The sequence below is a fragment of the Cognatishimia sp. WU-CL00825 genome (assembly GCF_040364665.1).
GTDB lineage: Bacteria > Pseudomonadota > Alphaproteobacteria > Rhodobacterales > Rhodobacteraceae > Cognatishimia.
On record NZ_BAABWX010000002.1, the window covers coordinates 55,282 to 166,250 of the forward strand.

The window sequence follows — 110,969 nt, forward strand, 5'->3', positions numbered from 1 at the left end:
GGCAATGGCACGATTGATGGATCGGCTTGCCAGCCATAGTCTTGACGACGGCACCGAACACTTTGATGCCTCAACCTTGGCTGTGGTGACGATGGATACCGGAAATCCAGCCACAAATGTGATCCCAGCTGAATGCAGGGCAACAGTTAACATTCGCTTTAATGATGCCCATAGCGGACAAAGCATTACCGACTGGCTAAACGCACAAATGGCGGCTGTGGCTGCAGATACGGGCGTAGAAATTGACGCCAAAATCAAAGTGTCAGGCGAAAGCTTTATCACCCCGCCGGGTGCCTTGTCTGATCTGGTTGCAAAGGCGGTTCACGCTGAAACAGGTGTGACACCAGAGCTTTCGACCAGTGGCGGCACATCTGATGCGCGGTTCATGCAGCATCATTGCCCGGTTGTGGAATTCGGCCTAGTGGGCAAGACAATGCATCAGGTTGATGAATGCGTTCCCGTGGCGCAAATTCATCAGTTGAAATCAATTTATGCGCGCATTCTACAAGAGTATTTTGCATGAGTTGGGACATTGCGTCGACGGATGATATTACTGCCGTTCACGAGTTAAGACGCGAAATATTCATTAAAGAACAGGGTTTTAACGAAGAAGACGAATGGGATGATCTTGACGATCAGGCCATTCAGATCTTGGCAAAACTTGCTCAGCACCCTGTTGGCACAGCGCGTATTTTGATCAATGGAAATATCGGCCGCATCGGCCGCATTTGCGTGGTGAAGTCGCAACGTGGCACCGGTTTGGGCGCTGCATTGGTACAATTTGGAATTGATCATTTGCGCCAAACGCCAAGTATTGCGCGCGTCAAACTGGGGGCGCAAGAACAGGCCATTGGCTTTTATGAAAAGCTGGGTTTTCAGGTTTGCGGGCAGGTCTATGACGATGGTGGTGTGCCGCATCGGGAGATGGAGATTGTGCTGTGAGGCCGCAGTTGGTTGTGATGGTCAAAGAGCCACTTCCGGGCCGGGTAAAAACTCGGCTTGGCCGTGATATGGGCATGACGGGTTCAGCTTGGTGGTTTCGTCATCAAGTGGCAGGATTGTTGCGCCGGATCGAAAGCCCAAAGTGGGAGACTATTTTGGCCGTTGCCCCAGATGCCGAGGGTATGCAAAGCCGTGTTTGGCCTGCACATCTGCCGCGGGTTGCACAGGGTGGTGGCAATTTGGGGGATCGCATGGCGCGGATTTTTCGCAGTGCGGCCCCTGGCCCGGTTTGCATCATTGGCGCTGACATCCCGGGGATCAATCAACAGTGTATTAATTTGGCATTTCAATGGCTTGGAAATCACGACGCGGTATTTGGCCCCGCGCCAGATGGCGGCTATTGGTTGGTAGGAATGAAGCGGATTGGGGCCATTTCGCCTCGTTTGTTTGACGGTGTGCGCTGGTCGAGTGAATTTGCCTTGGCCGATAGCATGGCCACAATGACGGGTCTAAGAATAGCAAAAACGACGGTTTTGCGCGATGTGGACACAGTTTCTGACCTAAATGCGCTAAAGCATCTTTCCCGGTGACGGGCATCGCCTGACATGGTAGGGCGCAGAAATGAAAATGCCGACAAAAGACGAAGTCCTCGAATGGATTTCAGATAACCCGACCCTGACCAGCAAACGTGACATTGCCAAAGCTTTTGGCATCAAAGGTGCTGCACGTATTGATCTGAAACGCCTTTTGCGAGAGCTCGAGGCGGAGGGTCATTTGGCGAAACGCAGTCGCAGCTATCGCGATCCAGATCGGTTGCCGCCGGTCAGCGTTTTGCAGATGACTGGCCCGAACGACGATGGCGATTTATTTGCCTGTCCAATCGAATGGCAGGGCGAAGGTGACGCGCCATCTGTGTTGATGATCTTGCGACCAACGGACCCTGCATTGGGCGCTGGTGACAAAGTTCTGGGTCGCGTCACAGAGGTAAAAGACGAGCAATATCAATATGAAGGCCGGGTTATTCGCCGTATTGGCACCAACCCGCAGCGTATCCTTGGTGTCTTTCGCAAAACCGCCGAAGGTGGACGTATTGTTCCGGTTGATAAAGGCGAACAAAAAGAGTGGCAGGTGCCTGCTGGGGCCATTGAGGGTGCCAGGGATGGCGAGCTGGTTGAGGCAGAGCAATCTGGCCCATGCGGCCGTATGGGGCTGCAACGGGCGCGCATTGTTGAACGTTTGGGCGACCCATCGGCACCAAAGGCCGTATCGCTGATTGCGATCCACCAGCATGGCATTCCCGATGCCTTTCCAGATGGTGTGATTGCCGAAGCAGACGCCGCGAAACCAGCACCGTTGGGCAAACGTGATGACCTGCGTGATATGCCCTTGGTGACCATCGATCCGGCGGATGCGCGGGACCATGACGACGCGTGCTGGGCGCATGCGGATGACGACCCAAAGAATGCTGGTGGCCATGTGGTTTGGGTCGCGATTGCCGATGTCGCGCACTATGTGACGCCGGGATCTGAACTGGACAAAGAAGCGAAAAAACGCGGCAATTCCAGCTACTTCCCCGATCGGGTGGTGCCGATGTTACCAGACAGATTGTCGGGTGATCTGTGTTCTTTGCACGAAGGCGTGCCGCGGGCTTGCCTGGCTGTACGGATGCAGTTGGATGCGAAGGGGCGCAAGGTTGGGCATCGTTTTGTGCGGGGCATGATGCGGTCGGTTGCCTCGTTGAATTATGAAGAGGTTCAACAGGCGCAAGACGGTCATCCGAACGAACGTTGCGCTGAACTGATGGACGAGGTTATCTCGCCTTTGTATGCGGCCTATGAGGCAGCAAAACTAGCCCGTGCAGAACGTCAGCCGCTGGATTTGGATCTGCCGGAACGTAAGGTGATTTTGACCGAAGACGGCAAGGTTGCTTCGGTGAATTTCCGCGATCGGTTGGATGCGCATAAGTTAATCGAAGAGTTCATGATCTTGGCTAACGTTGCGGCAGCCGAGACTTTGGTCGCGCGTCAATCGCCGCTTTTGTTTCGGGTTCACGAAGAGCCAAATCCAGAAAAACTTGATAGTTTACGAGAGGTTGCGCGCAGCGCTGGCTTTAATATGGCCAAGGGGCAGGTGCTAAAAACTCAGCATTTAAATAAATTGCTAAATGATGCTGCGGGCACCGAAGAGGCCGAGCTGATCAACCTGTCGACGCTGCGGTCGATGACACAAGCCTATTACGGTCCGTCAAATTTTGGGCACTTTGGCTTGGCCCTGCAATCCTATGCGCATTTCACCTCGCCGATTCGGCGGTATGCAGACTTGATTGTGCATCGTTCTTTGGTGGCGTCTCACGGGTGGGGCAAAGATGGATTGACGCCGCAAGACATTGAAAACCTTGAGCAAACATCCGGGCATATTTCAGAGACAGAGCGTCGGTCTATGCTGGCGGAACGCGATACAAACGACCGTTATCTGGCGTCTTACCTAAGCGAGCGGGTAGGGGATGAGTTTTCCGGAAAAATCAGCGGAATTGCGCGGTTTGGGGTGTTTGTCAAACTGGATGAAACCGGGGCAGATGGGCTGGTTCCGATGCGCGAGCTTGGCCGCGAATATTTTCAATTTGATAGTGAAAACAACGTCTTAGTGGGCTCTGAAACTGGCATGACCATCAGCTTGGGTCAACGTTGTATGGTGCGATTGACCGAGGCGACACCGGTGACAGGCGGCATTGCGCTGGAACTGTTAGAGTTAGATGGCAAAAAACCCAGCCAAGGCGGACGGCGTGGTCGTGGGCGGCCTGTAAAACGCAAGATGTCGGCCGCCAAAAAGAAAGCAGCCAAGACCAAACGTAAAGTGCAACGCCGACGTAAGTAACACCTTCGATCGTCGGCTTAACTTTTGGTTATTTGTACAATTTGTACGTTTCACGGCCTGAAACGTACGATTCGTTGGGTGTTTAGGCCTGCTTGGCCACGGGCAGATGATAGGTCAGTGCGTGGCGGATTAATGTGCCCAGCCGAAAGGGTTCGATGTCAGTGACGTTGTCAAACAGCACGGCGCGATTTCCGTCCAATTTGTCCCAACCGGGAAAGCGCATCGCATAGTCTGAAATCACCGAAGATTGGCAATGGGCAAACAAGGCAAAGGTGGCGGACTTGTGGGTGCCCAGTCGTAGGGGCGTAGCGGCTTTCACCTTGGGCGTGATAAAGCTGGGTTGCCCCCAGCGCAGCACTTCGTGCACCGGGCCGACTTGCGGTAGGTTTTCGGCTTCTGTCAGAATAAGGTCGCGCAATTTTAACACGCCGGGGCGCGCTTGTTCTGGCAGGGCCATAAAAGCCTCTTTGATGGCCTGATCAAGAAAGGGTTTCATGGTGTCCTCTGCGTAAATTATTCGTGGGTCAATTTGATCAGACCTTAGATTAAGCTCTTGCCAGTTTCTGTCAGCATGGTGGAGTATACAGCATCTATGACGCGCACCACACGACTGTTTCAACTCATGCAGGCCCTTCGCAGTTTGCCTTCTCCGGTCACCGCGCAGGTGTTGGCGGATGAAATGGGCGTGTCTATGCGCACGATTTATCGGGACATCGATGGTTTGCGCAGCTTGGGTGCTGTGATTGATGGCGAGGCTGGGTTTGGCTTTACGCTGATCGAGGACGCGAGCCTGCCGCCTTTGGGATTTGAGGCCGAAGAGTTGGAGGCGCTGGTTTTGGGGCTGCGCGAAGTGATGCATGTTGGAGACCCGGATTTGGCTGCGGCTGCCAAGGGAGCTTTGGCCAAATTGAGGGCGCGCTTGCCCAGCGGTCAGGCGCATCGTTTGCAGCATGCGGTTTTGTCTGCCTCGCGCTATACGCCGATGCCAAAGCCCGGCGTGGATGCGCGGACCTTGCGGCAAGCCACATGGGACGAACGACGGGTTCGGTTTGATTACAGCGACGTAAACGGGGCGCGGACCCAGCGTGAAGTTGACCCGCTGAGCATCGTCTTTATGCAGATGAGCAATTGCCTGTTGGCCTGGTGCCATCTGCGCGCGGATTTTCGAGCCTTTCGTCTAGACCGCATGAGTGCGCTAGAAGTGCTGGAGCAAAGTTTTCGTCCAAAGCGCGTGCCGTTGCTGCGGGATTGTCTTGAACAAATGCGCAGGCAATCGCCGGATCATACGAATTAAAACCTGACGGCTTTTGCCGACTCGGGTTTCGGGCTACGCTTGCAGGTATAAATTTATTGAGGCGTGCAATGTATAAGTGTTTTTTGAGTGTGGTCGGCGCTGCAATTTTGGCCGCGACGGCAGCCATGGCTGGGGCCCCAGAGCGGTCGCTGCGGCCGGTATTGCCGCCAGTTGGGTGGCAAGTTGATGATTTGGCACCGATTCAAATTGCACCGGTCCAGGTGGCTTCGGCGCAGCTTGGGTCATCATTGCGGCCAGTGCTGCGTCCAAATGCGCTGGAGGCGCAGCCGGTCAAGGCCAGCAATACCCGGTTTCAGTCATGGATTCGGGCTTTTAAGAACAGGGCCGCGCGTCAGGGCATTTCGCGCCCGGTGCTGGATCGGGCATTCAGAGGTGTGCGCTATAACGCAGATGTGGTGCGCCGCGACCGCAATCAATCGGAATTCACCAAAACCCTTTGGGCCTATCTGGATTCAGCAGCTTCAGATACACGGGTGAAAAACGGCAAGGCGGCGCTGCGCAAGCACAAGCGCAAGTTGGACGCTATCGAACGCAAATATGGCGTGGACAAAGAAGTGGTTGTGGCGGTTTGGGGGCTGGAAAGCGCTTATGGAACCTTTCGCGGCGACGTGCCGGTGATCGAAGCCCTGGCAACGCTGGCCTTTGATGGGCGGCGTGGCAAATTTTTTGAAGCCCAGCTTTTGGCCGCGTTGAAAATCCTGCAAAGCGGCGACACGAGCCCGCGTCATATGACCGGCAGTTGGGCCGGGGCCATGGGGCATACGCAGTTTATCCCGACGTCATATTTGTCATTTGCGGTGGATTTCACCGGCGATGGCAAACGCGATATCTGGTCAGACGACCCCTCTGATGCTTTGGCGTCGACGGCGGCTTATTTGAAGCGGTCTGGCTGGCAAAGTGGTGTGCCCTGGGGGGTTGAAGTGACCTTGCCGCGTGGGTTTAATTATAGCCTGGCCAATCGCAAGATCAAAAAACAACCCAGCGCATGGGCCGCTTTGGGCGTGCGTGGTTTGGGGGGCAAATCCGTCAAAAACTATGGGCCGGCGTCGCTTTTGTTGCCAGCTGGCCATCAGGGGGCGGCGTTTCTTATCTTTCGCAATTTTGATGCCATCGAGCGGTATAATACGGCAGATGCCTATGTGATTGGCGTGGGGCATTTAAGTGATCGTATCAAAGGCGGGGCCCCGATTAAGGCGCGCTGGCCGCGCGAAGACCGCGCACTGACCTTTGGGGAACGCAAAGAATTGCAACGTCGATTGACGGCTGCGGGATTTGATACCGTGAAGATTGACGGAAAAATCGGTCCTTTGACCATCGATGCGGTGCGCAATTATCAAAGGTCAATTGGGATGGAACCTGATGGCTATGCCTCGTTGGCGATCCTGAAAAAGCTGCGTTAAGCAGCGGCTAACTGCGCCAGTTCGGCGGCATATCCAGCCGCGTAATCTTGGCGATTGTTCTGGTATTGCCACAGGCAATAGGCTGCCATGCGGTAATGATAAACCGGCGATAACATACGATAGCGTATGGCGGTGAGTTCCGGGAATTCTTGTAGGAAATCAGCGATTTCCACATTGGAAAGCGCCGCGCCGCGGTACAGAATTTGCATGGCTGGTGACAGGAAAATCGCAAGATCCTCGCAGGGGTCACCAATGCCGGGGCATTGCCAGTCAATCAGATGCACACCTTGCGCATTTCTGATCAAGTTTCCGGGCACGATATCGCAATGCAGCAAAACCTGCTGGGAGCAGGGGGCAATGGTGACAGAAGGGCGCAACGCGCGCAGCTCTGCGGTTTGCTGACATTTGGCAACAATCGCGTCAGCCTGCGCCAACACCGCAGCACTGCCATCGGCAATTGGGCGCAACCCGCTTGGTGGCGCGATGGCATGTAGGGTCTGAATCAGCGTGGCAACCTCTGTAACACCCTGTGTCCAGCGGCTGCCGGGAATGGCTTGATAGAGATTGCCCTGGCCGTGCGGCCCCTGCAGTTGTGCGATTAACTTCGGTGCAATAGCTTTTCCATCTAGGTGTCGCAGCAATTTGGCTTCGGCTTTGGGATCGTTGGGAAACAACGGGTTTTGCGCGGGGGCCTGATACAATTTCAACACCGCAGCCTCTGGTCCGTCTTGCGCCGAGACCTGCCAAGCACTGTTGGTGCGCCCGCCAAACAGCGGGGTCCAGGCCCCGGATTTGGACCAGGGCAGATAGCTCGCAATTTGATCGCGCAACTCCGCAGGGGGGAGCGGTATGGATAAGATCACCAGGCAGCCTCGTCTTGGGATTGGCGGGACGCTAAAAGAGTTGCGCGCGTCAAACAAGCCAAGACAAGCTGAAATTGCGCAATCAGTCTGCGGCGCGCAGGCCAGTGACGTCCTGTGAATGCACAATGGCACCGCCCTCCAGCACCAAATAAACCCCGTTATTGGTGGTACGTGCTTCTGAGATACGGCTGTAAACCTCTGCGGGCAGGGTTTCGACAACCGCGCCATCAACCGTGCTTTGAACTGCGAAGCTATACTGCCCATGGGGAACCAGATCGCCATTGGCGTCTGTGCCATCCCATTGCAGGATCTCGCTGTCCGTTGCGATTTCAAAACGATGTATTTCGGTCCCATCTGCATCGGTGATCACCAATTCGGCGCTGTCAGCTGTTGATAACGGATAGGTGGCGATATCAATTGAGTCGCCATCAAACTGGGCGGGAGCCAAAACCTTGGCCTCCATCCCGACCCAGCCTGCCAATTGTGACATGCCCATCGCGCCAATTTCAGACTGGACTGCGCGCAGTAAGTCATTTGTTAGCACCTGTTGTTCTACGGAAGAAAATGTCGCCAGTTGTGTGGCGTAATCGCTGGATTCAATGGGGTTTAGCGGATCTTGGTTTTTCATCTGCGCCGTTAGCATTTTGAGAAAAGTCTCAAAGTCAGAGCTGAGAACCGGAGCGCTGCCCTGTGTGGTGCCGCTGGTGTTGGGCTGAGTTGCGGATGAAACGTGCATTGAGAAATCTCCTATAGGCGGATGTCGAGCCCGGATGTTGCTGGCGGCAGAAAGTGGGACTTGGACGTGCGTTTTCCGGCATATTGCGTGTCAGTTTGGGGGGCGGTGTCTGGTGTCACTGCGCGCGCAGGTTGCGGGTCAGGGCGTTGACCCTGTTGGGAAAAAGAGAAGCTGAGGTTCAAATAGCCCAACGCGGCAAAGTCCTGTCCCAACAGCCCAATATTGCGGCGCAACAAAGCAAGTGTTTCCGGACGGTCTGCCGAAATATGCAGGGTTGCGCCTTGTTCGGATGTGGCAAGAGAAATCCGCACGCGACCGAGTTCTTCGGGAGAAAGCTGGATTTCAGATTGATGCCCCGGGGTTTGCGGGAAATGCTGTGCAATTTGTCGCGTCACAATATGAGCAGCAGGTGGTTTGACATCGGTGACGATAGGCGCGCGTTCGGTGCTGGGCAAGAATTCAGCCGTCAGAAAATGGCTTGGCCAGTCTGGTTTGTGTTCGGCGTTTTGCCAAAGGGTAAGCGGCGTTGTGCCCCCCGTTTGTGGCGTTTGCGTTGTCAGTAATCCCACCGTGCTTAGCGCAGGTTTTGCCGGGGCTGGCGCGCCATTTGGCTGTGAAGTTGCGCGCGTCATTTGCAATGGTGCCAGCTGCAAATCACTGGGACTGGATGGCGAGGGCAAGGTGTAAGTTTTCGGTCGATCGCCTTGCGGATCAGCGGGTTGCATGATTGGCGCGGGGTCACGGGTTGCTGCGGTGCGCTGGTTTTGGACACCGTGTGTTCTGGCGCGCCATGGTATGGGCGCATCAGTCGGGGCTTTGGTGTTCTGGGGTTGGACAACGGGTGATGAGGCGGGGGTAGGTTGCTGCGCGGGGCGCGCGCCATCGTTTGAGCCGTGCTTTGCAAAGGTGGAATGAGGTTCGGAAGTCATCGGTTTTGGTTTTACCGCAACTTGTGACTGAGGGGCTTTTGACTGCAAAATTGGCGGCTGAGGGCCCGAGGGAATTGGCTTTTGCGTACGCGAGGGCACTGGAAAGTATGCGTCTGGAAGCGGCAGCGGTGCGGATTTCTGAGACTTGCTTTCGGCTTTTGTGTAACCGGGCAAAACGGGCTGCATTTGCGGGGTGGCAAGGGGCAGGGTCGGTTGGGCAAGGGGCTGTTTTGTGGCTGAATTTGGTTGCGATGGTGGGGCCGTCAGCGGGCTAACAGGACTGTCAGAATGGGCCAGTGAACGTTGGCCAGAACTTGGATCTTTTGCTTGCGTAGACCTGCTTGGTGCGACGGCTGCGGGGGACACCGGCGGCAATCGGTGAAGTGATGTTGGCTCGGCATCACCATACGCGCGCGTATTGGGTGTGGCCGTGATGAATTGATCCTTTGATTTTGCTTTCGACGGCGCCAAAGTCTGGGTGGCTGGTTGCGCTGGCCCAGTTGTGGTGGGCGTTGCCGCCGGGAATTGTGCCGTGGCATCGTTGGCGGGCGTGTTGGCTGGCAAAGAAATTCGACCCGCCTGCTTTGCCTTAGGTTCAGCGACGGCAACCTGTTCTGACAAAACCTGTGTCTCTGCGGCGTCTTGATCTGTTGGTTGGTATGCTGACTTTGCGACCAGCGGTTTTGCGTCGTTTTCCAGAAATGGCTGACTTGGGTCAGCGGAGCGCAGTTTGTCCAAGGCCAAGAATATGTCGTGAAAATCGCCTTCTGCGGTTGGCGCGCTTGGGCTTTGCGCGTCAGCCACAATTGCATCGCCTGTTTTTACAAGCTGTGGATTTTTGGCGGTTGGCTCTTGGGGCAGGGTGATCATTTCAGCCTCGGATTCTTCCAGATGGCGTGACTATCCCCCAAGGGCCCTTACCAATTATTTAACCGTTTGCCGCCAAAATGGAAAAAGACATTTCAACTTGGAGGTACTTTATGCCGATTGATCCAGTGGGTGGCACCACCAACCCTGCCCGTCAAAGTGATGTGGCGCTGCGACATGCGGCGCAAAAGCTGGAAGCGCATTTTTTGGCTGAAATGCTGAAAGGGGCTGGGCTTGGCCAGACCAGCGAGTCGTTTGGCGGCGGAGCCGGAGAAGATCAATTTGCTTCTTTCTTGCGGCAGGAACAGGCCGGTCAAATGGCCCAGGCGGGTGGCATTGGTCTGGCAGAGGCGTTTTTTGAGGCGCTGAAGGAGACAGAACATGCCAAATGACGTTCATACCATTCTGGCCGATCTTGATCGGTTGCTGACCCAAGAACGGGCACATCTGTTGACCGGAAACCTGCGGGCGCTTGGCGATCTGCTGCAGGAAAAAGAAGAATTGCTGGCCCAGATTGCCCGCATTGAAGGCCAGCAATTGCCGGTGATGGCTCCCCTGAAATCCCGCATGCTTAATAATCAAAGCCTGTTGGAAAGCGCGATGCAGGGCATTCGCGCCGCCGCTGATCGCCTGCGGGACCTGCGCCAGGTGCAAGAGGGGCTTGAAACCTATGACGCCGGTGGCAAACGCCATAGTTTTGCCAAGCGCACTGGCCGCGACCTGGAAAAACGCGCGTGAGATTGCGGACCGAGATTTGTTTTAAATGCGGCTTAAAGCGCGCTTGGGATTTAGCACTCCATTAGCACTTGGCGCGTCATTGTGAAAACGCACCCAAAGGGGTGGCACAGGGGCCAATGCGCCACTTGTATCGTCAGAAAGATGCTCTTGACCACCGTAAAGGTGGAATGTGCAACTCAGCGCAAAGCGCTGATTTTATTAAGGAAGTGCTATGTCCAGCATTCTGACAAACAACAGCGCAATGATCGCGCTGCAAACTTTGAAACACATCAATTCCAGCCTGGCTGGGGTGCAGTCTGAAATCTCTACCGGCAAACGGGTCGCAACCGCCTCTGACAGCTCTGCGATGTGGGCGATTTCCAAGATTATGGAGAGTGACGTCCAGGGGTTCAAGTCGATCTCTGAGAGCCTGTCGCTTGGGAAATCCACAGTGGCTGTGGCGCGTAACGCGGCAGAAACCGTGACGGATTTGCTGATCGATATGAAGGAAATCATTGCGACGGCCCAGGGCGACAACGTGGACCGCGCCAAGTTGGATGCGGATGTTGATGCGCTGACCAGTCAAATTCAATCGGTGGTTGGGGCCGCCCAGTTCAATGGCCTAAATCTGGTGGACGGATCCACAGGCAGCACCGCGGTTTTGGCCTCGCTGGATCGCGATTCCAGTGGCAACGTGACCGCCTCTTCGATCACGGTGACGGCACAAAATCTGGCCAGTTCGGGCTATACCGCCAACGATATTTTTGGCTCCTCGGGCGGGACACCTTCGGGTGACGGTGACACGGTTGTTTTGTCTTTGGACAATGGCGGCGGCACCGACAATATTGTAATCGATGACACAGCAGGGGCGGCATTCACAGCCGGGGACCGGGTGAACATCACCATCGGCAGTCAGGTCGCCTCTTATACGCTGACAGCAAATGACGTGGCCGCTGGCAACAATACGTCTGATCTGGCCGCCGCGGGGCTGAAAAACGCCATTGACGCGTTAAATATTGCTGATCTGGTGGTGGATTTTGTGGGCACGGGCCAGCTTGATTTCACCAATGATGCCACAACTGATGTGACCATAACCGGTCAGTTCGTGGATGCAGGATCGGGCGGCCTAGGGGCTTTGTCGTCGATCGATGTCTCTACGGCGGTTGCGGCCACGGCGGCGCTGGGCACAATCGAAACGCTGATTGACACCAGTATTGATGCCACGGCGGCTTTTGGCTCTGTTGAGGGGCGGATCGAAATTCAGACGAATTTCGTGACCAAGCTCACAGATTCGATGAAATCCGGGATCGGCGCATTGGTTGATGCCAATATGGAAGAAGCCTCGGCACGGTTACAGGCGTTGCAAGTGCAACAGCAATTGGCCACGCAGTCCCTGTCGATTGCAAACTCTGCTCCGCAGTCCATTCTCTCACTCTTCCGAGTCTAACGCGGTCTGAGGCGCGTTTTGGCGCGCCTCAGGTGCTTGATGAAAATGAGACCAGGAAGGACCAACCGTGACTGCGCAATCTCTTGCTAAGCAGGCTTATTCAAGTCCTGCACCCATGCTGCGCCCACCGCGCCAAATTGAATATGATACGCTAGCGCGCCTTACGCACCAATTGCGTGATGCCGCTGGTGACACAGCCAAAAGCTTTGGCGTTTTGGCTGAAGCGCTGCATGACAACGCACAATTTTGGACGGTTCTGGCCTGCGACGTGGCCAGCCAGGACAATCTGCTGCCCAAGGAGTTGCGCGCCAGAATATTCTATTTGGCAGAGTTCACCCACCATCACTCGCGAAAGGTGCTGGATGGAGAAGTGACGGTTGCAGCTTTGCTGGAAATCAACGTGGCCATTCTGAAAGGACTGCGCCAAAGGAGTGATTTGCCATGAGCGGATTGATATTGAAACTAAGTCCAAAAGAGCGGGTGTTGATCAATGGGGCTGTGATCGAAAATGGCGATCGACGCAGCCGATTGTCGATTGTGACCCCCAATGCCAATATTCTGCGCCTGAAAGATGCCATCCACCCCGAAGAGGCCACAACCCCGGTGCGCCGGGCCTGTTATTATACCCAGCTTGTGCTGTCTGGCGACGCAGAGCCGGAGGAGGCCTGTCAGCAATTGCTGCGACGCATTGAAGAGTTGAGCCAAGTGATGATTGACCCGGACAGTCGCGGCTATCTGGCGGCAGCGACAGCGGCGGTGGTGGAAGGGCGATTCTATCAGTGTTTGCGCTCGCTCAGAGCGTTGATGCCACGCGAAGAGCGCTTGTTGGCGGCGCGGTTCTCATGAGTTTTCAACCGATCTTACCCATTGGTGGCTATGCGGGCTGGAGCCTGCTGTCTCGCACCAAAGCCGCCCAGACCGCTGCATTTAATGCCCGGCCTGATATGGTGAATGAAACCGAGTATTTTCGCGACAATATTGGGGCGATTGATACGGCCGAGCAATTGGTGGACGACCGGCGTTTGTTGCGCGTGGCGCTGAGCGCCTTTGGCCTGTCTGAGGACATTGACGCCAAGGCCTTTATTAAACGTATCCTTGAGGATGGCAGTATTTCGGCAGATGCTTTGGCCAACAAACTGACGGATCGGCGCTATCAAGCCTTTGCGCGGGCCTTTGGCTTTGGGGATTTGGGCGTGCCAAACACAAAGCGCGAGGGCACGGTTGCCCAGATGATCCGTCAATTTGAAGCACGGTCGTTTGAGAGCTCGGTTGGCGAAATCGACGAATCGTTTCGCTTGGCGCTGAACTTGGAGCGCGGGCTGTCTGACATTGTGGATGACAACAGCAGCGAGGCCGCCAAATGGTTTCAGATCATGGGTGATCCGCCGATGCGGGCGGTGTTTGAAAGAGCGCTGTCGCTGCCCAAGTCCTTTGCGTCACTGGATATAGACCAACAGCTTGGCGTATTTGAAGAACGGACAAAACAGGTTTTTGGCATCACCGAACTGGCGGATTTTGCTGCAGAAGATCAGCGCGAGAAACTGATTCAGCGGTTCTTATTGATGGATCAATTGCAGCAAAGCGCCGTGATGAGCGCGTCGCAAATTGCGGTGACTTTGCTGGCACATTGACGTGCTCATTTGTTAACTTAGCTTGGTGTTTTGCCGGGGTTGCGGCTGGGCTTGCGACTGAGATTGGGGTTGAGGCGCTGGGGTGGCGGGTTTGGCATGACGGCGCAACAGCAACTCCAAACGTTTAAAACTGTCACTAATTTTGCCGGGCTCGGCTTGGCCAATAAAGCGGTCCAAATCGGGCCACAGGCGAATGGCGATGTCCAGATCAGCATCCGCGCCTTCTGAATACAACCCAGCGCGCACCATGGTTTCGTTCTGGTCATAGCAGCCAAGGTGAAAGCGCAGCTGGGAAATCATGGCGTTTTCTGCTTCTGTGGCGGCGGCTGGCAGGCTTCGGGACACAGATCGTAAAACATCTATGGCGGGAAAACGCCCGCGTTCGGCAATCGCGCGATCCAACGCGATATGGCCGTCCAGCACGCCGCGCATGATATCGGCAATTGGCTCGTCCATATCAGACCCTGCCACCAGAACGGAAAGCACCGCAGTGATGTCACCGCGATGATCGGCCCCCGGGCCAGCACGTTCACAAAGCCCCATGATCGCGTGCGAGGTCGAAGGTGGAAACCCTTGCAATACGGGGGCCTCGCCGGCAGCTGCGGCGATTTCGCGGTGGGCCTGGGCAAATCGGGTGATGGAATCTGCCAAAAACACCACTTGCTTGCCTTGATCACGAAAAAATTCGGCAACGGCCATGGCAGAAAGCGCACAGCGCCGGCGCAAAATGGGCGATTGATCAGAGGTCGCGGCCACCACAACCGTGCGCTGCATGCCTTGGGGACCCAAGATATCGGTGACAAAACTGCGCAATTCGCGACCGCGCTCGCCGATCAGAGCCAGGACCGTCACGTCGCCTTCTAGGGTGCGGGCCAAATGGCCAAGCAAACTGGATTTGCCAATGCCAGATCCGGCAAAAAGCCCAATACGCTGGCCTTTGACGATGGGCAGAATTGTGTTGAGTGCCGCGAGGCCGGTGTTGAGTCTGGCACCCAGGGCGCGGCGATGCGCGGCGGGCAATGGCGCAGCGGTATGGCTGTACTGTTTTGGCCCCCTGAGCAAAGGTTGCCCGTCAAGCGGCTGGCCATCAGGGTCAACTATGCGGCCAATCCAGGCCAAGGATGGCGCGATGGAATTAGGCCCTCGCAGGACCACCGCCGCGTTGATGCCGATACCCAACGGGGCTGAATCTGGTAAAATTGAAATATCATTTTGATGAATTTGAACGATTTCGCCGCTGAGTCGCGGCATGTCTGATCGCTCTAGATGCACGCTATCGCCAACATGGGCCACGGCATTCAGGCCAGTTACCCGCAGTATGTTGTGTTCTATGCGGCTTACACGCCCAATATACTGTGTTTCGTCGATTGCTGAAAGCGCGGCCTTTAAACAGGCCATAGGGTCTGTGGTCATTTTTTCCTCCGATGTTGCTTGAAAGAATTTCTAAAGGAATCGGGGTTAAGCCTTGCTTTATGCACTGGAGGGAGAAGCCCCAATGTTTGAAGATTTAGGTGTTTTCAAAATGGCACATGCCATGGCCGTTCATGCGGCCGCCCGACAAAATGTCGTGGCACAAAACATGGCGAATGCTGACACGCCCGGCTATGTGGCGCGGCGTGTGGTGCCGTTTGCAACTCAACTCAGGGCTAGAACTGGCCCGGTTGGACTGCAGGCTACCCGCGCAGCGCATCTGACGGCTGAGCAAATGGGCACACACAGCCCCGCTGTTTTTCTGGATCAAGGCCAAAGCAAGGACCCCAACGGAAACAACGTGACGCTGGAAAGCGAAATGATGCAGGCGGTTGAGGTGAAGCAACAGCACGACCGCGCGCTTGCCATCTATAAGGCCTGGCTGAAAATGCAGCGCCTTTCGCTTGGCCGTAGGTAAGCGGGGGCATCATGTCAGATTTTTCAAAAACTTTGGGTGTGACGGCCAGTGGTTTGCAGGCCCAAGCGGCGCGCCTGCGACACCTTTCTGAAAACATCGCCAACGCGGACACGCCCGGCTATCGGCGCAAAACCGTCGCTTTTTTGCCAAGGGGGCAGGGCGTGGAATTGGGGCGAGTGTCCTTGGACCCCAGCACCGGGGTGCAGCACTTTGACCCCAGCCACCCGTTGGCTGGCCCGGGCGGATATTACGAGGGATCGAATGTGAATTTGATCATCGAAATTGCGGACGCGCGCGAAGCGCAGCGCAGCTATGAGGCCAACCTGAAAATTTTTGACCAAACCCGTCAGATGAGCAGCGCGCTGTTGGATTTATTGCGCCGCTAAATGTGAAAGGACATCCAGAATGGATATCTCTACTTTGAATGCGGCCCAAAGATATGTGGCCTCTCGTCCGGCAACGTCGCCACAAGAAAATGTGGATCCAGGCACGCTATTTCGCGACGTGATGCAGGAAACCGTCGCCTCTGTGCAGCGGGGCGAACAAGCGTCGCTTAACAGCATGGCTGGCGGCGCCGATCCGCACGCATTGGTACACGCATTGTCCCAAGCTGAGCTGGCGGTGGAAACCGCTGTTACCATACGTGACCGTGTGGTTGAGGCCTATCAAGAAATTCTGCGGATGCCGGTCTGATGCTATCGGAATCCGCCTTTTATGATGTTTTGCGCCAGGCGCTTTGGGCGGCAACCATGGTGTCTGCCCCAATTCTGGCAGTCGCGTTGGCGGTTGGCCTGATCATCGGCCTGTTTCAGGCTTTGACGTCGATCCAGGAATTGACCCTGACATTTGTGCCAAAATTACTGGCAATTGTCGGCGTGTTTTGGGTGTCGATGGACTTTATGACCGCCACGCTAGTGGCCTTGTTTCAAACGCAGCTTGTGCCGCTTTTGGCCGGAGGATGAGCATGGACGCCACGCGATATACAACGTTGACCCGCCAAATGGGTTTGTTTCGCGAAATGGATGTTGTGGCCAACAATATTGCAAATGCCGCCACAACCGGATTTCGCCAGCAGGGGCTGGTGTTTTCAGAACATGTGCATCGTTCCGCTGGCGGCGCATCTGTCTCGATGGCGCATGGCAATGTGGCCCTGACCTCTTTTGCGCAGGGCAGCTTGACGCAGACAGGGGGCCGGTTTGATCTTGCGATTGAAGGGGATGGGTTTTTCATGGTCGAAACGCCGGATGGGGCGCGGTTGACCCGGGCTGGGGCCTTTACCCCAAACAATGCAGGCGATCTGGTGACGGCACAGGGATATCCGGTGTTGGACGTGGGCGAAGCGCCGATTTTTATTCCGCCCGACGCGACATCACTGCAAATCGCCGAGGATGGCAGCATCAGCGCTGATGGTCGATTGATTGGGCAAGTGGGCGTGTTTCAACCGGCTGACAAAAGTGAACTACAGCGTCAGGACGGCGTGTTGATGCAGGTGCCGTCAGGGGCTGAATTGGCCTTAACCACCAAGATAAAGCAGGGCTTTTTAGAAGGCTCTAACGTAGATGCCATCAGCCAAATTGCCCGCATGATCGAGGTGCAGCGCGCCTATGAAATGGGCCAGAGTTTCTTAGACACCGAAAACGAGCGGGTGAAGGCTGCTTTGCAAACTCTCATTCGTTAACCACAGGAGGCTAAAATGCGTGCTTTGAAAATTGCCGCCACCGGCATGAGCGCCCAGCAGATGCGGGTTGAAACGATTTCCAATAATCTCGCGAATATGTCCACCACAGGCTATAACGCTCGGCGCGCTGAATTTGCAGATTTGCATTATCAGCAACACAGCCGACCGGGAGCCGTCAGTGCATCGGATGGCACGGTTTTACCGACGGGTGTTCAGCTTGGGCTTGGGGTGCGGCCAACGGCGGTCACGGTGCATCTGGCGCAGGGGTCGTTGACGCAAACCGGCGGCGATCTGGATCTTGCCATTGATGGGCGTGGTTATTTAGAGGTGACGCTGCCGTCAGGCCAAACCGCCTATACCCGCGATGGGGCGCTGAAACGTAACGCCGAGGGGGTTATAGTCACCTCTGATGGCTATGCGATTGCGCCGGAAATTGTGGTGCCTGCGGATGCGCGCAGCGTGTCGATCAATGGGGCAGGCGAACTATATGCCTATTTTCAAGAGGCCGTCGCTGGCCAGCTTTTGGGCCAGTTCAATCTGGCAGGTTTTACCAATGCCAAGGGGCTTGAGGCGCTGGGCGGCAATCTATTTCTAGCCACCGAAGCCTCGGGTGACGCGCAGGTTTCGACGCCCGGAGTCGACGGGTTGGGCTCCCTGCGGCAGGGCTATTTGGAAGACAGTTCGGTGGATGCCGTGCGCGAAGTGACAGAGCTGATCGAGGCGCAACGGGGCTATGAATTAAACGCCAAGGTCATTTCAGCGGCAGACCAGATGCTTGGCGCGACCGCGCAGGTGCGCTGATGTTGTTGCTTTTGCCTTTGGTCCGGCGACGGGTGCTGGCAGGGATTTTCCTTGTGATTTTCCCCTGTTGGTCACTGGCCGATGTGGTGGTCTCTACCCAGGTGATACGCCCGCGCAGTGTGATCACCGCCGAGGTTCTGGGCCTGAGAGACGCGGTGATTTCAGGTACCTTTGCAGACACGGCGCAAGTGATCGGACAAGAAGCACGTGTGGCACTTTATCCGGGGCGACCGATCCGGTTTGGCGACGTTGGCCCACCTGCTTTGATTGAACGCAATCAGTTGGTGCAATTGGTTTTTCAGACCTCGGTGCTGACTATCAAAACCGGCGGGCGGTCCCTGGGGCGCGCGGCGATTGGTGACATGCTGCGGGTGATGAACTTAGCGTCACGATCCACCGTGGTTGGCATCGTACAAGCAGATCGCACTGTATTGGTGCAGCAATGAGGACGTCATGAGGCTTTTTAGGTTTTTTACCGCGATTCTAACAGGATTTGTGTTGGGGGCGTGCAGCGGGTCTGGCCATATCGGCAAAGCCCCGGACTTTTCGGAAACCGCGCAATCAGATGAGCATGTGGCCATGCTGGCCCCGGGTTTGCCACGCATAGCACAGCGCAAAAATTACCACGATCAAGCCTCGTTATGGAGTCGCCAACGCTCGTCCTTGTTGGGGGATCGGCGCGCTATGGGGCGGGGCGACATTCTGACCGTGGTGATCGAAATTGATGAAAAGGCCGAAATTTCAAATGCCACCAACCGGTCGCGCAGCGGGTCTGAAAGCCTGTCGATTCCCCAGTTTTTTGGTATTCCGCAGCGCATTGATCGAAAGCTACCTGACGGCGCAACCATGGGCGAGGCCGTGGGGCTGAATTCGTCAAGCGCCAGCCAAGGGGACGGATCTGTGTCGCGCAAGGAAAAGCTGGCGTTGCGAGTGGCGGCCACCGTGATCGAGGTTTTGCCAAACGGGGTTTTGTCGATTTCGGGCCTGCAAGAAGTACGGGTTAATAACGAGCTGCGCGAACTTTTTGTCACCGGTTTTGTGCGGCCCGAGGATATCTCGCGTCGCAATGAAATCACCTATGACAAAATTGCGTCGGCCCGGGTCTCTTATGGGGGCAGAGGCCAGATCAGCGATATGCAACAGCCGCGTGTTGGGCAGCAAATCGTCGACAAGATATTGCCGTTTTAAGGGAAAGCTATGAAGTTTCTGTGGCCAGTCATATTGTTGATCATCGGGGTTGGAGCCGGCGTTGGCGCGGGGTTAATGACCGCAAAACCACCCCCAGAGATGGCGAAAACTGCCCCTTGCGGGGATGGCAGCGCGGTCGCCCATGTGCCAGCCAGTACCACAAGCCCCGACCCCACCGACGCAGACTTGGCCAGTCGCGAATTTGTGAAATTAAACAACCAATTTGTTGTGCCGGTCGTTGAAAATGAAACCGTGGCCTCTTTGGTGGTGATTTCGCTGAGCCTGGAAATAGAGGGCGGTCAACGTGAAACTGTTTTTGCCCGGGAACCAAAACTGCGCGATGCGTTTTTACAGGTTATGTTTGATCACGCCAATCTGGGTGGGTTTAGCGGGGCATTTACCGATACCCAGACTTTGGACCGCCTGCGCCGCGCGTTGTTTGATGTTGCGCTCCATATTTTGGGGCCGATGGTCACCGAAGTGCTTATCCAAGACATCGCGCGCCAAGACGTCTAGCTGCGATGGTATGTCTGGCGCTTTACAGTTTGTTGTTCGGTTCTAAGCGCTTGGGCAAGCAGGGATTTTGCGGCCTCTACTTGCCCAAAGCTTTGGCGCATGGCAGCGCGTGCAAATTCTTTTTGTGCCATGACTTGCGCCAGTTCTATATTCATCTGATCCCGGCGTTGGGCCACCCAGTTTTGCCAGGGTAAAATCGCATTGGCCCGTTGCAGTACTGCATCAGAACTGGTGGTTTTGCAGAGGTGTTTTTCGCTTTGGTTCAAATCCTTCAGGTGGCGTTTCAGCGCGGTTTCTTGACGGGCCAAGGCCGCCATTCCCATTTGATCTGATTGAAATTTAAGCTGCGCCAGTTGCAACAATTCTGTTTGTTTTTGACGGGTGCTTTTTGTCACCGGGCTCTCCAATTGCGTTTGCGCATCTGATCGGCAAAGCGGATGGCGGCTGCGACAGCTTGATAGTGCTGGGTTGGAATTTCATCCCCCAGGTTCAGCTCTGCATGCAGGGCGCGCGCGACAGGGGGATCGCTGTGAATGGGCACACCGTTTTCCTGCGCCAGCGCGCGGATCCGTTGGGCCACTTGATCGGTGCCCTTGGCGACACAGCTGGGCGCGTTTTGCTTGTTGCGATGCCATTTCAACGCCACGGCGTAATGGGTGGGGTTAACCACGATCACATCAGCGGTTGGCACATTGGCCATCATTTGGGAGTTTGCGATCTCTAGCGCCTTTTGCCGCCGTTTTTGTTTGAAATGCGGGTCGCCTTCCGCGTCTTTAGATTCGTCCATCATTTCTTTGTGCGTCATTCTGTTGCGACGCTGAAGCTGGGCCTGCTGCCAAAGATAATCAATGGTGCCAATGACAAAGGCGATGGTGGCAACCGCGATGAGCATCTTGACCACCAGATCAAACATCAAAGCGATGGATTGGCGCTCTGTCAGGTGCACACTGAACAGGATTTCGGCCGCGTGGGCTTGTAAAAATACCCATAGACATAAGCAATAGATCACCAGTTTCGTGGCGCTTTTGGCAAATTCAAACAGACCCGAGCGCCCATATTTGTTTTGGGCGTTTTTGATGGGGTTGATCCGCGAGGCACGCCAATTCAGTTTGGAAGGCGTGACCACAAAACTGCGCTGGGCCAGAATCGTAGCCAAAACAAAGACCGCAGGACCAATAAGCCAAGCGGCGGCGGGCAGGGTGATTTGGCGAAAAATTTGACCAAAAACCACGCTGCCGCGTTCTGAAAACCCCTGATTTGCCAAAACGTGCGATTTTGACAGTATTCCGGCCAGCACGCTGCCCAATTTTGACAAAGAGACCGCCCCAACCGTCAGGCAAATGGTGAGAAAACCAAAATAAGAGGCGGCCACGGCCAGGTCCGCAGAACGGGCAATATCGCCTTTTTCCCGCGCCTTTTGCAATTTACGCGGCGTCGCGTCAAAAGGCTTGTCATCGGGGCTGATATTGTCTGACATTCTGGGGCCTAAAACGGATTGCTAAGAAATAGCGTGAAGCGCGCAAGCCAGACCGACAGTAAAAATGGCGCGGTGATCATCAATAAAACGAGGCTGGCCCCGGTGATAAAGGGCGCGCCAACCAAAGCCACCATCAGCTGCGGCATTGCGCGGTTCACGATACCCAGGGTGACATTGTATAGCAGAGACAAAATCACAAAAGGTGCGGCAAGTTGAAAGGCAAATTGAAAGCTGCGGGCAACTTGCTCAACGCCCCAAGGGGTGAGCGTTGAGCGGTCGGGAAATGCGCCCAGCGGAAAAATACTGTAAGATGAAAGCAGGTACTCAACAAATGTGATATGCAAGCCCGTCACAAAGATCAGGGTCAGTCCGGCGATATTTAAGGCATGGCCAATAATGGGCAATTGCTCTGCTGAACCATTGTTAAATAACTGCGAAAGCGAGGTTACGTTGGCTGCTATCGCCCCTGCGGTCTGCAACGTGAAAACAAAGGCCCGCAGCCCCAACCCCAGCACCAGGCCAATCGTGGTTTCGCGCAAGATGGTTGTAAACAGCGGCAGGCCGTGGGCGGGCGTCTCGGTGGGCAGCGCGGGCGTTACAGCCAAAGTCAGGGCGACGGCCATCGCAAGTTTCACCCGCAGGGGCACGGCACTTTCCCCAAAACCGGGCATCAAAGAGCTGGCGGCGGCGACCCGCAAAAACACCGTGGCCCAAAGCCAAAACTGCCGGTCTATCAGGGGCCAGATTTGCTGCAAACTGTCGGTCACGCGGGCACGACTCCTACAAGCGCGGGCCGGGCTTCTAGCCCAATTTCTTCAAAAGAAAGTACGGGATTTCGGATGCCCTTGGCTGACATCAAAGATCGTAAAAAACGCCGGCGGCGGGTGGATGTGACAACCGCAGGAAAGGTGCCCTTGTCGCTGAGGCCGGCAAGCCGTTCAGATAAAGCGTTGGCCAGATTGTGAAACAAGTCGGGTGGCAGGGCAATATCGGGGGCACCGCCGTCGGTCTCTAACTCGTAACTGGAAAACGTATCTTCCCATTCTGGGGCCAATTGCACCAAAGGAATTGTCCCGTCTTCGCGCCGCATATCCGCCACCATTTGAAAGCCAAGCCGCTGCCGCACATGTTCGCAGATGGCCTCTGGTCTGGCATGCGGACTGCGCACTTCGACAATGGCCTCCATGATCAAAGGCAGATTGCGGATCGACACTTGTTCGTCCAATAACAGTCGCAGCACGCGGTGCAGCATTTCCAATGTCAACTTGTCAGGCACCAATTCATCCAACAGTTTTCGGTTGGCTTCTGCCCGCTGCGGATCAGACAGGGAAACCATCTCATCCAGCAGGATCTGCAAGGCTTTCAGGGTAAGCAGACGGCTGAAATTCTGCTTGATGGTTTCCAGCAAGTGGGTGGCCAGGATTTCGGTTGGCGTAACCACTGTGATCCCCTGCAGGGCCATTTCTTCTTGGTGTTCAGCAGCGATCCAGCGCGCAGGGGCACCATAGACCGGTTCGTTCACATCCTGGCCCTCTGGCATATCTTTGGGTGGCTCGGGCAAAAGCGCCAGAACCTGATGCGGCGATAAATGTGCCTTGGTGGTCATGACGCCCTGCAATCGTATGCTGTAGGTACCCGCGGGGTGGGCGTGATTGTCGGTTAAGCGAATTTCGGGCAGGATCAGCCCAAAGGCCGTGGCCACATGATTGCGCATGCTTTTGATACGCGCATCCAGTCCTGTGCCGGGATCCAGAACCAGATCAATGAGGTCAGGGGCAAATTCAAGGTGGATGTCATCCAGTGCCAGAATGTCACCCATGGTTTGTTCGGCCGAGATGGGCACCGTGTCAGTGGGTTCGATTTGGGGCGTTTTTTTGTTTCTGCGCACAATATAGGCCACCGTGCCCAGGGCCAGCCCCCCAAGCATAAAGGGCAGAAACGGCAAACCGGGAACCAGTGCAAAACTGACCATCAGAAAGGCGACCGTGGCCAGGGCCGCCGGGTGGTTTCCAAGCTGTGCCACCAACGTTAAATCCGTGGCCCCTTTTGCCCCACCGCGCGCCAATAGGAGCGCCGACGCAATGGAAATGATCACAGCGGGGATTTGCGTGACCAACCCGTCGCCAACGGTCAAAATTGCGTATGTTTCAAAGGCTTGACCAATGGGCATTTTATGCACAAGCACCCCCATACACAGGCCCATTACGAGATTGAGCAGCGTGATCAAAAGCCCGGCTACCGCGTCGCCTTTAACAAATTTCGATGCCCCATCCAAAGAGCCAAAAAAGGTGGTTTCTTGTTGTTCCGTTTCGCGGCGCAGACGGGCCTGTGTGTGATCGATCGCACCAGCGGACATGTCACTGTCAATGGCCATTTGCTTGCCTGGCATGCCGTCCAGGGCAAACCGCGCACCAACCTCTGCCATGCGCGCGGCACCCTTGGTGATGACCATGAAATTCACGATTAACAACACGCAAAACACCACCAAACCCAGAAAAACACTGCCGCCCATGACAAAATTCGCAAAGCCCTGAATGACATTACCAGCGGCCTGGGTGCCGGTGTGACCCTGGCCAATGATCAATTTGGTGGAAGAGATGTTCAGCGACAGCCGCAGCATCAAAGCCGCCAGCAACACGGTTGGGAAGGATGAGAAATCCAAAGGTTTTTCGATAAACAACGTGATGGTGAAAATCAGGATGGCCAGCGCAAAGGAGGCCGCGAGGCCGATGTCCAGCACCCAGGCGGGCATGGGCAGGATCATCATCACGATAATCGCCATCAGGGCGAGCGCCAATAGAATGGTTGGGTTGGCTATTTTGCCCATTCAGCCCCCAAACAAGGGCTGCGCGGCGGCAAGGTCAGCAGGCACAAGCGAGCCCAAAGTGCTGGGGGCTGAATTTGCAAGCAATAGGGGAAACCTGTTTGGTCGCAGAGCCCCTGTCGGTGGGATGTTTTTGCTGGTGGCGGCTGGCGTAACGGCTGTTTGATCTTGCGTCGGAATCTGAGCAAAGAACCGATCAAAACGCGCGCGGTATTTCAGAGCATATTTTGGCGTGCGTGAATGATAGGCACCGGCGGCGCGCGACCAATCTTGGGTTTCAAGATAGAGCTGTTTCAAAAATGTCGCGGCATAAAGCGCGTTGGCGTTCGGGTCAAACATGTGGCTGATCGTATCAAACGCGGCCCCATGCCAACGGTAGTTGATCTGAAAACAGCCAATGTCAAAGCTGCGGCTGCCGCCGGTGTGGTGGCTTTGCGCATAGTCCAATGCTTTGGACTGGCTGGCAAACCAAATGCCTTTGCCTTCCATGTTGACTGTCCAGGGCCAGGGCGCAATTTTGCCATCTGCTTTGCGCCCGGTTTCCACGCGAGTTATGGCCAACAAGACGGGCAGCGGAACGCCGGTTTTTTGCGCCGCAAACCGGGCAGAATTGTCGCAAACTTCGCTGTTGTCGTGGGTCATGGCCCAAGCCCCAGACGCCGTTGGCAGGGCAAGAAAAATCCATGTCATCAATGTGTAGGTTTTGATCATTTGTGACCCATCGGCTTTCTGCTGATGTTTCAAACCTAAACGCGATCTCCTTTAGAAATCGTAACCATCGCCACTGGTTTTTTAGCCTATGGGGTGTTTAGCGCGCTTTCAAATTGGTGGGTTTGCAGCAGATCTTGTAAAGCCTGGCGCGCGACCATGCTTTTGGCTAACAGCACCTGGTTTTGCTTTGGGCTAACGGGGGTGACAGCTGTGGAATCGGCGGCATTGTCCGTTGCCGAGTCGTCAATAAGTAGGTTTGCAATGGTCTTGTGCGGGGTGAATTCCGCCGCAGCCAGCGCCGCCCAATTGCCGCTGTGCCAGGCAATCTGCTCGGCCTCTGCTGGTTGACCCAATTCCCGATAAAGCGCAGCAGCGGCTGCATATTCACCGGCACCTTGGTAGGCCCGCGCCCGCAGCGCATCGATCTTTGGTCCTTGCATACCCAATAAATGCGCGAGGGCTTGTCTTGGCTGATCTTGTTTCAGAGCAATCTCAGCGCGCAAAATCCGCCGTGCGCGGCCAATTGCCCCTTCGGCCCCCAGGGAGGCAAATTTTTGCGCCTCTGCGCTAAAGCCCAGATTCATAAGCCGTTTTGCCAGGGCATTTGTCACTTCCGGGTCTAGACTGCGGGCATTTTTGGAAAAGTCATATAGAGCCAACTGCAAAAAGAGCGCGTCTTCAGACTCTTGGGTGACGCGCTGGGCCACGGGCTGAACCAGCGCTTTCCAGGCGGCTACACCGTCATGTTTTTTTACCAAACTTAGGGCCTCTAGCGCAGTGTGATATTCCTGGTTTGCAGTGCGGGCCATAACATGGGCCTGCCGCAGCTCTGCGCCAATCGCCAGCGCACGATGTTCGATTGCAAGGGCAGCCAGCAACGCAGCATGATCTGGATCGATCGCAGTTTTGGTCGCAAACTGTGATTTCACCAATCTTGCCAAGGCTTTTGGTGTCTGTTCGGATTCGATTTGCGCCAGTTCCGACATCACCGCTTGTGCCTGGCCCGTGTCACCAGTTTGCAGCGCTATTTGGGCTGCAGCCAAGGCCTGTGCGCCGCTGTTGTTTGGCGGGCTGCGACTGGCGATTTGTAGGATTTTTTTGGCCAGATCCGGGTCGGCAAGCTGCGCCAGTTTTTGGCTAAGGCGCGGGGCCAGATGTTGACGTAGATGGCTAGGTAAATCTGTAAACGCAGACAACAATGCCGCTTTATTAATCGGGCCGTGATCTGCGGTTTCGGGCAAGGTTATAACCGCCCAGAGCGCCGCTGCATTGCTGCATGTTTCCATGCCTTCAAATGGGCGTGGCCCCTTTAGGATCTGGTCATCCATCACCCGGGCGAGGGTGGTCAAAATTTTCGCGTGATTGGCTGAATGCGCGGCAAGTTGTAAGGATGCCTCTGCCTCGGCACCAAATCCTGCGTGCAGATAAAATCTTGTCAGATTCAAGGACGCCGTTGCGTCAGGCTGATCAAGGTCTTGCATCATGGCCATGCGGTGGTTTGCTAATCCGATGGCAAAGCGTTCATTTGACGCCCAGCTGGCGATATCCAACAGGTGGCTGTCTGTGCAATGTTGGGCAGGCCCAGCCTTGAGGGGCGCGCGAATATCTGCGGCACCCTGCTCGATTACGTCAATGATTGCAAAATTGCTTTCAGGTTCCTGGATTGCACTTTCCGAACGCAAGTGCATTTGCTCTGCTTGGTGTGCTGACGGCGTGGGTCCCCTGTTTGGCGAGGGGTCTGGCTGTGGCACCAAAAGCCCATGCGCGGTTGCCATCAAAACGCCGTTCAGCAAGTTACTGCGTTCATTCTGTAACGATGCGGTAGGCTTTGGCACAACAAAGTCTGTTTTTTTTGCGGGGGCTGCCAAAGGCAGTTTCAGTACTGCGGCTGGTGCATTTTGCGGGCCCGAAATAGGTTCCAACACGGTGCCTGTTGCAAAGGGCAAGGGGGGGATGCTGTTTTGTGGGCGGCGGGACTGAGTGGCAAAAGACAGGGCGAGTGGGGCTTTGGCATCAGCTGCTGCGGGTAGATTTTGCAGTGGCGTCATTGCAGTTGCAGGGCTGATATCGAGTATCAAGAATTGTGATTTCCAAACAAAGGGTTCGATGTCACAGGCACAGTTTAACTCAATTTCCAGCCCACCCTCTGGCTGCGCTGAAACCCCGGCAAGGCGGTTGCGCGAAATTTTTTTAAACACAGTATTTGTTTCAAATTCAGGTGTTTGGCCGGGAAAAACCAATTGATATCGGTTGCGGCTTTTCGTCAGAGCCCAAACGGCATTTTCTTGGGGCATTTCTATAGCAAGGCGCGTGAAACCTTTGTGGTCGCCCGAGGTTATCGTCAAAGGTTCTCCTTTGGTGACGCCCGCAGCCAAACAAAAAACCATCGCAATGATGCAAATGCGGCGCGTCATGCGGCATCCTTTTTGACTTCTTTCAGGGCCTCTTCCAGGTCAGAAAAATCAGGGCGACAATGGGCCGGGGTGTTTTGGCGCCCAACTTCGATGCAGATATTGGGGGGATGGCTGTGCAGATTGGCAATCAACACTTCGCGGATCAGGTGATAAAAATGACCGTCTTCCTCGATCACGGTTTTGACCTTGGCGGCAAAAGGGGCGACCAACCCATAGGCCAAAAATACCCCCAAAAAAGTGCCAACAAGCGCGCCGCCAATCAGTTTCCCCAGCACTTCGGGCGGTTGGTCAATAGAACCCATGGTTTTGATCACGCCTAAAACTGCGGCGACAATACCAAGGGCGGGCAACCCATCTGCCACGGTTTGTAAGGCGTGGCTTGAATGCAGCGCATGGTTCATTGTGGCCTCCATGCGTTTGTCTAAAACCTCTTCGACTTGATGCGGATCATCATAGTTCATCGAGGCTGAGCGCATGGTGTCGGCGATCAAAGCTACGGCTTCTTTATCTTGTTGAATTTTCGGGTATTTTCCAAATATTGACGAGGCGTCAGGCCCCTCAATATGCTCTTCGATTGCCACTGGATTTTGCTTGGCCAAGCGAATCAGTTCAAACAACAGACACAGCAGGTCGCGGTAATCATCGTGCTTCCATTTCGGGCCTTTGAACACTTTGCCAAGGTCTTTGATTGTGTGTTTTACGGCGGCAATATCATTGCCGATCAAAAAAGCCCCCACCGCAGCTCCGCCGATAATCATCATTTCATAAGGCAAAGATTTGAGGATAATCCCCATCTTGCCGCCAGCCGCCAAAAAGCCACCAAAAACCATGACAAAAATGGTGATAATTCCGATGATTCCGATCATGCGTTTCCTCCGACAAAGTGATGCCTCGTCACTATGTCAAATGCCTATTAACAAACTGTCTTTGAGATCGTCATTCTGTGGGCACATCTGCATTTCGACCCGCCAGAACAACGCTTAGGCTATAGGCGGTATTTGGCGTCAGCCCTGCTAGAATACCGGCGGCAATTTCAGGTTTCATACGGCTTAAGAATCCCGCTGCAAAGTCAGGATCCATCTTCTCAAATAGGGCGGCGGCATCCTGCGCTTTCATGTTTTCATAGACGGCCGTCAGGATAACGATGTCATCCTCTGAGGCGGAATTTGCCTGTGAAATGCTGTCCTGCAGCCGGGTTTCCGCGTCAATTAGTTCTGCAAGTTTTGCCGAAATCACGGTTTCGGCAACCGCTAAGGCTTGCATGCGATTTTGCAGGGCCAACGCGTTGTTTTTCAGGCGGGTTTCGCGCGCTTGTAAGGCCTGTAAAACCACGGCGATATCTGGTGGCGGGCTGCAGTCTTCGGGCAGGGCCATCGTCGAGATTGCTGCGGGGGCCGTGAAATCTACATTGGCAATGGCTTCGCCCGCACCCAGACTTATGCGCAGCACGGCTGAGCTGACCAAAAACAAGCTGATCAATGCCAAGCTACCACGGCGGCGCATTCTGACCCGTCGTTTGCCGGGCGGGGAGGCCGGGGCGCTTTTTGGTGTGTCTTTAGTCGGTTTTGGCGGTTTCATTTGCGATACTACTCTGCGGCGCGTCGGCTAAAGACTGGCGCAAATTCGATGTTTTCTGGTGATTGCGCTGCGACATCAGTGTCATTTTGCACATCATGCAGTGCTGCAAGCATCAATTCGAGCTTTGCTGCGACCTCTTCGGCGCGCGCGGTTACATGGCTCAGGTTTTCGCGTGATTCAGCGGCCATGGTTTGGGCGGTTTTCAAGGACTTTCCAAGATCATCTACCTGGGCGGACAAGACAGCCACCGCCCCACCAACACCGTTTTCCAAGTCGTTAAGCCGTGCCAGGCGTCTGGACAAAACAAAACAATAGAACCCGGCACCAATGGCACCCGCGACCAATAAAATATCTGCTATCAATTCCATGAAATCCCCTTAATTCAGCACAAATTCCATAACCAACAGATCCCGCACGCGACCCTTTCCCGTGACGATTTGAATGCGCCTAAGCATCTGCACACGCAGCAAAATCAAGGCATCCTGTCGTTCAATATCGTGGGGCCCCAAGGCGCGTAGATAGTTGTTTAAGACATCAACAACCCTTGGCAAAATCGCGGTTACCTCTGCTTGGTGCTGGATTGGCACCTCAAGCTGGGCGCGAAAACGCAAATGGCGGTTTTGGGCATTTGGCCCTAGCGAAACGATCATTGGGTCCAGCGCAACAAAGGCGATTTCTGCCAAATCTGGTGTTAAAGGGACGACCGGTTCGGCCAGTTGCTTTGGCGGTTTGGCCGCGCCGCCCAGCAGGCCGCTTTGGGTTGCAAAAAATCCGCCACCCGCCCCAAGCAACGCCAAGACAAGCCCAAGGATCAGGGGCAGCTTAGATTTCTTTTTGGGCACTTCTGTGTGCGGATCAGCCGTTTCGGTCATTTTGCGCCTTTAACCAGTTGCAGCTTTGATAATCGCGCACAGAAGCTAACCGATTGTTAAGGCTGTTGAGGGAATGTTGCAGGGGTAATCCGGCAGAATGTCTGATTCAGGAGGATGTTGCGTGCAGCAAATATTTGGCGTTTGGTCTGCTTTGTCTATGCAGCGGCGAGTCACCGTCGTCATTGCAAGCTTGGCCATGTTTGCGGCGATTTTGGTGATCGCAAGATTAGCAAGCGCACCTAGTATGGCATTACTTTACAATGGGTTAGAACCCGGACCCGCTGGTGAAGTGGTGCGCGCGTTGGAGCAACGCAATGTGGCGCATGAGGTGCGCGGCGGGGCAATTTATGTCGAGAGCCGCACCCGCGATCAGCTGCGTATGACCTTGGCCAGCGAGGGACTGCCCGCAACTGGAACCAAAGGGTATGAGCTGCTGGATGGCTTGTCTGGTTTTGGCACAACTTCGCAGATGTTTGATGCAGCCTATTGGCGTGCAAAAGAAGGTGAGTTGGCCCGCACCATCATGGGCAGTCGCAGTGTAAGTAGCGCCCGAGTTCATATTTCGCAGGTCAACAACAGCCCCTTTAAACAGAATGCGCGCGCAGCAGCCTCGGTGACGGTTAATACCACCGGCGGGCCTTTGACGGGCAATCAAATACGGGCATTTAAATACTTGATTGCCTCGGCTGTGGCCGGGATCGAGCCTGCGGGTGTTGCAGTGATTGACGGCGCAACCGGCCTTGTGACAGCGGATGATGGGCCCAATGATACAACGACCGCTACAGACCGCGCCGAGGATTTACGCCAAAAAGTGAGCCGCTTGCTTGAGGCGCGCGTAGGGCCGGGAAATGCGGTGGTGGAAATCAGCTTGGAAACCGCCACCGAAACGGAATCAATTCGAGAGCGCCGGTTTGACCCCACAAGCCGCGTCGCCATTAGTACCGATTCAGAATCAAGCAAAACCAATTCCAAGGACAAGGGCGGCAGCGATGTGACGGTGGCGTCAAACTTGCCCGATGGCGACGGTGCAAATGCCACCGCCTCGAGCAGCGAAAACACGCAATCGCGCGAGCGCGTCAATTATGAAGTGTCTGAAACCGAACGGCAAATCACCCGTGGACCGGGTGAAATTCGCCGCTTGACGGTGGCCGTACTGGTCAACCACGTGCAAATCACTGCCGAAGATGGGTCTCAGGTTTTAAGCGAGCGGCCGACTGAAGAATTGGCGATTTTGGAAGCCTTGGTGGCGTCGGCTGTGGGGTTTGACGCAGAGCGAGGCGATAGAATTACATTAAAAACCTTGCCGTTTGAGCCGGTACTCCTTCAAGGGTCCCAAAGCGGCAGTGTGCTATTTCAAATCTCAGACCTTGATTTGATTTCACTGATTCAATTTGCGGTTTTGGCGCTTGTGGCTTTGATTTTGGGGCTGTTTGTGGTGCGCCCAATATTAGCGGGGCAAAAAACGGACGGGCGTGAAAACCTGCCGATGGCCTTGGCTGACCAAGGTGGCTTGCCAGCTCAAAACTCAGCTCTTTCTACGGCACCAGAGGATACAACACTGGTATCGAGCGGGGCGATTGTGCCCACCGTGCCGGAAGCCACACAGATTGCGCCAGTAGATCGCTTGCGAGGTCTGATTGGCGAGCGGCAGGATGAGACCATCGAGATTTTACAGTCTTGGATGGAAGACGGAGCAGGGAGGCCGCAATGACCATCGGCCACCTTTTACAGGAATTTCAAGGACCAAGGGCGCAAGTAAGCGACCTGTCTGGCGCGCCAAATAGCGCGGCATACGAAGACGGGTTTAAAGCGGGGTGGGAGGACGCAATGGCGGCAAATGCGCAGGACAAAACCGCATTAAGCGCCACGCTCGCAAGCAATTTACGCGATCTGGCATTCACTTTTTTTGAAGCCCGATCTGCAACTTTGGAAAACTTGGACGAGATGGTTGATGTCATGGTGGCCAAAGCCTTGCCTGAAATCGCCCGTGCCACTTTGGGTCTGCGCCTGGCGCAGCTGTTACGAGGCCTTTCACATCAAGGTGAAGATGCGGAAATTGAGCTGTGTGCGAACGCGGGCGACGTGGCTGCCATCCAGGCGATCATGACCGATGTGCCTGGTGTCGCCTTAGGCGTTGTTGCCGACCCAAAGCTGCCTGAGGGATGTGTTCAATGGCGCATCCAAGATCAGGAGCACCAGTTGGATATTGAAAGTTTGATCAGTGAAATCAACACCGCCGTGCGTGGTTTTTTGCACGAGATGAAAAAGGAAAAACGACATGCCTGATGCGAGCAATCCCGTGGATGAGGGCCCGGCAAATGTGTTTTCAACGGTGCCCGTAGAAATCACCATTTCGGTGGGCAAAACCCGCCCGATGATTAAAGACTTACTAAATATGGGCGAAAATGCTGTTTTGCCGTTGGATCGGCGGGTCGAAGACCCGGTTGAACTCTATGTTGGGGACCATCTGATCGCCAGAGGCGAGTTGGAAGAACTGGACGGAGAACAGGCAGGGCAATTGGCAGTGCGCCTGACTGAAATTGCGGATCTTAAAAGCCCGCAGAAATGAGATGCGCACCCCTCACAGCGGCTAGCCTGGTTGTGGCTTTGATTTTCTGCCCAACGATGGCTGTGGCCCAGGATCTGGCGATCACACTTTCCGAAAACACCTCTGTTACGGCGCGTGGCGTGCAATTGTTTATGTTGGTCACTTTGCTAAGCTTGGCACCCGGCTTGGCAATGATGGTCACTTGTTTTCCATTCATTGTGACTGTGCTGTCAATTTTGCGGCAGGCGATTGGCTTGCAGCAAGCGCCGCCCAATATGCTGATCATCAGCCTGGCATTGTTTTTGTCTTACTTCATTATGGCCCCGGTATTTGAGGTGGCCTGGGCAGAGGGCATTTTACCGCTGATGAACAACGACCTGCCGCTGGAACAGGCCATGACGCGCGCGGCCGAACCATTTCGCGGTTTCATGACGCAGCGTGTGGACCCTGATACTTTGGCTAGGATTGCAGGCTTACGGCCTGTTTTGACGCCCACCGAAACCTCTGGGGCCATTCCGTTCTCGCAGCTATTACCAAGTTTTCTTTTGTCTGAAATTGCCCGCGCGTTTCAGATCGGTTTTATTATCTATTTGCCGTTTCTAATTATTGATCTGGTGGTGGCCACTGTGTTGATGTCGATGGGCATGATGATGGTGCCGCCGGTTGTTGTGTCATTGCCGTTCAAACTGGCGTTTTTTGTGGTGGCAGATGGCTGGACATTGATTTCAGAAAGCCTAGTGCGCGGTTATCTTTAGGCGCTCCTAGACCATCGTAACGACTATGGGTGCTATCATTATGGCTGGGTCCGCAACCACAGGGTTCTGAACAGTTTTTTGGTATTGGGTCAGCGCACCACAAATTCGGCATGCAGCGCGCCCGCCGCCTTGATGCTTTTGAGTATGTCGATCATGTCACGCGGTGAGACTCCCAAAGCGTTCAAGCCCGCGATAACTTCGCTCAGGGAAGTGCCCGCGGGGACTTCGGCCAGATTGATACCCGGGTCTTCGTTGATGTCAGCCTGGCTGCGCGGCACCACAACGGTTTGCCCGTCCGCAAATGGATTTGGCTGAACCGCCAGCGGGGCTTCGCGTATTCTTAGTGTCAAATTGCCCTGAGAAACCGCCACCCGAGAGATGCGCACATCTTCGCCCATCACAATGGTGCCTGATCTTTGATCCACCACCACGCGCGCGCGTCTTTCTGGTGCCACCGACAGGTTTTCGATACGGCTGACGGTATGGGCCGGCGATGCCATCCGGGCTGCTTTGATGTCAATGCGGACGGTGCCGGCGTCCAGCATGATGGCAATGGGTTGGGGAAAGGCCGCATTAATCGCGCGCTCGATCCGGGCCGCCGTGGTGAAATCTGGTTCTCGCAGCGCCAACCGCAGGCTGGTGAGCGTGGTGAAATCAAAGTCTACCTCGCGTTCCACCCGCGCGCCCGCTGGAATAACCCCAGCCGTTGGCACGCCCTGAACCACAGACTCAGCAGCGCCGTCTGCCGCAGCCCCACCCGCAATCACCGTGCCCTGGGCCACTGAATATATTTGCCCATCTGCGGCATTCATCGGAGTCATGATAAGTGTGCCACCCAGCAGGCTTTTGGCGTCGCCAATCGCTGAAACGGTCACGTCAATGCGGCCGCCAGCCCGGGCAAAGGGTGGCAATTCTCCGGTGACCAGCACAGCGGCGACATTTTTTGGGCGAAACTGCTCGCCAGTCACATTGACGCCAAGACGCTCCAGGATATTGCCCATAATATCTTCGGTAAAGGGGGAGTTGCGCAGCCCATCGCCTGTGCCGCGCAGCCCCACAACCAGGCCATAGCCCACCAGATCATTGCCGCGCACACCGTCAAATTCGACCAAGTCTTTGATGCGAATTGGGTTTGCAAACCCTTGATAGGGAATGAAAATATAGGTCACGATAAGCGTGGATGCGAAAAGAAAACGCTGCAAATATTTCATCGTAGATAAGCCGCCAATGACAGGCGGGACAGGCGGGCGGTCACCGCATAAAGCGATTCCATTTGAAATTGTACATTTTCAAGCTTTGTGGCGGTTTCAAAAGCATCTACCGCGATCAACGCATTGCGCGACATCATTTGTGCGGTTCTTTCTGCGCTGTTTTGCGTCAACACAGCCTCTATGCGGCTTTGGGCAGTGCCCAATTCTGCGCGATAGGCGGTGAGATCCGCCATGCTGCTGTGCAAGTTGTCGAAGCTTGTTGTGGTGATCGATTGCAACGCGGCAACGGAAAATCCAAGACCAACATCGGTGCTGAGCGCGACCACGGCAAGGTCACGCATGATATTGCGCATCGCGGTATCATCGGCACGTTGTGATAGATCGACAGATTTATTTGCCCCGATGACGGTTGGGGCCAGATCGTCTGTGCCACCTTGGTACCCTGTGGTCTCAAAGCCGCCACCACTGGCAAAAAACCATGTGTCAACGGCGGTTAGAAAGTCGGCAATGGTTGCGCTGCCTGCCGTTGCCAAGCGAATATCGGCCAAAATCGTATCTGCTGTGGCCAGGGCCGCCGTATTGACCTCAGTGCCAGAAAACAGCGCCCGCCCGCCTACCGAACTGTTAAGATCTGAGATTATGGCGCGCAGATGAGCGGCGGCGTCGCTGGCATTGACCTCAAAAGCGGCGCGTTGATAGGACTGCGCGCTGGGCAACAAAGCACTGGAAAACTGCGCAGTGATGTCCTGGACATTGCCCAGAATGGTTTGCTTACCATCTGCCAGAGTTTTGGCTTCTTGGCCGGCGCGTTGGTGGCTACTCAGCACTTCGATAGACCGCTCTATCGCGGATAGGGGGGCAATATTACCCCGCAGGTGTTGGGTCTTCTGCGCCGCCAAGCCGGTGCCAACTTCTTGAGTGAGCTGCGTGAGTTGGGTTTTTAAACGCGCACTGTGCAGTCGCGTGACGTAGGTGCGTGATAGATCGCCAATATGGGTCACCGGCATGATTATATCCTTATGAGAGTCTGGATAAGCCCGTCGATTGTTTCGATCATGCGGGCGTTTGCGGCGTAAGATTGTTCAATCAGCAAAAGCTGTTGCAGCTCCTGGTCGGTATCCACGCCCAAAGCAAATTCCTTGGTTTCAAGCGCGGAAAGCTGCGCTGCGAAAAACCCCTGCCGGTTGTCTGATGCAAATTGTGCCGCAGAAAAATGCGTTAGTACGCGGCCTGTGAGGTCGTTTATCGCAAGTGTGGCGCTGCCAAATAGCGAAGATGCCGGGGTTTTGGCTGCCCTCATGGCGGCATGCTTGGCCTGCAAAAGTGAGGCGTTGCCCGTGGCCCCGGGGGCCCCTGTCTGTAAGCCGTCGCGCAACCGCCACATGGCGTTTGTGCCAGAGGGGGACACAAGGGCGTTCAAACTGACGCGGCCAGACAGACCGGTTTCGTCGCTGCTGTCAAAGCGCAGCCCAGCATCTGTGAACAACCCCGGGTCTGTGGCCCCTAGGGTACTGTCCAGCGCCGGGTCTTGAAACCGGTCGACCAACTCGCGCGCCAAACCATCTATTTGAGCCTGAGCGTCAATGGCCAATGCGTCGCGAATGGCGATCTGTGCCGCCAAAGCACCACCGCGTAAGGGGCCTTGGTTGGGCGTGATGTTCAACGCTTTGCCGTTTAAGGAAATGCCCGACAACAGGCCGTTGGCAAAGGTCATATGCGGTTCAATTGTCGGGGTTGGTTGAAAACTAAGTTCAGGTGCTGTGCCGTCGATCAAGATGCCGCCACCGGTGGTGTAAAGCGCGACAACGCCATGGTCGCGTGCAATGACCCGCACCGGAACAAGTTTAGAGATGTCGTCGATGACCTGCTGGCGGGCATCTTGCAAAGCCAAGAGATCTTCGGGAGAGTTGCGGGTTCTGGCAATACGCCCGTTTAGATCTGACAGCTGCGACAGGCCGGTGTTCAGCTGATCAACCATTTGGTTGATAGCAGCATCGGCCCGTTCCCGTTGGGTTTGAATGCCGGTTGAAATGGTTTGAAACTGGTCAGCTAATTGTTGGGCTGTGTTGGCCACCTGGGTCAGCCGCTCAGGCAGATCGGGCCGACTGGCTGCGGTGATTAAGGCGTCTTCGAAGGCGGTAAAGCGATGATCAAGTGACCCCGCAGCACCCGGTTCACCCAAAAGCCGGGAAAGCGTTTCATAAAACGCGCTTTGGGCACTGGCCCCGGCGAGATCGGCCGCAGCAATGCGCCGGTCAGCGATTGTGGCTGGGTCAACCAAGCGATTGACGCCAATGACCGAAACGCCGCCCGTTGTCCCATAGCCGCGTGCCGCGACTTGCAGCTGGCGACGACCGTATCCAGGGGTGAGCGCGTTGGACAAGTTTGAGGCCCCAACCTGAGCTGCGCGTGCGTTAGCAGTCAGGCCAGACAGGGCATTGTTCAAGGCACCTGTGATGCTCATGTCAGGGCTCCTTGTAGGGGATTATCGTTTGATATTTGTGGTTTCTTGCAACATCTCATCAACCGTCTGGATGACTTTTGCATTAGAGCTATAGGCGCGTTGGGTTTGGATCATGTCGGTCAATTCACCCGCGACATCGGTTGCGGATTCTTCACGCGCATAGGCCACGATGTCGCCGGTTGGACCATCACCGGCATCCCAAAGAAAGAAAGATCCGCTTTCCGGCGAGGGGATATAGGTTTGCTGATCAAGGGCAACCATACCATTTGGATTGGGCAGATCGACCAGTGGTACCTGATAGATTGTGCGCGTTATGCCTGTGTCAAAAAACGCATGCACCATGCCATTGGCATCTATTTCCACCGCCGTCATATTGCCGACTGGCGAACCATCCTTAGAGATCTGTAACGGCGCAAATGTGTCCGACAGTTGAGTCAAACCATCGCTGGCCCCGATTTCACCGATATTGACCTCCATCGGGCCGCCAGCCACAGACACAATGAGACTGCCAGTGGCCGCGTCATAGGTGCCACCTGTCACTGTGGTCACCGAGGCAAGCGTGCCACCGGAGGCGCGCCCGTCGTCAAAGGTTAGGGTGTATTCGCCAATGGTCACACCAGGATCTGCGGAATCTTGAATGACCATGGTCCATTCGTTTGAGGACCCGCTGGCCGGGATTGTCGGTGTAAACGTTACTTCGAGGTTCTCTGATTTCCCCAGGTTGTCAAAATATTCGATGGTCAGTTCTTGGGCATCGCCCGTACCGGTTGCAAGTGTTTCAGTGGCGGGCAGGTTCAAACCCAGTGACATAGAGGTTGTGGGTTCGCCGGAAAACTGGTTCACGTTGATCTGAATAGGTTCTAGCCCGGCACTTGTGTCGCGCGGGTAGGTCGGGATCGAGCCATCTGCATTGGCCGCCCAGCCCATCAGAACCAAGCCAGAGCTTGTGGTTAAATATCCCTGCGCATCGGTGCGAAACGAACCGGTGGTGGTCAACAGCATTTGATTAGAGCCATTGGCGACCTGCACTTCGCTGGCATTGGCCACCGGCAACATGCCCCGGCCCCGCACTGCCAGATCGGTGGCGTTTGATGTTGTCACCAGCGAACCGCGTTCATCAATCAGGCGCTGCGACGTCGCCCGCACCCCGCCGGCCGTATAAAGCCCGCCGGATTTTGAGATCACCATAGAATGAAAGTCCGCTTCGACCCGTTTGTATCCAAAGGTCGAGGAATTGGCGATATTATCGGAAATTGCCGCCAGGCGACTGGCATTTGCCGATAGCCCCGCCACACTGGCATTCAAAGAAGAAGAGATGGTCATGCCGACGCCTTTCTGCTGCAACACATGTGTTTTGCAACAGATAAGGCATCGCAACTTAACAGCGGGCTAACAGCTAAAATGCAACGTTTTTTACCACTATTGCCGCAGTAATATGATTTCGAGTCGATTGTTGCGCCGCGCAAACGGGTCTTGGGTGGCCAGTTCGCGATCCGCATGGCCAGTGACCCGCGCCAGCCTGTCTGGTGGCATACCATGGGTTTCGAGCAAACGCCGCATTTGATCGGCCCGCGTTGCAGAAAGCTGCCAGACCTGGCGATGCGCCAAGGCCAAAGCTTCGGAGGCCACGTGACCTTCGACAGCCACATCGTTGCCCACCAGTTTTGTGACCTCTGCAATCATGCGCGCCAGATCCTGCAGAATGGGAAAGGGCGCATCTGACTCTGGCGCAAAGAGCGGTCTGTCTGAGGTGTCAAAGATTTCGATGATCAAGCCTTCGTCGGTTTGTCGCGTGGCAACATGCTTAAAGGCGTTCTCAAGCGCAAAACTTTCGCCACCATTTCCCAACAACAGGTTTTCAAGCTCTTGCAGGCTTGTCGCCTCCTTGGTGCCATCATCTTTGACAGAGCCGCCCGGCTGGTTATTGGAAAAGGTTTTGGCTGGGTCCTTGGCCCCCATTATTTTCGGGACGCCGCCCGAGCCGTTGCGCGCCAATATGGTCGAAGAAAACACGGAGTCGCCGCCAAAGGACCCGTCTCCGCCCCCCGAAATACGGTTGATCGGAATGGTCGGATTGAAGTAGTCCGCAATCCCTTTACGTTGTTTTTCTGTTGTCGCATTCAGCAGCCACATCAACATAAAAAAAGCCATCATCGCGGTGACAAAGTCGGCATAAGCCACTTTCCACGCGCCCCCGTGGTGTCCTTCACCAGCGACAACTTTTTTACGTTTGATGATGACTGGCGCGACATTTGTCTGCGCGGTCATTTCACCACCTCTTATTACTCACCCAGAAGCAGGGATAGGCCACAGACCTTTCGGCTGACTTAACAGATCAAATTTTGCGCAAACTTAGCAGCCTGTCAGAGATCTTGGCTGCACCGGACAAAATCATCTTTGGCGCGGGCCCAGACCGGTGCATTCAGATCCATTAGGGTCATTAAGGTTGGCAATAGCTGTTCCGCATAATCCTCGGAGCTCTCTAGTGGCAACATGGATGGCAGATTGTCGATGGCCATCACATCCAGAACAGGATCTTGCACGGCGCGAAACGCCGGGGCTGCCCAGGTTGTGGCGCGTTCATACAGTGGAACAGGGTTGTAATCGCTATCCGGGTCACAAGCCACATCGCCAATCGCCGAGAGCCTGCGTGGCTTGGCAGCCTCTTGGGCAGAGACAAAAACCGGAGTTCCTGGGCGTGCAAAAATGCAATTCATAAACAGAGCATGGTGCAGAATTTCGGGAAATGGCCCACCGGATTGCGTTTCAGCCATGTCCCATTTCGTGACGGAGCAACCCAAAGCTTGCAAAAGATCTGCCGCCCCAGAGCCGACACGCCCCAGCGCCCCAATCACCAATGCGTCAGGATGTGCGACCTCTAGCGCGTTCAATTCGGCACGCAATTCAGTCAGCAGACTGTCTTTGTTTGGATAGGCAGACACCGGCCCGCAGATGGAATTATTTTGCTGCGCCATCCAGCATTTCAAAGTAAGCGCCGCCCCGGCATAACCTGCCCAATACCCAAATGCCGCGACGCGTCGCCCGGCGTCATCCACCAGATACTCCAGATCGTACAAGCAACCGCCCCCCGCTTTGAAACGCTGCAATAGGATGCGGCCGGAATGCTGCCCCTTAAAGGCATGTCCAAACATGATATGGCGGTGGCGTAAGGGAGTGCCGTCATCGGGCAATTCTTTCAGGCCAAATATAATCGCATCATCGGGGGCGTCAGGCCAGCTGTTCTCTGGCGCAATTTCACATCCAGCGGCGCGGTAACCCTCTATTGGTATAATACGGCTCGCACTTTCCTCGACGGTGACACGCAGGCCTTTGCGGATCAAGGCACCGGCGCCCTGCGGGGTTAGTCCAACCCGGTCTTCATTCTTGCGCTGCTCAGCGCGTATCCACAGATGTGCCATGATGATGTCCTTTTTTCCTAGTTCATAGCTAGCCGAGGCGATCGCAAAGATGCAAATAGGTTTCAGGGGCTTTGCCCCTCTCGTCGAAACCTGGTTTCGACGTTCACCCCGGGTATTTGGATCAAGCACAAGCGCTGGGTTTGTTCTTGACATAAATCCCCCCGCCGGAGGCTCTTGGCTTCTGCATAAAGCCGCATTTCTACTCTGGCCGCGGGGACAGCCGCATGGCAAAAGAAATGGGAACAAAATGCGGAGCGCGATATGACCGGCACACCCGAAGCAACATTTGGCAAGGGCCACCATTTGCATTTAATCGATGGCTCGGCATTTATTTTTCGTGCCTATCATGCACTGCCTCCGCTGACACGCAAATCTGATGGCTTGCCGATTGGGGCTGTGGCAGGGTTTTGCAATATGTTGCACCGTTATGTCGAAGGCAACACAGGTCCGGATGCGCCGACCCATGTGGCGGTGATCTTTGATCATTCGGGTAAGACCTTTCGCAATGATCTGTATGATCTTTACAAGGCCAATCGTCCGCCTGCGCCAGAAGACCTGCGGCCGCAATTTCCACTGACCCGAGATGCCACGCGGGCCTTTAATATCGCGTGCAAAGAGATCGAAGGGTTTGAGGCCGATGACATCATCGCCACACTCGCCTGTCAGGCGCGTGATGCCGGTGGGCGGTGTACCATTATCAGTTCGGACAAAGACCTTATGCAGCTGGTGGGCGGCGGTGTCGAAATGCTGGACGCAATGAAAAACAAACGCATCGACAGCGACGGTGTGGTTGAGAAATTTGGCGTTGGCCCGGATCGTGTTGTCGATGTGCAGGCCTTGGCGGGCGACAGCGTTGATAATGTGCCCGGTGCGCCAGGGATCGGCATCAAAACCGCGGCGCTTCTGATCAACGAATATGGTGATTTGAATTCGCTGTTGGATCGAGCGGCGGAAATCAAGCAACCAAAGCGGCGTCAGACTTTAATAGATAATCGTGACCAGATCGAACTGTCGCGCAGGTTGGTGCAGCTTGATTGTGATATGGACTTGGGTTTCACCATCGAGGAGCTGGAAGTCAGAGATCCGGAACCAGAGGTTTTGGTGGATTTCCTCGCGGAAATGGAATTTCGCACGCTGACCAAACGCATCGCGGAACAAAAGGGCATAGAAGCGCCCGCCATTGCAGAGGCGCAGGCACCTGCCAGCCCGGCAGCCGAGGCTCCGCCAGATAAGCCCATTGATGTTGACGCCTATGAGCACATTGTAGATGCCGCGGCACTAGAGGCATGGGTTGCCAAGGCGCATGGGCGGGGGTGGATTGCGGTGGATACCGAAACCACCGGCCTGAATGAAATGCAGGTGGATCTGGTGGGAATTTCATTATGTGTTGAGGCGGGCGAGGCCTGTTATATTCCTCTGGCCCACAAGAAGGGCAACGCAGACGATTTGTTTGGCAGCGAGGAATTGGCTGAGGGGCAAATGGATCTGGATCAGGCATTGGCGATCTTAAAGCCGATGCTGGAAGACGAAGCCGTGATGAAGGTTTTTCAGAACGCCAAATATGATTGCAAGATTTTCAAACGCTATGGGGTCAGTGTCGCGCCGATTGATGACACCATGTTGATGTCCTATGCGCTAAATGCGGGCATTCATAACCATGGTATGGATGTGCTCAGCGAGAGCTATCTCAATCACAAGCCGATTTCGATCAAAACCCTGCTGGGCAGTGGGAAATCGGCGATCACCTTTGACAAGGTGCCGGTGGAGGATGCGGTGAAATATGCCGCCGAGGATGCGGATATCACCCTGCGTCTTTGGCAAAAATTCAAGCCACAACTGCATCAGAAACAGGTCACCACGGTTTATGAAACCTTAGAGCGCCCGTTGGTGCCAGTTCTGACCGAGATGGAAATGCACGGGGTGAAAGTGGACCGGGATGCCCTTAGCCGTATGTCCAATGCCTTTGCGCAGAAAATGGCGCAATATGAGGCGGAGTTGCATGAGATTGCGGGCAAGCCGTTTAACGTACAATCGCCCGCCCAAGTCGGGCAAATCATGTTCGAAGATCTGGAGTTGGAAGGCGGTAAGAAAACCAAATCCGGCCAATGGTCCACGCCTGCGGATGTGCTTGAAGATTTAGCGGCCAGCCATGATTTCCCGCGCCGTGTGCTGGATTACCGCCAGCTGCAAAAGTTGAAATCGACTTATACGGATGCCTTGCAAGATCACATTGATCCAGATTCTGGCCGTGTGCACACCTCGTATTTGCAAAGCGGGGCTAACACCGGGCGTATGGCGTCTAAAGATCCGAATTTGCAAAACATTCCAGTGCGCAGCGAGGAAGGCCGCCGCATTCGCGAGGCCTTTGTGGCGGCTCCGGGCAATAAGCTGATCAGTCTGGATTATAGCCAGATTGAATTGCGTATTCTGGCGCATATCGCTGATATCGAGGCCCTAAAGCAGGCGTTTCGTGATGGGCATGACATTCACGCCATGACCGCCTCTGAGATGTTTGAGGTGCCGTTGGAAGAGATGACGCCGGATATTCGTCGTCAGGCCAAAGCCATAAACTTTGGCGTGATCTATGGCATTTCAGCCTTTGGGCTGGCGCGTAATCTGCACATCTCACGTGGCGACGCACAGGCGTTTATTACCCGCTATTTTGAACGTTTCCCCGGCATTCGCACCTATATGGACGACACCAAGGCATTCGCCAAAGAGCATCTTTATGTGCAAACGCTGTTTGGGCGCAAAATCAACATGCCGCAAATCAATGCTAAGGGGCCGCATGCAGGCTTTGCTGCGCGCGCCGCGATCAACGCGCCCATTCAGGGCACCGCTGCTGACATCATTCGCCGCGCCATGGTGCGTATGCCAGAGGCCATTAAAGACCTGCCCGCTAAAATGCTGCTGCAGGTCCACGATGAATTGATCTTTGAGGTGGCCGAAGATGCGGTGGACGAGACCATCGAGGTGGCGCGCGACATCATGCAAGGGGCGGCAGACCCAGCGATCAAGTTGGATGTGCCCTTGATTGTGGATGCGGGCATTGGCGACAATTGGGCCGAGGCGCATTAATTAACCCCCACCATGATGCCAAAAGCGCTGGAATGCCCGAATTGCTGATGTCGATTAGGTGCCTGAACTGATCAGGTTCCTAATTTTCGCGGCCTTTTCAAAATGGTCCAATTTGTGGGTTTTGATCCACCATTCAGCCGCTTCCATAAGCAAATCGGGATCGTCATTTTTATTGGCAAAAAACGCATAGAAAGAGAGACCAACAGTCTCTCCTTTCTGGGCAATCTTCTTGTCACAAATTGCGATTGCCTTGGCTCTTAACGTGGCTCTCATATTGGGCCTGTATTTGATGCGGTCATGCGCGGATTACCTCTGATTGGATCATTCGGAACAGGTGATTGACACAAAGGCCAATCCCCTGACGCCTTAGCGCAGCTTGGAGAAGATCCCCAAAGAATTGCCAAAAGGATCAATGGCATATTGAAAGCGGCCAAAGGGCAGATCAATGATCGGTCCCACAATCTTGGCACCGGCGGCCTTGGCGCGGGCCACTGTGGCCTCTAGCGTATCAGGCGCATGCAAATGTACGCTAGGGCCTTCGCCATTTTGCGCAGGTTTCCCGGGGTAAATGTGACCGGCAACATCATCTTCACCCTGCTTTGGGAAGAACGATACCGGGTTAGGTCCCATCTCGTCTTGTTGCATTGGGGTGTCAAACACCGCGCCATAGAACGCCATGCCTTGATCCATATCGGTCACCGGAATTTCGCACCAGACAACGGTGTCTTTTACGGGAAATGTCATTAGAAAACTCCTTTTCATCTGAGGTTTCTTCTAGCAGGCCCCCCTGTCAGTTTTTGGCAGTATGCTGGGCGATGTGGCTGGAAAACGGCAGGGGGTGGGTCGGAATCAGGACAGACGTCTTGCGTGGCATTGGGCACAATAATTGGGCGGTGGTATAGCGCTCCGCTTGCAAAGGTATTCTCACATGACTGACATCCTGGCGGTGCACGGTGTTAACGTGCTGAAGGGCAATGCACTGGCCGTTGGTGCCATGGCGGCCTGGGCCATTTCGTTTCCTGCGGCAGAATTTCTGCTGCCAAATTGGGATGCATTGATGCTGACAACGTTGCGGTTTGCATTGGCGTTGGCGTTTATTGTGCCCCTATGGGCCATGGCCGAAGGCTGGCGCGCGGTTTGGCGCGCCCCTTGGGTGCGGGGTATTTTGGTCGGAGCACCAACATTTGGCTGTGCGGTCTATCTGCTTTTGGTCTCGCAAAGCCTGACAGATGCGGTGACTGCAGCGATTTTGGCGGTGACTATGCCCATTGCGGGGGCCGCCATAGAAGTTGTCACAGGCGCGCGAAAACTGCGTCTGACATTCGTGTTTGGCTTGGCGCTGTCGTTGATTGGCGGGCTTGTTGCGACCGGTTCTGTGCAGGTCAATTCACTGGGGCTTGGTGCTTTGGCAATGTTGGTCTCTGTTTTCCTATATGCGCTTGGCAGCTACTTTTCGGTGCGCAGCTTTCCCGAACTGTCGCCTTATGGGCGTTCCGCCTTGCCTTTGATGGGTGGGCTTGTTTTGGCCGGGACAGCGGTTGTTGCCTTGCAGTTGACCGGACACGAAATATTGCCACAACACAGGATCGATGGTGCTGAAATTGGCTTGATACTGATCTATACAATGGTGGGCCTTGGCCTGTCGCAAGTGCTTTGGGTGGCATCTGTGGGGCATTTGGGGGTGGCGGTCGCTTCGATCCATGTGAACGCGACCCCGTTTTACGTCATGTTGACTATGGTGATTTTGGGAGCCGCTTGGAATTGGCAACAGCCGCTGGGCGCAGCGATTGTGATCGCGGGCGTCGTGGTGGCGCAAAAACGCCGCCGCTCGATCACCCCTCCAGAAGTTCTTCCGAGGTGATAACAGGGAAGAACACGCCATCAGACCACAGGCCAAACCAGCTTTGGCCTTTGACGTCAAAATGACTGCCCAATTCGATCAACCGATAGAAACTTTTGCGATCAATCAACGCCTCTAGGTTGGCGCGGATCAGAATATAGGGCGACGGCTCTCCGGTTTCTGGGTCGCGCTGCACGCGAATGGGGTGGTCTGGGCCTGCGGTTGCAAAATCACCGACATGGGTTTCAAACTTTAAACATTGCGCCTCTCCCTGTCCTGACACCTCAAAATCGGTGGCCACAAAGGGGGCATCTTCGACGGTGATTCCCACCTTTTCGACGGGTGTGACCAAAAAATATGCGTCGCCGTCTTTGCGCAAAATTGACGAAAACAGCTTAACCAGCCCAAATCGGCCGATGGGTGTGCCCAAATAAAACCAAGTGCCGTCCCGGGCAATGCGCATGTCCAGATCGCCGCAAAACGGTGGATTCCACTTGTGAACCGGCGGCAAGCCCTTGCCTTGCACGGCCTGCGCCGAGGCCGCGATACCATCTGCCGAGGGGTTTACAACATTTTGTGACGTCATTGTTTTTGCCATTTCCGCTGCAAGCGATACACTTCGCCTAAGTATATATAGAAAGCAGGAGATTTGTCATGAGCGATCCCGACAAGCTTGTATCAGAAATCGAAACTTTGGGAGAAAAGTTGCAAGCCGCCAAGGCTGCGATTTCCGGGCGCTTTATTGGTCAGGACCGGGTGGTTGATCTGACACTGGCTGCTTTGTTGTGTGGTGGGCATGCTTTGCTGATCGGCTTGCCGGGTCTTGGTAAAACGCGTCTGGTTGAAACCTTGTCTACTGTGATGGGGCTGCAGGGCAATCGCGTGCAATTCACCCCGGATTTGATGCCCGCAGATATTCTTGGGTCCGAGATCCTTGAGAAAGCCAAAGGCGGATCGCGGGCCTTTCGCTTTGTGCCGGGGCCGATTTTTTGCCAGCTTTTGATGGCAGATGAAATCAACCGTGCCAGCCCGCGTACCCAATCGGCACTGTTGCAGGCGATGCAAGAACACAAAGTCACAGTGGCAGGTGAAGACCGTCCGCTTGATGCGCCGTTTCATGTGTTGGCCACACAGAACCCAATAGAGCAAGAGGGGACTTATCCCTTGCCAGAGGCCCAATTGGATCGGTTTCTGGTGCAGATCAATGTGCCCTATCCAGATCGCCAGACCGAACGCGATATTCTGATTTCAACCACCGGTGTGGAACAGTCAGATATTCCGCAGGTCTTTGCCAGTGAAGATTTGATTGCCGCTCAGGAATTGTTGCGCCGCATGCCGGTTGGCGAAAGCGTGATGGAGTTGATCCTTGATATTGTGCGGGCCTGTCGCCCGGACGATGAAACCGCCAGCACGCGCATACGTGATGTTGTGGCCTGGGGGCCGGGGCCACGGGCAGCACAGGCCTTTATGATGACGGTACGCGCCTGGGCTTTGCTTGATGGGCGTTTGTCCCCATCGGCTGCAGACGTGCTTGATTTGGCCAGTCCTGTCTTGCGGCACCGAATGGCATTGAACTTTGCCGCGCGCGCCCGCGGCGAAGACTTGGGGACACTGATCCAAGAAATTGTTGCCAGCAAAGGCCAATCCGAGGCCGCCGCGTGAGCGCAGAACCACATCTGCGGCGACGGGCCGAAGCGGCCGCTGCAAGATTGCCGCCTTTGTTGGCGCGCGCCCAACACCTGGCCAACACCGTGCTGTTAGGCGACCATGGTCGCCGTCGGGCGGGCATGGGCGATGATTTCTGGCAATATCGTCCAGTGCAACCCGGAGACAGTTACCGGATGATTGATTGGCGGCGCTCTGCCAAATCCGAGGCGCAGTTTGTGCGCCAAAAAGAGTGGCAAATTGTGCAATCTGTGACGCTTTGGGTCGATAACGCCGCCTCGATGTCCTATTCCAGCACCAGCCAAGTGCCACCAAAATCTGATCGCGCCCAAGTGTTGGCATTGGCAATCTCGATCCTGTTGATCCGTGCCGGTGAACGGGTTGGCATGGCCGGCACAAACCTGCCGCCAAGGCGTGGGGATCAACAGATCTGGCGCCTTTCCGAAGCGCTGCTGGCTGAAGGAGATGCAGATTTCGGCGTGCCCGAAGCACGGGCGATGATTCCCCATACGCGGGCATTGTTTGTGTCAGACTTCCTGGGGGATTTTTCGCAAACCGAACTGGCACTGGCCAAGGCCTCAGACCGTGGGGTGCGTGGAGTATTGCTGCAAATCCTGGATCCGGCTGAGCAAGATTTTCCGTTTCAGGGCCGCGCGATATTTGAGTCTATGCAGGCCAAAATTGATCATGAGACCCGCAAGGCAAGCGATCTGCGTGATCGCTATGTAGCGCGCTTGAACGAACGTAAACTTGCGTTGAAAAACCTCGCACGCGCAACAGGGTGGCAATATGAATGCCACCTGACCAATGCCCCTGTTCAACAGGCGCTCTTGTGGTTGTATAATGCTTTGGAACGGGGGCGTTGATGTTGGGATTACCGCTTGCATTTGCCACCCCTTGGTTGCTGTCAGCCCTGATTTTACTGCCGGTGCTATGGATCTTGCTGCGTGCCGTGCCACCTGCTCCGATCCGGCGACGTTTTCCCGGTGTGGTGCTGTTGCTCGGTCTGAAAGACGACGACTCAGTTATGGATCGCACCCCCTGGTGGTTGATGCTGTTGCGTATGCTAATGGTGGCTGCAGCGATCATTGGCATAGCTGGTCCGGTGCTAAACCCGCAATCATCGGCCAGTACAGAGCGTCCATTGCTGGTGGTTTTGGATGGCAGTTGGGCCTCTGCACCGCATTGGCCTGAGCAAAGTCGCACGTTGAGCGCTCTGCTTGACGAGGTGGGACGCGCCGGGCGTGAGGCGGCAATTGTCCAGTTAAGCGCCCCGAAACCTGCGCAATTCTTGCCCTCAAATATATGGTCAACACGGGTGGCAGACTTTGCCCCATTGCCATGGGCTGTGACCGAAAACCGCGTGGATCTTTTGCTTGCATCCCTGCCTGCGGATGTGACTTTTGACACTTTCTGGCTATCAGATGGGTTGGCATATGAAGGGCGCGCAAGATTGCTTGATGCGCTGGAAGCGCGCGGGTCTTTGAGAGTGTTTCAAGATCCGCTACCGGTATTGGCCTTGTCAGACGTAGCGCTGCAAGATGGTGTTTTAACGGTGAAAGCCCAAAGCACATTTGCACCTGCGCTGCCGGCGTCAGTTTCCATCATTGGTCAAGATCCAAACGGGGTTGAACGCGTGTTGGCGCGTGGCAGTTTGGTGTTTGAGGGCGGCACTCAGGCTGCGCAGACAGAATTCGCTTTGCCCGCCGAGCTGCGCGGCCGGATTTCACGGTTTCAAATTGATGATATCGCCTCTGCGGGGGCTGTCTATCTGACTGATAACAGCATTCGGCGGCGCGAAGTGGCGCTTGTGACAACACGCGAGGATCGCGAAGGGTTACAGTTGCTGTCGCCCATCCATTATTTACGTCAGGCCCTGGTGGAAACCGCCGAGGTGATCGAAGGCCCGATCCCAGATATTTTGCCTGCCAATCCTGATGTGATCGTGCTGGCAGATGTGGCGACTTTGGCTCCTGCCGAAGAGGTTGAATTGATCGCTTGGGCCGAAGCCGGTGGCCTCTTGTTGCGCTTTGCAGGACCCCAAATGGCTGCCAGCGATATGAGCCGCACAGAGGAACATGCCCTAATGCCAGTGCGCCTGCGGGCCGGGGGTCGCAGCGTTGGTGGCGCAATGAGCTGGGGTGAACCAAAGGCGGTCGCGGCATTTGATCCAAACGGACCGTTTTTCGGCCTGAAGATCCCTCCGGATTTACGTGTGACCGCGCAGGTCGTTGCACAGACCGACCCAAATCTTGCCGAACGCGTGGTTGCGGAATTGAGCGATGGCACCCCCTTGGTGACCCGCAAGCCCATCGGTCAGGGACAGGTTGTGCTTTTTCATGTGACTGCCAATGCGGAATGGTCCGGATTGCCGCTGTCCGGCTTGTTTGTTCAAATGCTGGATCGCCTGGCCGTTTTATCGGCTGCAAACACCGAGATGGCCTCGGTTATGGAGGGCACAACGTGGAAGCCGTTAAAGGTGATGGATGGTTTTGGGCGGCTCAGTGACGGGCAGACTCTGCCCGGCGTAGCAGGCACTGAGCTGTCGACCGGTGTGCTGGGCCCGGATCTGCGGCCCGGACTGTATCTGGACGGGGACCGCAGTTTTGCGCGCAATGTATTGCGCCTCGAGGAACAACTGCGCGGCTTTAACTGGCCAAACCGCATCGCCGTCGAGGGGCTAAGCCGGCCCAACACCCGAGACCTCGCGGGGGTGTTTTTGGCCGCAGCGCTAGTTTTGCTGTTGCTGGACACAGTGGCGTCGCTGATCTTGTCCGGCCGCATGCGCGGGTTCGGATTGATCAGCGTTTTTGCGGCGCTTTCCTTTTTGCCCCAGCCCAGCCCGGCCCAAACCGCCAACGCACAGCAGCTGACAGACGAAGTAGCGCTGGCCTATGTGGTCACTGGTGACCGGTCCTTGGATGAAACCTCGTTTGCCGGGCTCTATGGGCTGAGCACAACGCTGTTTCTGCGCACATCGGTAGAACCGTCTAATCCTGTTGCCGTGAATCTTGAGACCGACGAGTTGGCGTTTTTCCCGTTTTTGTACTGGCCAGTGACGCTCTCACAACCGCAGCCATCCAGCCTGGCCTATCAAAAGCTCAACCAATATTTGCGATCAGGCGGAATGATCTTGTTTGACACGCGTGACGCAGATGTGGCGCGGTTTGGCAGCACAAGCCCGACGGGTCGCAAATTGCAACAAATCGCCCGCCCGCTTGATATTCCTGCACTGGAACCGCTGCCGCAGGACCATGTTTTGACTCGCACATTTTATCTGCTGCAAGATTTCCCCGGTCGATACAACAGCCATGATGTCTGGGTCGAAGCGGCCCCCGCGGATGCAGAACAGGTTGAAGGCATGCCGTTTCGCAACCTGAATGATGGGGTGACGCCTGTGGTGATCGGCGGCAATGATTGGGCCGCTGCTTGGGCCATGTCGCGCAGTGGCGTTCCGCTTTATCCGGTTGGACGCGGTGTGACCGGCGAACGCCAAAGAGAACTCGCTTATCGGTTTGGCGTCAATCTGATCATGCATGTGCTGACCGGGAATTATAAGTCAGATCAGGTGCATGTGCCTGCTTTGTTGGACAGGTTGGGCCAATGACCGGAAATATTCTGTTTGACCCTCTGTTGCCGACCTGGCTGTTAACAGCTTTTGCCTTCTGCGCTGTGGCTTCGGTTGGTCTCGCGCTTTGGCGTGGCCTGAAGGGCTGGGCGCTGCGGGCGCTGACGTTTGCTTTGTTGTTGGCGGCGCTTTCCGGGCCGGTGTGGCATCAAGAAGATCGGGCCCCGCTTTCAGACATTGTGTTGTTGTTGCAGGACGCGACGGCAAGCCAACGGTTGGGGGACCGCGCCAGACGCACGGAAAACGCCGCCAGCCAGCTAGAGCAACGATTGCAAGCCCGCCGCAACACCGAAGTGCGTCGAATTCTGGTACCTGACGCAACCGATGACGGTGGCACCGCCTTGATGCAAGCGCTGACGGGTGCGCTGTCCAAAGAACCCATTGGGCGTATCGCGGGTATCATCGCCTTGTCAGACGGATTGGCGCATGATGTGGACCTCGCTCCCCAGCTGCCCGCCCCCTTGCATTTGCTGCACAGTGGGTTGGCCAGTGACTGGGACCGGCGGCTGATTGTTAAAAACGCCCCGGCATTTGCCATATTGGGGGAAACCATCACACTGACCCTGCGCATCGAAGACACCGGTGCGGCCCCGCGCCAGGCCGAAGCCCCGCTTGATATTTCAATCGATGGCGGCCCGTCGCAACGATTTAACATTCCACTAGGAATTGACATGGAGGTGCCGGTGACGCTGCCGCATGGCGGGCGCAATGTGTTGCAATTCTCGGTGCCAGCAGCGGGGTCAGAGCTGACAGATCGCAACAACACGGCCATAGTGCAGATCAACGGTGTGCGCGACCGCCTGCGGGTGCTGTTGGTCAGCGGAGAACCGCATCCGGGTGGCCGCACGTGGCGCAATTTGCTGAAATCTGACAGCTCGGTGGATCTGGTGCATTTCACGATTTTGCGCCCGCCAACCAAACAAGACGGGGTGCCCGTAGACGAGCTTTCGCTGATCGCTTTTCCAACCCGCGAATTGTTCTTGGATAAGATCGATGATTTTGATCTGATTATTTTTGATCGCTACAAGCGCCGGGGTATCCTGCCCTCGATCTATCTGGATAACGTGGTGGATTATGTCGCCAATGGCGGGGCTGTATTGGTGGCGGCAGGACCAGATTTTGCTAGTGCCGACAGCCTCTATCGCTCGCCCCTGTCTGAGATTCTGCCTGCCGGGCCAACTGCTCTGGTGATTGATCAGTCTTTTGTTCCTGAAATCAGCGAGGTTGGTGCGCGACACCCGGTGACGGCGGGGCTGCCAGGCATTGGCCAATGGGGCCAGTGGCTGCGTTTGGTGGATGTTGTGCCCGATACTGGGCACACGGTGATGACAGGCGCAGGTGAGCGACCGCTCTTGGTTCTTAGCCGTTATCAAGAGGGCCGGGTGGCGCTTTTGGCATCTGATCAAGCCTGGCTGTGGGCGCGGGGATATGACGGTGGCGGACCCCAGTTGGAATTGCTGCGTCGCCTGGCCCATTGGATGATGGGCGAACCGGACCTCGAAGAAGAAGCGCTTTGGGCCGAGGCCAACGGTCAAAAAATGCGCATCATTCGCCGCTCTTTGACCCCTGATGTGGGGCAGGTCACCATCGAGGCACCGGACGGTAGCAAAGCGGAATTGCCGCTGATTGAAACCAAGCCGGGCCAATTTGAAGCCCAATATGATGGCCCGGAAATGGGGCTTTACCGCCTGACAAACGGTGAACAGTCGGCGGTGATTGGTCTTGGACCAGCGTCCCCCAAGGAGTTTGCGCAGGTGATTGCCAGCGGAGATGTGCTGGACCCGATCATCAGGCCGTTGCGTGGCGGTGTCATGGCCATTTCGGATGGGTTGCCAAGCCTGCGTACTGTACGCTCTGGGCGGCCCGCTGCGGGGAATGGCTGGATTGGCCTGACGCCGCGCAATGCCTTTGAAACGCTGAACGTCTCGCAAACCCCGCTTTTACCGGCTTGGTTGGTCTTGTTGGCCCTTTTGGGATTAGCGATTGGTGCGTGGCTGCGCGAAGGGCGACACTAGGTCAGTTTGTGCTTGAATAATTTTTTGCGCACAGCAAAACGGGCTTATGAAAACAGTTTTATTTATTGATTTATATTGCGAACGCACCGCCGCTGGCTTTTGGAATGAACCTATCAACGCACTTAGCAATGTGGCCTTTCTAATTGCGGCCTATTTCGCGCTAACCGTTGCAATACGTCGACCAAGGCGCGATTGGGCTGAAATAATTGTCTGCCTGATGGCCGGGGCCATTGGCATCGAGTCCTTTCTGTTTCACACGATGGCGACCCCTTGGTCGGAACGGGCCGATGTGATCGCAATCTGGAGTTTTGTCGCCGCCTTTGTGCTTTTGATAATCTATCGGTCGACAAAGGAAAATTTGGTACGTACCGCCCGGATCGCCGGTATTGCGGCTTTGATCACCGCCGGTGTTTTCTGGGTCACCTCTGGGGATGTCACAACCGAAGCTGAAAATACGGTTGGCCCTCTGAACGGGTCTTTGCAATATTTGCCGGCCCTGATTGCGTTGTTGGCGTTTTCTGTCATCACATGGCGCAGGCAGCATCCGGCAAAAGGCTATGTCATTGGGGCCTGCCTGGTGTTTCTGACTTCGTTGATGTTCCGCAGTTTGGACCTGTCCCTCTGCGCCGCAACGGGGATTGGCACCCATTTCATGTGGCACATGCTGAATGGTTTGATGGTGGGGGTGCTGTTGCAGGCACTGGTGATCCACTTTCCACCCAAATCAGCCTGAGAGCGCCGTGATGTGCGGAGCGGCGACGCGCGATTGAGGTAAATTTTGCTCAGTATTGCCAGTGTTTCAGAAAGCAGTTCAATCCTGTGACAGAGCGCGGTAGAAGGCCTCATATCTTGACCGGAGACTTTGACATGAGCACGCCCAAACCCGTTGTCCTTTGCATCTTGGATGGATGGGGTCTGAGTGACACCGACCTAGGCAATGCACCTGTGCAAGCTGACACTCCGGTGTTTGATGGCATGATGGCACTCAGCCCGAATGCAACCTTGATCACCCATGGCCCAGATGTGGGTCTGCCAAGCGGGCAAATGGGTAATTCCGAAGTTGGCCATACCAACATCGGCGCGGGCCGTGTTGTGGCCATGGATCTGGGGCAAATTGATCTGGCCATCGAAGACGGCTCGTTTTTCAAAAATGATGCCATTGTAGCTTTTGCACAAAAACTGAAATCCTCGGGCGGCACCGCGCATCTGATGGGGGTGATTTCCGATGGCGGCGTACACGGGCACTTGACCCATGTGATTGCCGCTGCCAAAGCCATCACCGATCTGGGCGTGCCGGTTGTTCTGCACGCCATCACCGATGGGCGGGATGTGGCACCGGTTTCGGCGCTTGGGTATTTTGAAACCCTGACAGCGAGTTTGCCAGCCAACGCGACCATCGGCACTGTCACAGGCCGTTATTTTGCAATGGACCGTGACAATCGCTGGGAACGTGTCAGCCAAGCTTATGACGCGATGATCAATGCCAAGGGTCTGACCGAAAGTGATGCCGAGACCGCAATCAATGCCGCCTATGCGCGCAAAGAAAACGATGAATTCATCCAAGCGACTGTTCTGGGCGATTACGCTGGTGTCAACGACAGTGACGGCATCTTTTGCTTGAACTTCCGCGCAGACCGCGCGCGTGAAATCCTGGCGGCGATTGGCCAGCCTGATTTTGACGGTTTTGAAACCGGCCCACGCCCCAAGCTCGAAATGCTGGGCATGGTGGATTATTCCGATGCCCATAAAAACTACATGACCAGCGCCTATCCGAAAAAACCCATCGTAAACACTTTGGGGGAATGGGTCGCCAAACAGGGCAAAACCCAATTCCGTCTCGCGGAAACTGAAAAATACCCGCATGTGACCTTCTTTTTGAACGGCGGTGAGGAAACCCCATCGCAGGGCGAAGATCGCTTTATGCCAAAGTCGCCAAAGGTCGCGACCTATGATCTGCAACCGGAAATGTCTTCTGGCGAAGTAACCGAACAATTCGTGGCGGCCATCGAACACGGCTATGATCTGATTGTGACCAATTTTGCCAACCCAGATATGGTGGGACACACAGGGGATCTTGAGGCAGCCAAAGCCGCCTGCGCCGCCGTCGACAAAGGTCTGGGTGCAGTTCAAGACGCGCTTGTCAAAGCAGGGGGCTGCATGATTGTGACTGCCGACCATGGCAATTGCGAAGTCATGATTGACCCGGTCTCTGGGGGCGCGCACACCGCCCATACCACAAACCTTGTGCCGGTTGTTCTGGTCAACGGTCCCACGGGTGCAACCCTGCGCACCGGGGGGCGTCTTGCGGATCTTGCCCCAAGCTTGCTGGATCTGATGGGCATCCAAAAACCGGCCGAGATGACCGGTGAAAGTCTGATCCAAAGATGAAACTAAGCGCGTTTCTGTTGTCGGTTTTGCTGAGTGTTGGCTCTGTTGCCAGCGCACAGACGGATGCGGCAGCCGTGGCGCGTCTTGCGGCAGACAAACTCGAAGCGGCGTCTCTATCATTGCAAAAGGCAAAGACATCGCGCAATCGCGTCAAAGCGCTGACCCAAACCGTTCAGGCCTATGAAGAGGGCTTGTCAGCCCTGCGCGAAGGCCTCCGGCGCGCTGCAATCCGGGAAAAACAACTGGATCAGCACCTCAAGGCACAAGAAAACGACATCGCGCAATTGCTTGGCGTGTTGCAATCGCTGGGCGGCAACAGCAGCCCAACGCTTTTGCTGCACCCGGATGGCCCTGCGGGCACTGCCCGCGCTGGCATGATCTTGGCAGATGTCACCCCGGCGTTGGACGCTCAGGCCGCGAAACTGCGGGTCAGCCTGCAAGAGGTGCATATTCTGCGTGAGCTGCAACAGGGAGCGGCAGATACATTGCAAGATGGGCTTGATGGGGCGCAAACAGCGCGCATTGCATTGTCAAAAGCCATCTCTGACCGTCAGGATTTGCCCAAACGATTTACCGAAGACCCCGTGCAAACCGCCTTGCTGATCGCCGCTACAGAAACGCTCGAAGGCTTTGCCAGCGGATTGACTGAAATGTCGCCTGAACCCGAGGGCATCGCGCCCTTGCCAGATATTTCACACCGCAAAGGCAAGCTGCCGTTGCCGGTTCAGGCCCAAGTTTTGCGCCGACCCGGAGAGGCAGACGCCGCCGGCCTGCGCCGCCCTGGTTTGGTGCTGGCCACGCGGCCCAATGCGCTTGTGCTTTTTCCGGCTGCGGCGACCGTGCGCTATCGCGGCCCCTTGCTTGACTATGGCAATGTGATTGTGCTGGAACCCCAGCCGGGGCTGCTTTTTGTGCTGGCCGGGTTGGCCACGGTGTTTGGCGATGTCGGCGAAGTGGTGCCAAGCGGCACTCCGGTGGGGTTGATGGGCGGAATTGACCCGGAAATCGGTGCCATTCTTTCACAGTCCAGTGAAGGCACTGGTCAGGACCGCACAGAAACGCTCTATATAGAGGTGAGACAGGGCAAGACTCCGATCAACCCGGAGGATTGGTTCCTAACCAACAAGGATGGATGAGGATGAAAAAATTTGTCGTGGCCGCGCTGGGCGGCACTTTGGCCGGTATTCTGGCCACCACCCAGATTGCAGGCCCGCTGATTGCTCAGGAAAACGCCCGCACCTCTAGCGTTTACGAACAGTTGGATTTGTTCGGCGATATCTTTGAGCGCATTCGCGCGCAATATGTCGAAGAGGTTGATGAATCTGATCTGATCGAAGCAGCAATCAATGGCATGTTGACGTCGCTTGATCCGCACTCCAGCTATCTGGCCCCGCAGGACGCGGCGGAAATGCGCCAGCAAACCCGCGGTGAATTTGGCGGTCTGGGCATCGAAGTCACCCAGGAAGAGGGCTTTGTAAAAGTGGTCTCGCCGATTGATGGCACCCCTGCGTCTGAGGCTGGCATCGAAGCGGGCGATTTCATCACCCATGTGAATGGCGAAACCGTTCTGGGCCTGACATTGGATCAAGCGGTTGAAATGATGCGTGGCCCCGTTGGGTCTGAAATCATCATCACCATTGCGCGCGAAGGGGAATCTGAGGCCTTTGATGTGTCTATTATTCGCGACACCATCAAGCTGACCGCCGTGCGCGGTCGAACCGAAGGCAATACGGTTGTGATGCGGGTCACCACCTTTAACGAACAGACCTATGCGAACCTGCGCGATGGCATCGAAAAAGAAATTCAGGCGGCCGGCGGCATCGACAAAGTCAATGGTCTTGTGCTGGATCTGCGCAACAATCCAGGCGGTTTGCTGACCCAGGCCATCCGTGTGTCTGACGCCTTCCTTGAAAAAGGTGAGATCGTGTCCACACGTGGCCGTGAAGCTGCGGATGGCGAGCGTTATAATGCGCAGCCAGGTGACCTGATTGATGGCAAACCCGTTGTTGTTTTGATCAACGGTGGCTCCGCTTCAGCGTCTGAAATCGTTGCAGGCGCGCTCAAAGATCACCGGCGTGCGATTGTGGTGGGCACCAAGAGCTTTGGCAAAGGCTCGGTGCAAACCGTCATGCCGCTGCGGGGCGATGGGGCGATGCGCCTGACCACTGCGCGCTATTACACGCCGTCTGGTCGTTCTATTCAGGCCTTGGGTGTTTCGCCTGACATCGTGGTAGAACAACCGCGCCGCAGTCCTCAGACCGAAGAAGAAGAGGATGCCCGCAACATTCGCACCGAAGCCGATCTGCGCGGCAGCTTGAACAACGACAGCCTGACCGAAGACGAAATCCGGCAGATCGAAGAAGATCGCGCCAAGGCCGAAGCGGCCGCCCAACTGCGCGAAGACGATTATCAACTGGCTTATGCCATTGATATTCTGAAAGGTCTGTCAGCCCTCGGTCCGCAAAACTGATTACAGCCGCATCAATGAACCGCTCCACAGCTCCAATTGTGGGGCGGTTTCCTTTGCCACATCTCACATTACAAAGCGCCCGGCCCATGACCCCAGAACAGATTGCCAAGCTTCCCTACCGCAAGAACGTTGGCATTGTGCTGCTCAACGACCAGAACCAAGTCTTTGTGGGCCAGCGCCTGGACAGCGAAGTGCCCGCCTGGCAAATGCCCCAGGGCGGCATCGACAAGGGCGAAGATGCGCAAACCGCGGCTCTGCGCGAGCTCAAGGAAGAAACCGGTGTTGCCACCTCATCGGTGACTTTTCTGGCCCAATCCAAAGGCTGGATCACCTATGATCTGCCGCATGACATAGTGCCCCGGATCTGGAAAGGCCGTTTCAAAGGCCAAGAACAAAAATGGTTCCTTTTTCGGTTTCATGGTAGTGACGAAGAAATCAACATCGAGGTGGACCATCAAGAGTTTTCCGAGTGGCGCTGGCTGCCATTTGACCAACTTGTCGCCAATATCGTGCCCTTTAAACGCGCGGTCTACGAGCAAGTGGTGGCGGAATTTGCACCCTACCTCTGAGGTTGTTCTTGACCCAAATACCCAAAACCAACGGTGCCTAACAGCGCAGCGCCCGGGGTTGCAAAATCCACACGACACCCTATCTGCATCCCGCAACCCGCATGGACACTTAACCTTACCCCCTGTATGCGAAGTCACCTATGGTACAGAAAAAAAACGCAGATCCGAATTATAAGGTGATCGCCGAAAATCGGCGGGCGCGCTATGACTATGCCATCGAAGATGACATCGAGTGCGGCATCATTCTGTCTGGTTCCGAAGTGAAATCCCTACGTGAGAATTCAGCCAATGTGGCTGAAAGCTATGCAGAGGTGAAGGACGGCGAACTCTGGCTCGTGAACAGCTATATTGCGCCCTATGAGCGCGCGATGTTTGGCCACGAAGAACGACGCCGTCGCAAACTGCTTGTGTCCAAACGCGAGTTGTCCCGCCTCTGGAGCGACACCCAGCGCAAGGGCATGACCATTGTGCCGCTGGTGATGTACTTCAATCACAAGGGTTTTGTGAAACTCAAGGTCGGCATCGGCAAAGGCAAAAAGAACCACGACAAACGGGCCTCCGACGCCAAGCGTGATTGGGGCCGCCAAAAGCAACGCCTGCTGCGTCACGGGGATTAGTCGAGGGTCCCTGTCGCCCAATGGTGCCCAGGGCATGGACAGATGTTTGGCAAAAATAGACCCCATGCTGGTTTGGCAGCATGGGGCAACTCGTAACTCCCTGGCACTCGTATAAGGCATCGTCGAATCGACGACTTACTTTGATACTAGACCAAATTTTCGCGTTTTTGGGACTTTTGTTTTCACAATCGGATCATTCTGGGGGAGCGTTGGCTCGGTTTTCCCGTATGAACGGTTGGGCTAAATCCCTTGGCTGGTCTGCTTGGGGGCGGCCTGGGGCACACATTATTGTCAATGGTTGGTGCACTTGATCTGGCGGGAGCCGTTGGGGCGACGGGGATAATAGGTGGAATCGACCTGGGTCGCATGATCGGGCATAGCGTTTGCGGTGGTGATGGCGGAGGCGCACTGTTGGCGATTTTTGCCATGATTCGCAAAACACTGGCAAAATAGCCCGATAAATTCAACGTTCCGACCTCTAAGCGCCGACACGGCCTTGAAACCCACGATTTCGGATAGTAGGCAATTATTGTTTTCCGAAATTGGGGGCTGAGATGTTTCAAGACGATCCCAAAACACTTGTTTCGACCGCATGGTTGGCCACGCATCTGAAAGATCCGGATTTGCGTGTCTTGGACGCGTCGTGGTATTTACCCGGCAGCGCCCGCGATGCCTCCGCTGAATTCGCGCAGGCCCATATTCCCGGGGCGCGGTTTTTTGACATCGATGAGATTTCAGACCATCGGTCAGAATTGCCACATATGGCACCTCCCATAGAAAAGTTCATGTCGCGGGTGCGCGATTTGGGTGTCGGAGATGGCCATCAAATCGTGGTCTATGACGGGGCGGGTTTGTTATCTGCCGCGCGCGTTTGGTGGTTGTTTAAATTGATGGGGCAAAACAACATCGCTGTTTTGGACGGTGGTCTGCCCAAATGGACGTCCGAAGGGCGTGAACTAACGGCGGAACCTCCCGTCATTCGGGACCGCCATATGTTTGCTCGCCGCGTCGATGCGATGGTCAAGGATGTGACCCAGGTCTCTCATGCGGCCAAATTGGGCGATTATTCGATTATTGATGCCCGCGCCGCCGCGCGCTTTCGAGGAGAGGCACCAGAGCCACGCGAGGGCCTGCGCGCCGGACATATCCCGAATTCACGCAGCCTGCCGTATACGGACCTGTTGAATGACGACCAAACCATGAAATCTGCCGACGAGATGCGCGGCATTTTTCAAGCTGCGGGCGTCGATCTGTCCAAACCCGCCATCACAACCTGCGGATCCGGCGTCACTGCCGCGATCCTTTGCCTCGCCATGGAGCGGTTCGGCAAGTCCGATCACGCGCTTTATGACGGTTCCTGGGCCGAATGGGGTGCATTCCCGACGGTCCCAATTGCTACCGGAGAAGCATAATGCTTAGCAATCTCAAAGCTCAACCTGCTGATAAAATCCTCGCGCTTATGGCGAAATTCAAAGAGGATCCGCGTTCCACCAAGATTGATCTTGGTGTAGGCGTTTACAAGAATGCACAGGGCGTCACCCCGGTGATGCGTGCTGTCAAAGAGGCCGAGCGCCGTCTTGTGGCAGAGCAAACCAGCAAAAGCTATGTGGGCCTTGCGGGCGATCCAGCTTACGCCAACGCGATGATCGATCTTGTGCTCAGCGACAGCGTTGCGCGCGACAACATTGCTGCGGTGGCCACACCTGGCGGCACGGGCGCAGTGCGTCAGGCATTTGAACTGGTCAAAATGGCCAATCCGGCGGCACGGGTTTTTGTGTCCAACCCAACCTGGCCAAACCATGTGTCGATCTTGAAATATCTTGGCATCGAAACCATCGCCTATCGCTACTTTGACAGCGAAACGCGCGCGGTCGATTTTGAGGGCATGTTGGCGGATTTGACAGAGGCCCGCGAAGGCGATGTCGTTTTGCTGCATGGCTGTTGTCATAACCCCACCGGTGCGAACCTGAACCTGACCCAATGGCAATCTGTCGTTGATCTGATCAACGAAAAAGGTCTGATTGCGATGATCGACATTGCCTATCAGGGCTTTGGCGATGGCTTGGAAGAAGACGCCGCGGCGACACGTTTGGTGGCCTCGTCGGTCAAAGAATGCCTGATTGCTGGCAGCTGCTCTAAGAACTTCGGCGTTTACCGCGAGCGCACCGGCATTTTGATGGCAATTTCAGATGACAACACCGATACCAAACTGGTACAAGGCTCGCTGAACTTCCTGAACCGGCAAAACTTTTCATTCCCGCCAGATCACGGCGCACGGGTTGTCACCACAATTCTGACAGATCCAGAATTGCGCGCCGATTGGGCTGCAGAGCTGGAAGAAACCCGTCTCGGCATGTTGGCACTGCGCCAGCAATTGGCCGATGAATTGCAACGCCTGTCAGGTTCGGATCGCTTTGGCTTTTTAGCACAGCACCGTGGCATGTTCAGCCAAATCGGCACCACGCCAGACATGGTTGAAAAGCTGCGCGCTGATAATGCGATCTATATGGTGGGAGACAGCCGCATGAACATCGCGGGTCTGAACGCCGACACCGTGCCTGTATTGGCGAAAGCTATAATCGACGCGGGCATCTAAGTTGGGCTTTCCCACCTAACAAAGGGCGTCCTTCGGGGCGCCCTTTTGCGTTGATCCAGAGCCCGATCAGCCACTCAGCCCATTGCGCCGTTTGTGCCCCTGCGCCATCATGGCCATCTTGTAGCAGGAGTTCCCATGGACCAACGCCTTGCCCATATCGCCCTGGTGGTGCGCGACTACGATGCGGCGATTGATTTCTACGTAAATACGCTGGGCTTTGAACTTGTCGCAGATGAATACCAGTCCGAGCAAGACAAGCGCTGGGTATTGGTCAAGCCGCGCGGCGCTGGAAACGCCTCTATTCTGTTGGCGCGCGCCTCTGATGACCATCAAGCAAAATATATCGGCGATCAGGCCGGTGGCCGCGTGTTCTTGTTTTTGAAAACCGATGACTTCTGGCGTGACTACCATGCTTATTCAGCCAAAGGCGTCACTTTTGTGCGAGCGCCCAAAACCGAAGACTACGGCACAGTTGCCGTGTTCCAAGATCTTTACGGAACGCTTTGGGATCTGGTGCAATTTAGCTAGCGCTTCTCCGTTCAGTTGATACCAACTCACAAAAAAGCCCGAGGCATTGCCCCGGGCCTTCGTCTTCTGATGTCGGTCAGGCCTTAGCCTTTAGAGAACTCAGGGTAAGCTTCCATACCCAGCTCTGCCATATCCAGACCGTTGATCTCGTCTTCTTCGCCAACCCGGATGCCCATAGTGGCTTTCAGGATGAACCAGACTGCGCCAGAGGTGACCACAGTGAACAGGCCAACAACTACGATGGAATAAAGCTGTGTGCCCAAGGACGCGTCGCTGTTTGTAAACACAACCGCGATTGTGCCCCAGATGCCGGCAATCAGGTGAACCGGGATTGCACCCACAACGTCATCGATCTTCAACTTGTCTAGGAATGGAACCGCAAAGACCACGATCACACCGCCAACAGCACCGATCAAAGTGGCTGAACCCAATGTTGGTGTCAAAGGCTCGGCAGTGATAGAGACCAGACCCGCCAGGGCACCGTTCAAGATCATGGTAAGGTCAGGCTTTTTGTACATGAACTGTGTCAGCAACAGCGCGGCGATTGCACCACCAGCAGCAGCTGTGTTTGTGTTAGCAAAGATGCGCGATACGTCGCCCACGTCGCCAACAGTGCCCATGGCCAGCTGCGAGCCACCGTTAAAGCCAAACCAACCCAGCCACAGGATGAATGTACCCAATGTCGCCAATGTCAGGTTAGAGCCTGGAATTGGGATTGTGCGGCCTTCTTTGTTGTATTTGCCGATACGTGGTCCAAGGATCAACGCGCCTGTCAAAGCGGCCCAGCCACCCACAGAGTGCACAACAGTGGAACCCGCGAAATCAAGGAAGCCTGCTTGGTCCAAGAAGCCACCGCCCCATTTCCAAGACGCTTGCAACGGATAGATCACAGCGGTCAGAACGATTGTGAAAATCAGGAAAGGCCACAGTTTGATGCGTTCTGCCAAAGTACCGGAAACGATAGAGGCTGTGGTGGCACAGAACATCAGCTGGAAGAAGAAGTCAGAGCCGGTCGAAGCATAAGAATAGTCATCTGCCGCTTCTGCAGTCACACCCACAGCTTCAAGCGCCGCAGTGCCCCAAACGCCAGACAGCACGCCATCGACAGACCAAGTGCCCAATGGGTACATCAGGTTATAGCCAATCAGATAGTAAAAGATCGCTGCCAGCGAGAACAAAGCGATGTTCTTTGTCAGCTGCATTGTGACGTTTTTGCTGCGCACCAGGCCGGCTTCCAGCATGGCGAAACCAGCGGCCATCCAGAAAACCAAAAAGCCGCCAACCAGGAACAGCAACGAGTTCAAAATAAAGACCGTATCGGTCGAGGCATTCACGCCAGCCACCGGACCATCTTGGGCCAAGGCCAGCGACGGCAAAGCGACCATTGCGGTGGCCAAACCAATCTTGCTTGCGAGTTTCATTATATAAGTCCCTTTTCCGACACGCTTTACAGCGCGTCCTCATTCGTTTCGCCGGTCCGAACACGTACAGCTTGCGCCACGTCCAGAACAAAGATCTTGCCGTCACCAATTTTGCCGGTACGTGCAGTTGTGCTGATGGTTTCAACCACCTGATCCACCATCGAAGCGGCAACCACCAACTCCAGCTTGATCTTTGGCACAAAGTTCACGGTGTATTCGGCACCGCGATATATTTCTGTATGGCCTGACTGAGCGCCAAAACCTTTGATTTCGGTGACCATTAGCCCGCGTACGCCGATCTCGGTCAGCGCCTCGCGGACCTCCTCAAGCTTAAACGGTTTGATCGTTGCAATAATCAGTTTCACCCTGATCCCCTTTTCGAATGCCGTATCGTCGTCAGGTCTGTGACGACTGTGCAGGGGCAGAAAAACCTTTCAGACGGGCAGATCGAAGCAAAACCGCCTGATTTTCACCCAGTGATTGCGGTAGAACGCACAATTTTTGCACAAATGAAGCACATTGATTAAAAAATAGGCGAAACGCAAAAGCATAGACTTGTAAGATCAGCTCTACATTTGCTTTTGGCTCGGGTAAAACGATGCAAAGACCAAAATGTCGGGCAGAATGTGGCATGAGTGATTCCAAAAAGAAAAAACCCACTTTGGTGGCCGACAAGCGCTATGCAGGGCGCAAAGCGCGCCCAACGAAATCCAAGACCAAACCCACCAAACCCAAAGCCAAACCGGCGGCCAAGAAACGGGTGCGGGGTGCGGCTCGGCGTAAGTCTGCCGCAAAGCGCGGCGGCATCATCGGTTTTTTCACGGGCATCTTCCGCTGGATCCTTCGCCTGATTTGGACGATCACCTGGCGTGTATCCACGGTCATTCTCCTGATCATCGCCCTGGCGGTCGGCTATACCTACCTGCAATTGCCCAACGTCGATGAACTGCTCGATGGCCGCGCCCGCGGCTCTGTCACCTTGCTTGACCGCGAAAACGATGTGTTTGCCTGGCGCGGCGATCAATTTGGCGGCGCAGTCACCGCCGAAACCACCTCAAAACACCTCAAAAACGCGGTCATCGCCACCGAAGACAAGCGCTTCTTCAAGCACTTTGGCGTCAGCCCACGCGGTGTAGCCTCGGCGGTGCGTATCAACCTGCGCGAGGGCCGTGGCCCGCTGTCTGGCCATGGTGGCTCTACAATCACACAACAAACCGCCAAGTTGCTGTGTCTTGGGGTGGCTTTTGACAAAGACCAATGGGACTCCGAAGCCGCCTATGTCGCTGATTGCCGTCGTGGCTCTATGGCGCGCAAAATCAAAGAAGCCATCTATGCCATGGCGATGGAGGCAAAGTATTCCAAAGATGAAATTCTTTCGATCTATCTGAACCGTGCCTATATGGGCGGCGGAGCCTATGGGGCCGAAGCTGCCGCACAACGCTATTTTGGCAAAAACGCTGGCCAGCTGAACCCGGCCGAAGGCGCAATGATTGCCGGGCTTTTGACCGCTCCCAGCACATTGTCACCCACCAGTAATCTGAAACGGTCCCAAGACCGTGCGGCAACTGTGCTGCGGCTGATGAATGACCAAGATTTCTTGTCAGATGCCGACACGGCCAAATGGCAACAAAACCCGGCCACCTTATCTGAGGCCGCCCAGGCCAAATCCGGCGGCTATTTTGCCGATTGGGTCATGTCGACGGGCCCGGAGTTCTTTACCAAAAACACCACCGAAGATGTGATTATCAGCACCACGCTTGATCAGCGCATCCAAGTGGCCACCGAAGAGGGGCTGAAATGGGTGTTTGAAAACAAGGTGCGCGAAGGCTCCAAGGCCGAGGCCGCAATTGTGGTGATGTCCGCAGACGGGGCCGTGCGCGCCATGGTTGGGGGGCGCAAAACCAAAGTGTCCGGTGCCTTCAACCGCGCGGTGCAGGCCAAACGCCAAACCGGATCAGCCTTTAAGCCCTTTGTCTATGCCACCGCTCTGGAGCTTGGCTATTCGCACATCGATACCGTGCTGGATGCGCCTTATTGTTTGAATATCCCCGGCTCTGGCGAATGGTGCCCGCGCAATTATACCAACAAGCATTATGGCAATGTGTCTTTGGAATGGGCGCTGCAAAACTCGTTGAATGTGCCTGCGGTAAAAATTTCTGAAGCGGTTGGGCGCGATAATGTGCGCAAAGTCGCGGGTGATTTTGGCATCGCCAGCGACCTCAAAGACACGCCAGCTTTGGCGCTTGGGGCGTCTGAATCTTCGCTGTTGGAAATGACAGGGGCCTATGCGGGCATCCTGAATGGCGGGTCCTCGGTCACGCCTTATGGTCTGATCCAATTGCGCCTTCAGGGCGACTCAGAGCCACTGATGGGCTCTGGCGGGGGCATCGGCGAAAGGGTGATCAGCGACGGGGCCGCACGTGAACTGGTTTATATGATGCAAAAAGTAGTGTCCGAAGGCACCGGTGGGCGCGCCAAACTGCCCGGTTGGGAAGTGGCGGGCAAAACCGGAACCACCTCGGCGGCCAAAGACGCTTGGTTTATTGGATTTACGGCGGATTATGTGGTCGGCGTTTGGATGGGTTATGATGACAACACGCCGCTCAGCGGTGTCACCGGCGGCGGCTTGCCAGCTGAAATCTGGCACCAGGTCATGAGCCGGGTCACCGAAGGCATGACCCCACGACCCCTGCCGGATTTTGTGCCCAAACAGAAACCCACACCTTTGCCCGAAGCGCAGCCAAATAACCGTGAAAATGTTTTGGAACAGTTGCTCAAGGGCCTTTTAGGGGTGAATTAGGCTTGTGCCACCGCCCCCAACTGCCTGCGCAGCCCTCTCTTAGATTTGGATTTCAGCCATGACACCGTCAACCACTTATCTGTTGCTCGCAGCCGCCGTGCTTGCCGAAGTTGTGGCCACCACCGCCTTGGCGCGTTCCGAAAGTTTCACGCGTCTGCTGCCCACGGTGATCACCATCGGAGGTTATGCGCTGGCTTTCTACCTTTTGTCTTTTCCACTAAGGGTGATGCCAACTGGCATTGTCTATGCAATCTGGTCAGGTTTGGGCATCGTGCTGATTGCAGGTGTGGCGTGGATATGGTTTCAGCAAAGTTTGGATCTGGCCGCGATTGTAGGGCTGGGGTTCATTATCACCGGCGTGATCATAGTGAACTTCTTTTCAAAGTCGATTGGCCACTAAATCCAAGGTCTGCATCGGTCTACCAATTATCTAAGTGTTGAAAACAAAAAACCAGACCCGGAGGTCTGGTTTTGCTTGCTTATGTCATGGTGCGTTTGCGCCTAGCCTGCGCGCTTTAGATCCGTGATCAAAGCATCGATATTGCCGCGCCGTTTATCCAACATGGCCCCGATTTCGCTTTTCTCGGTCAGGCGCAAGCTGATGCCCTCGATGACCATATCAAAAAACAGATTTTTTCCGGACCTGTCAGACACCAGAAAATTCAGCTCAAAAGGTGACTCACCCTTCAGATGCGCAGTGCCCTGCACCTCATAAAAGCTTTTGACCTTACGTGCGCCATTCACTTGAATGCGCCCGCCCACAAACTCGTTAAACCGCTTGCCATATTTGCGCGAAATGTAACCGGTGAACGCACTGATATAGGCGCGCTCTTGTGCACCGCTCATGCGGCGGGCGTCCGCGCCCAATGCCGAACGTGCGATAATGCGCACATCACCATACCGCTTGAAAATCCGTTCAAAGTCTTTGGTCATGCCAGAAAGGGATTTGCCGGACGCGATGACATTGTTGATGTCGCCCACCAGTTTGCCCACCAAAACCTCGGCCTGACCGCTTGTCAAAGCCAAAGCCTGCATTGGCACCAAAGTTGTTGCTGCCAATGCAGCTAAAAAACCACGACGTTTCATTGCTTATTCAAACTCCGCATAGGGATCATCATAGGGGTCCAGATAGGCGTCTTCGCTGTCTACACCAAGCTCATGGCGACGGTTTTGCAAGTAAAGAATCCGTGCCTGCGCGTAACTATCGGCGCTTTCGTATAAAATAGAGTCAATTGTTGTACGCAATTCATAGCGATCCCCCATGCGATCGGCAACATTTGCGGCAGTTCCAACAAACTTTTCTGGGCTAGGCAGCAATGCAGACACCGGGTCTAGGGTGAAATCCAGAACTGTGCCAACGGCGTCGCGCGTATTTGAAGGCCCCAAAAGCGGTAGCTCTACATAGGCCCCCTCGCCAGCACCCCAGACATGAAATGTTTCACCAAAATCGGTTTCGCGGCGGGGCATATGGATGGCTTCTGATGGATCAACGATGCCTCCAAAGCCAAATAACGTGTTAAACACCAGTCGAAAACTGTTGGCACCGGCCCCTTTTAGGTCGCCTTGCAGCACGTTATTCACGATATCTGCTGGCAAAGACAGGTGATCGGCAAAATTTGAAACCATCAAACGCGCATCTTCATGCACAATTTCACCATAGCCATTGGACACTGGGCGAAATACAACCTTATCAATTTTTAAGTTTAACGCGTGTATTTTGCGATTGGTTGTTTCATTTGGGTCATAAATCTCTGCTGAAGACACGGTTCTATCATTTGCCGCGCAGGCGGCAATCATGCTAAGGCCAAGCAACAATATAGCAGTCCGGCCATGGCGGCGCGGCAAAAATCGGGTTAACGAAGTCACAGGTTGTCTCAATCTGAATCAGGCAGGTTTCATTTAGTTTACAGGTTCGAAATAAACACACCCAGCTTTGATTTCATAAAGCGATGTGGCAGATGAGTAACAGGCCAAAAATTGCCCATTCCTTTGGGTGTAGCAAAGAAATATCTTGGCAAAATGAATATGAATAACGATCAAGTACGTACAGGACTGGCGGAATTACGCGCCGCACGCCGTGAAAGCCGGGCACTTTACTGGGCCGTGGCTATTTTCAGCGCATTTGCAAACCTGCTGATGCTGACTGGCCCGCTTTATATGTTGCAGGTCTATGACCGGGTGCTTAGCAGCCGATCTGTTGAAACCTTAATAGCGCTTACCCTTTTGGTGGCCTTTTTATACGGGGTTATGGGAATTCTTGATTTCACGCGATCGCGTGTGTTGTCGCGCATTGGGGCCCGGTTTCAGTCTCGCTTGGACAAACGGGTTTTTGACGCGGTTGTCGCCCGTTCCTCCAAAGGCAATGATGAATATGCCCAGACCGGCATGGCGGATCTTGAAGCCATCCAGCGGTTCATTTCTTCACCGGCACCCAATGCATTTTTTGATTTGCCTTGGACGCCGGTCTTTTTGATCGGCATCAGCATTTTCCACCCTTGGCTGGGCTATTTGGCGATTTCCGGCGGCTTGATTTTGGTTCTGATGTCATTCATGAACCAAAGCTTTTCCAGTGGCCCGTTGACTCAGGCCAACATGAGCACCCATCGCGCATCTATTCTTGGTGAACAACTGCGCTCTGAGTCGGAAATGGTGCAAAGCCTTGGTATGCAGGGCAATGCCTTTGAACGCTGGCAAGTGGCGCGTGGCAAATCTATGCACGAACAGCTTGCCGCCACGGATGTTGGCAGTGGCTTTGGCTCGCTCACAAAAACATTCCGTTTGTTCTTACAATCCGCGATGCTGGGTCTTGGGGCTTATCTTTCGCTTTTGGGCCACCTGTCGCCCGGTGCAATGATCGCTGGCTCTATCCTGCTTGGTCGGGCCTTGGCACCCATCGAGATGGCAATCGGCCAATGGTCGATGATCCAACGCGCCCAGCGTGGGTGGTGGAACCTGGCGCATCTGCTTACTGCTGCGCCCAAAGATCCGCCGCGCACCAAGCTGCCGGTGCCACGCGCCAAGCTGGATGTGCAATCCATGACCATCATCCCGCCCGGCCAATCCACCGCATCTCTGCGCATGGTGAACTTTTCAATCAAGCCAGGTCAGGCCCTGGGCGTCATCGGCCCGTCAGGCGCTGGTAAGTCAACATTGGCGCGCGCGATCACTGGTTCATGGCAGCCGGCAGGCGGCAAAGTGCGGTTGGACAGCGCTGCTTTGGAACAATACGAGCCCTCTGATTTGGGCAACTATATTGGCTATTTACCGCAACGGGTGCAGTTGTTTGAAGGCACCATTGCTGAAAACATTGCGCGTTTGTCGCCAAATCCAGATGCTGCAAAGATCGTACAGGCGGCCCGCAAGGCGGATGCTCATGATATGATCTTAAAGCTGCCTGATGGCTATGAAACACCTGTTTCTGCCACCACGGGTCGCTTGTCAGGTGGGCAGATCCAACGGATTGGCCTTGCGCGCGCTTTGTATTCCGATCCGGTATTGCTGGTGCTGGATGAACCCAACTCTAACCTGGATAATATGGGGGCCGAGGCCCTTAATAAGGCCATTCGCCATATGAAAGCGGCGCAGAAGTCGGTGATTATTATGGCGCACCGCCCCGCGGCCATTCGCGAATGTGATTTGCTCTTGATGCTGGAAAACGGCAGCGTGAAAGCCTTTGGCCCACGTGACGAAGTGCTGAAAAAAGTGGTTGTGAACCACAATGAAATTAACAAGTCTCAAACCGCTGGAGGCGTTCAGTAATGGCTCAGCAAAAATCGATCTCTCCACGTACGTTTTTGGTGTTGGGCTTTCTGGCGTTGCTTGCCCTGGTGGGCGGGTTTGGCAGTTGGGCGGCATTCACCCAGATTTCTGGTGCGATTATTGCCTCTGGCCGAATCGAAGTTGACCGCAATCGGCAAGTTGTTCAGCATTTGGATGGGGGCATCGTTGCCAAGATCCACGTTGACGAAGGTGACACTGTGGCCGCGGGTGACGTGCTTGTCAGTTTGGATGAAACCATCATCATCTCTGACATTACAATCCTCGAAGGTCAGCTTTTTGAATTCATGGCACGTCGCGGCCGACTAGAAGCAGAACGCGACAATCTGACAAGCATTTCATTCCCGGCAGAGCTTTTGCAGGTGGCCCAAAGCAATGCTGATATTCAGGATTTGATGACCGGGCAAACGCGGTTGTTTCATGCACGTCAAAACTCTGTGTCGCGCGAAGAGGAACAGCTTGGTAAGCGCAAAACACAAATCGGTGATCAGGTACGCGGCGTAGAAGCGCAGAAAGCCGCGCTGGAACGTCAGCTTCAGTTGCTTGGTGAAGAGCTGGAAGGACAGAAATCCTTGCTGGAACGAGGTTTGGCTCAGGCTGGCAAAGTGCTGACTTTGCAACGTGAAGAAGCACGGCTTTTAGGCCGCATCGGTGAAATGGAAGCCTCACGCGCGCAAGCCTTGGGACGCATGACTGAAATTGACCTCCAGATTCTGAAAAATGAAACCATACGTCGTGAAGAAGCCATCGAAGACTTGCGTGACATTCAATTCAGAGAGCTGGAAATTCTAGAACAACGCAATGCGCTGCGCTCCCAATTGGATCGATTGGATATCCGCGCACCTGTATCGGGAATTGTTTATGGCATGACGGTTTATGCCGAAAAATCCGTTATACGCGCGGCTGAACCGCTGCTTTATTTGGTGCCCCAAGATCGTCCCTTGGTCATCGCAGCCCAGGTTGCACCGATACACATCGAGCAGGTTCATGTTGGCCAGGATGTTACACTCAGATTCTCGACCTTTGATCAGCGCAAAACCCCAGAATTGTTTGGTAAGATCAGTCAGGTTTCCGCTGATATTTTTGTCGAAGAAGGCACAGGCCTTAGTTATTATCGCGCCGAAGTCCTGATGAATGACGGAGAGCTGGAAAAGCTTCCAGACAATCTGGTTTTGATCCCCGGCATGCCGGTGGAATCCTTCCTGAAAACCGACGACCGCACGCCTTTGGCCTATCTGGTGAAACCCTTCACCGATTACCTCACCAAGGCCTTCCGCGAAAGTTAGAATTGGCGTTCTTTTGACTTCTCATTGTTGCCCGCGGCGCTTAGCTTGCGGGCAACATCTTAAAGGAGGATAGTTATGAGCGGATTCGAAGCAAAGCTTGCGGAAATGGGCGTCACATTGCCCGATGCCCCAGCACCTGCGGCAAACTATGTGCCCTATGTTTTGGCGGGCGACATGCTGCATGTGTCCGGACAAATTGCGTCAGGCCCTGATGGGCTGATCACCGGCAAACTTGGCACCGATATCGATGTCGAGGCCGGTGCCGCAGCGGCGCAAACCTGTGCCATCGCACTATTGGCGCAGGTCAAAGCCGCATGTGGTGGTGACCTAGACCGTTTGGTGCGTGTGGTGAAGCTCACCGCATTTGTGAATTCCACTGCAGATTTCACCGAACAGCCCAAAGTGGTCAATGGGGCATCTGATTTCTTGGCCGAAGCATTGGGAGACGCGGGGCGTCACGCGCGCTCTGCAGTGTCAGCGGCGTCGCTGCCGTTTGGAGTTGCCGTGGAAATCGACGGGATCTTCCAAATTAAATGACCCCGCTTGACCCAAGTTTTCTAAAGATACCTTTGGCCCACCGTGCCTTACACGATGTGGCTGGTGGGCGTCCCGAAAACAGCCGCGCGGCGATCCGCGCGGCAATACAGGCCGGCTATGGCATCGAAATCGATCTGCAAATGTCAAAAGACGCGCAGGCGATGGTGTTTCACGATTATGACCTGTCTCGCCTTGCGCGGGCCGATGGGCTGGTGGCAAACCGCAGCGCCGCCGAGCTGGCAGAGATTTCTCTGATTGGCACAGATGAAGGCATTCCAAACCTGCAAGAGATTCTGGACCTTGTGGCCGGACAAGTGCCGCTGTTGATCGAACTCAAGGATCAAGACGGGCACCTTGGCCGCAATATCGGGCCGCTTGAAACCGCCACTGCGATGCTGCTTGAAGCCTACCAGGGGCCAGTTGCGGTGATGTCATTTAATCCACATTCCGTCGCCAAAATGGCCGCGCTGTGCCCGCAAGTGACACGTGGCCTCGTGACCGGTGCATTCGCGCATACGGATTGGTCTTCAGTTGCGCCAAAAACCTGTGATCATCTGCGCAACATCCCAGATTACGAGCGCGTACAGGCAAGTTTCATCAGCCACCAAGTTCAGGATCTAAGCCGCGAGAGGGTGGCGGAGCTCAAATCCAATGGTGCCGATATCCTGTGTTGGACCGTGACCTCAGCTGAAATTGAGGCAGAGGCTCGTAAAATCGCGCAAAACATTACGTTTGAACAGTATTTGCCGAAATTGCCGGTGCATCCTGCTTGATTGACGGCCACACAGCACCAAATATGGCGGGGCAGGGGAACCACATGACCGAAACCGCCATTGAAATTCAAATACATGAGTCACTTTCCACACTGCAGGCCGCAGATTGGGATGCCTGCGCCGCCCCTGAATGTCGCGATGGTGGGCGCGCCAATGATCCCTTTACCTCCCATCGCTTTCTGGCCGCTCTGGAAGACAGTGGTTCAGTCGGGCCGGGCACTGGATGGCAACCGCAATACGTGACCGCACATGCCGCCGGTGATATGATTGCTGCGGCACCGCTCTATGCCAAAGGGCATAGCCAAGGCGAATATGTGTTTGATCACAATTGGGCGCATGCCTATGAAAACGCGGGTGGGCGCTACTACCCAAAATTACAGTTGGCAGTGCCCTTTACACCGGTCAGCGGCCGGCGGTTTCTGACCAAACCCGGCCACGAAGACATTGGTCAAGCCGCCCTATTGCAGGGGGCCATACAGATCGCCCAGAAGAACCAGCTCAGTTCGTTTCACACCACATTTTGCACCTCTGCCGAGGTCAAAATCGGCCAAACCATGGGCCTGTTGCACCGCACGGGGCAGCAATTTCACTGGCTCAATGACACCTACCCGGATTTTGCGGGATTTCTAGCCAGCCTCAGCGCGCGCAAACGCAAGAACATTCGTAAAGAACGCGCCCGTGCGCAGGGTTTTGGTGGCCAAATTCGCACCTATTCCGGGGATCAAATTCAACCGCATCACTGGGATGCCATCTGGGCGTTTTATCAGGACACGGGCAGTCGCAAATGGGGCACGCCCTATCTGACGCGTGCTTTCTTTGAGATCGCGCATGACCAGCTGCGCGACGACATCTTGTTGATCATGGCCGAAGATGATGGATCGCCCGTTGCCGGGGCGCTGAATGTGATTGGCCGCGACACGCTTTACGGCCGCTACTGGGGCTGTTTACAAGATCACCCCTGCCTGCATTTCGAAATATGCTATTATCAGGCCATAGAGTGGGCCATCAACCATGGTTTGCTGCGGGTCGAGGCCGGAGCGCAGGGCGAACACAAGCTTGCGCGGGGCTATTTGCCAGTCACAACTCATTCGTTGCATTGGATGGCGGATCAGGGGTTTTCGGACGCCGTGGCGCAGTATTTGGTGGCCGAACGCGAAGCCGTTGCGGAAGAGATCGAGATCCTGACCTCTTACGGACCTTTTCGCACCGATAAGCAGGAGGATCACGAATGACCGAGAAACTCAGCGATGCCGCCAGAGATGCCATATTGGGCCCGCTTTATGACACGGGTTGGGTCATGATGACGGAACGCGATGCGCTTAAGAAATCCTATAAATTTTCGTCATTTGTCGAGGCCTTCGGCTGGATGACACGGGTGGCACTGTGGGCCGAAAAATGGAACCACCACCCAGAATGGTTTAATGTTTACAATCGTATAGATGTGGTTTTGACGACCCACGATGTGGACGGACTCTCTGCATTAGATGTCAAATTGGCCCGCAAAATGGACAGCTTGGCCTAGGCCGCAGAAAACGGGCTGGAAATCCAGCCCGCCACGCGACTTTCGCCTAAGTCAGAATTAGACAGCTTCCAACATTGTTTCACCCGATGACAGGTTGCAAACGCCTGCCTCTTCATCCAGGTTCAAAACCTTGACTTTGCCGTCCTCTGCCAACAACGCATAGCGCTTAGATCGGTCCTGAAATCCAATTGGCGGTACACTGAAATCCATGCCAATGGCTTTGGTCAACTCGCTGCTGGCGTCCGCCAACATTGTGATCCCGGCCGCGCCGGCCCCTGTGTCTTTTTCCCATGCCGCCATTACAAATGGGTCGTTAACCGCCACACAAATAATGTCATCAACACCCTTTGCCTTCAGCGCCTCGGCAGAGCGCATAAAGCTGGGCACATGCGCAGTAGAGCATGTGCCGGTGAAGGCCCCGGGCAAGCCAAACAGCACAACCTTGCGGCCACTGGTCAGGCTGGACAACGATACGGTTTCCGGGCCTTCAGCGCCCATTTTAGATAACGTTGCCTCTGGAAGGGATGCCCCAATAGAAATTGTCATTACGCGCGTCTCCGTGATTGTATTATGACTGACCAAAGATATAGGGTCTGCAAACAATTCGGCAATGTTAAACGGAGCAGCTATGAGCCACATTCTTGTTATCGGCGCGGGTCAAGCCGGGTCTTCATTGGTCGTTAAGCTGCGCAACAGTGGATTTGACGGTGACATCACGCTGATCGGGGCCGAAACCGCGCCACCTTACCAGCGCCCACCGTTGTCCAAGAAATACCTTCTGGGGGAAATGGACCTCGAGCGGCTTTATCTGCGGCCAGAAAATTTTTATGCCGAACAAAATATCACCCTGCGCCTTGGAACGGCTGTTTCCGCGATTGATCCTGACGCGCAAACCGTAGCGCTGGGCCAAGAGACATTGTCCTATGACGAATTGGTGCTGACCACCGGGTCCGCGCCTCGGCGACTGCCCGCATCAATTGGCGGCGCGCTCAACGGTGTATTCACAGTACGCGATCTGGCAGATGTCGACGCGATGAGCCCCTATTTTCAACCCGGAAAACGCTTGTTGATCGTCGGGGGGGGGTATATCGGCCTAGAAGCCGCCGCGGTTGCCACGAAAAAAGGCTTGGACGTGACATTGGTCGAGATGTCAGAGCGGATCCTGCAACGGGTGGCCGCGCCGGAAACCTCGGATTATTTTCGCGCATTGCACAGCGCACAGGGTGTGACGATCCGCGAGGGCACTGGCTTGTCTCGTCTGACCGGCGACACCCATGTTACCGGGGCCGAATTGTCCGACGGTTCCGCGCTCGAAACCGACTTTGTGATCGTCGGCGTGGGCATTACCCCAGAAACGAAATTGGCCGAGAAAGCGGGCGTTGTTTTGGATAATGGCATCAAGACCGATGCACAGGGTCGCACAAATAAACCGCATATCTGGGCGGCCGGTGATTGCGCGTCTTTTCCGTATCGTGGCAAGCGCATCCGGCTGGAAAGTGTGCCAAATGCCATTGACCAAGCCGAGGTTGTGGCCGAAAACCTTCTTGGTGCGGCCAAAGATTATGTGGCCAAGCCTTGGTTCTGGTCAGATCAATACGATGTAAAACTACAGATCGCGGGCCTAAACACCGGCTATGACCAGGTGGTGATCCGCGCAGGCACCGCGGCGTCAACGTCATTCTGGTACTACAAAGGCACCAATTTGCTGGCCGTTGATGCCATGAATGCGCCACGTGATTACATGGTCGGTAAACGCTTGATCGAAGCAGGTAAATCGCCAGATCCTGAGGCGTTGACCAACCCTGAGACCGATATGAAGGCTCTGTTGAAAGCATGAGGATTATTGCTGGCGATTTTCGCGGAAAAGCTTTGGCATCTGTGGGCAAAGGTGATGCTGGCGCGCATCTGCGCCCGACAACGGACCGGGTGCGCGAAAGCCTGTTCAATGTCCTGATGGGCGGCAAGTTTGGCGACCCGATCAGCGACGCCAGGGTGCTTGATCTATTTGCGGGCACGGGCGCGCTGGGCCTTGAAGCCCTGTCGCGCGGTGCGGCGCATGTCTGTCTGGTCGATGACGGGCGCAAATCGCAAAGCCTGATCCGGCAAAACATCCAGATCACCGGCGCGAAATCACAGTGCACAACCATCGCCCGTGACGCCACGCGCCTGCCACGCAACACAGACGCGCCCTATGATCTTGTTTTTCTTGATCCACCCTATGGTAAAAACCTAGGCACCAAAGCCTTGTTGGCGGCCCAGAATGGTGGCTGGATTGCGCCGGGGGCTTTGGTGGTTTTTGAAGAAAACGCACCGCAGATTGCCCCAGATGGGTTCACCCTGCTGGATCAACGCAAATACGGCGACACTCATGTGACTTTTCTAGCAGCCGACCAGTCTTAGGCCCGCTATAACAGTCGCCGCCGGGCAGACCCCAGCAAAACGCGCGAATAAAGTTTGTGAAACCAATGCAAAGACCAAAATAACACGCCCTTGCCTTTGGCTTTGCCATCCTTGCCGCGCCGCGTGGTCACCGCCGACCCAAAAAACAAATCGGTCCCGGCACCATCTGTTTTGACCATCATCCAGGTGTGTATCGGCCCCGGCCCGACGCGCATCAGCACCTGTGTTTCATTGCGCTGCAAAACTTGCCACATGGCAAAGTGATTGGCCGTGCCTTTTGCCAGATCTGCGACTTCTTTATCCGCGGTTGATTGCCGTGCAAACACCCGCAAAATGTGGCGTTCGATGCGAAAGGGCAGGGTGTTGAAGAGCGCCGAAATAAGCTCTTCCAATGACACCGGTTTGCCAATCCGAGTCGCATAACAGTCGACGTAATTTTGCGGATCTGACTCCAGGGTTTTTAGAAAGGCTTTTGCGGGCAATGGCCCAGCCGTGATCATGCGCATTATGGCCTCTGAATAAGAAACATACGCTGCCGTATGTAAGCGCATTTTACGCCCTGGTCCAGCGCAAAATGAGAGTTTTTTAACTGTGGCGCACCCCCCTTCACCGGGGCTTCTTTCAGCCTCAGTCACAACTGTTTTATGCGATTTGAACGAAAATCGCCCAATCTGTGCTAAGCTGATCGCATGTTGCTGGCCACAGGCCCGCTATGACACTCTGGTCCAAATACAAAGATGCCTTCGGGCTGGACAGGCATATCGAGGATGCGGCTTGCGTTTTTAGCAAGGAGGCACTCATGGTTCAAACGATTGGAAATCCACTGTCTTGGGGCGCAAAGGCTCTTGGGGGTGCGGGAAAGACTGCCAGCGAAGTGGCCACGCATCTGGGCAGTCAGCCCGATGCAGTTCCCCATGCACAAACTCTGCATATGTCAGATATCCGCGCCGCCCTCGCATTGGGATGGAAAGACGTGATGCGTTTTCGCAGTGATGTGTTGGCGCTGGTGATTGTCTATCCGATGATCGGATTTGCTCTGGCCTTTTTGGCCTTCGAGCAGGCCCTGTTGCCAATGCTCTTTCCTCTGGCGGCTGGGTTTGCGCTTTTGGGGCCGGTTGCCTCGATTGGCATGTATGAAATCAGCCGTCAAAACGAAGAAACAGGTCAGGCCAGTTGGGGCTCTGCCATCAAGGCCCTGCGCAGTCGGGTCGTGGGACCAGTCATGGTGCTGGGCATGTTTCTTTTGGTCTGGTTCATGCTGTGGATGGCGGCGGCCTTTGCGGTCTATTCTGTCACGCTTGGCCCCGCGATGCCTGAAAGCACTGCCAGCTTTGTGACCGCCGTACTCACCACATCTTCTGGGTGGTCAATGATTGCGATGGGCATGGCGATAGGCGCGGTGTTTGCTGCGGTGGTGCTGGTCGTTGCCGCCATCAGCTTTCCAATGTTGATTGATCGCCCGGTGGGCCTTCCCATTGCGGTGGTCACCTCTGTCAGCGTCGCGCGCACCAATCCTGTGGTGATCATCAGCTGGGGCATCTGCGTCGCCGTGCTCTTGGCTTTGGCAACGCTGCCGCTGTTCTTGGGGTTGGTATTGGTCTTGCCCTGGCTCGGGCATGCGACCTGGCATTTATATCGCCGCGCGGTGCGTTTTAGCTAGGCAAATGCAACTGGGGCGCTTTGGTCAAGCGCCCCAAATTATTAAGCATAGGTGGGGTGGAATTTCCCGGTTGGCGACAGGGTAAAGATATCATACCCAGAACCCGTCACACCAATCGAGTGCTCAAATTGCGCCGACAGCGATTTGTCTCGCGTAACCGCTGTCCAATCATCCGCCAAAACCTTGGTTTCAGGCCGCCCCAGATTGACCATCGGCTCGATGGTAAAGAACATGCCTTCTTCAAGGGTAGGCCCGGTGCCCGGACGCCCATAGTGCAAAACATTGGGCGGCGCGTGAAACACCTGCCCCAACCCATGGCCACAAAAATCACGCACAATGCTCATGCGGTGGCTTTCGGCATAGGTCTGAATCGCATGGCCAATATCGCCAAAGGTATTGCCCGGTTTAACCGCCTCGATGCCCTTCATCAGCGCATCGTGGGTCACTTGAATCAATCGTTCCGATTTGCGCGACAGCTTTCCGGCCACATACATGCGGCTGGAATCGCCAAACCAACCATCTAAAATCACCGTCACATCGATGTTCAAAATATCGCCGTCTTTCAGCTTTTTGTCGCCTGGAATGCCGTGGCACACCACATGGTTTACCGAAATACAGCTGGCGTGTTCATAACCCTTATAGCCAATAGTGGCCGAGGTCGTGCCATATTCGGTGACTTTTGCGGTGATGATCCGGTCAATTTCGGCCGTGGTCTGGCCGGGGAATACATGTTCAGCGATTTCATCAAGAATGCGCGCTGTTACCGCGCCAGCTTTGCGCATGCCCTCAAAATCGGCATCCTGATAAAGTCTGATCCCGTCCCGGGTTTGGCTTGCTTTGCCAATCATTTGGATCGCTCCGTTTATTCAATGTTGCGTCTTATTTAAGGTGCTTTTGCCAAAGAAACCAGTGGTCGCATCAGCGACGGAACGGCAAGGGCTTTCCCAGTGAAATTTCTTCTGGGGATATCTGACAATCATAGGCCATGACTTCGACGCCCGCATCGACAGCTTGGTCAAAAGCGGTGGCATAAGTCGGGTCGATATCATCGGCAAGGGTTACAAATTCGGCGTCGGTGCGTTGCACCAAATAAAACATCAAAGCGCGGTGCCCTTGGCGCACCATTTCGGTTAGTTCCGCCAAATGTTTGGTGCCGCGGGTCGTCACGCTGTCGGGGAATTCCGCCATGGTTGGGGTGCGCAGCAACGTTACGCTTTTCACCTCGACATATAGGTCAGGCTTGTCGGTATCGGTCAGCAGAAAATCGATGCGGCTGTTTTGTCCGTATTTCACCTCGGGGCGTACCGTTACGTAATCCGCAAGCTCTGGTACTTCATGCGCCATCAAGGCAGCACGCAAGGCGCGGTTTGGCACCGACGTATCCACGCCGGTCATGTGCCCATTCTGATGATCGACAAGGCGCCAGCCATATTTTAGCTTTTTCTTGGGGTCGTCGTTGGGCTCCAGCCAAATCCGCAACCCGTCATCCTTCAGCCCCATCATTGATCCGGGGTTGGCGCAATGGGCGGTGACCTCGGTGCCGTCGTCCAGCAGCGCATCTGCCAAAAACCGTTTGTAACGACGCAATAATGTGGCGGGGATCAGGGGCTGTGAAAATTTCATGCCCCTGCCTAACGCAGCCCCCGCCATTGTCAAAGTGCTAGTTGCGGCCAGCCATCACACCGCCGTCCACATCCCATATCGCACCCGTGACCCAGGCGCTGTCCTCGGACAATAAATGCACAACGGTTTTTGCGATGTCTGCCGGGCGTCCAACCCGTCCAACCGGATGAAAAGCGTCAAAATTGCTGGTCAAAGTGTCTTCGATCTTATCGGCATCAATGAATGAGCCAAAAATAGGTGTCACCACAATGGCCGGTGAAACAGCGTTCACCCGAATGCCGTGATCCCCCAATTCCATGGCCAGATGCTGCGTCATTGCGTGCAGACCGGCTTTGGCCATCGAATAGGCAGAGCTGGGCGTCGCTTTGATCGCCTGTTTGGCCCACATAGAGCCGATCGTGACAATCGCGCCACCACCATGGTTCACCATATTCGCGGCCACGGCTTGGGTGATGAAAAACAGCGACCGGTTCAAGGCGTGATAGCGGTCATATTCCGCCGCATCATGTTCTAAGAATGGTTTTGGCGCAAACACGCCGGCTGCGTTGACCAATTTGTGGATATGGCCGCTACGGGCGTTAATCTGGACGATCAACGAGGCCACAGAGGTGTCGTTTTGTAGATCGACCTGCTGGGTTTCGACTTGGCCTTGCAAGCTTTCACGGGCGGCGGCAAGTTTAGCGGCGGATGATCCCAAGATGGTCACATGGTCGCCCTGCGCCAACAATGATTGGGCTGTTTCCAGCCCCATGCCCGAAGAGCCGCCAACGATATAAGTGGTTTTTAAAGTCATGAAGTGATTCCCTATCTACTGATAGGTAGTCAGTAGGCGTTTGCAGATCCAATCGTCAATCCCTATCTATAGATAGGTAGTCAACTCGGTGTGAACGCATGTCTTATTCAGAAACAGCCACTCGTATCCTCGACACCGCCGAACGCGTTGCGCGCCAAGGCGGTTACAACGCGTTCAGCTTCCGCGATATTGCCGCAGAAATAGGCATAAAATCAGCCTCAGTGCATTATCACTTCCCCACCAAAGAGGATCTGGGGGCCGCGTTGGCTGATCGTTACACGGATCGGTTTCTAGGGGCCTTAGGCGCGCCAGAAGATGCGGATGTCAAAACCATGGTCACCCGTTATATTGATGCCTGCGCCCATGCGCTAAAGGTTGACGGGCTAATGTGCCTTTGCGGCATGTTTGGCGCAGAAATCGAGCAATTGCCCAGCCCTGTGGCGCGCAAAACCCGCGCTTTCTTTGAACGCAACCTTGCTTGGCTTGCGGCGGTCTATCTTGCAGGTGGTCACACAGCCGCGCAGTCAAACCAAGCCGCTGCGCGATTGATCGCCACCACCGAAGGCGCGATGATCTTGGCGCGTGCGATGGACGATCACAGCCTGTTTGATTCCGTGACCGCCGATCTGACCTGAGACTTGACCCGCTTTCCGCTTGTTCAGGCAGCGCCGCGCGTTATCTTACTGTCAAAAAGGAAAGCCCCATGCCCAATCCAACCGCGGCCATGCTTGTCATCGGCGATGAAATTCTGTCTGGCCGCACCCAGGACGCCAATACAAACCATTTGGCCAAAGCACTGACAGAACGGGGCATCGATCTTAAAGAAGTGCGTGTGGTCAGCGACGAGCCTGCGGCCATAATTGCGGCGGTTCAGGCGTTGTCGGCGGGGTTTGATCATGTCTTCACCTCGGGCGGCATCGGGCCAACCCATGACGACATCACCGCCGATTGTATCGCCCAGGCCTTTGAGACACCAATTGATATTCGCGATGATGCGCGCGCTCTGTTGGCGGCACATTATGCAAGCACCGGGCGCGAGTTGAATGCCGCGCGACTGCGCATGGCACGTATCCCCGACGGGGCGACGCTGATTGACAATCCAGTCTCCATCGCGCCGGGCTTTTCTCTAGGCAATGTGCATGTGATGGCAGGCGTACCTTCGGTGTTTCAAACCATGGTCGCCAGCCTGTTGCCCAGTCTAACCCACGGCGCACCGCTTGTGTCCCAGACCGTCAAACTGTTCAAAGGCGAAGGAGATCTGGCAGGCCCGCTTGCAGAGCTTTCCGACTCCTATCCCGATCTGTCCATTGGCTCTTATCCCTTTCAAGAGCGGGGCATATATGGCTCAAATATCGTTCTGCGCGGGACCGATGCCGCACGGATCGCTTTGGCAGCAGATGCCCTAAGGGCGCAATTTCAATGACGCTGCCGAGTATCCAAACGCTTTATCAAGTCACCGAAGCCACTTGGCCCCCCGCAGCGGGCAGCTCGGCGCATGGTTTTACCATCCGCGACGGGCAGGGCGGCGGAAAACGCGTCTCTGCTGCGACACTCGAAATCGATCTGTCACAGGCTGATGTTGCCGGTGCAGAACAGGCCATGCGCCAGCTGAAGCAAACGCCGCTGTTTCAAGTGCGCGCAGGCGAAGAGGCGTTAGACGCGCAACTGGCGCAGCGTGGCTATCAGATCATTGATCCAGTCAATATTTACGCAGCTCCCGCCAGCGACATCGCAACGGAACTGCCGCCGCGTACAATCGCAATTCCTGCGTGGGAACCTTTGAAAATCATGGAAGAAATCTGGGAGGCCGGTGGTATCGGTCCGGGCCGTATCAAGGTTATGCACAGGGCCACAAGCCCCAAAACCGGGTTTCTCAGCCGGTTCAACGACGCGCCCGCGGGCACTGCCTTTGCCGCTATGTCAGATGGTATCACCATGTTGCACGCGCTTGAAATTCTACCCTCACAACGGCGCAATGGTTTGGCGCGCTGGGCCATGCGCCGCGCCGCCTATTGGACACTCGACAACGGCGGCCATACGCTTTCTGTGATATGTACCCAGGCAAATGACGCAGCGAATGGCTTGTATTTGTCGCTTGGTATGCACCTGATTGGGCAATATCATTATCGCATCAAGCCGGAGTAACCCATGACCGCATCCGCCCCCGTCACCGCCCTGAACCTGCCCATGGTCGATCCGCTGCCGCCAGAGGTGCAAAAATACTTTGATATCTGCCAAGACAAATTGGGATTGGTGCCAAATGTGTTAAAGGCCTACGCCTTTGACATCGACAAACTCAACGCCTTCACCGGGGTTTACAATGATCTCATGCTGGCGGATTCGGGCCTCAGTAAGCTGGAACGCGAAATGATCGCGGTGGTCGTCAGCGCGATCAACAAGTGTTTTTATTGCCTTGTTGCCCATGGGGCGGCGGTACGCGAATTGTCCGGCGACCCAAGTCTGGGCGAAAAGCTGGCGATGAACTACAATGTTGCGGATCTGCCAGCGCGCCAGCGCGCAATGCTGGACTTCTCGGTTAAAGTCACTCAGTCCAGCGCCCAGGTCCGAGAGGCCGACCGCCAATCGCTGCGAGATGCGGGCTTTACCGATCGTGATATTTGGGACATTGCCAATGTGACTGGTTTCTTCAATATGTCTAACCGCGTGGCCAGCGCCACCATGATGCAACCCAATCCAGAGTATCACGCCCAATTTCGATGACCAAAGCCAAGCTCTTTTCTTTGTTTCTTCTGTGCCCGCTTCCCGCTGCGGCGCTTGAACTGGCCTTTCCCGAGGGCAGCGTTCTAAGCGTTGATAAGGTGACCGAAGCAGGGGCCTATTCCATTCCAGACGGGCCTTATTTTGATGGGTTTCTTTCGACCCGCAAAATCAGCGGTTTTGTCTCGCGTCAGGTCTGGCAACTCGAAGGCGACGCGCTGACCACCGCGCAATTGATTGACCCTCTGCGCAATCAAATTCAGACCGCTGGCTTTGAGGTGCTGCTGGATTGTGAGGCGGCGACCTGCGGCGGGTTTGATTTTCGCTTTGAAATCGAAGTGCTGCCTGCTCCGGACATGTTTGTTGACCTGATCGACTATCGGTTTATGTCGGCCCTGCGGGAAACAGATGCAGGCCCCGAAGCCATCAGCGTTTTGGTCAGCCGCACGGAAACCCAGGGTCTGACCCAGCTGATCGCAGTGCAGCCCGGCCCAGAGCTGGAAAGCCTTGCACTTGGCAAACCCAGACTTGGGGCGCAGCTATCGCCCGTTGCGCAGCCAGATCCTGCCTTGCCCGGCGAAGTGATCAAAGCGCTGGACCTTGGTGGCCACGTCATCCTGAGTGATTTGGCCTTTCAGACCGGCTCGGCCCAATTATCTGACGGCCCCTTTGCGTCGTTGCAATCCATTGCAGACTTTCTGCAACAAAACCCAGAGTATCGCATCGCTTTGGTGGGTCACACCGACACAGTTGGGGCGCTGGACAACAATATGGCGCTGTCAAAACAGCGCGCCGCTGCGGTGCGCAGCCATCTGATAGAGGCGCTTGGGGTGGCAGAACAGCAATTGGATGCCCAGGGTGTTGGCTATCTTGCGCCCATCGCCACAAACCAAAGTGCCGAAGGCCGCGAAGCCAATCGCCGGGTCGAAGCCATCTTGCTAACCCCATAGCAACAGACAAAAAAATCCCCGACACTTGGCCGGGGAAGGAAGGCTATATAGCCTCGGGGGGAATTTCAAAAAAGGGTGGGCGACACTACCAGACGCTTGGGCCTTTGTCTGCAAAGGCATGCACCAGAAAGTCGATAAAGGCGCGCACCTTGGGCTGGGTAAAGCGTCCGGGCGGATAGACCGCATAGATGCCTTGGGTTTCCATCGGCAATTCCGGAATAACGTCTTCGACCAAACCCTGTTCCATGGCTTCGGCATACAGAAAGCTTGGCAAATAGGCGATGCCCAAACCCGCCACTGCGGCGTTCAGCAAGGATTGCCCATCATTCACACTCAACCAACCGGCCGTGCGCACCTGACGTTTTTCACCCGAAGGCGCTGTCAGTTTCCACACCGCCCCATTGGACTGGCTGGAATAATGCAGCAACTTATGCTCGTTCAGATCGTCGATTTTCTGCGGACGCCCGTGTTTGGCAATATAATCTGGGCTGGCAATCATGCGCCGCGTGGTGTCTGTCAGTTTTCTGGCCCGCAACGAACTGTCTTCCAGTTCCCCAATGCGGATGGCCATATCAAAGCCCTCTGATATCAATTCCACATAGCGGTTGTTCAGCACCATATTCACGGTGATTTCCGGGAAGTCCGACAGGAATTCTCCGAGCACCGGGCTTAGGTGGTTCACCCCAAAGTCGGTGGCCACGCTGATGCGCAACAGACCCGAGGGCGCTGATTGCATCGAAGTCACAAGCGCATCCGCTTCTCCAGCGTCATTTAAAACGCGGCGAGCACGGTCGTAATAGGCCAATCCAATTTCCGTTGGGCTGACCCGGCGTGTGGTTCGGTTCAAAAGCCGGGCACCAAGCCGGGCTTCTAAACTTGATACATGTTTAGAAACCGCGGATTTAGAGATCCCCATCTTCTTGGCCGCATCGGTAAACCCACCTTGGTCTACAACCGTGGCAAAAGCTTCCATTTCCGTTAGGCGATCCATCTGGCAAATCCTTTAGTCTCATTTGTTGACCTAGGTTTGACGATGAAATGCGGCACGAAAGGGGCAGTGCGCAGACAATATCAGGGTTTTAGCAAGGATCGTTTAGGGCGCGGAAACAGCGCAACAGTGCGGGCGATTTGCGCCCATTATGCAGAAAACACCGCCGCAAACTGCTGCGCACCGACGCGTGAAAATCGCACAATACGACTGTTTTCTTGACGTTTGGCCCATCCCTTGGCGATAAATTCCGCCAACAATGCCCGGCCCAGTTTCCCTGCCAAATGGTTCTCGCGGGCGCTCCAATCCAGGCATTCTTTGCAGATTGGCGCGCGTCCTGGGGGTAATGCATCCAGATTGATTCCCAATTCGGAAACAAAGCGGGCACCAGAATCTGTCAGTTCCAGGCCAGATTTGGCCACTTTCAGATGCCCGCGCCGCTGCATCGTCCGATACATTTGCACCCCCATCTCCCCTGCCAAGTGGTTATAGCAGACCCGGGCGCGCCGCATGTCAGCGTCCCTTGGGCCGGTGCGGCTGCGCAGATGACCATGGCCGGCGGCCAATCCCATCAAAGCCTCCAACACCTGCGCCACATCCTCTGAAGCCAGGGTGAAATATTTATGCCGCCCGGATTTGCGTACTGTCACCAGCCCGCCATCCAGCAGTTTTGCCATATGACTAGAAGTGGTTGGCAAAAGCACGCCCGCCTCATGCGCCAATTCCGTGGCCGTCAAAGCCTTGCCGCTCATCAAGGCGGATAGGATATTGGCGCGGGCGGGGTCGCCGATCAGCGCGGCGATACGGGCGATATCTGGACCTTCCTTCATGGTTTGATCATCACCGAACCATAGACGTGTTGCAAGTGGCTAAACTGGGGGCCCACAGAAAGGCCACATCATGCTCACCTGCATCATCCGCTACCAGATCGATCCCAACAAACAAGACCAATTTGCCCAATACGCCCGCAATTGGGGCCAGGCCATTCCGCGCAATGGTGCGGATCTCATTGGCTATTACACCCCGCACGAGGGCTCCAGTACCCTAGCCTATGGGATCTATAACATCGCCAGCCTGGCCGCATATGAGGCCTATCGCGCCCGGCTTGCGGCTGACCCCTTTGGGCGCGCCAACTATGCGTTTGCCAAGAAAGAACGATTTATCTTGCGCGAAGACCGCTGCTTCCTGAAACTCGCCTCAACCCCACATGGAACGTCATCATGATCGCAGTCCTATTCGAAGTCGAAATCGCCGAGGGGCGCAAAGCCGATTACCTCGAAATCGCCGCCGAGCTCAAACCCCTGCTGGCCAGTATTGACGGCTTTATCTCTGTCGAACGCTTTCAAAGCCTGACAAACCCCGACAAGCTGCTGTCCTTGTCCTATTACCGCGACGAACAGGCGGTCAGTGACTGGCGTCGCCTCGAGAAACATCGCGGCGCGCAATCTAGGGGCCGCGCAGGCATATTCGCTGACTACAGGCTAAAAGTGCTGCATGTGTTGCGTGACTACGGCATGACAGACCGCGCCGAGGCCCCCAAGGACAGTCGCGGCCAACACGGCTAAGATTTCATCTTTCCTTAAATACTCTGGGGGAGTCGTTGAGATGCAATTTCAACGGCGGGGGCAGCGCCCCCTTAAAGCGCCGCAGCCAGACGCACACCCTGATTGATGGCGCGTTTGGCATCCAATTCTGCGGCCACATCCGCCCCGCCGATCACATGACAATTCAAGCCACGCTCTTCCAGCACATCTGCCAAGGCGCGATCCGGCAATTGCCCGGCACATAGCACCACATTGTCCACAGCGATCACCTCAGGGTTTTCATGCGCTTGCCCATAAGAGATATGCAGCCCCGCATCATCAATGTGTTCATAATTCACGCCGCCGACCATGCGTACCTTTTTCATCCGCAGAGCCATGCGGTGGATCCAGCCTGTGGTTTTGCCCAGCCCTTTGCCCAGCGCTTTGGCCTTGCGCTGCAACAGGATCACCTCGCGCGCGGCACTGCTGGGCTGCGCCCCCTCTGGCACCAGCCCACCGCGCATCCGTTCTGGGTCACCCACACCCCATTCCTTCAGCCAGGCCCCTAAATTCTCGCTTGGGCTTTCGCCCTCGTGCACCAGGTATTCCGCCACATCAAAGCCAATGCCACCTGCGCCAATCACAGCCACACGCGGGCCTACATCTGCTTTGTGTTTCAGCACATCCAGATAACTCAGCACCATCGGGTGGTCTTGGCCGGCAATGCCGGGATCGCGTGGCACCACGCCGGTTGCAAGGATCACCTCGTCAAAGCCCGTCAGGTCTGTGGCCCCAACAACTTGCCCCAGTTGCACTGTCACCCCCATCTCGCGCAGCATGACCGCATACCAGTCGACCAGCCCCCAGAACTCTTCTTTGCCCGGCACTTGTTTGGCCACATTCAATTGCCCGCCAATCTGGGTGTCGCGGTCAAACAGCGTCACCGCATGGCCGCGTTCCGCCGCCGTTAATGCCGCCGACAAACCAGCCGGTCCCGCGCCAACAACTGCGACGGATTTGACATCGGTGGCTTTGCTGATTTTCAATTCTGTCTCATGACAGGCGCGCGGGTTCACCAGACAGCTTGACATCTTGCCGCCAAACGTATGGTCCAAACAAGCTTGGTTACAGGCAATACAGGGGGCAATCGCGTCACTGCGTCCGGCCTGCGCTTTCACCACAAACTGGCTGTCTGCCAAAAACGGCCGCGCCATGCTGACCATATCAGCGCAGCCTTCAGCCAGAACCGTCTCGGCCACCTCTGGCGTGTTGATCCGGTTGCTGGTGATCACCGGAATACCAACCTTGCCCATCAACTTTTGCGTCACCCAGGCAAAGGCACGGCGCGGCACGCTGGTGGCAATGGTCGGAATACGTGCCTCGTGCCAGCCAATCCCGGTGTTTAAGATCGTCGCCCCAGCCGCCTCGATCGCTTGGGCCAGTTGCACCACTTCGTCGTGGCTCGATCCATTTGGGATCAGATCAATCATGCTGATGCGGAAAATGATGATGAAATCAGGACCCACCGCGGCGCGACACCGGCGCACCACTTCTATGGGCAACCGCATGCGGTTTTCATACGACCCGCCCCAGCGGTCTTCGCGCTTATTGGTATGGGTGACCAAGAATTGGTTCAGAAAATAACCTTCTGACCCCATGATCTCGACCCCATCATAGCCCGCCGCACGCGCACGCACTGCAGATGTCACCATGTCAGAAATCTGCTTTTCAATGCCCGCTTCGTCCAAGGCTTTGGGGGCAAACGGCGATATCGGCGATTTGATAGCTGAGGCACTGACGCAATCTGGCCCATAGGCATACCGCCCAGCGTGCAAAATCTGCATGGCGATCTTGCCGCCATGTTCATGCACCCGGTCTGTGACCACCCGGTGATTTGTGATGTCATCCTCGTTAAACAGCCCGGCAGCCCCCGGAAAAACCCCGCCTTCCGGGTTGGGTGCCATACCGCCGGTGACCATCAACGCCACGCCCCCGCGCGCCCGTTCCGCATAAAATTCCGCGACACGGTTCCAGTCTTTGGTTTCTTCCAACCCGGTGTGCATCGACCCCATCAACACGCGGTTTTTCAGCGTGGTGAATCCCAGATCCAGCGGGGCCAGCATATTCGGATAGCGTGTCATTTTAGTCTCCGGCTGTTTTGAAAACTGTGCCTTTGCAAAAGCGCCCTGTCACCCGCAACGCCGCGTCACCGGACCTAAGGTCAGGCACGATTTCGACAAGGCGGCGAGATCACGACCGCGTGATGCACGTATCTTTTGGCGAACAATCCTGCTAAACACATCTCGGGGTTGTCAGGTCTTTTTTCGATTGCTTGCTTTGTGGGTCACCTGCTGGGAGAAATCCCAGCCCCAACATTTCTTCTTACATGGTTTCCAAACAGTGCCTGCGAAAGGCCCGTTTCAGCATATCAAGTTCTGCGCGCAATAAATCCATTTCAGACCGAATATCCCCCGCCAATGCCTCGCCGGAAATCAAGGTGATCACCTCTAGGGTTTCGTCAGCAATGGCGTCGCGGATCAGAATGGTTTGCACGCCATCTGCCAAAGTGCTGGCTGGAATCGGTATGCGCAAGCCCCATTGCCCCTTGTCCATCTCTGACAAAACAACCTTTTCCAAAACTTGTTCCAGATGGGTGGCCTGAATGGTGGGCATCGGCAATTCCAAATCGCTTGCACTGACCACACCTTCCCAGATGCCCTCAAACAAACGAGTCTTTGTCAGCGTATAATCATTCATCGCTTCTTCCTTACATATCTGCCCGCGGGCGGCGGCTAAAAGTGACATCGCGCAGAATGACCTGGTTCATTTCCGGACCTTCAAAAATCAGATCGATCCAGGCCTTTTCAATGCGCTTTTCGTTTAGTTTTGAATAGGCCAGGTCAAACTCCACCATGATATCTTCCTCGTGCAGCGGCAGTTCACGCACGATCTGTTCAGTGTTCGGCCCATGTTTGATGTTCAAACGGGCAAAGATTTCCAGTGGTTTTTCCATTTCAACAATGGTGTCCATGCGGATCAAAAATTGCCGCGACAGGTCCTGAATGGCCTCCTTGGGAAGATCGACCACCAAGGACAAAAACGAACCGTCAAACCGAAAGACATCCAGCCGCACCCCAAAGGGTGCCAGATCTTTCTCGCGGGTGTTGCGCATCTGGCGCAGGGTCATTTCCGATATTTTGCAGTCGTGAAACAAGGTCACCTCATCACCAAGCGGCTCTTTGCTCTGCACCGCCACAATGCCTTTGGTGGGCAGGGATTCCCGCCAGATGCGTGGCCGCCAGGCCCAATCGGTGCCATGGGGCTTGGGAAAGGTATTTGACCCGATGATCGGCAGCGCAAGACGGCTTTCAGCCGTGGCAATCAACGTATCAAGATGGGTGCGCAACCGCCGGGCCTGAAACCGCCGGCGCCGTAATGTGGACAGGTCCATATCGACAACTTCGCGCGCAGACTGCGCCCAAAATCGCGCCACGCCACGTTGTAAAAATACCTGCCAAGCCTTGCCCGTCTTCTGTGCCATTCTGCCCCGCGTCTTATTGATACTGATGTCGAACTGGAAACAATTCGCGCTGCGTTGCTCTATTGTGTATCCGAATGGTTTATTTGAAACAAACGTCCATTCGGGTCCCTGGGCGCTTTATCGACATTTATTTTGTCCCTGTGCGCCTTTGTTGCAATCATGGCTATGTGTTTGGCAAGACGGACAAACATTTTGGCACCTGCCAACGCACCCTTCGTGGCTCAGATCTCAAAACCTCTATACCTGTGTCTGAAAACCCGTTAGGCCAAAGCTATGTCACAATATGCGCCTCACGAAGCTTTGATTCAGGCGGCCCGCGCCTCTGCCAGTTTGCCAAGATTGCTGGCCAGTCTTGTTATGCTTTTTCTCAGTATTGGTGCCTTTAATCTGGCCCTTGGACAAATCTTGCTTGGGCAAGTGGATGGAGACACCCTGATTTCTGAGATGGGGCAAGGCAGCACACCACGCGGCGTGCTATTGGTGCTGTTTTCCTTTCTCACATCAGTGGCCGCCCTTTGGGTTGTCTTGCGGTTGATGCATCAACGCGGTCTGCGCAGCCTGCTTGGGCCCGTGACGCTGGTCTACAGGGATTTCTTTCGCGTGATGCGTCTGGGCCTGATCATGGTTGCGGTGATCCTGATCCTGCCAGTACCCGAGGTGATGCGCCCGCATTTCAATCTGTCGTTTTCGCAGTGGTTGCCCTGGTTGCCGCTTGGGCTTACGGCGGTATTGGTGCAGGTCACCACCGAAGAGCTGATCTTTCGGGGCTATTTTCAAAGCCAGCTGGCGGCGCGCTCAACCCATCCGCTTGTCTGGATGGTTTTGCCCAGCCTGTTGTTTGGCTTTCTGCATTACAGCCCCGACACCTATGGCGACAATGCACTGCTCATCGCCATCTGGAGCATGGCTTTTGGCTGCGCCGCCGCAGACCTCACAGCGCGCTCCGGCTCTCTAGGGCCAGCGATCGCCCTGCATTTTGTCAATAATGTCAGTGCGATTTTGATAGTTTCGATGCAATCGCATTGGGACGGCCTGGCGCTATTGTCGACCTCTTATGCGCCGCAAAACACCGACATTCTGCGCGCGGCGCTTTGGACAGAGGGTCTGGCCCTGCTGTGTCTTTGGCTTGTTGCACGAATTGCCATAAGGCGCTGATTGCAATTCCTGTCATTGCAGCTTATTTCACAGATGTTTCGCGAACGTAGGGGTAACGCGTATGAACTGGATCACCAATTATGTCCGCCCGCGGATTAACTCGATTTTCTCGCGTCGCGAAGTGCCCGAGAATCTTTGGTCAAAATGCCCGGAATGCGGCACAATGCTGTTCCACCGCGAGCTCAAAGACAATCTGAATGTCTGCACGCAATGTGACCACCACATGGGCATTGCCCCGCGTGATCGGTTTATTTCGCTGTTTGATGGTGGGATTTTCACCGAGATTTCAGTGCCTGCGCCGGTGGCAGACCCGCTGCATTTCAAAGACCAAAAGAAATACCCTGACCGCATGAAGGCCGCGCAAAAGAAAACCGGCGAGGCCGAGGCCATGCTGGTGGCCGAAGGTGAAATGGGCCGCACGCCCATCGTGGCCGCTGCGCAAGACTTCTCGTTTATGGGCGGCTCGATGTCGATGTATGTCGGCAATGCGATTCTGGCCGGTGCTGAACGCGCCGTGGAAATGAATCGCCCATTTATCCTGTTTTCCGCTGCCGGTGGCGCGCGTATGCAAGAAGGCATCCTTGGCCTGATGCAAATGCCGCGCACAACCATCGCGATCCAAATGCTAAAAGAGGCAGGCCTGCCATATATCGTGGTTCTGACCCACCCAACCACCGGGGGCGTCACCGCGTCTTATGCGATGCTGGGCGATGTGCATATTTCCGAACCCAACGCGTTGATCGGTTTTGCCGGGGCGCGCGTGATCGAACAAACCATCGGTGAAAAACTGCCCGAGGGCTTCCAGCGCGCTGAATACCTTCTGGATCACGGCATGCTGGACCGTGTCACCAAACGCACCGAGCTGCGTGGCGAGTTGATCGCCATCACCCGCATGTTGCTTGGCAAGTCTCCGGCCATTACCGCAGATCTGCCTGCGCCTGACAAATCGGACGACCCCGCGGCAGAACCAGCACCCGCGGAAACTGCCGGCCAAGACGTACCCGCAACAGAAACACCTTAGTAACGTCGTTTTTTCAAGCTTACCAGACGCGCCCCGCATTGAGCCGGGCGCGTTTTTTATATAGCGCTATCTTGATTTCAAAGCCCATTTACAAAGGCCCGCCATGACCGCCCACACATCCGATGCCATCCTTGATCGTATGATGGCCCTGCACCCCAAGATCATTGATCTGACTTTGGACCGCATGTGGCGCTTGCTGGGGGCTTTGGACAACCCACAAGAAAACATTCCCCCGGCCATCCATATTGCGGGCACCAATGGCAAAGGCTCAACACAGGCGATGATCCGTACCGGGATCGAGGCCATGGGCAAAACCGCCCATGCCTATACCTCGCCGCATCTGGCCCGATTCCACGAACGCATCCGGCTGGCTGGCGATTTGATCACCGAAGATCATCTGACGGCGATGCTGGACGAGTGCTATGCCAAAAACGGTGGCATCAGCATCACCTATTTTGAAATCACCACCTGCGCTGCCTTTCTGGCCTTTGCGCGCAGCAAGGCGGATTACACCCTGCTCGAAGTCGGTCTTGGTGGGCGTTTGGACGCCACCAATGTGATCACACCAGCCCTGTCGGTGATCACCCCGGTCTCGATTGATCATGAACAATTTTTGGGCGACACCCTGCCAAAAATCGCCGCTGAAAAAGCCGGTATCATCAAACGCGGCGTGCCTTGTGTGGTTGGCCCTCAACAAGACGACGCGCTACAGGTGATCGAAGACACGGCGCAACGTCTGGGGGCACCGCTTTTGGTCTATGGGCAACACTGGCACGTCAGCACAGAACGCGGCCGCCTGATTTTCCAAGACGACAACGGCCTGCTGGACCTGCCGATGCCCGCGCTCTTGGGCGCGCATCAGGTCATCAATGCCGGGGCTGCGCTGGCAGCATTACGCCATATCGGCGCCGACGAGACCGCCTGCGAAGCCGCGATGACCAACGCCGTCTGGCCTGCGCGCATGCAGCGTCTCAAAACCGGCCCGCTGACCCAATCTGCGCCGGACGCAGAGCTTTGGCTGGATGGCGGCCACAACGCTGCCGCTGGCCAAGCATTGGCGGATCTGCTGGCCACATTGCCCCATGGCCCGACCCATCTGATTTGTGGCATGCTGAACACCAAAGATGTCACTGGCTATCTTGCGCCGCTGCAAACGCAGGCCCAGTCTCTAAGCGCGGTATCGATCCCTGGTGAGGCCAACACCTTGCCCGCCGAAGCCACCGCGTTGGCCGCTAAACAAGTTGGCTTCACCTCTCGGACCTCTGCATCCGTGCAGGCAGCCCTAGATGCTATCGTCGCCGAAAACCCGAACAGCCGCGTGCTGATTTGCGGCTCGCTTTATCTGGCGGGCAATATCCTGCGCGAAAACGGCTGAAGTCTCAGAAAAAAACTTTACGCCTAAGCCTTTGAAACGACTCACTTCTGCGAATCGCTGTGCCATTGATTCGCAGAAAACGAATCATCACCACTTGACCGATTCGCACAGGCCAGCGTATAGTCACTTCAGCAGAACTTTTTTCAATGATGGCAGTAGGATACAAGGTGGCCGAGCAGCGCCTTTAAATCCTAATACAGGCAAAACTATCGACGATCAGGGGGTACTTCGGTACCCCCTGAGACGTTTTAAACCTGCAATTTCTTAAGTGCCTTTGCCCCAAGCGGCGTCCTGCATTTCCCGCAACCGGCTGGCCGTGCGTTCAAACTCAAACGTGCCTTCGCCTTCGACATACAGCATCTCAGGCTGTGCCGCAGCGGAACAAATCAGCTGAACCTTGGCCTCATACAAAGCGTCAATCAGGGTCACAAACCGCTTGGCTTCGTTAAAGTTGTTCCGGCTCAAGCGTGGAATATCTTCCAGCACCAAAACCTTTAACGCTTCGGCAATCGCCAGATAGTCCCCAGGCCCCAGCATCTTGCCGCACAAATCAAAAAACGTTGCGCGCCCAATGCCATTGCGGAACGCCGGAATTTCAACTTCGCGCCCTTTGACCGTCAAGGTCAGCGGCGAGGCAGCCCCACCCGTCAGGTCTGACCAAATCGACCGCATCTGGGCACGGGCCTCGCCCGAGGCCTGTACAAAATAGACCTGTTGCCCAGACAGGCGGTTCTGCCGGTAATCCGTGGGGCTGACCAATTCCCAAACCACCATTTGTTCTTTCAAGATGTCGATGAAAGGCAGAAACAACTGCCGGTTCAGCCCATGTTTATACAAATCATCAGGCACCCGGTTAGAGGTTGTAACAATGGTGACACCCGCAGCAAACAACATCTCAAACAACCGCCCAACGATCATCGCATCGGTGATATCTGAAATCTGCATCTCATCAAAGGCCAGCACCCGCACATCTTCGGCCACCTTTGCCGCCACCGGGGCCAGGGCGTCTTCGACACCGTCCTGACGCGCCGCATGCATGCCCGCGTGAATTTCTTGCATAAAAGCGTGAAAATGCACCCGGCGCACCGGCACATCCAGCGCTTCGGCAAACAGATCCATCAACATGGATTTGCCACGACCCACGCCGCCCCACAAATACAACCCTTTGACTGGCTCGGCCTTGGCCTTGCGAAACCAGCCGGTTTTTACAGGCTCGGCATTCAACCCGTCACGAATACGCTGGAACTCTTCCATCACCGCCTCTTGGGCCGGATCCGCGTTCAACTCTCCGCCAGCGACTTTGGTCGCATATATCTTCTGCATTGTCGTCATAGGCTGTGCATAGCGCGCCGCGCTTAGGCTGAAAACCCGCAGAGATCGCCTATTTTCAATCTGTTGAAATTTGGCCAGTTTGCCATGCCTTGCACCGTATAGTTGCAAATTACGCCTTTTTTGCCTATCTTGAAAAAAAATAGATAAAAACCCGAGGCGGTTACATAATGAGTTTTCTTCTAAAGAAAGCATGGGATGACTTCCTGTGCCCGATGTTGCAACGCCCCAAAAGGTTGCAAGTCGCGGCGCTGTGCTATCGTCGCACTGACAGCGGCAAAGACGTGTTGTTGATCACCAGTCGCGACACCCGGCGCTGGATCATTCCCAAAGGCTGGCCCATCAAAGGCATGGACGCGCCGCAGGCCGCAATGCAGGAAGCCTGGGAAGAGGCTGGCGTCAGCAAGGGGCATGGCAGCACGCAATCCATTGGCAGCTATTGTTATGACAAGCGTATGGCCACCGGCTGGACGGTGCCGGTTGAAACCCTGGTTTTCCCAGTTGACGTGCAGAGCCTCAAAGATGATTTCCCCGAGGCAAACGAACGGGATCGAAAATGGGTGCCCGCCGCCGAGGCCGCCAATCTGGTGCATGAACCCGAACTGCGTGATATTTTGCGCGATCTGTAACGGTTTTGCGTCAATTTGATGAAGCTTTTGTTGATTTATTAGACAAAGCACCATAGGCCGATCCCAAATTTGGGGACTCACATGGCTGACAACAACAATGACGCGCGCCATCTCGAAACGCTTGATCGAGACCTGGGCCGTATTTCCACATTAGAAATGGCAACCGGCTATGTGGCCCGACCTATGGTTGGTCCAGGCATTGCTTTGGTTTTCGTCGTGCTGGCTGGCCTGATGGCCGCCTTGTTTCTGGGGCAAACCAACAACACGATGATTGTGGTGATTGCCGCCGGTTTCGGGGCCTATATGGCCATCAATATCGGCGCCAATGACGTGGCCAACAACATGGGCCCTGCGGTTGGGGCCAATGCGCTGACCATGGGCGGTGCCATTGCCATCGCCGTGGTGTTTGAAAGCCTCGGCGCGCTGCTTGCGGGCGGCGATGTTGTCTCTACCATCGCCAAAGGCATTATTGCCCCTGAAGCCATGGTCGACGCCAATACCTTTATTTGGGCAATGATGGCGGCGCTGCTGTCGTCCGCACTTTGGGTCAATTTGGCCACCTGGGTTGGCGCGCCGGTATCGACCACCCATTCGGTGGTGGGCGGCGTGATGGGTGCGGGCATTGCCGCGGCCAGCTTTGCGGCTGTGAACTGGGCCACAATGTCCAAAATCGCCGCCAGCTGGGTGATTTCCCCAGTGCTGGGTGGCGCAATTGCGGCGGGTTTTCTCTGGCTCATTAAATCCCGCATCATCTACCAGCCTGACAAGATCGCAGCGGCCCGCAAATGGGTGCCGATTTTGGTGGGCATTATGGCAGGCGCGTTTTCCGCATACTTGGCACTTAAAGGTCTGAAAAAGATCATCAAAATCGACCTGATGACCGCCTTGGGCATTGGCGCAGCCGTCGGTGTGGCGGTCTGGTTGATCTTGATCCCGGTGATCCGCCGTCAGTCAGAAGGCCTGGAAAACCGCAATAAATCGCTGAAAATCCTGTTTGGTATTCCACTGGTGGTCTCCGCCGCCTTGCTCAGCTTTGCCCATGGGGCCAATGATGTGGCAAATGCGGTTGGCCCTCTGGCCGCCATCGTGCAAACCGCCGCCACTGGCTCTTTCACCGAGGCTTTCCAGATCCCGTTTTGGGTGATGATCATCGGGGCCTTTGGTATCTCGTTTGGCCTGTTCCTCTTTGGGCCAAAACTGATCCGCATGGTCGGCAGCCAAATCACCAAACTCAACCCAATGCGCGCCTATTGCGTGGCCTTGTCTGCGGCCATCACCGTGATTGTGGCCAGCTGGCTGGGTCTGCCGGTTAGCTCGACCCACATCGCTGTCGGGGGTGTGTTTGGCGTGGGATTCTTCCGCGAATGGGACGCCGAGCGCCGCCTGCGCAAAGCGCTGAACGCCAAGCCGGATCGTCCGCGCGTCGCCGCCGAAGAGCGCCGCCGTCGCAAACTGGTGCGCCGCTCACATTTCCTGACCATCATCGCTGCTTGGGTCATCACAGTGCCCGCCGCCGCGACATTGTCAGCGATCATCTTCCTGATCATTCAGAACTTTATTGTTTAAGTTCCAGCCCGGAGCCTGACATCAGGCTCTAGGCATCCCCATCATTTTCCGTGACGCAGCGTGCACAATTGCTGAATTGACCCAGTCCCGGCCGCCCTTCATGATCTGCCCGACAATCATGAGGTCACGATGCAAGCCCGAACCCCCCTGTTTACCCCCGTTCTCATTGTTGGCTGCATCGTCATTCTGGTGTCTTTTGCCATCCGCGCCAGCTTTGGCGTGTTTCAAATTCCGATTGCCGCAGAATTCAACTGGCCGCGCGCGGAATTCTCGCTGGCCATCGCCATTCAGAACCTTGCTTGGGGCATCGGTCAGCCGATTTTTGGCGCCATTGCCGAGAAAATCGGCGACCGCAAGGCCATCATTATAGGGGCCTTCACCTATGCCGCGGGGCTGGTGCTATCGTCTTTTGCGGTCACCCCAGAAGCGCATCAGATGTACGAAGTCCTTGTGGGTTTTGGTGTCGCAGGCACCGGTTTTGGCGTGATCCTCGCGGTGGTGGGCCGGGCAAGCTCTGACGAAAACCGCTCGATGTCCTTGGCGATTGCCACCGCCGCCGGCAGCGCCGGCCAGATCTTTGGTGCGCCCGTGGCGGAATGGATGCTCAGCTTTGTGACCTGGCAGACCACCTTTCTGGTGTTTGCGGTCGCCATCCTGTTGGTGTTGTTCACCCTGCCGCTGATGCGCGCGCCTGCGATCAGCAAAGCCGCACTCGAAGAAAGCATGGGCACAATCCTGAAAAAGGCTTTCCGCGACCCAACCTATACGCTGATCTTTCTGGGCTTCTTTTCCTGTGGCTACCAATTGGCCTTTATTACGGCACATTTCCCGGCCTTTGTCACCGAGGTCTGCGGTGCCATTGATCCCTCGGGCATTCTGGCCTCTGTCGGCATCACCGAGACCTCGCAGCTGGGTGCATGGTCCATCGCGCTGATTGGCGCAGCCAATATTGGCGGCACATTGTTTGCCGGATATCTGGGCAAGCGCTATTCCAAGAAATATCTGTTGGCCACCATCTATGCTTTGCGAACGGTGGTTGCAGGCACCTTTATTCTGCTGCCGATGACCCCCACAACTGTGATCATATTTTCAATTGCGATGGGGTCTTTGTGGCTCGCCACAGTGCCGCTGACCTCGGGTCTGGTCGCCCATATCTATGGTCTGCGCTACATGGGCACGCTGTATGGCATCGTGTTCTTCAGCCACCAGCTGGGCAGCTTTCTGGGCGTTTGGCTGGGCGGTCGGATGTATGACATTTATGGCAGCTACACCATGGTTTGGTGGATCGGCGTTGGTATTGGGGCCTTCAGTGCCATTGTGCACCTGCCGATCAAAGAACGCCCACTGACCGCCGCGGCGGGTGCCTAGGCCGCCTCTGTTTCTGACAATAGCCCTTCGGCCACCAGACGTTCTGCCCAGCCCTGTGGCCCGTCAAACAAATGGGTTTTCCAGCCGCGCGCCCGCGCCGTGGCGATGTTATCAGCGCGATCGTCGGTAAAAATCAATTGATCCGGCTCGATCCCGGTGTCCTCTTCGACCTTTTCATAGATCCGGTTGAACGGCTTCACCATCTGCATCCGACCCGAAATAAACTCGCGGTCAAATTCACCCAGCACCGGATAGACTTTCACCGCTGGCGGCCAGTTATCGACGCCAAAATTGGACAGGGCAAACACTTTGATCCCTTTGGTCCGCAAGGCCCGCAGCAATCGCCAGGAATGGTCAATGGCCGGGCTGGCCAGCTCAAACCAATTGTCGTGCCACATGCGAATTTCATCGCCCCATTTGGGGTTTTCATCCGCAAAGTCATAAATCCGCTGCTGAAACGGTGCCCCCAGATCAATGTCATTGTTCATGTCATGCATATCGAGTTCCGCAAACATCTCTGTGCGTTTCTCAATCCCAATCACCCGGTCATAAAACCGCTCTGGGTTCCACTCGATCAAGACATTCCCGACATCAAAGATCACGGCTTGGATAGTCATAATTAGACCCTAATCCTAAGGTTTCGCAGCCTTGGCCGCCCGAATTTCACGTTCCAAAGCATCCAGAAACCGGCTGCGATCAGCCTTGGAAAACGCTTTGCCACCACCCTGACGAAAGGGGTCAGCCGACCGTAGGTCTGTCATCAAGTCCCGCACCGCAAGAGCCTGTCCAACGTTGCGCTCATTTAACGCCTCGCCATTGTGCTTTAGCACTTTGGCCCCGGCCTCGACGCATTTGGCGGCCAGGGGAATATCCCCGGTGATCACCACATCCCCCACACCAGCGCGCTCGGCAATCCACATATCCGCCACGTCCGGCCCATCAGGCACAATGACGTTTTCGATCATCGGATTGACCGAGGGCCGCAACCCGCCGTTGCTGACCACAAAAACTTTTAATTTGTGCCGCGTGGCCACCCGTTCCACCTCGGCTTTCACCGGGCAAGCGTCCGCATCCACATAGATTTTGGTCACGACTTGGCCTCGGCTTTCATCTTGGCCCGCGTGGCTTTCTTCTCGGCTTCGCGCTCTTGGCGCTTGGCTTTGAATTCCTCGGGAATCGGCATGCGGTTGAACGCATCCAGCCCGGCAATCCGGTAAGCCTCGGCCAAAGTGGGATAGTTAAAGGTGTTTTCCACAAAGTAATCCACGGTGCCCTTCAGGTTCAAAACCGCCTGGGCAATGTGGATCAGCTCGGTAGCGCCTTCGCCAACAATCTGCACACCCAACAGGCGGCGGGTTTTCAGCGACAACAGCATTTTCAACATGCCGTGTTCCAGCCCCATGATGTGCCCCCGAGAAGTCTCGCGGAACCGTGCCACCCCAACTTCATAGGCAATATCACGTTCCTGCAGCTCTTCCTCGGACATGCCACAGGTGGAAATTTCCGGCACCGAATAAATCCCATAGGGAAACCACGGGCTTTCTGGCAGGGTCGGGGTCTCCAGCGCATGACACGACGCCACACGCCCTTGTTGCATCGAGGTCGAGGCCAGACTTGGGTGGCCAATCACGTCGCCTGCGGCATAGATATGTGGCACAGCGGTCTGATAGCTTTTGCGGTCCACGCTGATGCGCCCCCGATGGTCAGTTTCCAACCCAACAGCGGCCAAATTCAACCGATCGGTTGCCCCCATACGTCCGGCGGCAAACAACAGCATCTCGGCACGCACATGGCGGCCGTTGGCCATGGTGACCTCGACCATATCGCCATGTTCTTCGACCTTTTCCACCGCTGATCCCAACCGCAAATCCACACCGTTCTCGCGGACCTGATGGGTGAAGTCGTCAATCAAGGTTTTGTCGATAAAGTCCAGAAAGCTGTCGCGCGGTTCAATCAAAGTCACCGTGACATCCAGCGCCGAGAACATCGTGGCATATTCCACGCCAATCACCCCAGCCCCCACAACCACCAGCGACCGCGGGATTGTGGCCATTTCCAGAAACTCATCGCTGTCGACAATTGTGGTGCCGTTAAACGGGATTGTGTCAGGCCGATAGGTCTTGGTGCCGGTCGAGATCAAAAAGTTCTCCGCCGTCAGCGTGGTGGTTTCCCCGCCTTCGGTGGCGACCTCGATTTCCTTGGGACCAATGAATTTCGCCACCCCGTTCAGGGTATCCACATGGTTGCGGTTAAACTGATGCTCCAGCACATCGACTTCGTAATCCAAGGTCATATGCAGCCGCGCTTTCAGGTCTTCGGCCCGGATCTCTTCTTTCACCCGATAGCTGCGTCCGTAAAAACTGCGCTCGCGCCAGCCTGACAGGTTCAACACGGTTTCACGCAGGGTCTTGGACGGGATTGTGCCCGTATGCACCGACACGCCGCCCAGCCGGTCCTTGCGATCAATCACCAGGACTTTGCGTTTCAGCTTGCCAGCCTGTACCGCCGCCGCACGGCCCGCAGGACCAGAACCAATGATAATCAGATCATAATGTGACATGTGCTATTCCGTGTATAAAGCTTCGGCATGAAAGGTGACGTGATCTTCCATAAAGGTTGAAACAAAAAAGTAGCTGTGATCATAGCCCTTTTGCAGCCGCAGGGTGGCTTCTTGTTTTTGCGCTGCCAGGGCTGCGCCCATCGCCTCGGTGCCCAGCAGTTCAAAAAATTGGTCATCCGCGCCGGTATCGATCAAAACTGGGCCGTCAAACCCCACATCGCGCATCAGAACCGTAGCGTCATGCGCCTGCCAGTTGGCGGCGTCCTCGCCCAGATAGGCCGTGAATTGTTTTTGTCCCCAGTCCGAGGCGGTTGGGTTACAGATCGGCGCAAAAGCTGACACCGACTTAAAGCGTCCGGGCAGCGAAAGCGCCAGGGTCAATGCCCCATGCCCTCCCATAGAGTGACCGGTGATCGCCTGTCGGCTCATATCCAGCGGGAATTCTGCGCCCACAAGCTCTGGCAATTCCGACGCCAGATAATCCCACATGCGAAAATGCGTCGACCAGGGGGCCTGGGTGGCGTTTACATAAAATCCCGCACCCTTGCCCAGATCATAAGCTTCGTCATCAGCCACATCGCCCCCGCGTGGGCTGGTGTCTGGGAAAATCAATGCGATGCCCTGTTCAGCGGCCCAGGCCTGCGCTCCGGCCTTGGTCATCGCATTTTCATGGGTGCAGGTCAGGCCGGAAAGATACCACAGAACCGGCACCGGGCCGTCCTTGGCTTCGGCAGGTAGAAACAAGCCAAACGTCATTTCACAATTACAGCTGGTCGAGGCATGGCTAAACACAGCCTGCGTGCCTCCAAAACATTTGTTTTCAGACAGCTTTTCCATCTTGTACCCCTTCTTGCTTGGGGCATGGCTAGCGCAAACACGCCCTGTCCGGCAAGGCAACAGCCGTCGATTGGCGCGGCTTTTGCGTCAAAGCGCCTAATTTACCAGCGGTGCCACCCATCCGATCACAAGCGAGACGGTCAGAATGGAAAAAGCCGTCGAAATCAGGATCGATGCAGACACCCGTTGCGGTGCAACGCCATAGTGTTGGGCTTGGATGAAAATGTTGCCGGCCACTGGCAGGGCAGCAGCTGAAATGATCACCGCAGCCGAAAACGGATCAACGTCAAAAACCCAAAGCGCAAACCCAGCAACCGCAAGCGGGTGCAGCACAAGTTTGCAAAAACTGATCCAACCGGCAATGTGCATGCGCTCTGCGGATTTGCTGGCAAGGCTTGCGCCGATGGCAAACAAAGCGACGGGCGTTGCCGCAGATCCCAAAAGCTTCAGGAATTCTGTCGCGGGGACCGGGATTGGCAACCTAAGCAGCGACCAGACCACGCCCAAGACAATTGCCATGATCATCGGGTTTGTGATCAACCCCAGGCCAATCGTTTTGAACACGCGGGGGCTTAGATTCCCATCCTGTCCGGCGTTGATCAGGATAACGATCAACGACCCAAACAACACCGAGTCCACGATCAGCACCATCATATTTGGTCCAAGAGAGGCCTCGCCAAACAACAAAGCCAGCATTGGGATGCCTAGAAAACCAACGTTGCCGACCGCGCAACACTGCGCTTCAACCGCCAGAGACGATAAACCTTGGCCTCTTAGGCGCGCAACAATCGCCCCAATTCCCCAAACCAACGCAGAGCCCGCCAAAAAGGCATAGACGATGGGCCACTCTAAAATTTCGTCAAACGACAGGCTGGCCGAAAACCGAAACAGCATCGCGGGCAAGGCAAAATAGAAAACGAATTTCGTCAAATAGGCCGTGGCCTCTTCGGTAAAGAACCGAACGCGTCCGGCCATGTAACCAAGACCGATAATGGCGAAAAACGGTAGTGTTTTTAGGAAAATTTCTATCATGCAGTTTTGGTAACATTACATTACCAAAACGCAAGCGGTATCTTAGCCCGACCCGATCAAAACACCAGCAGCAAACACCAATGCCCCGCCCAAAACCACTTGAAACGCCGCGCGGAAAAACGGGGTTTCCATAAATTTGTTCTGAATCCAGGCAATTGCCCAAAGCTCTACAAAAACCACGATGATCGCGATGACGGTCGCGGTCCAGAAATCGGTGATCAAATAGGGCAGCGCGTGGCCAAGTCCCCCAACAGTGGTCATGATGCCTGACGCAAAGCCGCGTTTGATCGGCGATCCCCGCCCAGACAACTCTCCATCGTCGCTGGCCGCTTCGGTAAAGCCCATGGAAATCCCGGCCCCTACCGAGGCAGCAAGACCAACCAGAAAAGTTGTCCAAGTGTTCTGTGTGGCAAATGCAGTGGCAAAAATCGGGGCCAATGTAGAGACCGACCCATCCATCAGCCCCGCCAAGCCCGGCTGAATCCAGGTCAGCAAAAACTGACGTTTGGCGGTGTCATGTTCGGTTTGCAGCGCATCAGATGACACCAGATTGTTTTGCAAATTATAGGCGGCGTCCTGATGGTCCGCTTCTGCGGCCGCAAGATCCCCAAGCAGCTTACGCGTGGCCGCATCAGTGATGCGCGCCGCCGCCGCCCGGTAAAACTGTTCGGCAACCCGTTCCATATCCGCAGCTTCGGCACGCATGCGGGCGACATCCAGGTTCTTGGTCAACCAAACAGGACGTCTGGCATAGGCCCCCGCAACATGTTCGCGCCGCAACAGCGGAATGGTTTCTCCAAACCGCGCCACGTGCAAATCAATCAATTGCTGGCGATGGCCGTCTTCTTCCTCGGCCATACCGTCAAAAACCTGCGATGTTGCCGGGTAATCCGCCCGCACCGCCTGCGCAAAGCTTCGGTAAATCCGCGCGTCGTCTTCTTCGTTGGAAATTGCCAGCGCAAGAATTTCTTGTTCGTTCAGGTCTTGAAAATGTCGTCTATGCGTGAAAAAGCGCATCTGTGGCTCCGGTTTTAGAATTATTCTAACTTTACCAGCAATATCCCGCGAGGCAACGCCAATTGATGGCTTGTCCAAAGTGAACTGATCAGTTTATATTCGATTCCTCTTTACCATCGAGGCAGCATGAACACCCAAGCCCCTATTCAACGCAAAGGTCGCAAAGTCGATCAGGTTTTGGCCGGCGCGCGCGAGGTGTTCTTGCGGGATGGATTTGAAGGCGCAAGCGTGGATGACATCGCCCGCCAATCTGGCGTCTCCAAAGCCACGCTTTACAGCTATTTCTCTGACAAACGGCAGCTTTTTGTCGATGTTGTGACCTGTGAATGTGACCGCATGGCGGTTGATATCGTGTCGCAATTTGACGAAGACACGCCTCTGCGCGATTGTTTGAAAACCGCCGCAATTGGCCTGACCACCTATTTGCTGTCCGATTTCGCACAAAAGGTATTTCGCATCTGCGTGGCCGAAAGCGACCGCTTTCCAGAACTTGGGCAAGCCTATTATCAAAGCGGGCCAGCAAAAGGTCAGGCCATGATGTGCGAGTATCTGAAAGAGTCGATTGCACAGGGAGAGTTGGTGATCGACAACATCCCCATGGCGGCCGAACAGTTTTCGGAACTTTGCAAAGCCCGGCTGTTCTTGCGCGCCAGTTTTGGGGTGCAAACCGAATTTGACGCCGCAGAAATTGAAACTGTTGCCGAAGAAGCGGTGCAGACCTTTCTGGCCCGCTACGGGGCCTAGGCCCCCCGGTTTCTATTTCTTAATGCGAAATGGCTTGTGGCAGCCACCACAAGATCTGCCCACCGCCCGCATGCCGCGTGCGATTTCTTCCGGGCTGCTGGTGTCCAAATCCATCACCGCTTTTTGCATCGCCTCCGCCCGGCTCTGAAATTGCGCAAAATTGCTCCAGATATCCGGGGCCGCCTCGGTCACCAAATCCAAAGCTTCGACCTCAAACAACGCCGGGATATCCGTAGAAATTTGCAATAGGTCTGCGCGGGCTTGTTGCGCCGCCTCCTGCTCAAAGGCCCGTTTGCCCTTGGCCATGTCCCCCAGCGTCTTGCTGGCCTGACCTGCTGTTGACATCGCATGCATACGCGCCTTGATATGCGGGTCCGTGACCCCCTGGTGGGCCAAGGCAAAACTGGCCATCATCAGGCCCACTGTCAAAATCACTGGAAATGTCTTCATCGTACCATCCGCTTTTTGTCAAAGAGGACACCGGGTCTCTGGCGATGGCAAGGAAAAAATAGGCCCCGGCAACACATCTGGGTGGGGGCAAGATAAGTGTGTTGCCGGGGTAGCGGTAACTTTCGCTATGAAACTGTTATGCAGGGCGCAAATGGCGAATCCGCGGTGCCGAGGCGGCGTTTTGCAGAAAAATCTGCGGCAAAACCGAGGCAGGGTTGATTTCTAGTTAAAAAAGCCTGATTCTAAACCTATGAATATGTCTTCACCGACACCCTTTCCGTCTGGACCAATCCCCCCATCGCAGGTGGCTTTCCACCGCACAGAACTGAACGTGATCCTATCGCTTTATGGGCGCATGGTCGCCGCAGGTGAATGGCGTGACTACGGTATTTCCTGTTTGCGTGACGTGGCTGTGTTCTCGGTCTTCCGCCGCACAGCGGAAAACCCGCTCTATCGCATCGAAAAACGCCCAAAGCTGCGCAATCGCCAAGGGCTTTATGCTGTGGTTGCGATGGACGGGCAGATCCTCAAGCGGGGCCACGACCTGCGTGCGGTACTGCGGGTGCTAGAGCGTAAATTGATCCGCCCGATCGACTAGATCTGGTTGGTTTGCACTCTGGCCATCGGCACGCGTTTGCGACTGGTCACCAGCCCGTCGCCCTGCGCGGCAATCCGGGCAATAGCCGCATCGATATCCTCATAGACCACCGCCATGTGAAAAGCATTTGCGTGGATCAACCGGTTGTCGTCTGCCACCAAAGCCACATGGCCTTTCCAGAACAAAAGATCATTGCGCTGCAAAGTCTCTGTGTCGGCGATTTCATATCCCAGTTCAATTTCCTGCAAATCGCTGTCCCCAGGGCAGGGGATGCCGCAGGCCATAAAGGCCGATTGCACCAGCCCGGAACAATCAATGCCAAACCGGCTGTTGCCACCCCACAGATAGGGCGTGTCTAAAAACAGTTTTGCCTCTGTCACCGGATCTGGTTGCTGCATATCCGCCGCCACGCAATGCACCGCCGGAATAAAGCCCAGCGATGTTTTTAAAAACCCCTGTTCCTCGTCCAGAACATGGATCAGGCAGCCGTGGGTCAAGCGGATCAGATCGCGCGACTTGAAATTGGGCTGATCATAGACATGTGATGCTGCCGCCGAAATGCGGTGGGTGGGTGCGGGCACCTGCGCCAGACTGGATTGGGGTACATAGCCGACGTAGCCATCTTTGGCGGCTTGCACAAACGCCCAGCCTTCGTGCATCTCATAAACGCCGACAGCCTCGCCAAACAACAATTGTCGATCCCTGTGCCCTTCAGGCGCATTCATCAAATCAACCATCGGCCATTGCACCGAATAGGGATCCGGATCAGCATAGCGCACACCGGGCCAACTGGCCTCTAGGCTGGGGTCGGCCACACGTTTGTTGGCAGGGGTCAGGCGCCGGTCCATCATAAGTCTAAAATTTCCGGCAAGGCCGCCAATATCGCCCGAGCCCCCATGCCAACACCGCCTTTTGGACGGGCCGGCGCGGCGCTGGGGTTCCAGCCGTAGATGTCAAAATGGGTGTACTGTGGGTTGTCCACAAAGCGTCGCAGGAACAAGGCTGCGGTGATAGACCCCGCAAAACCGCCGCTGGGCGCATTGTCTAGGTCAGCAATGCCCGGTTCGATCATCTTTTCATAGGGGTCCCAAAACGGCATACGCCACACTGGGTCCGCCACCTGATCTGCGGCCGTGTTCAACGCGGCGGCAGTGGCGTCGTTCTGAGCGTAAAACGGGGCCAGATCTGGTCCGACCGCAACCCGCGCAGCCCCGGTCAAAGTGGCCATCGAGATAATTTGATCGGGGTTTTCTTCGCAGCCATAAGCCAAAGCGTCCGCCAACACCAAGCGCCCCTCGGCATCGGTGTTGTTGACCTCCACCGTCAGGCCCTTGCGCGATTGCAAAATATCGCCGGGACGAAACGCATTGCTGCTGACGGCGTTTTCAACCGCCGGGATCAACACGCGCAATTGCAAGGGCAGTTTCAGCGCCATGATCATATGCGCCAGCCCCAAGACCGTTGCCGCGCCGCCCATATCCTTTTTCATCAAACCCATCGAGGCACCGGGTTTTAAATTCAGCCCACCAGTGTCAAAACACACGCCTTTGCCCACCAATGTCAGCTTTGGCCCATCCGTGCCCCAGCGCATATCCAACAGGCGCGGGGCCTGATCCGCGGCCCGCCCGACCGTGTGAATCATCGGGAAATTCTGCGCGAGCAGATCATCGCCCAGGATGGTTTCAAACTGCGCCCCATGGGTTTTTGCCAGATCTTGCGCCGCGGCTTCCAGCGCCATAGGCCCCATGTCGCTAGCAGGCGTGTTGATCAGGTCGCGAGTCAATGCCTCTCCCGCGGCAATCACCTCTAACCGCGCGCCGTCAATCCCGTCTGGGCACACCACGCGCGCGCCGCCCGAGGCTTGGTTTTTGTACCGGTCGAACCGATAGCCCGCCAACAGCCAGCCCAACAACTGAGTGTCCAAATCCGAAATATCAGCCGGATTGGCCAGCGTGTAATCGCCCGCCGGCAAGGCTGCGGCCACCGCCGCCAGACCAAACCGGCCCCGCGTTTTGGCCTTTGCGCCGCCCAGCCCGGCCACCGCAAACCGCACGCCGCCATTGGCGTCAGGCACCAGGGCTGTTGCACCAAGCTTGGCTGTGAACCCCAAAGCACCCAGCCAGCTTTGCACCTCGGGCGTTTGCGCGGCCAACCAGCCATCATAATCTGCGTCTGTTAACAACGTGAGAGGGGTGGCCGCTTGGGACTTTGGTGCGAATGTCAGGGTCATATGCTCGTCTTGTGGTTGCTGACTTTTCCTCAGCCTAACCCTAAACGATTCCGGTGCAAATCACTTTATCCCGACCGGTTCTGTAATTCCCAATAGTCTGACAACGACCGGTCGCCAATCCGCAACAATCGAAAGAAAGTCGCCGCCGAACCGCTGTGATCGTCATTGTCCAGCGCGGTCACCACATGCTGGCTGACCTGGGCCAAACTGCGCATGCCAATTTGATCGCTGATGGCAATCAGACTGCGCACGCATTTGCGCAGATCCGGCCATTTCCCCAGCAAAAACAGACTTTCCGCATGCGACAACCGCGCAGACAGCTCTTCCATCGCGCGCATCGTGACTTCTTCGGCCTCATGAGGACCCAGCAAGATCTGCAACTGACGGATTTGCGAGTGATCAAGACTCACCGCCTCCTCGACAAAAAGGACATTCACCTGTTCCAAAACATTCCCCAAACTCTGCATTGCCCCCACGGCAAATCCAACCTGAGGCAAAAGACTTGTGAAAACGTTAGGTACAAAGATGATTTTCTCTCGAAATATATGCAAAATGTGACTATCTATCCCAGAACTTGGATCAGGAGCTGTGATGAAATACGCGAAACCACTGCCGTCTTACCTTGTGCAACGTTTTCATGGGTGGAAAGCCACCGCCTATGAAACCAACAAGGCCTGGTATCGACATCTGGGCGAAGAGGGCCAACACCCCCGCGCCATGGTGATTTCTTGCTGCGACAGCCGGGTGCATGTGACCTCGATCTTTGGCGCAGACCAAGGCGAATTCTTTATCCACCGCAACATTGCCAACCTGGTGCCGCCCTATGCGCCCGATGGCGATCATCACGGCACCTCTGCGGCCATCGAATATGCGGTGACCGCGCTCAAAGTCGCACATGTGATTGTGCTGGGGCATTCCTCTTGTGGCGGCGTGCAGGGCTGTATCGATATGTGCAAAGGCAATGCCCCGCATCTTGAGAAAAAAGAGAGCTTTGTCGGCCGTTGGATGGACATCCTGAAGCCGCGCTACGAAAAAGTTGCGGATATCGAAGACGAAGCCGACCAGGCGCGCCAGTTTGAAAAACACGCGGTTCTGGCCAGCTTGGAAAATCTGCTGACGTTCCCTTTTGTGAAAAAATGCGTCAACGACGGCAATCTGACCATTCACGGCGCTTGGCATGACATCGCCGCTGGCGGCGTCGAGGTCTATGACTGCGACCAAAAGAAATTTGTCGCGCTTTAAGGCGACAGAAATCCAAGGGCCCTTTTTATGCGCTGCCGTCAGGTGCTGACTCCCTATCTTTGACAGGAACGCCAGAGAGCAGTTAGCGTAAAGATATTGCTTTGATTTGAGTGATTTTACGTTAATTGATGATTCCTAAGGCAGAGTGGATCATCGGGTGGATTCGAATTTTCGTGTTTGGCTCAAGATGGTTATTTGGGAGGGGTTTTTGCGTCTGAAAGAAATATTGATATGGGGTGTTCGGGCTGATTTTCACACCGATAGCTCCCATTAGATGTAACTTTTCGACTAGAACGCCAGCAAGAGTAAATGGCTCTACCGTTTTTGTGGTAGCTTCTTCTACTAGTTGCCAAAGAGTATCTTTTGAACGGTTATTGGAATCTGGAAAGTTTTGAACAAGATCGTCAAGCAATTTGGTGGTGCAAAAATCTGATAAAGTGAAAGTTGCGCGCTTTCCTTTAAGTAGCTCTACCAGAGATGCAGAGCCGACAATCACGTTTTGCCACTCTTCTACCATCGCGGTGAGCCGATTTGCCGAATAGGATATTTCCGCTTGATTAAATGTCTTACGAGTAACAGTTGTTGATCCTTCCGCGGCCTCGAGGCACATGTTCACAAAGTTAATAATATCCCTTGGGCGATAGAGACTTTTATCTAATAGCGCATTGAATGGGCTTCCAGAATTGGTCACTTTTTCAGTGAAAATGTCTTCAAAAGTAATGTTTTGGGTATTGTACTTTCGCCTAAAAAGAAAGTTTACGCGCTTGTTTACCAGCTGTTTCAATTGGTTTGAATCCCATTTCAACCTGACAATATAATCCTCATATTTTTCGCTTTGAAAACCGGCGTCCTTGGTCTCCAAAATAACTTTTTCCAAAAGGTCCGATCGTAGTGCCACGACTGTTTTCAGGTCATGAATTCTGCGCAAGCTTTTCAGGCTTTCAATTAAAGCTCTGATCAAGGGGTATTTAATTGACGGATCGATCCAATTTTCATCAAGGCTATCTATCAATATGAAGCTAGGTTCAACTCGTGTACCGTGCTCAGCTAGGGTGTCGACAACTTTTGCTAAATCTGTCAACAACTCAGGCGCGACAAACTTTCTTGCTACCCGCTGAAGTTGGCTTTTCTTTTCAGCACTTAGTGTCCTAGCGTAGCCAGCTCTTGCACTGAAGCGTTCAATCTCAGAACCAAGTTCAGCACTTACGCTGGTCTCAAGGTTTTCGGTGATTTCTCTGATGTTTTCGTCCATGGAAATCCAGAATTTGCTCTCCCATTTCCGCAGGTATTCCAAGCCTCGTTGTTTTCTTTGGTCTGTTTTAAAAGCGTCAAAGATCTGGCTGAAAATGAATTTGGACTTTTGTTCGTCACAAACATTGAATTTTAGACGAATAAACTCAATTAAAACTACGTGTTTCCACAACGCCTGAAAAAATAGGTCTAAGTTAACGTCAATTTCAACTAAAAACTGAATTACATCGCTGTTAGCCAAATAATCTAGTGCCATTTCGTCAAGTTGAATTGAGTTTGATCGAGCAAATTCTTTTTCGATTTTTCGGATTATTGCAGTTTTTCCAGCGCCGGTACTTCCTAACAACAACATTTTTGGTGAGCCGATTTCCTTAAGTTCAGCGAGAGCTGAAACATCGACAAAACACTCAAATAAAAACTCTTCATCGGCTTCCGCAGAAATTCTTCCAATTCTAGAACTCGCATTAAAGACTATTGGGTTTTGCAAAATGCGCTCCAAAAATATTCGAGTTAATACGTTCGATATAAGATTAGTCTAACATCAATCACAAGTTGAAAAATTTCTTATTCGACGTCATCCCTTAGATTGAATGGCCGGAGAATTTTGCGCGGCACCTAGCATCAGCAACGAATCGTACGTTTCAGGCCTTGAAACGTACAAATTGTACAATGAAGCCAAAATTCCGGCAGCGTTCGCAGCAAAAGCAACTGTTGCGCGGCGAAACCGCATGAAAAAACCCCGCCAAAGCTAGCAGGGCTTTCAAAATCTCTCAGCAAAAAGCGCCTTAGTTAGC

118 protein-coding genes (2 of these 118 only partly in view) are annotated in these 110,969 nt (G+C 55.2%); 67 read left to right on the forward strand and 51 right to left on the reverse strand.

The window, feature by feature from the left end:
* The 4 genes in view from dapE to rnr are tightly spaced (at most 31 nt apart) and all read left to right on the forward strand, a layout consistent with a single transcriptional unit that may run on beyond the window.
* Positions 1-523 carry the final stretch of a succinyl-diaminopimelate desuccinylase gene (gene dapE / locus ABXG94_RS10920; protein WP_353534139.1) on the forward strand. It extends 623 nt beyond the left edge of the window, so the window shows 523 of its 1,146 coding nt (coding positions 624-1,146); the start codon falls outside the window, past its left edge; it ends in the stop codon at positions 521-523.
* Positions 520-942, forward strand: coding sequence for a GNAT family N-acetyltransferase (locus ABXG94_RS10925; RefSeq protein ID WP_353534140.1), 423 nt, complete (start codon positions 520-522; stop codon positions 940-942). The genes dapE and ABXG94_RS10925 overlap by 4 nt, the downstream gene beginning before the upstream one ends.
* A complete protein-coding gene (locus ABXG94_RS10930; RefSeq protein WP_353534142.1) occupies positions 939-1,532 on the forward strand; it encodes a TIGR04282 family arsenosugar biosynthesis glycosyltransferase in 594 nt (197 codons plus the stop codon). The genes ABXG94_RS10925 and ABXG94_RS10930 overlap by 4 nt, the downstream gene beginning before the upstream one ends.
* 31 nt (positions 1,533-1,563) lie before the next feature.
* On the forward strand, positions 1,564-3,816 hold the full coding sequence (rnr, locus tag ABXG94_RS10935) for a ribonuclease R (protein ID WP_353534144.1): 2,253 nt from the start codon (positions 1,564-1,566) through the stop codon (positions 3,814-3,816).
* A gap of 82 nt (positions 3,817-3,898) precedes the next feature.
* Here rnr and ABXG94_RS10940 read toward each other — a convergent pair whose 3' ends face one another.
* The gene (locus tag ABXG94_RS10940) at positions 3,899-4,312 is read right to left on the reverse strand and encodes a DUF1801 domain-containing protein (protein WP_353534145.1); all 414 of its coding nucleotides are present in this window, start codon (positions 4,310-4,312) and stop codon (positions 3,899-3,901) included.
* A 96-nt stretch (positions 4,313-4,408) separates the two neighbouring features.
* On the opposite strand from ABXG94_RS10940, the gene ABXG94_RS10945 reads away from it, so the two are divergent.
* Both ABXG94_RS10945 and ABXG94_RS10950 read left to right on the forward strand, forming a co-directional pair.
* Positions 4,409-5,110 carry a helix-turn-helix transcriptional regulator gene (locus ABXG94_RS10945; RefSeq protein WP_353534147.1) on the forward strand — a complete coding sequence of 234 codons (702 nt, stop codon included), beginning with the start codon at positions 4,409-4,411 and terminating at the stop codon, positions 5,108-5,110.
* 68 nt (positions 5,111-5,178) lie between these two features.
* On the forward strand, positions 5,179-6,531 hold the full coding sequence (locus ABXG94_RS10950; RefSeq protein WP_353534148.1) for a lytic murein transglycosylase: 1,353 nt from the start codon (positions 5,179-5,181) through the stop codon (positions 6,529-6,531).
* Here ABXG94_RS10950 and ABXG94_RS10955 read toward each other — a convergent pair.
* The 3 genes from ABXG94_RS10955 to ABXG94_RS10965 form a co-directional block, all read right to left on the reverse strand.
* A complete protein-coding gene (locus tag ABXG94_RS10955) occupies positions 6,528-7,394 on the reverse strand; it encodes a phosphotransferase (RefSeq protein ID WP_353534150.1) in 867 nt (288 codons plus the stop codon). The genes ABXG94_RS10950 and ABXG94_RS10955 overlap by 4 nt on opposite strands.
* Positions 7,395-7,476: 82 nt before the next feature.
* A complete protein-coding gene (locus ABXG94_RS10960; RefSeq protein WP_353534152.1) occupies positions 7,477-8,130 on the reverse strand; it encodes a flagellar hook capping FlgD N-terminal domain-containing protein in 654 nt (217 codons plus the stop codon).
* Between the two features lie 11 nt (positions 8,131-8,141).
* Entirely contained in the window at positions 8,142-9,929 is a 1,788-nt protein-coding gene (locus ABXG94_RS10965; RefSeq protein ID WP_353534153.1) for a flagellar hook-length control protein FliK, read from the reverse strand.
* A 110-nt stretch (positions 9,930-10,039) separates the two neighbouring features.
* On the opposite strand from ABXG94_RS10965, the gene ABXG94_RS10970 reads away from it, so the two are divergent.
* From ABXG94_RS10970 to ABXG94_RS10995, 6 genes are all read left to right on the forward strand, one after another.
* Positions 10,040-10,318, forward strand: coding sequence for a rod-binding protein (locus tag ABXG94_RS10970; RefSeq protein WP_353534154.1), 279 nt, complete (start codon positions 10,040-10,042; stop codon positions 10,316-10,318).
* Positions 10,308-10,664: a flagellar biosynthesis protein FlgN gene (locus ABXG94_RS10975; RefSeq protein WP_353534155.1), complete on the forward strand. Its 357-nt coding sequence runs from the start codon at positions 10,308-10,310 to the stop codon at positions 10,662-10,664. Before ABXG94_RS10970 ends, ABXG94_RS10975 begins: the two co-directional genes overlap by 11 nt.
* 211 nt (positions 10,665-10,875) lie before the next feature.
* The gene (locus ABXG94_RS10980; RefSeq protein WP_353534156.1) at positions 10,876-12,090 is read left to right on the forward strand and encodes a flagellin N-terminal helical domain-containing protein; all 1,215 of its coding nucleotides are present in this window, start codon (positions 10,876-10,878) and stop codon (positions 12,088-12,090) included.
* 67 nt (positions 12,091-12,157) lie between these two features.
* Positions 12,158-12,535, forward strand: coding sequence for a flagellar biosynthesis regulator FlaF (flaF, locus tag ABXG94_RS10985; protein ID WP_353534157.1), 378 nt, complete (start codon positions 12,158-12,160; stop codon positions 12,533-12,535).
* Positions 12,532-12,936: a flagellar biosynthesis repressor FlbT gene (gene flbT / locus ABXG94_RS10990; protein ID WP_353534159.1), complete on the forward strand. Its 405-nt coding sequence runs from the start codon at positions 12,532-12,534 to the stop codon at positions 12,934-12,936. Before flaF ends, flbT begins: the two co-directional genes overlap by 4 nt.
* On the forward strand, positions 12,933-13,721 hold the full coding sequence (locus ABXG94_RS10995) for a DUF1217 domain-containing protein (protein ID WP_353534161.1): 789 nt from the start codon (positions 12,933-12,935) through the stop codon (positions 13,719-13,721). The genes flbT and ABXG94_RS10995 overlap by 4 nt, the downstream gene beginning before the upstream one ends.
* Positions 13,722-13,733: 12 nt before the next feature.
* Here the strand turns inward: ABXG94_RS10995 and ABXG94_RS11000 are convergent, their stop codons facing one another.
* The gene (locus ABXG94_RS11000; protein ID WP_502901700.1) at positions 13,734-15,134 is read right to left on the reverse strand and encodes a FliI/YscN family ATPase; all 1,401 of its coding nucleotides are present in this window, start codon (positions 15,132-15,134) and stop codon (positions 13,734-13,736) included.
* 82 nt (positions 15,135-15,216) lie between these two features.
* On the opposite strand from ABXG94_RS11000, the gene ABXG94_RS11005 reads away from it, so the two are divergent.
* Genes ABXG94_RS11005 through ABXG94_RS11045 form a run of 9 tightly spaced genes read left to right on the forward strand, consistent with a single transcriptional unit; the run spans position 15,217 to position 19,792 of the window.
* Positions 15,217-15,609: a FlgB family protein gene (locus ABXG94_RS11005; RefSeq protein WP_353534163.1), complete on the forward strand. Its 393-nt coding sequence runs from the start codon at positions 15,217-15,219 to the stop codon at positions 15,607-15,609.
* 11 nt (positions 15,610-15,620) lie between these two features.
* Positions 15,621-15,995, forward strand: a complete 375-nt coding sequence (flgC, locus tag ABXG94_RS11010) for a flagellar basal body rod protein FlgC (protein WP_353534165.1) — start codon at positions 15,621-15,623, stop codon at positions 15,993-15,995.
* 19 nt (positions 15,996-16,014) lie between these two features.
* On the forward strand, positions 16,015-16,302 hold the full coding sequence (gene fliE / locus ABXG94_RS11015) for a flagellar hook-basal body complex protein FliE (RefSeq protein WP_353534166.1): 288 nt from the start codon (positions 16,015-16,017) through the stop codon (positions 16,300-16,302).
* Entirely contained in the window at positions 16,302-16,571 is a 270-nt protein-coding gene (locus ABXG94_RS11020) for a flagellar biosynthetic protein FliQ (protein ID WP_353534168.1), read from the forward strand. The genes fliE and ABXG94_RS11020 overlap by 1 nt, the downstream gene beginning before the upstream one ends.
* 2 nt (positions 16,572-16,573) lie before the next feature.
* Positions 16,574-17,287 (forward strand): flagellar hook-basal body complex protein, encoded by a 714-nt coding sequence (locus ABXG94_RS11025; protein WP_353534170.1) that lies wholly within the window; start codon positions 16,574-16,576, stop codon positions 17,285-17,287.
* 15 nt (positions 17,288-17,302) lie between these two features.
* On the forward strand, positions 17,303-18,088 hold the full coding sequence (gene flgG / locus ABXG94_RS11030) for a flagellar basal-body rod protein FlgG (RefSeq protein WP_353534171.1): 786 nt from the start codon (positions 17,303-17,305) through the stop codon (positions 18,086-18,088).
* Complete coding sequence (gene flgA, locus ABXG94_RS11035) at positions 18,088-18,534, forward strand: flagellar basal body P-ring formation chaperone FlgA (protein ID WP_353534173.1); 447 nt, start codon at positions 18,088-18,090, stop codon at positions 18,532-18,534. Before flgG ends, flgA begins: the two co-directional genes overlap by 1 nt.
* Before the next feature lie 7 nt (positions 18,535-18,541).
* Positions 18,542-19,276 carry a flagellar basal body L-ring protein FlgH gene (gene flgH, locus ABXG94_RS11040; RefSeq protein ID WP_353534175.1) on the forward strand — a complete coding sequence of 245 codons (735 nt, stop codon included), beginning with the start codon at positions 18,542-18,544 and terminating at the stop codon, positions 19,274-19,276.
* Between the two features lie 9 nt (positions 19,277-19,285).
* Positions 19,286-19,792 carry a flagellar basal body-associated FliL family protein gene (locus ABXG94_RS11045; RefSeq protein ID WP_353534176.1) on the forward strand — a complete coding sequence of 169 codons (507 nt, stop codon included), beginning with the start codon at positions 19,286-19,288 and terminating at the stop codon, positions 19,790-19,792.
* Here the strand turns inward: ABXG94_RS11045 and ABXG94_RS11050 are convergent.
* The 10 genes from ABXG94_RS11050 to ABXG94_RS11095 all read right to left on the reverse strand — a co-directional run bounded on the left by ABXG94_RS11050 (position 19,789) and on the right by ABXG94_RS11095 (position 29,668).
* Positions 19,789-20,187, reverse strand: a complete 399-nt coding sequence (locus ABXG94_RS11050; RefSeq protein WP_353534177.1) for a hypothetical protein — start codon at positions 20,185-20,187, stop codon at positions 19,789-19,791. The two genes, ABXG94_RS11045 and ABXG94_RS11050, sit on opposite strands and share 4 nt — an antisense overlap.
* Positions 20,184-21,269, reverse strand: coding sequence for an EscU/YscU/HrcU family type III secretion system export apparatus switch protein (locus ABXG94_RS11055; RefSeq protein ID WP_353534178.1), 1,086 nt, complete (start codon positions 21,267-21,269; stop codon positions 20,184-20,186). The genes ABXG94_RS11050 and ABXG94_RS11055 overlap by 4 nt, the downstream gene beginning before the upstream one ends.
* Before the next feature lie 8 nt (positions 21,270-21,277).
* Positions 21,278-22,036 (reverse strand): flagellar biosynthetic protein FliR, encoded by a 759-nt coding sequence (locus tag ABXG94_RS11060; RefSeq protein WP_353534179.1) that lies wholly within the window; start codon positions 22,034-22,036, stop codon positions 21,278-21,280.
* A complete protein-coding gene (gene flhA / locus ABXG94_RS11065) occupies positions 22,033-24,096 on the reverse strand; it encodes a flagellar biosynthesis protein FlhA (protein ID WP_353534180.1) in 2,064 nt (687 codons plus the stop codon). The genes ABXG94_RS11060 and flhA overlap by 4 nt, the downstream gene beginning before the upstream one ends.
* The gene (locus ABXG94_RS11070) at positions 24,097-24,804 is read right to left on the reverse strand and encodes a transglycosylase SLT domain-containing protein (protein WP_353534181.1); all 708 of its coding nucleotides are present in this window, start codon (positions 24,802-24,804) and stop codon (positions 24,097-24,099) included. It abuts the gene before it with no gap.
* Positions 24,805-24,890: 86 nt separating this feature from the next.
* A complete protein-coding gene (locus ABXG94_RS11075; protein ID WP_353534182.1) occupies positions 24,891-27,218 on the reverse strand; it encodes a hypothetical protein in 2,328 nt (775 codons plus the stop codon).
* Entirely contained in the window at positions 27,215-28,084 is an 870-nt protein-coding gene (gene motA / locus ABXG94_RS11080) for a flagellar motor stator protein MotA (protein WP_353534184.1), read from the reverse strand. Before motA ends, ABXG94_RS11075 begins: the two co-directional genes overlap by 4 nt.
* A gap of 70 nt (positions 28,085-28,154) precedes the next feature.
* Positions 28,155-28,721 (reverse strand): MotE family protein, encoded by a 567-nt coding sequence (locus ABXG94_RS11085; RefSeq protein WP_353534185.1) that lies wholly within the window; start codon positions 28,719-28,721, stop codon positions 28,155-28,157.
* 83 nt (positions 28,722-28,804) lie between these two features.
* Positions 28,805-29,164 (reverse strand): hypothetical protein, encoded by a 360-nt coding sequence (locus ABXG94_RS11090; protein WP_353534187.1) that lies wholly within the window; start codon positions 29,162-29,164, stop codon positions 28,805-28,807.
* Positions 29,165-29,173: 9 nt separating this feature from the next.
* Entirely contained in the window at positions 29,174-29,668 is a 495-nt protein-coding gene (locus ABXG94_RS11095) for a flagellar basal body-associated FliL family protein (RefSeq protein WP_353534188.1), read from the reverse strand.
* A gap of 121 nt (positions 29,669-29,789) precedes the next feature.
* On the opposite strand from ABXG94_RS11095, the gene fliF reads away from it, so the two are divergent.
* Genes fliF through fliP form a run of 4 tightly spaced genes read left to right on the forward strand, consistent with a single transcriptional unit; the run spans position 29,790 to position 32,971 of the window.
* A complete protein-coding gene (fliF, locus tag ABXG94_RS11100; protein WP_353534190.1) occupies positions 29,790-31,379 on the forward strand; it encodes a flagellar basal-body MS-ring/collar protein FliF in 1,590 nt (529 codons plus the stop codon).
* A complete protein-coding gene (locus ABXG94_RS11105; RefSeq protein WP_353534192.1) occupies positions 31,376-31,954 on the forward strand; it encodes a FliH/SctL family protein in 579 nt (192 codons plus the stop codon). The genes fliF and ABXG94_RS11105 overlap by 4 nt, the downstream gene beginning before the upstream one ends.
* Positions 31,947-32,237: a FliM/FliN family flagellar motor switch protein gene (locus ABXG94_RS11110; protein WP_353534194.1), complete on the forward strand. Its 291-nt coding sequence runs from the start codon at positions 31,947-31,949 to the stop codon at positions 32,235-32,237. Before ABXG94_RS11105 ends, ABXG94_RS11110 begins: the two co-directional genes overlap by 8 nt.
* On the forward strand, positions 32,234-32,971 hold the full coding sequence (gene fliP, locus ABXG94_RS11115; RefSeq protein ID WP_502901701.1) for a flagellar type III secretion system pore protein FliP: 738 nt from the start codon (positions 32,234-32,236) through the stop codon (positions 32,969-32,971). Before ABXG94_RS11110 ends, fliP begins: the two co-directional genes overlap by 4 nt.
* A gap of 89 nt (positions 32,972-33,060) precedes the next feature.
* On the opposite strand, the gene ABXG94_RS11120 is transcribed toward fliP, so the two are convergent.
* From ABXG94_RS11120 to ABXG94_RS11145, 6 genes are all read right to left on the reverse strand, one after another.
* The gene (locus ABXG94_RS11120) at positions 33,061-34,182 is read right to left on the reverse strand and encodes a flagellar basal body P-ring protein FlgI (protein WP_502901702.1); all 1,122 of its coding nucleotides are present in this window, start codon (positions 34,180-34,182) and stop codon (positions 33,061-33,063) included.
* Positions 34,179-35,189, reverse strand: a complete 1,011-nt coding sequence (locus ABXG94_RS11125; protein WP_353534196.1) for a flagellin — start codon at positions 35,187-35,189, stop codon at positions 34,179-34,181. The genes ABXG94_RS11120 and ABXG94_RS11125 overlap by 4 nt, the downstream gene beginning before the upstream one ends.
* Before the next feature lie 2 nt (positions 35,190-35,191).
* Positions 35,192-36,646: a flagellar hook-associated protein FlgK gene (flgK, locus tag ABXG94_RS11130; protein ID WP_353534198.1), complete on the reverse strand. Its 1,455-nt coding sequence runs from the start codon at positions 36,644-36,646 to the stop codon at positions 35,192-35,194.
* 21 nt (positions 36,647-36,667) lie between these two features.
* Positions 36,668-37,969: a flagellar hook protein FlgE gene (locus tag ABXG94_RS11135; protein WP_353534199.1), complete on the reverse strand. Its 1,302-nt coding sequence runs from the start codon at positions 37,967-37,969 to the stop codon at positions 36,668-36,670.
* A gap of 96 nt (positions 37,970-38,065) precedes the next feature.
* Positions 38,066-38,914 (reverse strand): flagellar motor protein MotB, encoded by an 849-nt coding sequence (locus ABXG94_RS11140; RefSeq protein WP_353534200.1) that lies wholly within the window; start codon positions 38,912-38,914, stop codon positions 38,066-38,068.
* 95 nt (positions 38,915-39,009) lie between these two features.
* Positions 39,010-40,065 (reverse strand): saccharopine dehydrogenase, encoded by a 1,056-nt coding sequence (locus ABXG94_RS11145; RefSeq protein WP_353534201.1) that lies wholly within the window; start codon positions 40,063-40,065, stop codon positions 39,010-39,012.
* A 261-nt stretch (positions 40,066-40,326) separates the two neighbouring features.
* On the opposite strand from ABXG94_RS11145, the gene polA reads away from it, so the two are divergent.
* The gene (polA, locus tag ABXG94_RS11150; protein ID WP_353534202.1) at positions 40,327-43,143 is read left to right on the forward strand and encodes a DNA polymerase I; all 2,817 of its coding nucleotides are present in this window, start codon (positions 40,327-40,329) and stop codon (positions 43,141-43,143) included.
* Positions 43,144-43,197: 54 nt separating this feature from the next.
* Here polA and ABXG94_RS11155 read toward each other — a convergent pair whose 3' ends face one another.
* Together ABXG94_RS11155 and ABXG94_RS11160 are read right to left on the reverse strand one after the other, a co-directional pair.
* A complete protein-coding gene (locus tag ABXG94_RS11155) occupies positions 43,198-43,416 on the reverse strand; it encodes a DUF6500 family protein (RefSeq protein WP_353534204.1) in 219 nt (72 codons plus the stop codon).
* Positions 43,417-43,509: 93 nt separating this feature from the next.
* A complete protein-coding gene (locus ABXG94_RS11160; protein ID WP_353534205.1) occupies positions 43,510-43,887 on the reverse strand; it encodes a VOC family protein in 378 nt (125 codons plus the stop codon).
* A gap of 184 nt (positions 43,888-44,071) precedes the next feature.
* Here ABXG94_RS11160 and ABXG94_RS11165 point away from each other — a divergent pair, with 184 nt between their 5' ends.
* Positions 44,072-45,004, forward strand: a complete 933-nt coding sequence (locus ABXG94_RS11165; protein ID WP_353534206.1) for a DMT family transporter — start codon at positions 44,072-44,074, stop codon at positions 45,002-45,004.
* Here the strand turns inward: ABXG94_RS11165 and ABXG94_RS11170 are convergent.
* The gene (locus ABXG94_RS11170) at positions 44,976-45,569 is read right to left on the reverse strand and encodes a DUF1285 domain-containing protein (protein WP_353534207.1); all 594 of its coding nucleotides are present in this window, start codon (positions 45,567-45,569) and stop codon (positions 44,976-44,978) included. The two genes, ABXG94_RS11165 and ABXG94_RS11170, sit on opposite strands and share 29 nt — an antisense overlap.
* Before the next feature lie 68 nt (positions 45,570-45,637).
* Here ABXG94_RS11170 and ABXG94_RS11175 point away from each other — a divergent pair, with 68 nt between their 5' ends.
* The 13 genes from ABXG94_RS11175 (at position 45,638) to ABXG94_RS11235 (ending at position 61,459) form a co-directional block, all read left to right on the forward strand.
* Positions 45,638-46,645, forward strand: a complete 1,008-nt coding sequence (locus ABXG94_RS11175) for an AAA family ATPase (RefSeq protein ID WP_353534209.1) — start codon at positions 45,638-45,640, stop codon at positions 46,643-46,645.
* Positions 46,642-47,514: a DUF58 domain-containing protein gene (locus tag ABXG94_RS11180; RefSeq protein WP_353534210.1), complete on the forward strand. Its 873-nt coding sequence runs from the start codon at positions 46,642-46,644 to the stop codon at positions 47,512-47,514. The genes ABXG94_RS11175 and ABXG94_RS11180 overlap by 4 nt, the downstream gene beginning before the upstream one ends.
* The gene (locus ABXG94_RS11185) at positions 47,514-50,255 is read left to right on the forward strand and encodes a DUF4159 domain-containing protein (RefSeq protein ID WP_353534212.1); all 2,742 of its coding nucleotides are present in this window, start codon (positions 47,514-47,516) and stop codon (positions 50,253-50,255) included. Before ABXG94_RS11180 ends, ABXG94_RS11185 begins: the two co-directional genes overlap by 1 nt.
* Complete coding sequence (locus ABXG94_RS11190; protein WP_353534214.1) at positions 50,252-52,291, forward strand: glutamine amidotransferase; 2,040 nt, start codon at positions 50,252-50,254, stop codon at positions 52,289-52,291. Before ABXG94_RS11185 ends, ABXG94_RS11190 begins: the two co-directional genes overlap by 4 nt.
* Positions 52,292-52,337: 46 nt before the next feature.
* Positions 52,338-53,024, forward strand: coding sequence for a ceramidase domain-containing protein (locus ABXG94_RS11195; protein ID WP_353534215.1), 687 nt, complete (start codon positions 52,338-52,340; stop codon positions 53,022-53,024).
* Positions 53,025-53,158: 134 nt separating this feature from the next.
* Entirely contained in the window at positions 53,159-54,679 is a 1,521-nt protein-coding gene (gpmI, locus tag ABXG94_RS11200) for a 2,3-bisphosphoglycerate-independent phosphoglycerate mutase (protein ID WP_353534217.1), read from the forward strand.
* The gene (locus ABXG94_RS11205; protein ID WP_353534219.1) at positions 54,676-55,815 is read left to right on the forward strand and encodes a murein hydrolase activator EnvC family protein; all 1,140 of its coding nucleotides are present in this window, start codon (positions 54,676-54,678) and stop codon (positions 55,813-55,815) included. The genes gpmI and ABXG94_RS11205 overlap by 4 nt, the downstream gene beginning before the upstream one ends.
* Positions 55,816-55,817: 2 nt before the next feature.
* Positions 55,818-57,149, forward strand: a complete 1,332-nt coding sequence (locus ABXG94_RS11210) for a S41 family peptidase (RefSeq protein WP_353534221.1) — start codon at positions 55,818-55,820, stop codon at positions 57,147-57,149.
* 86 nt (positions 57,150-57,235) lie between these two features.
* A complete protein-coding gene (locus ABXG94_RS11215; RefSeq protein ID WP_353534223.1) occupies positions 57,236-57,718 on the forward strand; it encodes an RNA pyrophosphohydrolase in 483 nt (160 codons plus the stop codon).
* Between the two features lie 140 nt (positions 57,719-57,858).
* Positions 57,859-58,335 (forward strand): SsrA-binding protein SmpB, encoded by a 477-nt coding sequence (gene smpB / locus ABXG94_RS11220; RefSeq protein ID WP_353534225.1) that lies wholly within the window; start codon positions 57,859-57,861, stop codon positions 58,333-58,335.
* Between the two features lie 554 nt (positions 58,336-58,889).
* Positions 58,890-59,747, forward strand: coding sequence for a 3-mercaptopyruvate sulfurtransferase (gene sseA / locus ABXG94_RS11225; RefSeq protein WP_353534227.1), 858 nt, complete (start codon positions 58,890-58,892; stop codon positions 59,745-59,747).
* Positions 59,747-60,931, forward strand: a complete 1,185-nt coding sequence (locus ABXG94_RS11230) for an amino acid aminotransferase (RefSeq protein ID WP_353534229.1) — start codon at positions 59,747-59,749, stop codon at positions 60,929-60,931. The genes sseA and ABXG94_RS11230 overlap by 1 nt, the downstream gene beginning before the upstream one ends.
* Positions 60,932-61,066: 135 nt before the next feature.
* On the forward strand, positions 61,067-61,459 hold the full coding sequence (locus ABXG94_RS11235; RefSeq protein WP_353534231.1) for a VOC family protein: 393 nt from the start codon (positions 61,067-61,069) through the stop codon (positions 61,457-61,459).
* Between the two features lie 83 nt (positions 61,460-61,542).
* Here the strand turns inward: ABXG94_RS11235 and ABXG94_RS11240 are convergent, their stop codons facing one another.
* Positions 61,543-62,880, reverse strand: coding sequence for an ammonium transporter AmtB (locus ABXG94_RS11240; RefSeq protein ID WP_353534232.1), 1,338 nt, complete (start codon positions 62,878-62,880; stop codon positions 61,543-61,545).
* Positions 62,881-62,906: 26 nt separating this feature from the next.
* A complete protein-coding gene (locus tag ABXG94_RS11245) occupies positions 62,907-63,245 on the reverse strand; it encodes a P-II family nitrogen regulator (RefSeq protein ID WP_353534233.1) in 339 nt (112 codons plus the stop codon).
* Positions 63,246-63,511: 266 nt separating this feature from the next.
* Here ABXG94_RS11245 and ABXG94_RS11250 point away from each other — a divergent pair, with 266 nt between their 5' ends.
* Both ABXG94_RS11250 and ABXG94_RS11255 read left to right on the forward strand, forming a co-directional pair.
* Positions 63,512-65,680, forward strand: a complete 2,169-nt coding sequence (locus tag ABXG94_RS11250; RefSeq protein ID WP_353534235.1) for a transglycosylase domain-containing protein — start codon at positions 63,512-63,514, stop codon at positions 65,678-65,680.
* 58 nt (positions 65,681-65,738) lie between these two features.
* Positions 65,739-66,080 carry a DMT family transporter gene (locus ABXG94_RS11255; protein ID WP_353534237.1) on the forward strand — a complete coding sequence of 114 codons (342 nt, stop codon included), beginning with the start codon at positions 65,739-65,741 and terminating at the stop codon, positions 66,078-66,080.
* Between the two features lie 101 nt (positions 66,081-66,181).
* Here the strand turns inward: ABXG94_RS11255 and ABXG94_RS11260 are convergent, their stop codons facing one another.
* Positions 66,182-66,766, reverse strand: a complete 585-nt coding sequence (locus ABXG94_RS11260) for an MlaC/ttg2D family ABC transporter substrate-binding protein (protein ID WP_353534239.1) — start codon at positions 66,764-66,766, stop codon at positions 66,182-66,184.
* Positions 66,767-66,769: 3 nt separating this feature from the next.
* Complete coding sequence (locus ABXG94_RS11265; protein ID WP_353534241.1) at positions 66,770-67,546, reverse strand: MlaA family lipoprotein; 777 nt, start codon at positions 67,544-67,546, stop codon at positions 66,770-66,772.
* 159 nt (positions 67,547-67,705) lie between these two features.
* Here ABXG94_RS11265 and ABXG94_RS11270 point away from each other — a divergent pair, with 159 nt between their 5' ends.
* From ABXG94_RS11270 to ABXG94_RS11295, 6 genes are all read left to right on the forward strand, one after another.
* On the forward strand, positions 67,706-69,439 hold the full coding sequence (locus ABXG94_RS11270) for a type I secretion system permease/ATPase (protein WP_353534243.1): 1,734 nt from the start codon (positions 67,706-67,708) through the stop codon (positions 69,437-69,439).
* Positions 69,439-70,743: an HlyD family type I secretion periplasmic adaptor subunit gene (locus tag ABXG94_RS11275; RefSeq protein WP_353534245.1), complete on the forward strand. Its 1,305-nt coding sequence runs from the start codon at positions 69,439-69,441 to the stop codon at positions 70,741-70,743. Before ABXG94_RS11270 ends, ABXG94_RS11275 begins: the two co-directional genes overlap by 1 nt.
* 75 nt (positions 70,744-70,818) lie before the next feature.
* Entirely contained in the window at positions 70,819-71,280 is a 462-nt protein-coding gene (locus ABXG94_RS11280; protein WP_353534246.1) for a RidA family protein, read from the forward strand.
* On the forward strand, positions 71,277-72,053 hold the full coding sequence (locus ABXG94_RS11285; protein ID WP_353534248.1) for a glycerophosphodiester phosphodiesterase family protein: 777 nt from the start codon (positions 71,277-71,279) through the stop codon (positions 72,051-72,053). Before ABXG94_RS11280 ends, ABXG94_RS11285 begins: the two co-directional genes overlap by 4 nt.
* 44 nt (positions 72,054-72,097) lie before the next feature.
* Positions 72,098-73,285 (forward strand): GNAT family N-acetyltransferase, encoded by a 1,188-nt coding sequence (locus ABXG94_RS11290; protein WP_353534249.1) that lies wholly within the window; start codon positions 72,098-72,100, stop codon positions 73,283-73,285.
* Entirely contained in the window at positions 73,282-73,575 is a 294-nt protein-coding gene (locus ABXG94_RS11295) for a 4a-hydroxytetrahydrobiopterin dehydratase (protein ID WP_353534250.1), read from the forward strand. The genes ABXG94_RS11290 and ABXG94_RS11295 overlap by 4 nt, the downstream gene beginning before the upstream one ends.
* 57 nt (positions 73,576-73,632) lie before the next feature.
* Here the strand turns inward: ABXG94_RS11295 and ABXG94_RS11300 are convergent, their stop codons facing one another.
* Positions 73,633-74,121 carry a peroxiredoxin gene (locus ABXG94_RS11300; protein WP_353534251.1) on the reverse strand — a complete coding sequence of 163 codons (489 nt, stop codon included), beginning with the start codon at positions 74,119-74,121 and terminating at the stop codon, positions 73,633-73,635.
* A gap of 82 nt (positions 74,122-74,203) precedes the next feature.
* Between ABXG94_RS11300 and ABXG94_RS11305 the strand changes: the two genes are divergently transcribed.
* Together ABXG94_RS11305 and rsmD are read left to right on the forward strand one after the other, a co-directional pair.
* A complete protein-coding gene (locus ABXG94_RS11305) occupies positions 74,204-75,412 on the forward strand; it encodes an NAD(P)/FAD-dependent oxidoreductase (protein WP_353534252.1) in 1,209 nt (402 codons plus the stop codon).
* On the forward strand, positions 75,409-75,975 hold the full coding sequence (gene rsmD, locus ABXG94_RS11310) for a 16S rRNA (guanine(966)-N(2))-methyltransferase RsmD (protein ID WP_353534254.1): 567 nt from the start codon (positions 75,409-75,411) through the stop codon (positions 75,973-75,975). The genes ABXG94_RS11305 and rsmD overlap by 4 nt, the downstream gene beginning before the upstream one ends.
* Positions 75,976-75,980: 5 nt before the next feature.
* On the opposite strand, the gene ABXG94_RS11315 is transcribed toward rsmD, so the two are convergent.
* On the reverse strand, positions 75,981-76,481 hold the full coding sequence (locus tag ABXG94_RS11315) for a hypothetical protein (protein ID WP_353534256.1): 501 nt from the start codon (positions 76,479-76,481) through the stop codon (positions 75,981-75,983).
* A 293-nt stretch (positions 76,482-76,774) separates the two neighbouring features.
* On the opposite strand from ABXG94_RS11315, the gene ABXG94_RS11320 reads away from it, so the two are divergent.
* Positions 76,775-77,635: a DUF2189 domain-containing protein gene (locus tag ABXG94_RS11320; protein ID WP_353534258.1), complete on the forward strand. Its 861-nt coding sequence runs from the start codon at positions 76,775-76,777 to the stop codon at positions 77,633-77,635.
* Positions 77,636-77,676: 41 nt separating this feature from the next.
* On the opposite strand, the gene map is transcribed toward ABXG94_RS11320, so the two are convergent.
* From map to ABXG94_RS11335, 3 genes are all read right to left on the reverse strand, one after another.
* A complete protein-coding gene (map, locus tag ABXG94_RS11325; RefSeq protein ID WP_353534259.1) occupies positions 77,677-78,483 on the reverse strand; it encodes a type I methionyl aminopeptidase in 807 nt (268 codons plus the stop codon).
* Between the two features lie 70 nt (positions 78,484-78,553).
* Positions 78,554-79,258, reverse strand: coding sequence for a DNA/RNA nuclease SfsA (gene sfsA / locus ABXG94_RS11330; RefSeq protein WP_353534261.1), 705 nt, complete (start codon positions 79,256-79,258; stop codon positions 78,554-78,556).
* A gap of 37 nt (positions 79,259-79,295) precedes the next feature.
* Positions 79,296-80,051, reverse strand: coding sequence for an SDR family NAD(P)-dependent oxidoreductase (locus ABXG94_RS11335; RefSeq protein WP_353534263.1), 756 nt, complete (start codon positions 80,049-80,051; stop codon positions 79,296-79,298).
* Positions 80,052-80,149: 98 nt separating this feature from the next.
* On the opposite strand from ABXG94_RS11335, the gene ABXG94_RS11340 reads away from it, so the two are divergent.
* The 5 genes from ABXG94_RS11340 (at position 80,150) to ABXG94_RS11360 (ending at position 83,719) form a co-directional block, all read left to right on the forward strand.
* On the forward strand, positions 80,150-80,686 hold the full coding sequence (locus ABXG94_RS11340; protein WP_353534265.1) for a TetR/AcrR family transcriptional regulator: 537 nt from the start codon (positions 80,150-80,152) through the stop codon (positions 80,684-80,686).
* A gap of 68 nt (positions 80,687-80,754) precedes the next feature.
* Positions 80,755-81,474, forward strand: a complete 720-nt coding sequence (locus tag ABXG94_RS11345) for a competence/damage-inducible protein A (RefSeq protein WP_353534267.1) — start codon at positions 80,755-80,757, stop codon at positions 81,472-81,474.
* Positions 81,471-82,196, forward strand: a complete 726-nt coding sequence (locus ABXG94_RS11350; protein ID WP_353534269.1) for a GNAT family N-acetyltransferase — start codon at positions 81,471-81,473, stop codon at positions 82,194-82,196. Before ABXG94_RS11345 ends, ABXG94_RS11350 begins: the two co-directional genes overlap by 4 nt.
* Before the next feature lie 3 nt (positions 82,197-82,199).
* Entirely contained in the window at positions 82,200-82,772 is a 573-nt protein-coding gene (locus tag ABXG94_RS11355; RefSeq protein WP_353534271.1) for a peroxidase-related enzyme, read from the forward strand.
* Entirely contained in the window at positions 82,769-83,719 is a 951-nt protein-coding gene (locus tag ABXG94_RS11360; RefSeq protein WP_353534272.1) for an OmpA family protein, read from the forward strand. Before ABXG94_RS11355 ends, ABXG94_RS11360 begins: the two co-directional genes overlap by 4 nt.
* Positions 83,720-83,804: 85 nt before the next feature.
* On the opposite strand, the gene ABXG94_RS11365 is transcribed toward ABXG94_RS11360, so the two are convergent.
* Complete coding sequence (locus ABXG94_RS11365; RefSeq protein ID WP_353534274.1) at positions 83,805-84,710, reverse strand: LysR family transcriptional regulator; 906 nt, start codon at positions 84,708-84,710, stop codon at positions 83,805-83,807.
* 146 nt (positions 84,711-84,856) lie between these two features.
* Complete coding sequence (locus tag ABXG94_RS11370; protein ID WP_353534275.1) at positions 84,857-85,537, reverse strand: ArsR/SmtB family transcription factor; 681 nt, start codon at positions 85,535-85,537, stop codon at positions 84,857-84,859.
* 70 nt (positions 85,538-85,607) lie between these two features.
* Between ABXG94_RS11370 and ABXG94_RS11375 the strand changes: the two genes are divergently transcribed.
* Together ABXG94_RS11375 and ABXG94_RS11380 are read left to right on the forward strand one after the other, a co-directional pair.
* Positions 85,608-85,931: an NIPSNAP family protein gene (locus tag ABXG94_RS11375; protein ID WP_353534277.1), complete on the forward strand. Its 324-nt coding sequence runs from the start codon at positions 85,608-85,610 to the stop codon at positions 85,929-85,931.
* Positions 85,928-86,272: an antibiotic biosynthesis monooxygenase family protein gene (locus ABXG94_RS11380; RefSeq protein WP_353534279.1), complete on the forward strand. Its 345-nt coding sequence runs from the start codon at positions 85,928-85,930 to the stop codon at positions 86,270-86,272. Before ABXG94_RS11375 ends, ABXG94_RS11380 begins: the two co-directional genes overlap by 4 nt.
* A 71-nt stretch (positions 86,273-86,343) precedes the next feature.
* Here ABXG94_RS11380 and ABXG94_RS11385 read toward each other — a convergent pair whose 3' ends face one another.
* The 3 genes from ABXG94_RS11385 to ABXG94_RS11395 all read right to left on the reverse strand — a co-directional run bounded on the left by ABXG94_RS11385 (position 86,344) and on the right by ABXG94_RS11395 (position 89,771).
* Positions 86,344-88,371: an FAD-dependent oxidoreductase gene (locus ABXG94_RS11385; protein WP_353534280.1), complete on the reverse strand. Its 2,028-nt coding sequence runs from the start codon at positions 88,369-88,371 to the stop codon at positions 86,344-86,346.
* 241 nt (positions 88,372-88,612) lie between these two features.
* Positions 88,613-88,987 (reverse strand): hypothetical protein, encoded by a 375-nt coding sequence (locus ABXG94_RS11390; protein ID WP_353534281.1) that lies wholly within the window; start codon positions 88,985-88,987, stop codon positions 88,613-88,615.
* 10 nt (positions 88,988-88,997) lie between these two features.
* Positions 88,998-89,771, reverse strand: coding sequence for a DUF6478 family protein (locus ABXG94_RS11395; RefSeq protein WP_353534283.1), 774 nt, complete (start codon positions 89,769-89,771; stop codon positions 88,998-89,000).
* Between the two features lie 273 nt (positions 89,772-90,044).
* On the opposite strand from ABXG94_RS11395, the gene ABXG94_RS11400 reads away from it, so the two are divergent.
* From ABXG94_RS11400 to ABXG94_RS11410, 3 genes are all read left to right on the forward strand, one after another.
* A complete protein-coding gene (locus ABXG94_RS11400) occupies positions 90,045-90,926 on the forward strand; it encodes a CPBP family intramembrane glutamic endopeptidase (RefSeq protein WP_353534284.1) in 882 nt (293 codons plus the stop codon).
* 61 nt (positions 90,927-90,987) lie between these two features.
* A complete protein-coding gene (gene accD / locus ABXG94_RS11405) occupies positions 90,988-91,947 on the forward strand; it encodes an acetyl-CoA carboxylase, carboxyltransferase subunit beta (RefSeq protein ID WP_353534286.1) in 960 nt (319 codons plus the stop codon).
* 103 nt (positions 91,948-92,050) lie between these two features.
* Complete coding sequence (locus ABXG94_RS11410) at positions 92,051-93,322, forward strand: bifunctional folylpolyglutamate synthase/dihydrofolate synthase (RefSeq protein ID WP_353534288.1); 1,272 nt, start codon at positions 92,051-92,053, stop codon at positions 93,320-93,322.
* A 264-nt stretch (positions 93,323-93,586) separates the two neighbouring features.
* Here the strand turns inward: ABXG94_RS11410 and zapE are convergent, their stop codons facing one another.
* Positions 93,587-94,654 carry a cell division protein ZapE gene (zapE, locus tag ABXG94_RS11415; RefSeq protein WP_353534289.1) on the reverse strand — a complete coding sequence of 356 codons (1,068 nt, stop codon included), beginning with the start codon at positions 94,652-94,654 and terminating at the stop codon, positions 93,587-93,589.
* A 167-nt stretch (positions 94,655-94,821) separates the two neighbouring features.
* Between zapE and ABXG94_RS11420 the strand changes: the two genes are divergently transcribed.
* The 3 genes from ABXG94_RS11420 to ABXG94_RS11430 all read left to right on the forward strand — a co-directional run bounded on the left by ABXG94_RS11420 (position 94,822) and on the right by ABXG94_RS11430 (position 98,214).
* A complete protein-coding gene (locus ABXG94_RS11420; RefSeq protein WP_353534290.1) occupies positions 94,822-95,280 on the forward strand; it encodes an NUDIX hydrolase in 459 nt (152 codons plus the stop codon).
* Between the two features lie 81 nt (positions 95,281-95,361).
* Positions 95,362-96,846: an inorganic phosphate transporter gene (locus ABXG94_RS11425; RefSeq protein ID WP_353534291.1), complete on the forward strand. Its 1,485-nt coding sequence runs from the start codon at positions 95,362-95,364 to the stop codon at positions 96,844-96,846.
* Between the two features lie 129 nt (positions 96,847-96,975).
* Positions 96,976-98,214, forward strand: coding sequence for an MFS transporter (locus tag ABXG94_RS11430; RefSeq protein ID WP_353534293.1), 1,239 nt, complete (start codon positions 96,976-96,978; stop codon positions 98,212-98,214).
* On the opposite strand, the gene ABXG94_RS11435 is transcribed toward ABXG94_RS11430, so the two are convergent.
* The 6 genes from ABXG94_RS11435 to mbfA form a co-directional block, all read right to left on the reverse strand.
* Positions 98,211-98,831, reverse strand: coding sequence for an HAD-IA family hydrolase (locus ABXG94_RS11435; RefSeq protein ID WP_353534294.1), 621 nt, complete (start codon positions 98,829-98,831; stop codon positions 98,211-98,213). The genes ABXG94_RS11430 and ABXG94_RS11435 overlap by 4 nt on opposite strands.
* 15 nt (positions 98,832-98,846) lie before the next feature.
* Positions 98,847-99,305, reverse strand: coding sequence for a YaiI/YqxD family protein (locus tag ABXG94_RS11440; protein WP_353534296.1), 459 nt, complete (start codon positions 99,303-99,305; stop codon positions 98,847-98,849).
* A complete protein-coding gene (sthA, locus tag ABXG94_RS11445; protein ID WP_353534297.1) occupies positions 99,302-100,774 on the reverse strand; it encodes a Si-specific NAD(P)(+) transhydrogenase in 1,473 nt (490 codons plus the stop codon). The genes ABXG94_RS11440 and sthA overlap by 4 nt, the downstream gene beginning before the upstream one ends.
* A 3-nt stretch (positions 100,775-100,777) precedes the next feature.
* Positions 100,778-101,611, reverse strand: coding sequence for an S-formylglutathione hydrolase (gene fghA / locus ABXG94_RS11450; protein ID WP_353534299.1), 834 nt, complete (start codon positions 101,609-101,611; stop codon positions 100,778-100,780).
* 96 nt (positions 101,612-101,707) lie between these two features.
* Positions 101,708-102,643 carry an AEC family transporter gene (locus tag ABXG94_RS11455; RefSeq protein WP_353534301.1) on the reverse strand — a complete coding sequence of 312 codons (936 nt, stop codon included), beginning with the start codon at positions 102,641-102,643 and terminating at the stop codon, positions 101,708-101,710.
* Positions 102,644-102,685: 42 nt separating this feature from the next.
* The gene (gene mbfA / locus ABXG94_RS11460) at positions 102,686-103,660 is read right to left on the reverse strand and encodes an iron exporter MbfA (protein WP_353534302.1); all 975 of its coding nucleotides are present in this window, start codon (positions 103,658-103,660) and stop codon (positions 102,686-102,688) included.
* A gap of 126 nt (positions 103,661-103,786) precedes the next feature.
* Between mbfA and ABXG94_RS11465 the strand changes: the two genes are divergently transcribed.
* Entirely contained in the window at positions 103,787-104,404 is a 618-nt protein-coding gene (locus ABXG94_RS11465) for a TetR/AcrR family transcriptional regulator (protein WP_353534303.1), read from the forward strand.
* Between the two features lie 12 nt (positions 104,405-104,416).
* Here ABXG94_RS11465 and ABXG94_RS11470 read toward each other — a convergent pair whose 3' ends face one another.
* Positions 104,417-104,854 (reverse strand): c-type cytochrome, encoded by a 438-nt coding sequence (locus ABXG94_RS11470; RefSeq protein ID WP_353534304.1) that lies wholly within the window; start codon positions 104,852-104,854, stop codon positions 104,417-104,419.
* Between the two features lie 250 nt (positions 104,855-105,104).
* Here ABXG94_RS11470 and ABXG94_RS11475 point away from each other — a divergent pair, with 250 nt between their 5' ends.
* Positions 105,105-105,452 carry a DUF2794 domain-containing protein gene (locus ABXG94_RS11475; RefSeq protein ID WP_502901703.1) on the forward strand — a complete coding sequence of 116 codons (348 nt, stop codon included), beginning with the start codon at positions 105,105-105,107 and terminating at the stop codon, positions 105,450-105,452.
* Here ABXG94_RS11475 and ABXG94_RS11480 read toward each other — a convergent pair.
* The 3 genes from ABXG94_RS11480 to ABXG94_RS11490 all read right to left on the reverse strand — a co-directional run bounded on the left by ABXG94_RS11480 (position 105,449) and on the right by ABXG94_RS11490 (position 108,119).
* Entirely contained in the window at positions 105,449-106,303 is an 855-nt protein-coding gene (locus ABXG94_RS11480; protein ID WP_353534306.1) for a C40 family peptidase, read from the reverse strand. The two genes, ABXG94_RS11475 and ABXG94_RS11480, sit on opposite strands and share 4 nt — an antisense overlap.
* A complete protein-coding gene (locus ABXG94_RS11485; RefSeq protein WP_353534307.1) occupies positions 106,300-107,682 on the reverse strand; it encodes a leucyl aminopeptidase family protein in 1,383 nt (460 codons plus the stop codon). The genes ABXG94_RS11480 and ABXG94_RS11485 overlap by 4 nt, the downstream gene beginning before the upstream one ends.
* Before the next feature lie 65 nt (positions 107,683-107,747).
* On the reverse strand, positions 107,748-108,119 hold the full coding sequence (locus tag ABXG94_RS11490) for a hypothetical protein (RefSeq protein ID WP_353534533.1): 372 nt from the start codon (positions 108,117-108,119) through the stop codon (positions 107,748-107,750).
* 154 nt (positions 108,120-108,273) lie between these two features.
* Between ABXG94_RS11490 and ABXG94_RS11495 the strand changes: the two genes are divergently transcribed.
* Positions 108,274-108,924: a carbonic anhydrase gene (locus ABXG94_RS11495; RefSeq protein ID WP_353534308.1), complete on the forward strand. Its 651-nt coding sequence runs from the start codon at positions 108,274-108,276 to the stop codon at positions 108,922-108,924.
* Between the two features lie 121 nt (positions 108,925-109,045).
* On the opposite strand, the gene ABXG94_RS11500 is transcribed toward ABXG94_RS11495, so the two are convergent.
* Complete coding sequence (locus ABXG94_RS11500; RefSeq protein ID WP_353534309.1) at positions 109,046-110,662, reverse strand: P-loop ATPase, Sll1717 family; 1,617 nt, start codon at positions 110,660-110,662, stop codon at positions 109,046-109,048.
* Between the two features lie 302 nt (positions 110,663-110,964).
* Positions 110,965-110,969, reverse strand: partial view of an aspartate-semialdehyde dehydrogenase gene (locus ABXG94_RS11505; RefSeq protein WP_353534311.1) — the 3' end only. Its footprint extends 1,018 nt past the window's final position; the window shows 5 of its 1,023 coding nt (coding positions 1,019-1,023); its start codon lies beyond the right edge, outside the window; the stop codon is at positions 110,965-110,967.

Excerpts from the sequence above, each read along its gene's own strand:
- ABXG94_RS10925 (WP_353534140.1), top strand. The coding sequence starts at position 520 with ATGAGTTGGGACATTGCGTCGACGGATGATATTACTGCCGTTCACGAG.
- rnr (WP_353534144.1), top strand. The coding sequence starts at position 1,564 with ATGAAAATGCCGACAAAAGACGAAGTCCTCGAATGGATTTCAGATAAC.
- ABXG94_RS10940 (WP_353534145.1), bottom strand. The coding sequence starts at position 4,312 with ATGAAACCCTTTCTTGATCAGGCCATCAAAGAGGCTTTTATGGCCCTG.
- ABXG94_RS10945 (WP_353534147.1), top strand. The coding sequence starts at position 4,409 with ATGACGCGCACCACACGACTGTTTCAACTCATGCAGGCCCTTCGCAGT.
- ABXG94_RS10950 (WP_353534148.1), top strand. The coding sequence starts at position 5,179 with ATGTATAAGTGTTTTTTGAGTGTGGTCGGCGCTGCAATTTTGGCCGCG.
- ABXG94_RS10960 (WP_353534152.1), bottom strand. The coding sequence starts at position 8,130 with ATGCACGTTTCATCCGCAACTCAGCCCAACACCAGCGGCACCACACAG.
- ABXG94_RS10965 (WP_353534153.1), bottom strand. The coding sequence starts at position 9,929 with ATGATCACCCTGCCCCAAGAGCCAACCGCCAAAAATCCACAGCTTGTA.
- ABXG94_RS10970 (WP_353534154.1), top strand. The coding sequence starts at position 10,040 with ATGCCGATTGATCCAGTGGGTGGCACCACCAACCCTGCCCGTCAAAGT.
- ABXG94_RS10975 (WP_353534155.1), top strand. The coding sequence starts at position 10,308 with ATGCCAAATGACGTTCATACCATTCTGGCCGATCTTGATCGGTTGCTG.
- ABXG94_RS10980 (WP_353534156.1), top strand. The coding sequence starts at position 10,876 with ATGTCCAGCATTCTGACAAACAACAGCGCAATGATCGCGCTGCAAACT.
- flbT (WP_353534159.1), top strand. The coding sequence starts at position 12,532 with ATGAGCGGATTGATATTGAAACTAAGTCCAAAAGAGCGGGTGTTGATC.
- ABXG94_RS10995 (WP_353534161.1), top strand. The coding sequence starts at position 12,933 with ATGAGTTTTCAACCGATCTTACCCATTGGTGGCTATGCGGGCTGGAGC.
- ABXG94_RS11000 (WP_502901700.1), bottom strand. The coding sequence starts at position 15,134 with ATGACCACAGACCCTATGGCCTGTTTAAAGGCCGCGCTTTCAGCAATC.
- ABXG94_RS11005 (WP_353534163.1), top strand. The coding sequence starts at position 15,217 with ATGTTTGAAGATTTAGGTGTTTTCAAAATGGCACATGCCATGGCCGTT.
- flgC (WP_353534165.1), top strand. The coding sequence starts at position 15,621 with ATGTCAGATTTTTCAAAAACTTTGGGTGTGACGGCCAGTGGTTTGCAG.
- fliE (WP_353534166.1), top strand. The coding sequence starts at position 16,015 with ATGGATATCTCTACTTTGAATGCGGCCCAAAGATATGTGGCCTCTCGT.
- ABXG94_RS11020 (WP_353534168.1), top strand. The coding sequence starts at position 16,302 with ATGCTATCGGAATCCGCCTTTTATGATGTTTTGCGCCAGGCGCTTTGG.
- ABXG94_RS11025 (WP_353534170.1), top strand. The coding sequence starts at position 16,574 with ATGGACGCCACGCGATATACAACGTTGACCCGCCAAATGGGTTTGTTT.
- flgG (WP_353534171.1), top strand. The coding sequence starts at position 17,303 with ATGCGTGCTTTGAAAATTGCCGCCACCGGCATGAGCGCCCAGCAGATG.
- flgA (WP_353534173.1), top strand. The coding sequence starts at position 18,088 with ATGTTGTTGCTTTTGCCTTTGGTCCGGCGACGGGTGCTGGCAGGGATT.
- flgH (WP_353534175.1), top strand. The coding sequence starts at position 18,542 with ATGAGGCTTTTTAGGTTTTTTACCGCGATTCTAACAGGATTTGTGTTG.
- ABXG94_RS11045 (WP_353534176.1), top strand. The coding sequence starts at position 19,286 with ATGAAGTTTCTGTGGCCAGTCATATTGTTGATCATCGGGGTTGGAGCC.
- ABXG94_RS11055 (WP_353534178.1), bottom strand. The coding sequence starts at position 21,269 with ATGTCAGACAATATCAGCCCCGATGACAAGCCTTTTGACGCGACGCCG.
- flhA (WP_353534180.1), bottom strand. The coding sequence starts at position 24,096 with ATGGGCAAAATAGCCAACCCAACCATTCTATTGGCGCTCGCCCTGATG.
- ABXG94_RS11070 (WP_353534181.1), bottom strand. The coding sequence starts at position 24,804 with ATGATCAAAACCTACACATTGATGACATGGATTTTTCTTGCCCTGCCA.
- ABXG94_RS11075 (WP_353534182.1), bottom strand. The coding sequence starts at position 27,218 with ATGACGCGCCGCATTTGCATCATTGCGATGGTTTTTTGTTTGGCTGCG.
- motA (WP_353534184.1), bottom strand. The coding sequence starts at position 28,084 with ATGATCGGAATCATCGGAATTATCACCATTTTTGTCATGGTTTTTGGT.
- ABXG94_RS11085 (WP_353534185.1), bottom strand. The coding sequence starts at position 28,721 with ATGCGCCGCCGTGGTAGCTTGGCATTGATCAGCTTGTTTTTGGTCAGC.
- ABXG94_RS11090 (WP_353534187.1), bottom strand. The coding sequence starts at position 29,164 with ATGGAATTGATAGCAGATATTTTATTGGTCGCGGGTGCCATTGGTGCC.
- ABXG94_RS11095 (WP_353534188.1), bottom strand. The coding sequence starts at position 29,668 with ATGACCGAAACGGCTGATCCGCACACAGAAGTGCCCAAAAAGAAATCT.
- ABXG94_RS11105 (WP_353534192.1), top strand. The coding sequence starts at position 31,376 with ATGACCATCGGCCACCTTTTACAGGAATTTCAAGGACCAAGGGCGCAA.
- ABXG94_RS11110 (WP_353534194.1), top strand. The coding sequence starts at position 31,947 with ATGCCTGATGCGAGCAATCCCGTGGATGAGGGCCCGGCAAATGTGTTT.
- fliP (WP_502901701.1), top strand. The coding sequence starts at position 32,234 with ATGAGATGCGCACCCCTCACAGCGGCTAGCCTGGTTGTGGCTTTGATT.
- ABXG94_RS11120 (WP_502901702.1), bottom strand. The coding sequence starts at position 34,182 with ATGAAATATTTGCAGCGTTTTCTTTTCGCATCCACGCTTATCGTGACC.
- ABXG94_RS11125 (WP_353534196.1), bottom strand. The coding sequence starts at position 35,189 with ATGCCGGTGACCCATATTGGCGATCTATCACGCACCTACGTCACGCGA.
- flgK (WP_353534198.1), bottom strand. The coding sequence starts at position 36,646 with ATGAGCATCACAGGTGCCTTGAACAATGCCCTGTCTGGCCTGACTGCT.
- ABXG94_RS11135 (WP_353534199.1), bottom strand. The coding sequence starts at position 37,969 with ATGACCATCTCTTCTTCTTTGAATGCCAGTGTGGCGGGGCTATCGGCA.
- ABXG94_RS11140 (WP_353534200.1), bottom strand. The coding sequence starts at position 38,914 with ATGACCGCGCAGACAAATGTCGCGCCAGTCATCATCAAACGTAAAAAA.
- ABXG94_RS11145 (WP_353534201.1), bottom strand. The coding sequence starts at position 40,065 with ATGGCACATCTGTGGATACGCGCTGAGCAGCGCAAGAATGAAGACCGG.
- polA (WP_353534202.1), top strand. The coding sequence starts at position 40,327 with ATGACCGGCACACCCGAAGCAACATTTGGCAAGGGCCACCATTTGCAT.
- ABXG94_RS11155 (WP_353534204.1), bottom strand. The coding sequence starts at position 43,416 with ATGAGAGCCACGTTAAGAGCCAAGGCAATCGCAATTTGTGACAAGAAG.
- ABXG94_RS11160 (WP_353534205.1), bottom strand. The coding sequence starts at position 43,887 with ATGACATTTCCCGTAAAAGACACCGTTGTCTGGTGCGAAATTCCGGTG.
- ABXG94_RS11165 (WP_353534206.1), top strand. The coding sequence starts at position 44,072 with ATGACTGACATCCTGGCGGTGCACGGTGTTAACGTGCTGAAGGGCAAT.
- ABXG94_RS11170 (WP_353534207.1), bottom strand. The coding sequence starts at position 45,569 with ATGACGTCACAAAATGTTGTAAACCCCTCGGCAGATGGTATCGCGGCC.
- ABXG94_RS11175 (WP_353534209.1), top strand. The coding sequence starts at position 45,638 with ATGAGCGATCCCGACAAGCTTGTATCAGAAATCGAAACTTTGGGAGAA.
- ABXG94_RS11185 (WP_353534212.1), top strand. The coding sequence starts at position 47,514 with ATGTTGGGATTACCGCTTGCATTTGCCACCCCTTGGTTGCTGTCAGCC.
- ABXG94_RS11190 (WP_353534214.1), top strand. The coding sequence starts at position 50,252 with ATGACCGGAAATATTCTGTTTGACCCTCTGTTGCCGACCTGGCTGTTA.
- ABXG94_RS11195 (WP_353534215.1), top strand. The coding sequence starts at position 52,338 with ATGAAAACAGTTTTATTTATTGATTTATATTGCGAACGCACCGCCGCT.
- gpmI (WP_353534217.1), top strand. The coding sequence starts at position 53,159 with ATGAGCACGCCCAAACCCGTTGTCCTTTGCATCTTGGATGGATGGGGT.
- ABXG94_RS11205 (WP_353534219.1), top strand. The coding sequence starts at position 54,676 with ATGAAACTAAGCGCGTTTCTGTTGTCGGTTTTGCTGAGTGTTGGCTCT.
- ABXG94_RS11210 (WP_353534221.1), top strand. The coding sequence starts at position 55,818 with ATGAAAAAATTTGTCGTGGCCGCGCTGGGCGGCACTTTGGCCGGTATT.
- ABXG94_RS11215 (WP_353534223.1), top strand. The coding sequence starts at position 57,236 with ATGACCCCAGAACAGATTGCCAAGCTTCCCTACCGCAAGAACGTTGGC.
- smpB (WP_353534225.1), top strand. The coding sequence starts at position 57,859 with ATGGTACAGAAAAAAAACGCAGATCCGAATTATAAGGTGATCGCCGAA.
- sseA (WP_353534227.1), top strand. The coding sequence starts at position 58,890 with ATGTTTCAAGACGATCCCAAAACACTTGTTTCGACCGCATGGTTGGCC.
- ABXG94_RS11230 (WP_353534229.1), top strand. The coding sequence starts at position 59,747 with ATGCTTAGCAATCTCAAAGCTCAACCTGCTGATAAAATCCTCGCGCTT.
- ABXG94_RS11235 (WP_353534231.1), top strand. The coding sequence starts at position 61,067 with ATGGACCAACGCCTTGCCCATATCGCCCTGGTGGTGCGCGACTACGAT.
- ABXG94_RS11240 (WP_353534232.1), bottom strand. The coding sequence starts at position 62,880 with ATGAAACTCGCAAGCAAGATTGGTTTGGCCACCGCAATGGTCGCTTTG.
- ABXG94_RS11250 (WP_353534235.1), top strand. The coding sequence starts at position 63,512 with ATGAGTGATTCCAAAAAGAAAAAACCCACTTTGGTGGCCGACAAGCGC.
- ABXG94_RS11255 (WP_353534237.1), top strand. The coding sequence starts at position 65,739 with ATGACACCGTCAACCACTTATCTGTTGCTCGCAGCCGCCGTGCTTGCC.
- ABXG94_RS11260 (WP_353534239.1), bottom strand. The coding sequence starts at position 66,766 with ATGAAACGTCGTGGTTTTTTAGCTGCATTGGCAGCAACAACTTTGGTG.
- ABXG94_RS11270 (WP_353534243.1), top strand. The coding sequence starts at position 67,706 with ATGAATAACGATCAAGTACGTACAGGACTGGCGGAATTACGCGCCGCA.
- ABXG94_RS11275 (WP_353534245.1), top strand. The coding sequence starts at position 69,439 with ATGGCTCAGCAAAAATCGATCTCTCCACGTACGTTTTTGGTGTTGGGC.
- ABXG94_RS11280 (WP_353534246.1), top strand. The coding sequence starts at position 70,819 with ATGAGCGGATTCGAAGCAAAGCTTGCGGAAATGGGCGTCACATTGCCC.
- ABXG94_RS11285 (WP_353534248.1), top strand. The coding sequence starts at position 71,277 with ATGACCCCGCTTGACCCAAGTTTTCTAAAGATACCTTTGGCCCACCGT.
- ABXG94_RS11290 (WP_353534249.1), top strand. The coding sequence starts at position 72,098 with ATGACCGAAACCGCCATTGAAATTCAAATACATGAGTCACTTTCCACA.
- ABXG94_RS11295 (WP_353534250.1), top strand. The coding sequence starts at position 73,282 with ATGACCGAGAAACTCAGCGATGCCGCCAGAGATGCCATATTGGGCCCG.
- ABXG94_RS11300 (WP_353534251.1), bottom strand. The coding sequence starts at position 74,121 with ATGACAATTTCTATTGGGGCATCCCTTCCAGAGGCAACGTTATCTAAA.
- ABXG94_RS11305 (WP_353534252.1), top strand. The coding sequence starts at position 74,204 with ATGAGCCACATTCTTGTTATCGGCGCGGGTCAAGCCGGGTCTTCATTG.
- rsmD (WP_353534254.1), top strand. The coding sequence starts at position 75,409 with ATGAGGATTATTGCTGGCGATTTTCGCGGAAAAGCTTTGGCATCTGTG.
- ABXG94_RS11315 (WP_353534256.1), bottom strand. The coding sequence starts at position 76,481 with ATGCGCATGATCACGGCTGGGCCATTGCCCGCAAAAGCCTTTCTAAAA.
- ABXG94_RS11320 (WP_353534258.1), top strand. The coding sequence starts at position 76,775 with ATGGTTCAAACGATTGGAAATCCACTGTCTTGGGGCGCAAAGGCTCTT.
- map (WP_353534259.1), bottom strand. The coding sequence starts at position 78,483 with ATGATTGGCAAAGCAAGCCAAACCCGGGACGGGATCAGACTTTATCAG.
- sfsA (WP_353534261.1), bottom strand. The coding sequence starts at position 79,258 with ATGAAATTTTCACAGCCCCTGATCCCCGCCACATTATTGCGTCGTTAC.
- ABXG94_RS11335 (WP_353534263.1), bottom strand. The coding sequence starts at position 80,051 with ATGACTTTAAAAACCACTTATATCGTTGGCGGCTCTTCGGGCATGGGG.
- ABXG94_RS11340 (WP_353534265.1), top strand. The coding sequence starts at position 80,150 with ATGTCTTATTCAGAAACAGCCACTCGTATCCTCGACACCGCCGAACGC.
- ABXG94_RS11345 (WP_353534267.1), top strand. The coding sequence starts at position 80,755 with ATGCCCAATCCAACCGCGGCCATGCTTGTCATCGGCGATGAAATTCTG.
- ABXG94_RS11350 (WP_353534269.1), top strand. The coding sequence starts at position 81,471 with ATGACGCTGCCGAGTATCCAAACGCTTTATCAAGTCACCGAAGCCACT.
- ABXG94_RS11355 (WP_353534271.1), top strand. The coding sequence starts at position 82,200 with ATGACCGCATCCGCCCCCGTCACCGCCCTGAACCTGCCCATGGTCGAT.
- ABXG94_RS11360 (WP_353534272.1), top strand. The coding sequence starts at position 82,769 with ATGACCAAAGCCAAGCTCTTTTCTTTGTTTCTTCTGTGCCCGCTTCCC.
- ABXG94_RS11365 (WP_353534274.1), bottom strand. The coding sequence starts at position 84,710 with ATGGATCGCCTAACGGAAATGGAAGCTTTTGCCACGGTTGTAGACCAA.
- ABXG94_RS11370 (WP_353534275.1), bottom strand. The coding sequence starts at position 85,537 with ATGAAGGAAGGTCCAGATATCGCCCGTATCGCCGCGCTGATCGGCGAC.
- ABXG94_RS11375 (WP_353534277.1), top strand. The coding sequence starts at position 85,608 with ATGCTCACCTGCATCATCCGCTACCAGATCGATCCCAACAAACAAGAC.
- ABXG94_RS11380 (WP_353534279.1), top strand. The coding sequence starts at position 85,928 with ATGATCGCAGTCCTATTCGAAGTCGAAATCGCCGAGGGGCGCAAAGCC.
- ABXG94_RS11385 (WP_353534280.1), bottom strand. The coding sequence starts at position 88,371 with ATGACACGCTATCCGAATATGCTGGCCCCGCTGGATCTGGGATTCACC.
- ABXG94_RS11390 (WP_353534281.1), bottom strand. The coding sequence starts at position 88,987 with ATGAATGATTATACGCTGACAAAGACTCGTTTGTTTGAGGGCATCTGG.
- ABXG94_RS11395 (WP_353534283.1), bottom strand. The coding sequence starts at position 89,771 with ATGGCACAGAAGACGGGCAAGGCTTGGCAGGTATTTTTACAACGTGGC.
- ABXG94_RS11400 (WP_353534284.1), top strand. The coding sequence starts at position 90,045 with ATGTCACAATATGCGCCTCACGAAGCTTTGATTCAGGCGGCCCGCGCC.
- accD (WP_353534286.1), top strand. The coding sequence starts at position 90,988 with ATGAACTGGATCACCAATTATGTCCGCCCGCGGATTAACTCGATTTTC.
- ABXG94_RS11410 (WP_353534288.1), top strand. The coding sequence starts at position 92,051 with ATGACCGCCCACACATCCGATGCCATCCTTGATCGTATGATGGCCCTG.
- zapE (WP_353534289.1), bottom strand. The coding sequence starts at position 94,654 with ATGACGACAATGCAGAAGATATATGCGACCAAAGTCGCTGGCGGAGAG.
- ABXG94_RS11420 (WP_353534290.1), top strand. The coding sequence starts at position 94,822 with ATGAGTTTTCTTCTAAAGAAAGCATGGGATGACTTCCTGTGCCCGATG.
- ABXG94_RS11425 (WP_353534291.1), top strand. The coding sequence starts at position 95,362 with ATGGCTGACAACAACAATGACGCGCGCCATCTCGAAACGCTTGATCGA.
- ABXG94_RS11430 (WP_353534293.1), top strand. The coding sequence starts at position 96,976 with ATGCAAGCCCGAACCCCCCTGTTTACCCCCGTTCTCATTGTTGGCTGC.
- ABXG94_RS11435 (WP_353534294.1), bottom strand. The coding sequence starts at position 98,831 with ATGACTATCCAAGCCGTGATCTTTGATGTCGGGAATGTCTTGATCGAG.
- sthA (WP_353534297.1), bottom strand. The coding sequence starts at position 100,774 with ATGTCACATTATGATCTGATTATCATTGGTTCTGGTCCTGCGGGCCGT.
- fghA (WP_353534299.1), bottom strand. The coding sequence starts at position 101,611 with ATGGAAAAGCTGTCTGAAAACAAATGTTTTGGAGGCACGCAGGCTGTG.
- ABXG94_RS11455 (WP_353534301.1), bottom strand. The coding sequence starts at position 102,643 with ATGATAGAAATTTTCCTAAAAACACTACCGTTTTTCGCCATTATCGGT.
- mbfA (WP_353534302.1), bottom strand. The coding sequence starts at position 103,660 with ATGCGCTTTTTCACGCATAGACGACATTTTCAAGACCTGAACGAACAA.
- ABXG94_RS11465 (WP_353534303.1), top strand. The coding sequence starts at position 103,787 with ATGAACACCCAAGCCCCTATTCAACGCAAAGGTCGCAAAGTCGATCAG.
- ABXG94_RS11470 (WP_353534304.1), bottom strand. The coding sequence starts at position 104,854 with ATGAAGACATTTCCAGTGATTTTGACAGTGGGCCTGATGATGGCCAGT.
- ABXG94_RS11475 (WP_502901703.1), top strand. The coding sequence starts at position 105,105 with ATGAATATGTCTTCACCGACACCCTTTCCGTCTGGACCAATCCCCCCA.
- ABXG94_RS11480 (WP_353534306.1), bottom strand. The coding sequence starts at position 106,303 with ATGATGGACCGGCGCCTGACCCCTGCCAACAAACGTGTGGCCGACCCC.
- ABXG94_RS11485 (WP_353534307.1), bottom strand. The coding sequence starts at position 107,682 with ATGACCCTGACATTCGCACCAAAGTCCCAAGCGGCCACCCCTCTCACG.
- ABXG94_RS11495 (WP_353534308.1), top strand. The coding sequence starts at position 108,274 with ATGAAATACGCGAAACCACTGCCGTCTTACCTTGTGCAACGTTTTCAT.